99 protein-coding genes and 1 pseudogene (2 of these 100 cut by a window edge) are annotated in these 115343 nt (G+C 42.7%); 59 read left to right on the top strand and 41 right to left on the bottom strand.

The features are described from left to right. On the bottom strand, nucleotides 1-566 hold the 5' portion of the coding sequence (locus MUCPA_RS07805) for an acyltransferase (protein WP_157543840.1). Its footprint begins 478 nt before the window's first position; 566 of the gene's 1044 nt are visible here — the first part of the coding sequence; it begins with the start codon at nucleotides 564-566; its stop codon lies off the left edge, out of view. 208 nt (nucleotides 567-774) lie between these two features. On the opposite strand from MUCPA_RS07805, the gene MUCPA_RS07800 reads away from it, so the two are divergent. The 6 genes from MUCPA_RS07800 (at nucleotide 775) to MUCPA_RS07775 (ending at nucleotide 6505) form a co-directional block, all read left to right on the top strand. Next, nucleotides 775-1701 carry a PepSY-like domain-containing protein gene (locus tag MUCPA_RS07800; RefSeq protein ID WP_040625783.1) on the top strand — a complete coding sequence of 309 codons (927 nt, stop codon included), beginning with the start codon at nucleotides 775-777 and terminating at the stop codon, nucleotides 1699-1701. A 326-nt stretch (nucleotides 1702-2027) separates the two neighbouring features. Continuing rightward, nucleotides 2028-2987, top strand: a complete 960-nt coding sequence (locus tag MUCPA_RS07795; protein WP_008505600.1) for an FAD:protein FMN transferase — start codon at nucleotides 2028-2030, stop codon at nucleotides 2985-2987. 210 nt (nucleotides 2988-3197) lie between these two features. Continuing rightward, on the top strand, nucleotides 3198-3557 hold the full coding sequence (locus tag MUCPA_RS07790) for a hypothetical protein (RefSeq protein WP_008505599.1): 360 nt from the start codon (nucleotides 3198-3200) through the stop codon (nucleotides 3555-3557). A 30-nt stretch (nucleotides 3558-3587) separates the two neighbouring features. Beyond that, entirely contained in the window at nucleotides 3588-4490 is a 903-nt protein-coding gene (locus MUCPA_RS07785; RefSeq protein WP_008505598.1) for a hypothetical protein, read from the top strand. A 7-nt stretch (nucleotides 4491-4497) separates the two neighbouring features. Next, a complete protein-coding gene (locus MUCPA_RS07780; protein ID WP_008505597.1) occupies nucleotides 4498-5175 on the top strand; it encodes a response regulator transcription factor in 678 nt (225 codons plus the stop codon). 10 nt (nucleotides 5176-5185) lie between these two features. Next, on the top strand, nucleotides 5186-6505 hold the full coding sequence (locus MUCPA_RS07775; protein ID WP_040625781.1) for a sensor histidine kinase: 1320 nt from the start codon (nucleotides 5186-5188) through the stop codon (nucleotides 6503-6505). Between the two features lie 35 nt (nucleotides 6506-6540). Here the strand turns inward: MUCPA_RS07775 and MUCPA_RS07770 are convergent, their stop codons facing one another. The 4 genes from MUCPA_RS07770 to MUCPA_RS07755 form a co-directional block, all read right to left on the bottom strand. Beyond that, nucleotides 6541-7521 carry an MlaD family protein gene (locus MUCPA_RS07770; RefSeq protein WP_008505595.1) on the bottom strand — a complete coding sequence of 327 codons (981 nt, stop codon included), beginning with the start codon at nucleotides 7519-7521 and terminating at the stop codon, nucleotides 6541-6543. A 2-nt stretch (nucleotides 7522-7523) separates the two neighbouring features. Beyond that, the gene (locus MUCPA_RS07765) at nucleotides 7524-8297 is read right to left on the bottom strand and encodes an ABC transporter ATP-binding protein (RefSeq protein ID WP_008505594.1); all 774 of its coding nucleotides are present in this window, start codon (nucleotides 8295-8297) and stop codon (nucleotides 7524-7526) included. Between the two features lie 7 nt (nucleotides 8298-8304). After that, nucleotides 8305-9108: an MlaE family ABC transporter permease gene (locus MUCPA_RS07760; RefSeq protein ID WP_008505593.1), complete on the bottom strand. Its 804-nt coding sequence runs from the start codon at nucleotides 9106-9108 to the stop codon at nucleotides 8305-8307. A 107-nt stretch (nucleotides 9109-9215) separates the two neighbouring features. Next, complete coding sequence (locus tag MUCPA_RS07755; RefSeq protein ID WP_040625780.1) at nucleotides 9216-9740, bottom strand: GNAT family N-acetyltransferase; 525 nt, start codon at nucleotides 9738-9740, stop codon at nucleotides 9216-9218. Between the two features lie 156 nt (nucleotides 9741-9896). On the opposite strand from MUCPA_RS07755, the gene MUCPA_RS39185 reads away from it, so the two are divergent. The 3 genes from MUCPA_RS39185 (at nucleotide 9897) to MUCPA_RS07745 (ending at nucleotide 12200) form a co-directional block, all read left to right on the top strand. After that, nucleotides 9897-10580 (top strand): MFS transporter, encoded by a 684-nt coding sequence (locus MUCPA_RS39185; RefSeq protein ID WP_050982044.1) that lies wholly within the window; start codon nucleotides 9897-9899, stop codon nucleotides 10578-10580. Beyond that, entirely contained in the window at nucleotides 10537-11247 is a 711-nt protein-coding gene (locus MUCPA_RS39180) for an MFS transporter (protein ID WP_262492991.1), read from the top strand. Before MUCPA_RS39185 ends, MUCPA_RS39180 begins: the two co-directional genes overlap by 44 nt. A gap of 86 nt (nucleotides 11248-11333) precedes the next feature. Then, nucleotides 11334-12200: an Rpn family recombination-promoting nuclease/putative transposase gene (locus MUCPA_RS07745; protein WP_008505588.1), complete on the top strand. Its 867-nt coding sequence runs from the start codon at nucleotides 11334-11336 to the stop codon at nucleotides 12198-12200. A 109-nt stretch (nucleotides 12201-12309) separates the two neighbouring features. Here MUCPA_RS07745 and MUCPA_RS07740 read toward each other — a convergent pair whose 3' ends face one another. The 13 genes from MUCPA_RS07740 to MUCPA_RS07685 form a co-directional block, all read right to left on the bottom strand. Further along, on the bottom strand, nucleotides 12310-13482 hold the full coding sequence (locus MUCPA_RS07740; protein ID WP_008505586.1) for a glycosyltransferase family 2 protein: 1173 nt from the start codon (nucleotides 13480-13482) through the stop codon (nucleotides 12310-12312). 10 nt (nucleotides 13483-13492) lie between these two features. Then, the gene (locus tag MUCPA_RS07735) at nucleotides 13493-14404 is read right to left on the bottom strand and encodes a glycosyltransferase family 2 protein (RefSeq protein WP_008505583.1); all 912 of its coding nucleotides are present in this window, start codon (nucleotides 14402-14404) and stop codon (nucleotides 13493-13495) included. A 71-nt stretch (nucleotides 14405-14475) separates the two neighbouring features. Beyond that, nucleotides 14476-15318, bottom strand: a complete 843-nt coding sequence (locus MUCPA_RS07730; RefSeq protein WP_008505580.1) for a beta-1,6-N-acetylglucosaminyltransferase — start codon at nucleotides 15316-15318, stop codon at nucleotides 14476-14478. 68 nt (nucleotides 15319-15386) lie between these two features. Beyond that, on the bottom strand, nucleotides 15387-16271 hold the full coding sequence (locus MUCPA_RS07725) for a glycosyltransferase family 2 protein (protein ID WP_008505579.1): 885 nt from the start codon (nucleotides 16269-16271) through the stop codon (nucleotides 15387-15389). A gap of 37 nt (nucleotides 16272-16308) precedes the next feature. Beyond that, nucleotides 16309-16923 (bottom strand): acyltransferase, encoded by a 615-nt coding sequence (locus MUCPA_RS07720; protein WP_008505578.1) that lies wholly within the window; start codon nucleotides 16921-16923, stop codon nucleotides 16309-16311. 6 nt (nucleotides 16924-16929) lie between these two features. Then, nucleotides 16930-18132: a glycosyltransferase gene (locus MUCPA_RS07715; RefSeq protein WP_008505577.1), complete on the bottom strand. Its 1203-nt coding sequence runs from the start codon at nucleotides 18130-18132 to the stop codon at nucleotides 16930-16932. Continuing rightward, nucleotides 18129-19634 carry an O-antigen ligase family protein gene (locus MUCPA_RS07710; RefSeq protein ID WP_008505576.1) on the bottom strand — a complete coding sequence of 502 codons (1506 nt, stop codon included), beginning with the start codon at nucleotides 19632-19634 and terminating at the stop codon, nucleotides 18129-18131. The genes MUCPA_RS07715 and MUCPA_RS07710 overlap by 4 nt, the downstream gene beginning before the upstream one ends. Before the next feature lies 1 nt (nucleotide 19635). After that, a complete protein-coding gene (locus MUCPA_RS38180; protein ID WP_008505575.1) occupies nucleotides 19636-19773 on the bottom strand; it encodes a hypothetical protein in 138 nt (45 codons plus the stop codon). Next, complete coding sequence (locus MUCPA_RS07705; RefSeq protein ID WP_008505574.1) at nucleotides 19770-20978, bottom strand: glycosyltransferase; 1209 nt, start codon at nucleotides 20976-20978, stop codon at nucleotides 19770-19772. The genes MUCPA_RS38180 and MUCPA_RS07705 overlap by 4 nt, the downstream gene beginning before the upstream one ends. Nucleotides 20979-21009: 31 nt before the next feature. Beyond that, the gene (locus MUCPA_RS07700; RefSeq protein WP_008505573.1) at nucleotides 21010-23154 is read right to left on the bottom strand and encodes an exopolysaccharide transport family protein; all 2145 of its coding nucleotides are present in this window, start codon (nucleotides 23152-23154) and stop codon (nucleotides 21010-21012) included. Then, entirely contained in the window at nucleotides 23155-23871 is a 717-nt protein-coding gene (locus MUCPA_RS07695; protein WP_008505572.1) for a TolC family protein, read from the bottom strand. An 8-nt stretch (nucleotides 23872-23879) separates the two neighbouring features. Beyond that, nucleotides 23880-24974, bottom strand: coding sequence for a sugar transferase (locus tag MUCPA_RS07690; RefSeq protein ID WP_008505570.1), 1095 nt, complete (start codon nucleotides 24972-24974; stop codon nucleotides 23880-23882). Then, nucleotides 24949-25341, bottom strand: coding sequence for a response regulator (locus tag MUCPA_RS07685; protein ID WP_008505568.1), 393 nt, complete (start codon nucleotides 25339-25341; stop codon nucleotides 24949-24951). The genes MUCPA_RS07690 and MUCPA_RS07685 overlap by 26 nt, the downstream gene beginning before the upstream one ends. Before the next feature lie 517 nt (nucleotides 25342-25858). Between MUCPA_RS07685 and MUCPA_RS07680 the strand changes: the two genes are divergently transcribed. The 3 genes from MUCPA_RS07680 to MUCPA_RS37610 all read left to right on the top strand — a co-directional run bounded on the left by MUCPA_RS07680 (nucleotide 25859) and on the right by MUCPA_RS37610 (nucleotide 33162). Next, complete coding sequence (locus MUCPA_RS07680; RefSeq protein WP_008505567.1) at nucleotides 25859-28477, top strand: PAS domain-containing sensor histidine kinase; 2619 nt, start codon at nucleotides 25859-25861, stop codon at nucleotides 28475-28477. A gap of 350 nt (nucleotides 28478-28827) precedes the next feature. Then, nucleotides 28828-32766: a Pls/PosA family non-ribosomal peptide synthetase gene (locus MUCPA_RS07675; RefSeq protein WP_008505565.1), complete on the top strand. Its 3939-nt coding sequence runs from the start codon at nucleotides 28828-28830 to the stop codon at nucleotides 32764-32766. Nucleotides 32767-33021: 255 nt separating this feature from the next. Continuing rightward, nucleotides 33022-33162, top strand: coding sequence for a hypothetical protein (locus tag MUCPA_RS37610; RefSeq protein ID WP_008505564.1), 141 nt, complete (start codon nucleotides 33022-33024; stop codon nucleotides 33160-33162). A 103-nt stretch (nucleotides 33163-33265) separates the two neighbouring features. Here MUCPA_RS37610 and MUCPA_RS07670 read toward each other — a convergent pair whose 3' ends face one another. Next, nucleotides 33266-34876, bottom strand: coding sequence for an alpha-amylase family protein (locus tag MUCPA_RS07670; RefSeq protein WP_008505562.1), 1611 nt, complete (start codon nucleotides 34874-34876; stop codon nucleotides 33266-33268). Between the two features lie 42 nt (nucleotides 34877-34918). Then, on the bottom strand, nucleotides 34919-36001 hold the full coding sequence (locus MUCPA_RS07665) for an acyltransferase family protein (protein WP_008505560.1): 1083 nt from the start codon (nucleotides 35999-36001) through the stop codon (nucleotides 34919-34921). Nucleotides 36002-36267: 266 nt separating this feature from the next. Between MUCPA_RS07665 and MUCPA_RS07660 the strand changes: the two genes are divergently transcribed. The 3 genes from MUCPA_RS07660 (at nucleotide 36268) to MUCPA_RS07650 (ending at nucleotide 38298) form a co-directional block, all read left to right on the top strand. After that, nucleotides 36268-36801 (top strand): hypothetical protein, encoded by a 534-nt coding sequence (locus tag MUCPA_RS07660; protein ID WP_008505558.1) that lies wholly within the window; start codon nucleotides 36268-36270, stop codon nucleotides 36799-36801. A 67-nt stretch (nucleotides 36802-36868) separates the two neighbouring features. After that, nucleotides 36869-37867 carry a type I glyceraldehyde-3-phosphate dehydrogenase gene (gene gap / locus MUCPA_RS07655; protein WP_008505556.1) on the top strand — a complete coding sequence of 333 codons (999 nt, stop codon included), beginning with the start codon at nucleotides 36869-36871 and terminating at the stop codon, nucleotides 37865-37867. After that, complete coding sequence (locus MUCPA_RS07650) at nucleotides 37864-38298, top strand: GNAT family N-acetyltransferase (RefSeq protein WP_008505554.1); 435 nt, start codon at nucleotides 37864-37866, stop codon at nucleotides 38296-38298. The genes gap and MUCPA_RS07650 overlap by 4 nt, the downstream gene beginning before the upstream one ends. 52 nt (nucleotides 38299-38350) lie before the next feature. On the opposite strand, the gene MUCPA_RS07645 is transcribed toward MUCPA_RS07650, so the two are convergent. Next, the gene (locus MUCPA_RS07645) at nucleotides 38351-38950 is read right to left on the bottom strand and encodes a hypothetical protein (protein ID WP_008505552.1); all 600 of its coding nucleotides are present in this window, start codon (nucleotides 38948-38950) and stop codon (nucleotides 38351-38353) included. A 155-nt stretch (nucleotides 38951-39105) separates the two neighbouring features. Between MUCPA_RS07645 and MUCPA_RS07640 the strand changes: the two genes are divergently transcribed. After that, complete coding sequence (locus MUCPA_RS07640) at nucleotides 39106-40296, top strand: phosphoglycerate kinase (RefSeq protein ID WP_040627167.1); 1191 nt, start codon at nucleotides 39106-39108, stop codon at nucleotides 40294-40296. 90 nt (nucleotides 40297-40386) lie between these two features. Here MUCPA_RS07640 and lepB read toward each other — a convergent pair whose 3' ends face one another. Further along, nucleotides 40387-41496 carry a signal peptidase I gene (gene lepB / locus MUCPA_RS07635; RefSeq protein WP_008505550.1) on the bottom strand — a complete coding sequence of 370 codons (1110 nt, stop codon included), beginning with the start codon at nucleotides 41494-41496 and terminating at the stop codon, nucleotides 40387-40389. A 346-nt stretch (nucleotides 41497-41842) separates the two neighbouring features. Here lepB and MUCPA_RS07630 point away from each other — a divergent pair, with 346 nt between their 5' ends. From MUCPA_RS07630 to MUCPA_RS07545, 18 genes are all read left to right on the top strand, one after another. Beyond that, nucleotides 41843-42079: a hypothetical protein gene (locus MUCPA_RS07630; protein ID WP_008505549.1), complete on the top strand. Its 237-nt coding sequence runs from the start codon at nucleotides 41843-41845 to the stop codon at nucleotides 42077-42079. 121 nt (nucleotides 42080-42200) lie between these two features. After that, on the top strand, nucleotides 42201-44087 hold the full coding sequence (locus tag MUCPA_RS07625) for a CocE/NonD family hydrolase (protein ID WP_008505548.1): 1887 nt from the start codon (nucleotides 42201-42203) through the stop codon (nucleotides 44085-44087). A gap of 518 nt (nucleotides 44088-44605) precedes the next feature. Continuing rightward, a complete protein-coding gene (gene mraZ / locus MUCPA_RS07620) occupies nucleotides 44606-45070 on the top strand; it encodes a division/cell wall cluster transcriptional repressor MraZ (RefSeq protein WP_008505547.1) in 465 nt (154 codons plus the stop codon). Next, nucleotides 45063-45965: a 16S rRNA (cytosine(1402)-N(4))-methyltransferase RsmH gene (rsmH, locus tag MUCPA_RS07615; RefSeq protein WP_008505545.1), complete on the top strand. Its 903-nt coding sequence runs from the start codon at nucleotides 45063-45065 to the stop codon at nucleotides 45963-45965. The genes mraZ and rsmH overlap by 8 nt, the downstream gene beginning before the upstream one ends. Next, a complete protein-coding gene (locus MUCPA_RS07610; RefSeq protein ID WP_008505544.1) occupies nucleotides 45962-46369 on the top strand; it encodes an FtsL-like putative cell division protein in 408 nt (135 codons plus the stop codon). The genes rsmH and MUCPA_RS07610 overlap by 4 nt, the downstream gene beginning before the upstream one ends. Beyond that, nucleotides 46366-48462, top strand: a complete 2097-nt coding sequence (locus MUCPA_RS07605) for a penicillin-binding protein (RefSeq protein ID WP_008505543.1) — start codon at nucleotides 46366-46368, stop codon at nucleotides 48460-48462. The genes MUCPA_RS07610 and MUCPA_RS07605 overlap by 4 nt, the downstream gene beginning before the upstream one ends. Then, nucleotides 48459-49913 carry a UDP-N-acetylmuramoyl-L-alanyl-D-glutamate--2,6-diaminopimelate ligase gene (locus MUCPA_RS07600; protein WP_008505541.1) on the top strand — a complete coding sequence of 485 codons (1455 nt, stop codon included), beginning with the start codon at nucleotides 48459-48461 and terminating at the stop codon, nucleotides 49911-49913. Before MUCPA_RS07605 ends, MUCPA_RS07600 begins: the two co-directional genes overlap by 4 nt. Before the next feature lie 198 nt (nucleotides 49914-50111). Continuing rightward, on the top strand, nucleotides 50112-50462 hold the full coding sequence (locus MUCPA_RS07595; protein ID WP_008505539.1) for a four helix bundle protein: 351 nt from the start codon (nucleotides 50112-50114) through the stop codon (nucleotides 50460-50462). Between the two features lie 146 nt (nucleotides 50463-50608). Continuing rightward, entirely contained in the window at nucleotides 50609-51850 is a 1242-nt protein-coding gene (gene mraY, locus MUCPA_RS07590; protein ID WP_008505537.1) for a phospho-N-acetylmuramoyl-pentapeptide-transferase, read from the top strand. Nucleotides 51851-51913: 63 nt separating this feature from the next. Then, complete coding sequence (gene murD / locus MUCPA_RS07585) at nucleotides 51914-53299, top strand: UDP-N-acetylmuramoyl-L-alanine--D-glutamate ligase (protein ID WP_008505536.1); 1386 nt, start codon at nucleotides 51914-51916, stop codon at nucleotides 53297-53299. Nucleotides 53300-53531: 232 nt separating this feature from the next. After that, entirely contained in the window at nucleotides 53532-54692 is a 1161-nt protein-coding gene (locus tag MUCPA_RS07580) for an FtsW/RodA/SpoVE family cell cycle protein (protein WP_008505535.1), read from the top strand. Nucleotides 54693-54767: 75 nt separating this feature from the next. Continuing rightward, nucleotides 54768-55925: an undecaprenyldiphospho-muramoylpentapeptide beta-N-acetylglucosaminyltransferase gene (gene murG / locus MUCPA_RS07575; RefSeq protein ID WP_008505534.1), complete on the top strand. Its 1158-nt coding sequence runs from the start codon at nucleotides 54768-54770 to the stop codon at nucleotides 55923-55925. Nucleotides 55926-55970: 45 nt separating this feature from the next. Then, complete coding sequence (murC, locus tag MUCPA_RS07570; RefSeq protein WP_008505533.1) at nucleotides 55971-57329, top strand: UDP-N-acetylmuramate--L-alanine ligase; 1359 nt, start codon at nucleotides 55971-55973, stop codon at nucleotides 57327-57329. Beyond that, the gene (locus MUCPA_RS07565) at nucleotides 57319-58182 is read left to right on the top strand and encodes a cell division protein FtsQ/DivIB (RefSeq protein WP_008505532.1); all 864 of its coding nucleotides are present in this window, start codon (nucleotides 57319-57321) and stop codon (nucleotides 58180-58182) included. The genes murC and MUCPA_RS07565 overlap by 11 nt, the downstream gene beginning before the upstream one ends. A gap of 1 nt (nucleotide 58183) precedes the next feature. Continuing rightward, entirely contained in the window at nucleotides 58184-59521 is a 1338-nt protein-coding gene (gene ftsA / locus MUCPA_RS07560; RefSeq protein ID WP_008505531.1) for a cell division protein FtsA, read from the top strand. Nucleotides 59522-59648: 127 nt separating this feature from the next. Continuing rightward, a complete protein-coding gene (gene ftsZ / locus MUCPA_RS07555; RefSeq protein WP_008505530.1) occupies nucleotides 59649-61262 on the top strand; it encodes a cell division protein FtsZ in 1614 nt (537 codons plus the stop codon). A gap of 142 nt (nucleotides 61263-61404) precedes the next feature. Then, nucleotides 61405-62646 (top strand): aminotransferase class I/II-fold pyridoxal phosphate-dependent enzyme, encoded by a 1242-nt coding sequence (locus MUCPA_RS07550; protein WP_008505529.1) that lies wholly within the window; start codon nucleotides 61405-61407, stop codon nucleotides 62644-62646. A gap of 383 nt (nucleotides 62647-63029) precedes the next feature. Beyond that, nucleotides 63030-63215, top strand: a complete 186-nt coding sequence (locus MUCPA_RS07545; protein WP_008505528.1) for a histone H1 — start codon at nucleotides 63030-63032, stop codon at nucleotides 63213-63215. 51 nt (nucleotides 63216-63266) lie between these two features. Here the strand turns inward: MUCPA_RS07545 and dapA are convergent, their stop codons facing one another. Together dapA and ligA are read right to left on the bottom strand one after the other, a co-directional pair. Continuing rightward, nucleotides 63267-64142, bottom strand: coding sequence for a 4-hydroxy-tetrahydrodipicolinate synthase (dapA, locus tag MUCPA_RS07540; protein ID WP_008505527.1), 876 nt, complete (start codon nucleotides 64140-64142; stop codon nucleotides 63267-63269). A 399-nt stretch (nucleotides 64143-64541) separates the two neighbouring features. Continuing rightward, nucleotides 64542-66569, bottom strand: a complete 2028-nt coding sequence (gene ligA / locus MUCPA_RS07535) for an NAD-dependent DNA ligase LigA (protein ID WP_008505526.1) — start codon at nucleotides 66567-66569, stop codon at nucleotides 64542-64544. A 264-nt stretch (nucleotides 66570-66833) separates the two neighbouring features. Between ligA and MUCPA_RS07530 the strand changes: the two genes are divergently transcribed. From MUCPA_RS07530 to MUCPA_RS07520, 3 genes are all read left to right on the top strand, one after another. Further along, nucleotides 66834-67487, top strand: coding sequence for a hypothetical protein (locus MUCPA_RS07530; RefSeq protein WP_008505525.1), 654 nt, complete (start codon nucleotides 66834-66836; stop codon nucleotides 67485-67487). 115 nt (nucleotides 67488-67602) lie between these two features. Beyond that, a complete protein-coding gene (locus MUCPA_RS07525) occupies nucleotides 67603-68397 on the top strand; it encodes a hypothetical protein (protein ID WP_008505524.1) in 795 nt (264 codons plus the stop codon). A gap of 146 nt (nucleotides 68398-68543) precedes the next feature. Beyond that, nucleotides 68544-68756: a hypothetical protein gene (locus tag MUCPA_RS07520; RefSeq protein WP_008505523.1), complete on the top strand. Its 213-nt coding sequence runs from the start codon at nucleotides 68544-68546 to the stop codon at nucleotides 68754-68756. A gap of 126 nt (nucleotides 68757-68882) precedes the next feature. On the opposite strand, the gene sucC is transcribed toward MUCPA_RS07520, so the two are convergent. Then, complete coding sequence (sucC, locus tag MUCPA_RS07515; protein ID WP_008505522.1) at nucleotides 68883-70076, bottom strand: ADP-forming succinate--CoA ligase subunit beta; 1194 nt, start codon at nucleotides 70074-70076, stop codon at nucleotides 68883-68885. A 196-nt stretch (nucleotides 70077-70272) separates the two neighbouring features. Here sucC and MUCPA_RS07510 point away from each other — a divergent pair, with 196 nt between their 5' ends. The 6 genes and pseudogenes from MUCPA_RS07510 to MUCPA_RS39500 all read left to right on the top strand — a co-directional run bounded on the left by MUCPA_RS07510 (nucleotide 70273) and on the right by MUCPA_RS39500 (nucleotide 74941). Then, on the top strand, nucleotides 70273-70932 hold the full coding sequence (locus MUCPA_RS07510; RefSeq protein WP_008505517.1) for an ABC transporter ATP-binding protein: 660 nt from the start codon (nucleotides 70273-70275) through the stop codon (nucleotides 70930-70932). 9 nt (nucleotides 70933-70941) lie between these two features. Further along, entirely contained in the window at nucleotides 70942-71424 is a 483-nt protein-coding gene (locus tag MUCPA_RS07505) for a hypothetical protein (protein WP_008505516.1), read from the top strand. Further along, the gene (locus tag MUCPA_RS07500; protein ID WP_008505515.1) at nucleotides 71424-72032 is read left to right on the top strand and encodes an HAD family hydrolase; all 609 of its coding nucleotides are present in this window, start codon (nucleotides 71424-71426) and stop codon (nucleotides 72030-72032) included. The genes MUCPA_RS07505 and MUCPA_RS07500 overlap by 1 nt, the downstream gene beginning before the upstream one ends. A 75-nt stretch (nucleotides 72033-72107) precedes the next feature. Continuing rightward, on the top strand, nucleotides 72108-73589 hold the full coding sequence (locus tag MUCPA_RS35785; RefSeq protein WP_008505514.1) for a S41 family peptidase: 1482 nt from the start codon (nucleotides 72108-72110) through the stop codon (nucleotides 73587-73589). 154 nt (nucleotides 73590-73743) lie between these two features. Beyond that, nucleotides 73744-73866, top strand: coding sequence for a hypothetical protein (locus MUCPA_RS39175; protein WP_262492990.1), 123 nt, complete (start codon nucleotides 73744-73746; stop codon nucleotides 73864-73866). Then, nucleotides 73848-74941: pseudogene (locus tag MUCPA_RS39500) on the top strand (ISAs1 family transposase). The gene MUCPA_RS39175 and the pseudogene MUCPA_RS39500 overlap by 19 nt, the downstream one beginning before the upstream one ends. A gap of 244 nt (nucleotides 74942-75185) precedes the next feature. Here MUCPA_RS39500 and MUCPA_RS07480 read toward each other — a convergent pair. Next, complete coding sequence (locus MUCPA_RS07480) at nucleotides 75186-77129, bottom strand: SPFH domain-containing protein (RefSeq protein ID WP_008505513.1); 1944 nt, start codon at nucleotides 77127-77129, stop codon at nucleotides 75186-75188. 267 nt (nucleotides 77130-77396) lie between these two features. Continuing rightward, a complete protein-coding gene (locus MUCPA_RS07475) occupies nucleotides 77397-77924 on the bottom strand; it encodes a DUF2911 domain-containing protein (protein WP_157543839.1) in 528 nt (175 codons plus the stop codon). A gap of 424 nt (nucleotides 77925-78348) precedes the next feature. Between MUCPA_RS07475 and MUCPA_RS07470 the strand changes: the two genes are divergently transcribed. Together MUCPA_RS07470 and MUCPA_RS07465 are read left to right on the top strand one after the other, a co-directional pair. Beyond that, nucleotides 78349-79266 carry a hypothetical protein gene (locus MUCPA_RS07470; protein ID WP_157543838.1) on the top strand — a complete coding sequence of 306 codons (918 nt, stop codon included), beginning with the start codon at nucleotides 78349-78351 and terminating at the stop codon, nucleotides 79264-79266. A gap of 11 nt (nucleotides 79267-79277) precedes the next feature. Further along, nucleotides 79278-79823 carry a hypothetical protein gene (locus MUCPA_RS07465; protein WP_008505504.1) on the top strand — a complete coding sequence of 182 codons (546 nt, stop codon included), beginning with the start codon at nucleotides 79278-79280 and terminating at the stop codon, nucleotides 79821-79823. A gap of 494 nt (nucleotides 79824-80317) precedes the next feature. On the opposite strand, the gene MUCPA_RS07460 is transcribed toward MUCPA_RS07465, so the two are convergent. Together MUCPA_RS07460 and mgrA are read right to left on the bottom strand one after the other, a co-directional pair. Beyond that, nucleotides 80318-81304: a Gfo/Idh/MocA family protein gene (locus tag MUCPA_RS07460; RefSeq protein WP_008505502.1), complete on the bottom strand. Its 987-nt coding sequence runs from the start codon at nucleotides 81302-81304 to the stop codon at nucleotides 80318-80320. Continuing rightward, nucleotides 81304-82296: an L-glyceraldehyde 3-phosphate reductase gene (gene mgrA / locus MUCPA_RS07455; protein WP_008505499.1), complete on the bottom strand. Its 993-nt coding sequence runs from the start codon at nucleotides 82294-82296 to the stop codon at nucleotides 81304-81306. Before mgrA ends, MUCPA_RS07460 begins: the two co-directional genes overlap by 1 nt. Before the next feature lie 1085 nt (nucleotides 82297-83381). Here mgrA and MUCPA_RS07450 point away from each other — a divergent pair. From MUCPA_RS07450 to MUCPA_RS07430, 5 genes are all read left to right on the top strand, one after another. Then, entirely contained in the window at nucleotides 83382-84242 is an 861-nt protein-coding gene (locus tag MUCPA_RS07450) for a sigma-70 family RNA polymerase sigma factor (protein ID WP_008505496.1), read from the top strand. 226 nt (nucleotides 84243-84468) lie between these two features. Further along, nucleotides 84469-84669, top strand: coding sequence for a hypothetical protein (locus tag MUCPA_RS07445; protein WP_008505493.1), 201 nt, complete (start codon nucleotides 84469-84471; stop codon nucleotides 84667-84669). Nucleotides 84670-84846: 177 nt separating this feature from the next. Then, nucleotides 84847-85152, top strand: a complete 306-nt coding sequence (locus MUCPA_RS07440; protein WP_008505492.1) for a hypothetical protein — start codon at nucleotides 84847-84849, stop codon at nucleotides 85150-85152. Beyond that, nucleotides 85149-85808, top strand: coding sequence for an ATP-binding cassette domain-containing protein (locus tag MUCPA_RS07435; RefSeq protein WP_008505489.1), 660 nt, complete (start codon nucleotides 85149-85151; stop codon nucleotides 85806-85808). Before MUCPA_RS07440 ends, MUCPA_RS07435 begins: the two co-directional genes overlap by 4 nt. A gap of 12 nt (nucleotides 85809-85820) precedes the next feature. Then, nucleotides 85821-86609 (top strand): PhzF family phenazine biosynthesis protein, encoded by a 789-nt coding sequence (locus tag MUCPA_RS07430; RefSeq protein WP_008505488.1) that lies wholly within the window; start codon nucleotides 85821-85823, stop codon nucleotides 86607-86609. Between the two features lie 275 nt (nucleotides 86610-86884). On the opposite strand, the gene MUCPA_RS07425 is transcribed toward MUCPA_RS07430, so the two are convergent. From MUCPA_RS07425 to MUCPA_RS37605, 3 genes are all read right to left on the bottom strand, one after another. After that, on the bottom strand, nucleotides 86885-87433 hold the full coding sequence (locus tag MUCPA_RS07425) for a PH domain-containing protein (RefSeq protein ID WP_008505486.1): 549 nt from the start codon (nucleotides 87431-87433) through the stop codon (nucleotides 86885-86887). Between the two features lie 64 nt (nucleotides 87434-87497). Next, nucleotides 87498-88136: an NAD(P)-dependent oxidoreductase gene (locus tag MUCPA_RS07420; protein ID WP_008505484.1), complete on the bottom strand. Its 639-nt coding sequence runs from the start codon at nucleotides 88134-88136 to the stop codon at nucleotides 87498-87500. 217 nt (nucleotides 88137-88353) lie between these two features. Then, on the bottom strand, nucleotides 88354-88545 hold the full coding sequence (locus MUCPA_RS37605; protein ID WP_394330568.1) for a DUF2683 family protein: 192 nt from the start codon (nucleotides 88543-88545) through the stop codon (nucleotides 88354-88356). A 449-nt stretch (nucleotides 88546-88994) separates the two neighbouring features. Here MUCPA_RS37605 and smc point away from each other — a divergent pair, with 449 nt between their 5' ends. Both smc and MUCPA_RS07410 read left to right on the top strand, forming a co-directional pair. After that, nucleotides 88995-92537 (top strand): chromosome segregation protein SMC, encoded by a 3543-nt coding sequence (gene smc, locus MUCPA_RS07415; protein WP_008505480.1) that lies wholly within the window; start codon nucleotides 88995-88997, stop codon nucleotides 92535-92537. A gap of 474 nt (nucleotides 92538-93011) precedes the next feature. After that, complete coding sequence (locus MUCPA_RS07410; protein WP_008505478.1) at nucleotides 93012-94640, top strand: glycoside hydrolase family 28 protein; 1629 nt, start codon at nucleotides 93012-93014, stop codon at nucleotides 94638-94640. Between the two features lie 7 nt (nucleotides 94641-94647). On the opposite strand, the gene MUCPA_RS07405 is transcribed toward MUCPA_RS07410, so the two are convergent. From MUCPA_RS07405 to MUCPA_RS07395, 3 genes are all read right to left on the bottom strand, one after another. Continuing rightward, nucleotides 94648-94959 carry a hypothetical protein gene (locus MUCPA_RS07405; RefSeq protein WP_008505476.1) on the bottom strand — a complete coding sequence of 104 codons (312 nt, stop codon included), beginning with the start codon at nucleotides 94957-94959 and terminating at the stop codon, nucleotides 94648-94650. A gap of 6 nt (nucleotides 94960-94965) precedes the next feature. After that, nucleotides 94966-96186: a multidrug effflux MFS transporter gene (locus tag MUCPA_RS07400; protein ID WP_008505474.1), complete on the bottom strand. Its 1221-nt coding sequence runs from the start codon at nucleotides 96184-96186 to the stop codon at nucleotides 94966-94968. A gap of 328 nt (nucleotides 96187-96514) precedes the next feature. Further along, complete coding sequence (locus MUCPA_RS07395; protein WP_040625778.1) at nucleotides 96515-97099, bottom strand: tetratricopeptide repeat protein; 585 nt, start codon at nucleotides 97097-97099, stop codon at nucleotides 96515-96517. A 154-nt stretch (nucleotides 97100-97253) separates the two neighbouring features. Between MUCPA_RS07395 and MUCPA_RS07390 the strand changes: the two genes are divergently transcribed. The 4 genes from MUCPA_RS07390 (at nucleotide 97254) to MUCPA_RS07370 (ending at nucleotide 102890) form a co-directional block, all read left to right on the top strand. Beyond that, nucleotides 97254-98816: a glycoside hydrolase family 43 protein gene (locus tag MUCPA_RS07390; protein ID WP_008505472.1), complete on the top strand. Its 1563-nt coding sequence runs from the start codon at nucleotides 97254-97256 to the stop codon at nucleotides 98814-98816. A gap of 171 nt (nucleotides 98817-98987) precedes the next feature. Further along, nucleotides 98988-100517, top strand: a complete 1530-nt coding sequence (gene guaA, locus MUCPA_RS07380; protein ID WP_008505470.1) for a glutamine-hydrolyzing GMP synthase — start codon at nucleotides 98988-98990, stop codon at nucleotides 100515-100517. After that, nucleotides 100474-101724, top strand: coding sequence for an ABC transporter substrate-binding protein (locus MUCPA_RS07375; RefSeq protein ID WP_008505462.1), 1251 nt, complete (start codon nucleotides 100474-100476; stop codon nucleotides 101722-101724). The genes guaA and MUCPA_RS07375 overlap by 44 nt, the downstream gene beginning before the upstream one ends. Further along, nucleotides 101721-102890, top strand: coding sequence for an RsmB/NOP family class I SAM-dependent RNA methyltransferase (locus MUCPA_RS07370; protein WP_008505461.1), 1170 nt, complete (start codon nucleotides 101721-101723; stop codon nucleotides 102888-102890). The genes MUCPA_RS07375 and MUCPA_RS07370 overlap by 4 nt, the downstream gene beginning before the upstream one ends. A gap of 247 nt (nucleotides 102891-103137) precedes the next feature. Here the strand turns inward: MUCPA_RS07370 and MUCPA_RS07365 are convergent, their stop codons facing one another. The 6 genes from MUCPA_RS07365 to MUCPA_RS07340 all read right to left on the bottom strand — a co-directional run bounded on the left by MUCPA_RS07365 (nucleotide 103138) and on the right by MUCPA_RS07340 (nucleotide 110913). Further along, complete coding sequence (locus tag MUCPA_RS07365; protein WP_008505460.1) at nucleotides 103138-103728, bottom strand: MarC family protein; 591 nt, start codon at nucleotides 103726-103728, stop codon at nucleotides 103138-103140. Between the two features lie 87 nt (nucleotides 103729-103815). Beyond that, the gene (locus MUCPA_RS07360) at nucleotides 103816-105372 is read right to left on the bottom strand and encodes an amino acid permease (RefSeq protein WP_008505459.1); all 1557 of its coding nucleotides are present in this window, start codon (nucleotides 105370-105372) and stop codon (nucleotides 103816-103818) included. A gap of 106 nt (nucleotides 105373-105478) precedes the next feature. Next, the gene (locus tag MUCPA_RS07355; protein WP_008505458.1) at nucleotides 105479-107692 is read right to left on the bottom strand and encodes a sodium-translocating pyrophosphatase; all 2214 of its coding nucleotides are present in this window, start codon (nucleotides 107690-107692) and stop codon (nucleotides 105479-105481) included. A 541-nt stretch (nucleotides 107693-108233) separates the two neighbouring features. Beyond that, nucleotides 108234-108539, bottom strand: coding sequence for a helix-turn-helix domain-containing protein (locus tag MUCPA_RS07350; protein ID WP_008505457.1), 306 nt, complete (start codon nucleotides 108537-108539; stop codon nucleotides 108234-108236). After that, a complete protein-coding gene (locus MUCPA_RS07345; protein WP_008505454.1) occupies nucleotides 108520-108870 on the bottom strand; it encodes a type II toxin-antitoxin system RelE/ParE family toxin in 351 nt (116 codons plus the stop codon). The genes MUCPA_RS07350 and MUCPA_RS07345 overlap by 20 nt, the downstream gene beginning before the upstream one ends. Before the next feature lie 423 nt (nucleotides 108871-109293). Next, nucleotides 109294-110913, bottom strand: coding sequence for a response regulator (locus MUCPA_RS07340; RefSeq protein ID WP_008505453.1), 1620 nt, complete (start codon nucleotides 110911-110913; stop codon nucleotides 109294-109296). A 294-nt stretch (nucleotides 110914-111207) separates the two neighbouring features. Here MUCPA_RS07340 and MUCPA_RS07335 point away from each other — a divergent pair, with 294 nt between their 5' ends. From MUCPA_RS07335 to MUCPA_RS07325, 3 genes are all read left to right on the top strand, one after another. Further along, nucleotides 111208-112641, top strand: a complete 1434-nt coding sequence (locus MUCPA_RS07335; protein ID WP_008505451.1) for an APC family permease — start codon at nucleotides 111208-111210, stop codon at nucleotides 112639-112641. After that, nucleotides 112619-114028, top strand: a complete 1410-nt coding sequence (gene dacB / locus MUCPA_RS07330; RefSeq protein WP_008505450.1) for a D-alanyl-D-alanine carboxypeptidase/D-alanyl-D-alanine endopeptidase — start codon at nucleotides 112619-112621, stop codon at nucleotides 114026-114028. The genes MUCPA_RS07335 and dacB overlap by 23 nt, the downstream gene beginning before the upstream one ends. A 150-nt stretch (nucleotides 114029-114178) precedes the next feature. Next, nucleotides 114179-115343: the 5' portion of an IS4 family transposase gene (locus tag MUCPA_RS07325; RefSeq protein WP_008503844.1), read on the top strand. The gene runs 74 nt beyond the window's last position; the window shows 1165 of its 1239 coding nt (coding positions 1-1165); its start codon is at nucleotides 114179-114181; its stop codon lies off the right edge, out of view.

Below are 115343 nucleotides of genomic sequence, written 5' to 3'. Positions count from 1 at the left end.
CGTACATCAATTTGTGGTTTAAACCTGAGCATATAGGGCTGGCTTAATACCATAACCAGCAACCAAACAATTAAGAAATAACGGATCTCATGTTCTGTGGCATTGCGTACAAATTTGCTGATAACCGGCACAAACAGGTAGAGGCCTATCAGCATGTAAACATACCATAGGTGGTATGAGCTGCCAATTTTAAGCAGATGTAAAACCTGTCGGGTGGTTACCCATGTGTCGCCGTTATAAACTAAATCTTCGTTATAAAATTCGTAGCCGATGTAGATCAGGCTCCAGAATAGAAAAGGAATGACGATCCTGACCAGGCGTTTTTTTAAAAAGCTCCCTAACTCGTATTCACGGTGAAGCAAAAGCGCCCCGCTGATCATCACAAAAACCGGAACAGCAAAACGTACCAGGCTGTTGTAAAAATCGCCAACGAGCCATAATGTTAACGGGCCTTTATTATAAAGTTCAAGCACGGGCGATGTTGTATGTAACACTACAACAGCAAATAAAGCTATCAGCCTCAAATTATTGATCCAATCTAAATTTTGCGGTTTACTGAACGACATAGTATTGCGTTGGTGGCAGCCATTTAAGCTTTTAATCAAATTTTTTTAAAAGTAACATTATAAACCGAAATCCTACTACAGGGGAATTTGCCGACAGTAATTATTTTCATCTCAAATTTCATTTTGATTTCATCTTTCGAGCTTAATTTTATATTGTAATTATAAACCTTTTTAACCTGATTAACTGTCAATTAAATTCTTAAACATCATGAAAAAACTTACAAAACTCAATTGTTTATTGTTAGCTGGGCTTTTGGCTTTAACTGCATTTTCATCCTGCCAAAAATCAGGCGTGGCAAGCAGTACTGATAAAACCACAAGCACAAGTCAACTTGTTGTTGCAAATGGGGCTATCCTGGTTGCTGCATCTACCGCTTCTACCGGAACCGTGGCTACCGATGCGATTTATATTGTTCACGCCTACACTACAGGCTTAACTAAGGATTCGGTAACTTTTGCCAGTTTACCTGCGGCAATTGGTACTTACTTAACAGCCAACTATTCGGGATACACTTTTTTAAAAGCATTCAAAATCAGCACCTCTGCCGGGGTAACAGATAGTTACGCCGTGGTGATATTGTTTAACGGCAAACCTGTTGGCTTAAAATTTGATGCCAGCGGCAACTTTGTTTTGGTATATGAGCAATGCGAAGGCCGTGACCTTGGTGGGCAGGGATGGCACGAAGGAGGCCGTTTTGGTGATCGTGATGGCAAGCATCTGGACACTGTTGCAATCTCCGCTCTTCCTTCAGCTGTTAAGGCTTATTTTACCACCAATTATCCAACAGATACGCTGCTACATGCTGCTGTTAATCTGGATGGGAGCTACGTAGTTATCAGTGCCAATAAAGGGTTATTCGCAACAGCGCTCACCGCGAGTGGCACTTTAATTAAGCGCATACAAATCTATCCGCACCCTAACAACCATGTTGCCGTTGCTCAGAGTGCCTTGCTTCCGGCTATTACCACCTATTTAACCGCAACATTTCCGGGTTATGTGTTCGACAAAGCCTTCGCCGAACGTTCTGGTACTACGGTATTGGCTTATGATGTATTTATAAACGTGAACGGCACAAGGCACGCAGTAGAATTTGATGCCACAGGAAAATTTGTTAAAAATATCGTGATCAGATAATTTGATACGTTAGTTAAAAGAGGCTACATCGCAGGTCAATTTTGGCCAATGGCTACCAAATAAAATTCTGAAAAGAATTAATCACTAATCAAAAAGGGCAATTCTTAAATTGAGAATTGCCCTTTTTAATTGAGCTTTTTGCAAAACCAAGGCCATTAAAATTTAACTCTAAAGTCGGTTTTTGATCCTGACTTATGATACAGCCGCGTTTGTCATTATGATAAGCGTATCACTTCATCTCATTTTCATAATGGCTCGCTACTTTCGTAAAGTTTGCTTCAAATGCGAGCTGAAAATTATAAACCTTGATACCTTGAGAATTTAAAATGTTAAACATAAATACCCTTTCCCCTTTCTTAAGTGTTCACAGGCGCCAGGTGCGCCTGCTGGACAATTTTTTTGAGATCAGTGTAGTTGCTAAAGATGAACAATGGGCCGAAGATAAAATTGCCGGTGCAGTTACTGAGATAAATAGGGTGATGGCCTTGTTATCATCAACAGACGAAGGCAGCCAGATCAGCTTAATTAACCGGAACGCGGGTATACAGCCCGTTAAGGTTGATCAGGAATTATTTAACCTGGTGAACCGTTCTCTTAAAATATCCGAGCTTACCCAAGGCGCGTTTGATATCACCTATAATTCAATTGACCATAGCATCTGGGATAAAAATATCAACATGAAAACCCTGCCTGATACCGAAACGGCTAAGCAGGCGGTGCGTTTAATTAACTATCGTAATGTAATATTGGATATTAAAAAGCATACTGTTTTTTTAAAAGAAAAAGGCATGCGTATTGACTTGAATAGTATAGCCAAGGGATACGCTACCGACAGAGCCAAATACGTATTGCAAATACAGGGTGTTAGCAGCGGCATAGTCAATGCATTTGGCGACCTGATTACATGGGGCAGGCAGCCTGATAACAATCCCTGGACGATAGCCGCTGCCAATCCCGGTCAAAAGCTGGATGTTTTTTCTGACCTGAACATCAGCAATATGGCGATCTCGACATCTGCAGATCACAAAAACTATTCGGTTATTGACGGTAAAAAGTACGTGCACATGGTAAACCCCAAAACAGGTCTCCCGCTGCGCCGTATCAATAGCATAAGTGTTTTAAGCCCCAGTGCCGAACTTGCCGCTGCTATGGCAGCTCCGGTTATGGTGTTGGGTGTTAAGCTGAGTCTGAATCTGTTTAATCGCTTAAATCAGTTGGTGTGTGTTATTGTTAACGACCGTAAAAAGGTTTACACGTCAAAAAGTATAAATATGATGATGTGTTGAGTAATTTAGAGCCTATCGCCAATCGCATTCTATAGCACATTACCGGGTAAAAGTCTAAAGTGAAAAACCGCAAAATTTGATAATAACTTGATGCCATGGGGGCTTAATTACCGTAATATCTCATTTATAGTTAATTTAGCACTCCACTAACCTGAGGTGCTATTTTTTTATTAATTAATTTAAATAATTTTAAAGTCTTTCTCTTTTATTATGATGAAACGGTTAGTGTATGTGTTTTTTGTAATGATATCCAGCAGTGGTTTGTCGTTTGCAAAAGGCATCAACAAACTGTCATCATTCCCTGTAAAAATTACAAGCTTTAACATATCCGCAGACCTGATTGATGATGCTGTAGATACGACAAAGACCAAAAAGCCCAACCAGGAGGCAGACGACAAAAAGAAAATTAAAGAAATAGCAAAGGCCAAAAGACAGTCGAAGCCTGAAAAGCTGGGAACTGTGGCACCAACGGATACACTCGGCAATAAGATTAAAATCAAAGTCAGACGGCAGCGACGGCCGGAAGGTTTGGAGCGTCCGCCTGAGATACCAAGAAGAAACAATAATTAAGTAAGTTTGATAACTGAATAACATAACCCGATGAGATATATTATCATTTTGCTTTTTTTGATAACGTTAACTTCTGTAACCACGTTTACCGGATATGCTCGTTGCTTTAAAATGGACGTGCTTGCTTTTAAGGCAGATTCTGATACGATTGCTGTAAAAAAGCAATCAGTTTCGGCTGGGATAACATATGGTAGCGATGCCAGCTTTTTTGGCCGTACCAATAAAATTAAATATCCGTTTATAACTACCGACGTTATTTTCAATACCAAATCGGGCGTTTTTGTTTATGGTTCAGCCTGGAAGGTATTAGGCTCGATGCCTACTATTGACGAGTTTGACCTGGGGGTTGGTTACTCTTATAAACTTTCAAAAAGCATTAAAGGCACGTTTAGTTACACGCGCTTTATTTTTAATAACCAGGCGCAGATTATCAAATCGGCATCTTCAAATGATTTTAATTTAAAAACCACCTTTGATTGGAAAATCTTAAAGTCGGGCGTAACCTTTGATTATCTTTTTGGTAAAACCAACGATTTTTTTGTCACCATCAGTCACTCGCATTATTTTGAAAGCAACTTTAGTGTTTTTGATGATAAAGATTATTTGACATTTACACCTGCATTTAATGTGATTTTGGGTACTCAAAACTTTGTACAGCGTTTTTCCAGTGACCATGATTTCTTTAAAGACATAGATCCCTCACATAACAATTCCCCCACGCCGCCACCACCACCTAACGAGGACGATTACCGTAAAGCAAACCGGAACTTCAATGTTTTAAACTATAATATTAAAATACCGTTGGCTTATAACAGACCCCATTATACAATTGAGGCTTCGTACAAATACTCCATACCGGTAAACGTGCAGGGTTTATTAGCTACAAAAAATCAATCGTTTTTTAATTTAACCTTCTATTACGTTTTTTATTGATTAGTTTATGAATGTATTGATTGTTGAAGACGAAAAATCACTTGCCCGCGAGCTGGAAATATTTCTGGTTAATTGTAATTACGTATGCGAAATTTGCTACGACGGCAAGTCGGCCTCCGAGAAAATAGCAATTAATCTGTACGATTTTATATTGATAGATCTCGGCCTTCCGGATTATGATGGGCTTGACTTACTAAAGGAGGCCAAAACCTACAATGCGGAGGCTGCCTGTTTAATATTAACGGCCCGCGCTGAGGTATATGACCGGATAAAAGGCCTTGATTTGGGTGCTGATGATTATTTGCCCAAACCGTTCTCTATGCTTGAACTGCAAAGCCGAATGCAGGCTATTACCCGCCGAAAATTTGGCCTTAAACATACCACACTAACTTTGGGCGAATTTTTAATTGATATGAACGATAGAAGCATTAGCCATAATGGCAATATGGTTACCTCCATTACCAAAAAGGAGTATGACCTTATAGCCTACCTGATTCTGCACAAAAATCGTACTTTAACACGGCCGCAATTGAGCGAGCATATTTGGGGAAGTGTGGTAAATGATGATTACGATTCGAATTATATTGATGTGCACATCAAAAATATCCGAAAAAAGCTAAGCGCCTACGCACAGCCCGATTGGTTGGAAACCGTGCGTGGTTTGGGCTATAAAATTAAAGTTTAGCATTTTACTATTGAAGCTGCAAACCAAACTTACGCTGTTTAATACCATTTCTAAATTGGTAATAGTGTTGCTGTTTGTGCTTTTGCTGCCCATGCTGATTAAAAATATCAATCACAGTTACACCGACGAGCGCCTGCGTAAACAGGAAAATAAATTATTACAGATTGTTAAAGAGCAGGGAATTGGGGCGTACATTCAAAATGGCGAGAGCTACGGCATGTACCTGCCGCTAAAGGAAGAATACATTAGTTTAGACGAGGCCGACGCCAACTACTTTCTGGACACGATAAAGAATGAAAAACGCAAAGTTGAACGGGATACCATTGAATATCGCATTTTAAGTCACACTTTTAAAGTAGGGGCTCAAAATTACCTGCTTGAGATTGGTAAAAGCGTAAATACGCTTGACGAAACCAGCGGCCCGCTGCAAAGTATTGCCTTACAGGTATTGCTCGGCATGATATTGCTTACCATACTGGCCGATTTCTTTTTCTCTAACTACATATTAGGGCCGTTAGACAGGATTATCAAAACCAAACTCATCGCCCATAAATTCCCTAATTTCGGCTCATACCAGGAGGTGAAAACCAGTACATCAGATTTTCAGTACCTGGACAAAAGCATTCACCAGATGATTGAAACCATCGAAAGTACTTTTCAAAAAGAACGTGAATTTATCTCAAATGCTTCGCACGAATTGATGACGCCGATTTCAATTTTACAATCTAAAATTGAGAACATGTTTAGCCGTGAGGATATTGTTGATGAGGTAAAAGTACGGCTGCTGGAAATGCAGAAAATACTTAACCGGCTAAAAAGCATCACTAAAACACTGCTCCTCATTTCGCAAATTGAAAATGAGCAATTTATTAAGGATGATACCGTTCTTATCGGAGAGCTTTTACAAGAGATTTACGATGAGATTTCCATCCGGCTCGAAGAGAAAGACATCACACTTGATATTGAAATTCCTGGAGAAATTGCCTTGAGCAACGTCAATAAATTTCTGTTATTCAATCTGTTTTTCAACCTCATCAATAACGCTATTAAATATAATAAGCAGTCGGGTACGATAGAGATCAGGGGCTTTTTACAAGATGGCTCACTGGTTATTCAAATCATCGATACCGGCATCGGTATATCGGCAGAGCAATTGCCCTATATATTTAACAGGTTTAAAAAGTTTAAGCAATCCCTGCAGCAAGAAAGTTTTGGCCTTGGTTTACCCATCGTAAAATCCATTGCCGATTTCCACAACATCAGGATAGAGGTTAACTCCGAACTGGGTAAGGGAAGCGCTTTTAATTTGTTTTTTCCGGTACAGCTGTAGGTACAGATTGGTTTTTTTTGGTTTCCTGCCTCTTTTTATTTATTCTGCTTGGCTTGTTCTTTTGCCCTGTTCTTAAAAAAACCTTTTAATAAAAAATTGTGTTGAGCAGCTTCCAGGTCATCGTTTAATTTAATAGAACTTTCGTTCAGATAATTCAACGTGCTTTTCATCTGTTCTGCTTGTTTAGGATCGTTCAATAAAACACCCAAAACGTTATCGGTAGTATTTAATTTATTGCTTGCCCGTGTAAGGTTTTCGGTGATGGCGCTGGCGTTAGCAGTGGCTTTTTGTAATTGAGCTACAGATGCTTTTAAATGATTAAAAACCGTAGTGTCGGTTGCCAGGTTATCTACCAGCCCGCCCTTGGTATTTAATTTATCCGAAAAATGGTTTAAACCGTTAGCCATTTTAGCTGTGTTTTCGGTTGTGGTTTGTAAATTGGTTACAATCTGTCTGAATTTCATCGACAGCGCCGTATCGGTCATTAACGATCCTACCAAACCTTTACCCTGAACTATCTGGCTGCTCAGTTTTTTAAAATCGGTGGTGATAGCTAATAGGTTCTCGTTGTTTTTTTGCAACGTTTTCATGATATCGTCTGTGCTCAGCATATTTTCGGCTTGTAACATATTGCCGTCTTCTACCATAGGCGCATTCGGGCTCCCGCCATCAATTACGATAATTTTGTTGCCTATCAATCCGTCCGAGCTTATCCGCACACCGGCGTTGCGGTGGATAAAGCTTTGTACACTTTGGTCGATATCCATTTTTACATCAACCTGTGATAGTCCCGTAAAACGGATACTGCTGATAGTGCCTACCTTAACGCCCGAAAACCAAACGTTATTTCCCTTTTTTAGTCCCGCTACATCGTTAAATACAGCACTAAGGTGGATGTTTTTCACAAAGGTTTTTTGCTGGCCGCCCAGTGTAAATATCGCTAATACAAAGATGAGCAGACCCAGGAATACAAATACCCCTACTATGATGGCCCGTTTGTTTTCTTCTTTTTCCATGTTTATTTAATAAAATTATAGTCAAAAAAGGGTTTTACCCTCTCGTCGTCAGTATTAAAAACTTCATCAAAGCTGCCTTCGCGCTCAAACTTTCCGTCAAGTAGCATGGCAACCCGGTCGCCCGTCATTTTAGCACAGGTTAAATCATGTGTAATAATGATAGAAGATGTATGATATCTCTCCTGTACCTCGTTAATCAGGTTATTGATTTCGATACAGGTAAGCGGATCAAGACCTGCAGTAGGCTCATCATACAACATAATTTCTGGGTTCAGTATCAAGGTACGCGCTATGCCTATCCGCTTACGCTGCCCGCCTGAAAGTTCTGATGGCATTTGGTTGATGGCTTTTAACAACCCTACGGCATCAAGCGTAGTTTCAATGGCGGTATCAATTTCCTTGCGGGATAGTTTTTTTCTGTTTCTTACCAAAGGGAATTCCAGGTTTTTACGCACCGTCATGCTATCATATAAGGCACTGTTCTGGAATGAAAATCCTATCCTGATCCTTAATTCCTGTAGCTCTTTCTCAGTAATATGCGTCAGTTCCTGTCCAAACACTTTTACTTCGCCTTCGTCAGGTTTTAGCAAGCCCGAAATAATTTTGATTAAAACGGATTTGCCTGTGCCCGAACGGCCAAGTACTACCAAATTTTCTCCCTGATAGAGGTCAAGGTCAATCCCCCGCAGCACCTCATTGGCTTCAAATGATTTTTTTAATCCCCTGATACTGATAACCGCGTTTTTACGGTCTATAGCTGCTTTCGCTTTTTCCATAATTTTATTAACGAAACCAACCGAAAATTTGAACAATAATTACTTCTTCGATAAACACCAGGAACATGGCGGTTACTACTGCGGCATTAGCAGCTTTACCTACTCCCTCTGTTCCGCGGGATGAGTTATAGCCCTGGTAGCAGCCTACAATACCTATGGTGAAACCAAACATGATTGATTTAGCCAGGGTAGACCAAAAATCAATAAATGTTAAGGGCTCAAACACCTGCTCCATAAAGGTAGTATAGCTGGTACCTTCATTTTGACTCACATTTAAATACCCACCCAACAAGGCGATAAAAGCAGTATAACTGGCCAACAAAGGGATAGTAATGGTGGTGGCTAATACGCGCGTACAAACCAAGTATTTAAAAGGCTTGGTTCCGGATACTTCCATGGCATCAATTTGTTCGGTAACCCGCATAGATCCCAGCTCGGCACCAATGCTCGACCCTACTTTACCCGCAGCTATAAGTGCTGTTACCAACGAAGCCAGCGCCCGTAAAATAGCGATAGATACCAGCGAAGGAAGCCATGAAGTTGCGCCGAACTCGGATAGGGAAGGCCTGGACTGCTTAGTGAAAATTACACCCACAATAAACCCCGTTACCGATATGAGCAACAGTGATTTAACCCCAACATCATAGCATTGCTTTAATATCTCTTTAAACTCGTAAGGCGGAAAAAATACCTCCTTAAAAAAGCGGAGCACAAATTTATAAACATTGTACAGATCAATAAAAATGCCTGTTAACCACCTTTTAAATGAAAATCCTGTTTTTGCTATTGCGGTACTGTTTGGGGCGGACATTGATCTATCTAATATTTTTATTTAATGTTGTTAATATCTTACAAAAAAATGGGCATGTTGTTTTATTCCGCTGCACCTAAGTTAGTTATTAATTATATGATGTTGTATTATTGGCCTGTTAGTTCCTTGTGTTTTTCCATTACGATTAACTCAATAGGCTTCTTTTTTATTCCAAACGTCGGGTTTTCCGGGAATGGCCTAATTTCTCCGGTTAGTTTAAACCCTTTGCGCTCATAGTATTCAATAAGTTCTTTCCGGGCAGATATTACCGTCATCCAAAGGGTATCACATTTTACTTTGTCGGCATATTTATCGGCCTCTTTCAACAATATGTTACCAATCCCTGTGTTTTGAAGCTCTGGCTCAACGGTAAGCATACAAATATAAAGTTTGTTTTTATTCACCTTTAAGTAAATACAACCCGTTATACGTTCACCATTGCTGTGTTTTAAAACAGCAGCATCTTCGTCGTTTATATACGCTGCTAAAGTATCTTCATCTATTCGTAAACCATCTAACAGGTCTGCTTCGGTTGTCCATCCCTTTTTTGACGATTCGCCACGGTATGCTTTGTTAACCAAAATATTTATCTCGTTTACATCCAACAATGTGGCTTTTTCAATCGTCGTCATATTTATTTCGTGCGGCAACAATAAAACACCATTAACATGATGTAATTACTTCATATTCGCTGTAAATTTAAGGTGTTAATTTGTTATATTGTTCTTATTCGTGTCAAAAAGCAAGATCAATTATTTAAAATCACGTTAAAAATTGCATATTGCAGTATGTCCGTACCGAAGTTGCCTTTCAGAAAACAGCTTGCCTATGCTGCCGGTATGATGGGATGGAGTATCATGACCAATATAATTATTGTGATGCTCCCTTTTTTTTACCTGCCGCCATCAAATTCAGGTTTGGTTCCTTTAGTACCCCAATTGCTGGTATTTGGAGTATTGAACATCATGTCAGTAATAGCGGCATCGGGCAGGTTATTCGATGCTTTTTACGATCCTTTTATTGCCTCTTTGAGCGACAAAAGCGAAAATCCGCGAGGACGCCGTATTCCGTTTATGAAGCGGGCCATCTTTCCGGCTGTATTGTTTTGCTGCCTTACCTTTTACCCGGTAGTTAAGCGGGAGAGTACAGACAATGCATTTTGGCTGGTGTTTACCTTGATCGGCTTTTTTGTTTCGGCAACAACTTATATTATACCATACAATGCCTTGCTACCCGAAATGACCCAGACTGCCGCCGATAAGGTTAAACTATCTTCGTTTCAGCAAATCGGTTTTGTTTTGGGAATCATTTTCTCGGCTTTGGTTAATAATTTTGCCGATCTGATCCAACGTTATCTTCATATTGTAAATCGTACAACATCACTTCAATATACCATTTTGGGGCTTAAGCATATTTGCGGGTTTGGTGATGATGATCCCTGTTTTTACAATCGACGAGAAGAAATATTCTAATAGCAAGCCATCTCATTTACCATTGTGGCCTGCTATCAGGCGTACTTTTAGTAACCGTAATTTTAAATACTATCTCATCTCCGATTTTTCGTATTACATGGCTTTGAGTATCATATCCAGCGGCTTGTTATTTTTTATCAGCGTGCTGCTTGGCCTGCCCGAATCGTTAGGTGGTTTGTTAATGGGCATTATGGTTTTGGTATCGGTGATGTTTTACCCGTTAGTTAATTATTTATCGGCCCGTTTTGGTAAAAAGCCTTTAGTGCTGTTTTCGTTTTTATTGTTGAGTTTGATTTTTGTAGCCATCTACTTTTTGGGTACGGTGCCCCTATCTCCAGAGGTTCAAATTTATACCCTGGTAATCTGTGCTTCGTTTCCACTGGCTGCGCTCGGGATATTGCCCAACGCGATATTGGCCGAAATTGCTCAGCTTGATGCCCAAAAAACCGGCGAAAACAGGGAGGGGATGTTTTTTGCGGTTAAGTATCTTTTTGTGAAAATGGGGCAAACGTTGGGCATAGCCTTGTTTGCATTTTTAACTATTTACGGTAAAGACCCGGGAAATGATTACGGGCTCCGGCTAAACGGATTGTGCGGGTTTGTACTATGCCTGTTAGCCTTGGTTGTTTTCAGCGGGTTTAGGGAAAATAAACCACTGAAACAGTAGCATTTGTTAATTTGGACACCGGAGGAAGCCTTATAAGAGTTTGAACCCGTTGGATTGTCTGTTTAGACTTTTAATTTATAAAATATATGCAACAGAAAATTGGCCGTTTTATAGATCCTCTGAGCGATTTTGGCTTTAAGCGATTGTTTGGAAGCGAGCCCCATAAAGATATATTGATCGATTTTTTAAACCAACTGTTCCTGGGCCAGAAGGAGATTGCAGATTTAACTTACAGCCCCACCGAATATGCGGGCGATACCGATAAAATCAAGAAAGTATTTTTCGACCTGCATTGCACCGGCAAAAACGGCGAGAAATTTATCATCGAGATGCAAAAGGCCGAACAGCGGAACTTTAAAGACAGGGCCGTATTTTATACCTCGCGCCTCATCAACGAGCAGTTGCCAAAAGGCGAAAGCCACTGGAATATCCAATTGGATGAACTATACCTGATAGCCATACTGGAATTCAAATTTAATAACGGCAACCCAGATCGTTATTTGCATAACGTAGCCCTCACTAATACCGATACGCACGAAATATTTTACAATAAATTGGGTTATAAGTTTTTAGAATTACCTAATTTTGTTAAAACAGAAAAAGAACTGGAAACCGATCTTGACCGTTGGTTCTATTTACTGAAAAATATGAGCCACCTGGAGAAGATTCCCGCAGTATTAAACAAGCGGATTTTTCAGCAGGTATTCAAGATAGCCGAATTAAGTAATCTGACGAAGGAGGAGAAAGCAATGTACGATTCAAGTTTAAAAGCCAAGTGGGACTATGAAAACTCGATAGCTTTTGCAGCAGAGTTGGCAGAGGAAAGAGGTATTGAAAAAGGTATTGAAAAAGGGAAATATGATGTTGCCATTGAAATGAAAAAAGAAGGTATCCCCAATACACAGATAGCTAAATTTACCAAGCTTTCTATTGAGATAGTAGAAAAGCTATAATACCAAAAGCCATCTTCACTATAAATGGCCTTTGGTAAATGGTGTCTGTAGTAAGATAAACAGTTATCTGCCCGCAGATAACTATGTGTTTCTGAGAAATAACAAAGTTTTATTGTTTACGGGCAGCCCGTTCCCAGGCGGCGCTTTGTGTTTTTTTGAAATACCGGATGATACCTGCTAAAACAGCATAATTCATGATACAAAAGTAATAGGGGATAAACAGCACCTTTACTCTGAGTTCACGTTTCTCTAATATCCATCCTAATATCGCCATTACGTAAAATAAAATTTGCGCTACTAATAAAAGCTGGTAAAAAACAATTCCTTGTGCTGCTAAGGCGATATTTAAAATAAATGAAAGGATAAGCAGGAAAGGAGTAACCGTCCAGCGCAGTACCCGGTGGCTAATGTATTGAAATGATAGCAGCGGGAAGTTAAATGGATTTAAAAACTCTTTTAAACGCAAAATGGATTGAATACCCCCAGCCGCAATACGTACTTTTCTTTTCAGCTCTTCGGATACGTTGGCTGATGATGTTTCTGTTGCATAAGCGGCAGGCTCGTAAACAATGCGGTAGCCTTGTTTAGCTATAAGCATGGATATCATAAAATCGTCAAGTATAGTATCGTCAAATACAGGCTTGTATAACGCGGTGCGTACGCTGAATAGCTCTCCGGCTGCGCCAACTACCGAATATAATTCAGAATCCCATTTTTTTAGTGCCGACTCATATTTCCAATAAAAGCCTTCGCCGGCGGCGCTTGCATCGGCATTTTTATCAACCTGTACCCGTTTTTCGCCGGCTACGGCACCAACAGTTTGGTCGGCATAGTGCCGGCAGATATTGATGATGGCATCCTCATTTAAAAAAGTATTGGCATCTGTAAAAACGGTAATATCTGTATTTACGTTTTTCATGGCACGATGGATAGCCATTATTTTCCCGCTGCGTTCGGGGGTGTGCATTAATTCGATCTGCGGATATGCGCTGATTATATCCGGTGTACGATCATCGGAACCATCGGTAATGAACAAGAATTTCAGTTTGCCTTCGGGGTATTTTAATTGCAACGTATTGATGATCTTCTCAGGCATAAAATGCTCTTCATTATAAGCCGCAACTACCAGGGTACAGGTAGGCAACAGGGCGGTGTTAACCTGCATCTCCCGCGGTTTGCCCTTTACCATCCGCTTAATCCGGATAATAACGTACAGCAATATACCATATCCTACAAAAGTATAAACAACTATAAAAAGGCTAAGCCACAAAATTATTTCCATGTGAATGTGTTTAAATAGGATACCCTAACTTTTTGCTGTTTTTTGATTGTGTGATATTCCACCAGATGGCTTTAAAAAGCATGGAGATGAAATTGTAATTTTTTTGTTTTATGTAGTTTAATACGTTACGGGGTACTACCAGCAACATAAAATAGGCGTAAAATACAATAGCTTTGTGTAAGGGCGCATTTCTGCGAATAAACAGGATGCGGTTGCGGTTCATAAAATATTCTTTCAGCGAGCTCCCCTGACCTACAGATACCGATTCTTTATGATAAATTAGGGCATCGGTACAAACCCAGGCCTGGTACCCGGCACGCTTAATATGTTCGTTCCAGTCCATCTCCTCGTAGTATAAAAAGAAATTTTCGGTCATCGGGCCAGCTTTTTCAACGGCCTCTTTTCGCAGCATCATGGCTGCCCCGTGGCAAAATCCTGTTGGTGCGGTGATATGATCATACTGTCCATTGTCTTTTTCAAACTGGCCCAGGCATTTATTGCGACAGGTATAATAATCCATCGGTGTAAAGCCTATGTATTGTAAAGTATCCGGAAATTGGAAATACTTAATTTTAGGTGAAATTATACCTATTTCCGGGTTTTTATCCAATGCATCAACCAGGGTTTGTACCAAACCTTCGGTAAACTCGGTATCATTATTCACTAAAAAAAAGTAATCGCCGGTGGCCGCTTTAACGCCTAAATTATTACCGCCGGCAAAACCCAGATTGGCCTCCGACCGGATATAGGTAACATCGGGATAACTACTTTTCCAGCGGCTTATCTCGTTGGTTTTACTGCCATTGTCTACTACAATAATTTCCAGATTGGTATAGGTATTAGTTTTAGCAATGGAGGCCAGTAAAGCCTCGGTAACTAAGGGCTGGTTAAAGTTTACAGTAATTACCGAAATTTTTTTCATGTATTCAATTATAGGCTAAAGGAGGATTTGTTGAAGTTAAGTTTTTTGAAATTAATCACTAAAGGGTTATATTAAAGTTTGTTATCCAGGTAATCCATGATTTCTGGTTGGCTATCCATATCAAATTTCCGGGCATACAAACAATCGGAATTTAACAGTTTCGGCGCATCATCCATGGTCAGGGTTTTAGGGCTGGCCTTATTTTCCGACCAATCGGTATACCTGTAATTGCAATTAATTATTTGATCTTTAAATGGCGAGTTATATAAAATAGTTTGAATCGCAATTTCGTCTGGAGCCCATGTGAGCCTGAAAAAACGGGCTACCCCAGTGTGTTTATGCAGATAATCAATTACGTATTGGGCGCTGTCTGTACTGAGGGTTAGCCATTGCGAGCGGCCGGCATAGGTTAACGCGTTTGGCGCTTTTCTATTCGGCAAAATTTTATTCAAAAAGGTTTGTAAGAGATAATATCCTGGAAAATTAAAATCCGTAAGGTGATATTGAGTAACCCTTGTTTTGTTGCTTTGCCACCATTCCGAATCTTCGGTAAGGTATTCCATAAAAATATAGTCGGGGCGGTCGTCAAAAAACTGGTGTATTTGCGCTACGCTTTTAATGGGGTAGTCGTTTCCGCTTAACAGATTGATATATTGATAGCCTTTTTTATTAGCCAGTATCTCTTGGAAGCTATTAAGCGTTGCTTGGACTATGCTGTACGACCCCCAGTATACTTTTTGTCTTTTTTTGATGAAGTGAACCTGCGGTAACTTAACAATAGCTAAAAAAGGTTCAATCGCCGCCTTCAAGTCCAGATGAATATAGATATCCGCATCAGGATGATTCAGCCTGTTAACTAACCTGGCTAATTGAGCAGGATTATTGTGCGCCAATATCAAATGGGCAATCTTCATCTTCAGGTTTTATTACAGTGGTTTAATCAGTATCAATAAAAGGGACTGGCGCGTAAATGTGCTGGTTTTTAGCTTTTACTTTTGCCGGTGATGTATTCGGCCATGCCGCCGGTATTTCTTTTAAACCGGTTAGTAAACGCCGCCCAGACGCCGCCATCTAATAGTAAGCGCCTTGGCGAGGTGAAAACGCGGGCTCTTTCATCGCGTACAAGCTTTAATCTGCCTTTCTTTTTCAGGTTTAGAGCCATCGTGCCATCCTCAGATTCTTCAGTAAAGTATTCGCTGCCTGCTGCATTATCAAATTTACGTTCTTTTCCAACTTTAAATCCACCGGTTGTTCTGCCAATTTCGGTAACAAAGCCCATCGTAAACCCTAACGTATTCATGTACTCGCGGTTTCTTTTTCTAATCTGCACCATAATCCCGGTAAATCGCTCATACAGCCACAAGCCAAGACGGCCCTGGCCTTCGGGTGGGATAAAGGCGTAACGACCATATACGCCCGTTATGCCAGGATCTTTCATCATGGGTTTCACCATAATATCAATCCATTTAGGCGGATAAAATGTATCCGAATCGGCACATAAATGATATTTCCCTTTAGCCATTTCAAGGCCACACTGGCGCGCATGCGCTATGCCTTGCTTAATTTCAAAATAGCTGCGTACGCCAAGTTCGTCCAATACCTGTTGGGTGCGGTCGGTCGAATTATTATTAATTACAACAATCTCCACTTTCAAGTCAGTTTCGGCTGAAGCGAGCGAAGAGAGCGCGTGGAAGATGTTGTTCTCCTCGTTCCAGGCGGGGATAACCACCGATACATCGGGCTGATCATCTTTAAATCTGCTCAGTCTTTTTTTTAGGTCGGCTAATTCGGCCTCAGAAAGATCAGCAAAATTTTTACCAGTAAACAGGTGCTTATTTAGCCACTTTGGAACGCTGAATGAAAACATATTTAAAAATTAACAGGGTTATCTAATTAAACAAAAGCTAAACTCGGTCCCAGGTATTTGATGAAAAATTATATTTTTTAACAACTTTAGCGGGATTGCCCACGGCTACCGAATAGTCGGGTATGTTTTTGGTAACCACGCTGCCGCCGCCAATAACTACATGCTTACCTAACGTTACGCCTGCTGTTATCACACTGTTGCCGCCTATCCATACATTATCGCCAATAATAATTGGGGATGTGTTTACTTTTTGGATGCTTGGCGGCAGGGTAACATCTTCGTACCCATGGTTTAAACCGGATACAATGATGTTTTGGGCAAACATAACATCGTTGCCAATAGTAACAGGGCCTATAATTACATTGCTGATGCCTATAATCGTTCTATCGCCTATCAACACATCGCCAACACCATTATTGATAGTCGAAAAATCTTCAATAACTGATTTTTCGCCTAACTCAAACCGGTTATACGGAAATACATCCAGTCGGGTTCGGTGCCTGATGAGAGACTTTTTACCTCTTTTGTGTTTAAATGGATTGATAAACATTTTAACCCATAAGCGAGGTTTATGCTGACCGGGAGGGATAAGTAACCACAAAGCTATTTTTTTAAATAGCGGGTTCGATTTTATTTTTTCGGTTACAGACATAGCAGCTTATTTAAAGGTGTTAATGGCACGGTAAATTTCGGCAACGTTGTTTTCCCAGGTGTGTGATGCAGCAAATTGCTTGCGTTTATTTTGCAGGTGGGCATCATCTTCATCCAAGGCTTTTTGAATCAGGCTAACATATTCTTCTTTATCTTTCCCCAGGTAAACATGATCGATAAAAATATCCATAGCCCTGGTGGTGGTGGCTACAACAGGTTTGCCCATAGCCAGGTATTCATCAATTTTACGGGGATAGTTGCCTATCGTAATTTGATTAACTAATTGCGGGTTAATAGATACGTTGAACATGTTAATATATGCTGGCAGTAAGGATGAATCTTTTGATCCCAGAAAGTGAATATTACCAATGCCGTGCAGTTTACTCGCTTTAAATTCGTTGTCCTCGGGCCCCACCAATACAACGCTCCAATCTGGTCGTTTTATAGCGATATATTCTAAAATATCCATGTCGAGGCGGCTGCTTTGCAATGCACCTACATAGCCAATTATCGGGTTTCTAATCAGCTTAATATCATCGGGTATGGCAAAACCATCCACGTTGTTAAATAAGCTCAGATCACAACCCTGGCCAACGTAGTATGATTTAGGATTGTAGTGTGAGCAATAATCGGCCAGGTAAGTTGAGTTGGCCATGCATAAATCGCTTTTGGCTATTAATTTTGGCTCGAGTGTAGCCCCATGTTTTTTCCAGTAATCAACACCGAGCAAATAATCGCGAGAGTAATAAATGCTTACATCGGGTGCTAAAAAGTCTTTAAGGTAAAAGCTTCTAAACATATCCGAATCGTTGAATAAGATATAATTTTTAAAACCTAATTCGTGGATAGCTTTTTTTATGGAGTTAGCAAAGCGCTTGTTATTGATGCGGTTAAAAAAATTAAAAATCGCGGTGAATGGCATCCAGTTAATGGATGCTATAGTTTTATCAGGGTAGTAACTCCATAAATTGGGGGCAACCTGTTCAAGTCCGTTTTGCTTTTGCTGAATTACGGCTAAGCGTTTTTGAATTTTAGGATCTTCTTTATTGGTTAAAAGTGTTTTAAGATCTAACGGAGAATTTACATATAACACGCGATTATGTTTACTAAACTCCGCTGCAATATTTTTACAATTGCTTCCAATTTCTGTATCCCAGGCCTGCTGGCCAACCACAATAATATCTCTGCCTGAAATTAGCGTATCCTTCATTTTGGAGCAGTTAAAAGATTTTTTTCACGATCCAGCCGGGTAGTAATATTGATTAAAGCTATGGCAAAAAAGAAAATGATGTTCGATGGGAATTGCGCGATAGCTTCCTGCGGATAATTACCAATATTGTATATAAATATAACCAGCGTCATGGCCAGGCAATAGGTTTTAAGTTCAGGGTCTTTAATTAGGTAATAGCTGTTAATGCCCGTTCGTATGGCTACAAAAACTAAGGTACAAAGTATAATGATACCGATGGTGCCCAGCTCTACCGCCACACGCACATACCCACTATCGGGCGGAAAGTTGGCAAGCATTGAGCCTGGAGCAAAGCGCTGGCCCCATGCTCCTGTTGCTCCCAAACCCCCTCCTAAAGGGTGTGTACGGATAAAAGGCTTGATACGTGCCTGGTTGTTTTTGCGGGCCCTGAATGAGGGGTCATCATTAGGTCGGAATGCGGTTTGAAACCTCCGGATTGTGCCGTTGGAGGTAGGGATAAAAATGAGAATGGCAAAAAATATTCCGCCTATAATGGCAAATATCAACACCTTTTTATTGTAATTTAAAACTGCAAACAAGATTAAAGCTGCCGGCAATAAAGGGAAGGCGCCCCTGGTACCCGAGTACAGCATAGTGAACATAAAAAATGATGCCATGGCGCCTAAAATCCATTTTTTATAGGTTTTTATTGGGCCAAATATTAAAGCTATACACAAACAGCTTGCTGCCACCATGTTGTAAGCGAAAGAAACCGGATCGGCAAATATGGAAAACTTGCGCATGTGGCCATCCTGAAAAAGTAATTCCACACGGTTGGAGTCAGAATAAAGCCAATTTTTTTCAAACTCAAAAAAACCAAAAAATTCCTGGTGAAAGGTATCAAGCGCGGCAATCAAGGCTAAAAAAAGCCATATTTTAAACATCAGCCTGATAAATGCCACATCGCGGATCTGATAAACAAAAATAAAATACGTTAGTATGATGATGGCTGTGCTGCGTATGGTATATATCCAGGCTAAAACAGAAACAGAAGAAGGGTTTGCAATTTCAGAAAAATTGTAAAGTATCCAAATCAGGATGAGCATCGACAGTCGATCGTTAAATACCTTCCAATTAGGTTCTATTTTCTGCTTCAAGAAGAAGCCGATGATTAACAAGTATTCCAGTAGATCCAAAAGTGTTCCCAGCGGAAAATTGATATTCATTTTTGCCGGAATAAATAACAAGTAGGCCGAAATGAAAAGCGTTGCGATACCAAATTTGGGATATACAATTACACCGCAAACAATAACAATGCCCAACAATGCAACGATAAACAGGATACCCATGGCTACGCCGCCTTTAACGACGCTGAATGAAATGAACAGCGACGTGATCAACAAAAAGGCAATAACAGACGGTTTTGAAAATTTATTCCGCAGAATATCCTTCCAAACGCCACCCTTACGTGTTTGGGCCGTGTTGCCTTTAGGCGGTTCTATATAGCCGGCATCATGGTGCATGTTAAAATACTATTTTAAAGAACCATACAAACACGGCCACAAAAGCAAGCACAACGGCAACTTTTCGTCCTTTTTTTTGAGTGCTGGTTAAGTCTTTAAAAGGGTCTTCTTTTACTTTTATAATAGGGTCAATTCTCATTTCTGTTGGTTTAAATCGTCAATATGAGTATCAACATAATGCTTGGTTGCCACGTTGTTTTTTAACGAACCGAATATTTTAAACAACGATAACACCTGCAAAAACATAAATTTAGGAATATTAACCAGCGATTGGTAGATTTTTTTGTCGGTATGTGATTTGGCGAGAGCTAAAAGGAAGCCGCCAACAAAAATAAACAAACTTAGCACCCATATGGCGGTTATTAAAAACTGGCCGGTAACCAGGTTAATCAATGTAAACAGTACCGACAGGATTAAAAACATAAATAATGGCGGGCGCACTAATACCATCCCGAATAAAACCTGGTTTAAACTGAACCTGATTATTCCGTTACCCAATATTTTAAATCCAAATTTAAAGTACTTAAACCAGGTATTGATCCATCGGGAACGTTGACTAACCAATTGGTCTGAGCGGGAAGTTTTCTCATCATAAACAACAGCGTCCATGGTAAAAGCAATACGCTCGTTACGGTCAACAATAGCTGCCTGCAAAACTTTGTCAAAGCCCGCCCCGGTTATGTCCAAATGTTCCAGGCATTCCTTGTAAAGGGATGTGGTAAACGCCATGCCCGATCCGGCCAACGTAGCTGATGAGCCAGCACCAAAAAGCACCTTTCCATCATAAAAATGATAGTAAATATCCCGGGCTGCATCAAGGCATGCAAAGGTGGTATCTAAGTTTTTAGCTTCACGTATACCTTGCACAGCCTTAAAGCCTTTATCAAACCAAATATTCAGTTGGTTTAAATAATCGGGTTCAACCAAATTATCGCTGTCTATAATGGTTAAGCATTCGTGCGGGCGGATAAAACGATTGATGGCATAAAAATGCGAGCGCGTATTGCTGGCCAGGGTTTCTTCGGGTCGTAGTAAAATAACCCTTGGGTCGGCAAAGTCAAGCTTACTTATATCGCATTTATCGGCCACAATATAAATAGTATAGTTGCTGTAGTTCAATAACAATAATGATTTAACAACAGCAGGCAGTGTATGCGTTTGCTCGTAAGCAGTTACAATAATAGCATAATCCCGTTCTGCCGCACCTTGTACCACATTAACTTTATCCTGTTTGGTTTTTACTATACTGTAAAACAGAAACAAAATAAGCGGGAACACCAGGTTAAAGCCTATTATAACCTGAATGATGATCCATATAATAGCTATAAAAGGTTGGCGGTTCATTGGTTTAAATTAAAAAGGTTTACTACGCGTTCTACTTGTCGTCTAACGGTACTCTGTTAAATATCCAGCCTCCAAATTTTGGCCCGAGGGTTTTAAAATATTTAATCGCGGCATTTTTGGTTTCATTCATGCTTTGGTTAGCCTCAAATACAACAATGGTTTTATCAGCAAATAGCAGCCACTCTTTGGCCTTATTCATCTTGCTCATATCCTGAACTTCTACAATAATGATATCGTACAGGGCCTTTAGCTCAATAAACTTCTGTTCAATAGCTTTTTCGCCATCAATCTCCAACAGCGTAATATCGTTCCCCCGGTTTCCTATCACATGCACGTCGTTAGTAATGGCCTGGTTATTATCCGGGCTTTCTTTAAAATACTCTTCAATAAACAACTGTGGTTTTATCGTTGTGCTGATACTTGGGTTACTAAAATTGCCGTCAATTAGCAATACTTTTTTATTGATAATGGAGTAGGAGTAAGCCAGGCTTACAGCTAAAAGCGTTTTTCCTTCGCCTTCACCCAAACTTGTTATTGCTAATAATTTATGATCGTTTAGTTCCTGATCAATTTCAAACCGGATGGATCGCAACTGGTCTTTAAACTGCTGCATCTTGTTCTTGTTATCGGTATCCCATAATTTCCTCAAATCAAGAATTGATCCCGTAATTACGTTGAGGTATCCTAAAACAGGAAGGCCCGATACGCTGGCCAATGTGCGTGGGTGTTTAATTGTACTATCAAGGTAAAATAAAACAAATAGCACAAGCAGGCAAAATACCTCGCTAATTACACCGGCGGCAATGGTGAGTATCATTTTTTTGGAGCTTTGGGGCCCGCCGGGCATAGCCAGATCAACCTGCCGTAACTTTACAGAAAAGTTTGACAGCACGGATGCCTGGTTATATTTAGCCAGCAAATCAAGATATTCTTTACTATCTATGTCGATGCTACTTTCCATCGATTGGATTACGGCCTCGTGGGGCACCAATTGGTCAAGCTCACCTTTTAACCGGCCAATCTCCTTTTCAAGCGTATTCAAACTGAATTTTGCAAGGTCGTAAGTTACTTCGAGGTTTAGCTTTTGTGCTCTCAAGCTGCTTTTTGTTGAGAGTGGGCTATCGCCTGATTGATCGGCCGACTGATTGATTTCGTTTGTCAGTATGTTTTGTACCGAGTCTATCTTTAATTTGTAATAATTATTATAGTTGCTCTTGATCCAGGCATCTGTGTACGATTTTAAAATATCCTTGTCGGCCGCAATCTTAGTGTTTATTTTGCTCGAAACATTTTCAAAATACCCACCTCTTTTTCCAGATGTTTTAAATTTACTATCGATGCTTTTGATGGCCCCGTCGTTGGCGGCGATGTCTTTTTCGGCTTGTTGCTTACGCCCCTCAAAGTCAGATATCTGAGCGTACAGGCTTGATGCCTGGTCCTTGATATTTAAAATGTGATTCTTGATTTTATAGCGTTTTAACGAATCGGTTTTTTTATCAATGGAGAGTTTCTTTTTTTGAAGCAAGCTATCCAGGGCATGAATTGACTTTAATTGATTACCCTTTTCGGTATCGGTATGATAGCTTATAAATTCTTTGGCCAGTGTATTTAACACAAAGGCCGAAAGCTGTGGATTTTCTGACTCAAAATCCACATGAATAAAGTCGCTGTTCTCCCATCGGTAAATTCCCAATTTTGCTTGTATAGAGCCTGCATCATAACGCATGGAGTTTATCAGGGAATTTAATCCGTTTTGGTCCTTGTCCCACAACATCAAAGCACCATGGGTATTGTACATTTTGGTGTAAACCTCGATAGCATGCGCCCGGGCATTGGCATTTAAATCCCTAAATAATTTGCTGGGCTTGCGAAAGGGTAAATCGCTGGTCAGGTCGTGCAGAATAAGTTGGTAAGATACCTGGTTTACTATCGTGTTCAACTTGATAGTTGCAATTACGTTGGCAAATTCCATGAATATTTGCGACTCCTGCGCCGTTTGGTCTTCGGGGAGTTTTTGCGATTGGTCAACTATTCCGGTTGCTATCTGCGTTTGCGAAACATAGCTATCGGGTAAATTACGAACGAAGTAATAGGTTACCATGATGGTGATCAGTGGAATGACCATCATCACAATTCGGTAGCGTTTTAACAGTTTAAAAAAATCAGATGCTTCCATTTATTTTACTTCTTCTAATTTTTTTCCTATAATCTCTTCAAGCGCTACCTTGGCATTTAAAACGGCAACCTCGGCATCAATTTTTAGTTGATTAATATCAGAGAACGAAGTTGTAGCCTTGGTGTAATTTTCTATTGTCTCATCTCCTTTCTCAAAATCGCGTCTGCTTTGCTCAAGCAATGAGCCTATGTCCTGCGCGGTTTTGGTTCGTAACCTCAACGATGCTATTTGTTGTATATAGGTTAGGTAGAGTTTAGTAACTTCCGTTTCAATATTGCCGTTAAAAGCTTGCTGCTCAAGCAATGCAATGTTATAGTTTGCTTTGGCCACTTTAGTATTAAAGGGGTTTTTAATAAAACTTCCTACGTTTACGCTAACCGAAACCTGGTAACCTGAAAAAAGGCTCGGGTTGCTTGTGCCGGAGCCGCTGGTAGTGGTACTTGTAGAGGTTAAGCTTAATGTGTTTTTAGGACTGTAAACGTACGAAAGTGATAAACCATCAAACCATGCCGATTTTGAACCATTGTAGTTTATTTTGGCCGCATTAACCTGCTCTTGCTTTATCTTTATTTGTGGATAATATTCTTTAGCAGCTGCAATTAACTTTTGTAAAAATGGATAAGAAATGTCGTTCATGATACTCTCCTGCGCAAAACCTTGTGCAGCAGGAAGTAAGAACAGAATGACACCTATTGTAAAAATGAAATTCCTTTTCATGTAGCAAATTAAACTTTTTCTTTTTGGAACAATGCCGGAAATGTTCCTAAAAGAATCTTTAAGTCGAGCCAGAAAGAATAATTTTGAGCATAAAAGTTGTCTAATTTTTTCCTTTCCCGCTCAGACATGTCTTCTTTTCCGCGTTTACTTACCTGCCACAAGCCGGTTAGTCCGGCAGGACCCAGAAAACGCATTGACCATTCGTTGGATGTCAGCATCTCTGCTTCGTATAAAGGCAACGGGCGGTTTCCAACTAACGACATATCACCTTTTAAAATATTGAATAATTGGGGAAGCTCGTCAAGACTGGTGTTACGTATAAAATTACCAACCTTAGTAACGCGTGGGTCGTTCTTTATTTTGACAAAGGCAGCTTTGGTACTTCCTTCCTCTTCGGCGCTGTACTGGTTAAGGCTTGATAGCTGGGCCAGGGTTTGATCGGCATCGGTGCGCATGGATCTGAATTTGTAAAAATCAAATACCAGATACCCCGTTCCTACACGTTTGCTTTTGTAGATGATGGGGCCTTTTGATTCCAGTTTAACCATAATGGCAACCAATAGCATAATAGGCGATGCTAAAATAAGAGCTATGCCCGATGATACAATATCAAACAAACGTTTGCTCAACGGCATCTTATATTCAACATCAACCTGGTTTAGCAATTCGGACAGCTTGGGCCTGATCAGTTTAAATTTAATTAAAAAATTCAGACGTTCGCGCAAATAATCAACGGGCAGCGGGTAGGTATATAAATCATTTACCTTGAGTTTCATCGCCTTTGCTTTCCAGTGTTTGTTTGGAGTTTTGGCAAGTAGTACAATCAACAAGCCGTGGAGCATCGGATTTTTTTTGATCTTTTCAACCAGGGTAAAACAATATTCGTCCTCATCTATCTCCATTAATAAAATATCGGGGAGCGTTAATATGGACTGCTCTGCCAAGTAGTCTTCAAAGGCGCTGTAGGTAACCAGGTGCTTAATAAAAAAATGCTGACGTAGTTGGTCAACCAGCCTGTCCTCGGCAGTTGAGCTAACATAGGCAACTTTATTTTGCGCCTGATTAGAATTTTCCCAATTAGTTGGTGTATTCTGTGGAGTCATATATATTTAATACCTGTGTTATGGCTGTTTTTAAAGCGGCTGGGTTAAATGGCTTTTTCAGGTGCGCATTTATTGTAAAAGGCATTTCTGCAACCAATTCGTTCAGGTTATCAGCGCCCGATAGTACAATAATGGGTGTGTCTTTATAAAAACCACTTATTTTTAAATTACGAACAAAAGTAAGACCATCAATATAAGGCATCTGCAAATCTGATATAACCAGCCCTGGATCGTTTCCCTCTTCCAGCCAGCTTAAAGCTTCTAAACCGCTGTTCTTCACAACTAAGTCGTAATCTTTCGATAAAATAAAGTTTAAAAGCTTTAAAATACTCAAATCATCATCAACAATAAGTATTTGTGTTTTCATTCAATTTCGAAGTTTTTAAATAATGTGTGCCATATATTATTAAAGCAATGGATTCTTATCGATATCACCATCAAGAAGCACCCCAATAAAAATCAATTAAACATAGTTAATTAAAACTGTTTAACCAATGTTTATATGGCATACTTTGTACCAAAGTAACAAGCTTACTTAATTTAATTGAAAACGTCAAATTTTAACAATAAGGAACAAATATTTCCTCGATATTATTAGCTGTGGAAGTATTCATCGTCCCCATATGATAAAAATTGTGCATTTACTTGCTCAAAGTGTGGAGTTTATTAATGTTCCATGTTTTGGTAATTTCCTATAATTTGATCTTAAACTTGCCAAACCCAATTTTCTTCTTCGATTTAATTAAATAAAAGTCATTGTACGATAAATATTAAAATGGGTTACATCTATTTATTATAGTTCGGCCGGATTTTAGTTGATGAAAAATACTAAATTTAAAGTGCCTAATTAACTGAACTTTTACCGTTAAACGCATCCCATTTATATGGATAACGATATTAATAAATTCATTCTCGATGACGCTGAAGTGGGGTTTTGGGATCATGATATTCAGAACGATACCGGTTATTTGAGTGATGCGTACAAAATAATGTTTGGATATGAGCCGCACGAACTCGGCAATTCAGCCCTGGTATGGCAACAAATTGTACATCCGGAAGACAAGCAAGCTATCTTAGATAATTTAAATGCCCATATTGATAGCCTTGGTAAACAGGCCTATCAGGGCGAAGCGAGGTATATACATAAAAATGGTTCGACGGTGTGGGTGAAATATGCCGGGCGTGTAACAGATTGGGATGAGAAGGGTCGTCCGGTAAGGATGGTTGGGAGTAATATTGACATTACAAAACAAAAGCTTGCCGAACTTGAATTAGTGCAAACTCAAAACTTGCTTCACGAAACCAGCCGTATGGCCGGTATTGGCAGCTGGGAGTTAAATCTGATTAACAAAAAGCTTACCTGGTCAAAAGGGGTAAGAGAAATATTTGAGGTGTCTGATGATTTTGAACCCCAGTTTAACCTGCAGCCAGATGACGGATTTGCATTCTTCAATGGAGAGGCAACCAATCTCAAGTTAGTGAACGCCTTGCGCAATGCTATAACTAATGGCGTACCCTATGATGTGGAATTAAAGGTAACTACCGCTAAAGGCAAAGATGTATGGACACGAGCCATCGGTTATCCTGATTTCAGGAACGGCAGATGTGAAAGGGTATATGGTATACTTCAAAATATTGATAACCAGGTTAAAATAAAGGAGGAGCTACAAATAAGCGAAGATCGTTTCAGGGGCGCATTTGAATACTCGCCTATCGGCATGGCGCTGGTATCGTTAACCGGCAAGTGGCTAAAGGTGAATAAAAATATTAGCGAATTACTGGGTTATACCCCGGATGAATTGGTGTTGAAAACATTCCAGGAGATAACCCACCCGGATGATGTTGACCGGGATCTGGAGTTGCTTAACCTGTTATTGGCAGACGAGATTGAGAGTTACCATCTGGAGAAAAGATATTTTCATAAGTCAGGAGATACCGTTTGGGCCCTGCTTAATGTATCGCTGGTAAAGGATATGGTTGGAAAGCCACTTTATTTTGTGTCGCAAATAATAGATATTACCGAGCGCAAGTATACAGAGCTGGCTTTAAAAGACAGTGAAGCGAAATACCGTAAAATTTTTGAAAACGTGCAGGACGTTTTTTATCAAACCGATTTTAGAGGTATTATTACCGAGGTTAGCCCCTCAATTGAAAAATATTCGGGCTATAAAAGAGAGGAAGTTGTTGGCCGCTCGGTAGGCGATTTTTACCAGCATCACGACGATTATGTGGAGTTGCTTGCCGGGGTAATGATCCATGGCAGGGTTACTGATTTTAACGCCCTTTTAAAAACTTCTGATAAGCCCATGCATATCTCAATCAATGCTCAGGTTATACGAAATGCAGATGGCGCAGTTGAGGGGTTTGAGGGCAGCATGCGGAATGTTAATGAGCGTAAAAAGGCCGAAGAGGCGCTGGTAGAAAGGGACGCATTGTTTACCAAATTATCCAATGAGGTACCCGGGGGCATTTATCAGTTCAGGTTTTTTCCGGATGGACATTCTTGTTTTCCATTTTCAAGTAAAGGCATGGCCGACTTATTTGAGATTGATCTGGAAGCGGCTAAAAGCGATGGTTGGGTGGTTTTTGAGCAATTGCTTCCCGAAGATCGGAAAGAGTTAATGGAATCGATTGCGCAATCATTTCATCATCTAACTAAATGGGAGCACGAGGCCCGCATCAACACGCCCTCAAAAGGTGTCCGTTGGATTAAAGGTATGGCGCGCCCGGAGTTGTTAAGCGATAGTAGCGTAATATGGCATGGCTATATTACCGATGTTACCGAACAGAAAGTAAAAGAACAGCAATTACGGGAAACTTTTGACTTAGTATCAGAACAAAACAACAGGCTAATCAATTTCGCTTATATCATATCACATAACCTGCGTACCCACTCCGGTAATTTTGAAATGCTGGTTAATTTGATATTTGATGCCGAAAACGAGTCGGAGCAAAACGAATTGCTTCAACATCTTAAAAAGGTATCACTACAGCTTAGCGAAACCATTATGCATTTAAACGATGTAGTATCTATACAAACCAGCATTAACCATCAGCGCAGGAAAATTAATTTGTTTAATTATATAGAAAAAACGCGCGATGTGTTGGCCGTTAATCAGGGTCATAAAAATGTCGAACTTAACAACCGTGTTTCTCCGCTGTTAGAAATCGACTATAATCCGGCTTATATTGAGAGCATCTTGTTTAACTTTTTATCTAATGGTATTAAATACAAACACCCTCAACGCAAAGCGGTCATAGAAATTAAAGCCTATCGCGAAGGAACGCATGTTGTTTTAGAGATAAGCGATAATGGACTGGGTATTGATTTGGAAAAAAATGGGGATAAATTATTTGGCATGTATCGCACGTTTCATGATAATGCGGATTCAAAGGGGATAGGCTTGTTTATTACGAAAAACCAGGTTGAGGCCATGGGTGGTAAAATTGATGTTAGTAGCGAGGTTAATGTTGGTACCACATTTAAGGTATACCTCAGTTAAATTAACTCGATAGGCGGCAGGGCTTTACTCGTTGTAATGGTAAGCTCAACTCCCCGTCTGTATATTATAAGGTGTGATGTTTTGGAAAAATAACGCAAGCAACCAACAATACCCGTGGCAAAGCATTTTTTACAGGTATGATGTAAGGAATTGCATTTTAATAAAATTGCAGTGCGAACATTTGTTACAATTGTTTGTTGACATCGGCAAACAGGGACAATGCAGCGGTTAACTAATTATTAACAATGATGATACATAACATAAGTAAACTATAGCTATAATTGCATGTCAAAAAGTGTATCCGCCAGGGTACTATACAAACCATAATAACAGCGGAATTATAAAATAACATGAGCACTATTAGTATCGTCAAAGGTGCTGAGCGTCCAGATTTAATCAAAGAAGAAACACTTGCTGTTTTATTCAGAGAATCGGCGCAGAAGTTTGCGGATAAAACCGCATTGATCTTTGAAAATCAAACATTAACCTACGCAGAACTTAACCACTGGAGTGATGCTGTTGCTGTACAATTAGCAAACCAGGGCATCAAACGTGGCAATAACATAGGCATATGGTGGAAACGTGGGCTCGAGCTTCACGTAGCCATTTTAGGGATTATTAAAGCGGGGGCAGCCTACGTGCCTATAGACCGGGATATGCCTGCAGAGCGCGTAGAAACCGTTTTGTTTGAGGTAGGAGCGGATGCTTGCTTTAGTATGGAGCCCCTTAATGTGGAGTGTCCCATATTGACCATTGCCGCCAGGCCAGCCCTTAACGAAATATTTAAATTGCCCGAGGGGCCGCAGCCCGATGACTGCGCGTATGTATTATACACATCCGGAAGTACCGGTAAGCCCAAGGGTATCCCCATAGGGCACCGGCAAATATGCCAATTGGTGCGTGCCGAGCAAACTGTATTGCATATTGAGCCTACCGATAAGGTTTACCAGGGCTTTTCGGTATCTTTTGATATGTGGTGCGAGGAAACCTGGGTAAGCTACTTTGCCGGGGCTACCATTTGGGTGGCAGATAATACCACATCAAAAGCAATTGATGAGCTTGGTGATGTATTACGCGATCAGAAGATAACTATTTTACATGCCGTGCCGAGTTTGCTGGCCGTAATGGAAGATAATAACCCCGAGTTGCGTTTGATAAACGCCGGGGGTGAGGCCTGCACACCGCAGGTACTCGCCCGGTGGGCCAAACCAAACCGGAAGTTTTTTAATAGCTACGGCCCTACCGAAACCACGGTTAGCGCCACATTTGCTGCGCTAAAGTTTGGCGATTTGATTACCATCGGCGATCCTTTGCCTAACTATAACCTGGCTGTGGTTGATGAGCAGTTAAACCCTTTACCACGCGGGGAACGTGGTGAACTGGTGATAAGCGGCCCGGGTTTATCAAAGGGATATGTCAAATTGCCGCAACTTACCCAGGAGAAATTTATAGCCAAACCTGCCGCTTTAGTTGATTTGCCGGGCGACAGGATATACCGAACCGGTGACGCTGCTATTATTAACGAGGATAGCACTATTGATATACAGGGGCGTTTTGATGATCAGATTAAACTACGGGGCTTTCGCATCGAATTAGGCGAAATTGAAGTTAAGCTGAACGGCCTGGCTGGCGTTATATCCGCCGCAGTGGCGGTTAAAAAGGATAGTAATGATCAGGACCAGCTGGTAGGATATGTGGTAACGGAGGATAATACCTGTATCGAGGAAAGCCTGCTTCGTTCGGAGTTGGCTAAAGTACTGCCATCGTACATGGTGCCCGGCACTATTATGGCCCTGCCCGAGATGCCGCGTATGCCAAGTGGTAAAATTAACCGCAAAGCATTGCCGGTTCCGGATATTTTAACCGCCCAACTGGCGGATGGACTGGTGGAAACGCTTGATCTGAATGCTCCTGTGAGAGACCGCTTTCTGGCCATACTAAACAAAATTTTCCCTAATAAAACCATCGACCTGTCGATGGACTTTTTTACCGATCTGGGTGGGCACTCTTTATTAGCCGCCGCCCTGGTTTCCCGTTTAAGGCGAGACGCGGCATTGCCGCAGGCATCGTTAAAGGATATTTATCTGCACCGCCCATTAAGTAAATTGGTTGAAACCTGGGAAACGGAAGTTAAAACAGAGAAAAAGGAACGTACGTATCACCAGGCGTCGGCCTTGAAGCATTTTTTATGCGGCGTGGCCCAAACCATCTCATTAGGTATTATTTACGGCTTGTTCTCGGTAGAGATATTTGCCCCCTACCTCGGGTATTATTATGTAGAACAGGAAACAGGTAATATCGGTTATGCCGTTTTAATGGCTATTGGCCTGTTCTGCATTATTCCGCCGTTGTTTACCGCGTTAACCATTGCAAGCAAGTGGTTAATGCTGGGCAAAATGAAAGAAGGTGATTATCCCTTGTGGGGAAGTTATTACTTCCGCTGGTGGTTTGTTAAAACCATGCAACGCCTGGTGCCGGTACAGTTTTTAAATGGTACGCCGCTATATCCTAAATTTTTGCGACTGCTGGGGGTAACTGTGGCGGCTGATGCGCAATTGAGCTCCTTAACTATTGGCGCCGAAGATTTGGTGACGATAGGCAGCGATGTAAGCATCAGCTCGCAAGTAGTGCTGAATAACGCTTTTGTAGAAGATGGCATGCTAAAGCTTAGATCAATCCACATCGGCGATCATGCCTATATCGGCAGCAGTGCGGTTATATCAGGCGGTGCCGTTATGGAGGAGTGGAGCGAATTACAGGATTTGAGCCACCTGCCTGCCGGTAAAACCATTAAGCCGGGCGAAGTATGGCATGGCAGCCCGGCTCAGTTCAAGGAAAAGAAGGATATAGCCGATCTGCCTCAACCATTGCCTGTATCAGCCTCAACCCGCCGTAAGTACGCATTTATCTTTATGCTTGTGGTATTTGCTTTCCCTTTCATTATTTTATTGCCGCTTATACCAACTATTATAGCGGTTAATAAACTGGATAATGCCGCGCCCGATTATGATTTTACCTATTTGTGGTTAGTGCCCGTGTTTGCAGCGGTATACATCGTATTATTTGCCGCTGAAACCATACTCCTAACCCGGATTTTGCAACACGATATAAAGCCGGGCAAGTACCCCATCTACAGCCTGTTTTATGTACGCAAATGGATGGCAGATCAGTTGATGTCGTTATGCCTAATTGTATTGCATCCAATTTTTGCCAGTGTGTATGTATCCACCTTTTTTAGATTGCTGGGTGCTAAAATAGGGAAGAACACAGAGGTATCCACCGCCAGCAGTGTTACACACCCGCTACTGGAAATTGGCGACGAAGCCTTTATAGCCGATGCTGTTACACTGGGCGAAGCCGATGTGCGCGGGCAGCAATTGATATTGGAAAAAACGATTATCAATAGCAGTAGCTTTGTGGGCAATAGTGCGCTTATCCCGCAAGGGTACGAGTTGCCCGGCAATATGCTGGTAGGTGTTTTATCTACCCCGCCAAGTGCGCAGCAACTGGCAGACGAAACTGCCCGGGATTGGTTTGGATCGCCGGCTATAGCTATGCCACGAAGGCAGGAGAGTAATCCTTATCCAAGTGAATTGACTACCCATCCTAAAAAACGGAGGAGGCTTGCCCGCGGCACCGTGGAATTTATCCGCATTATACTGCCCGAAAGCGCCATTATTTGCTTTACGGTATTATTTATAGCCTATGCTCACGATTTGGTGGTTGACGAGCCTTTATGGAAGATAGTTGTGCTTTTCCCGGTTTATTACTTGTGTTACATGGGTATACCGGCATTTTTACTCACCTTGATTTTGAAGTGGGTTTTTATAGGTAAATATACTGCACGCCAAAAGCCTATGTGGACCTGGCTGGTTTGGCGCAGCGAAGCCATAACATCAACATACGAAGCGCTGGCGGTTCCGTTTCTGTTAGAGTTTTTAAAGGGCACTCCTTTACTTCCCTTCTTTTTGCGCTTAATGGGTGTAAAAATTGGAAAAAGAGCATGGCTTAACACAACCGATTTTACCGAGCACGATATGATAACCCTCGGTGATGATGTTGCTTTAAACGACGATTGCGGACCCCAAACCCACTTGTTTGAAGACAGGGTAATGAAGATAGGCCCGGTTAAAATAGGATCGCGCAGCAGCATAGGCGTACGCTCAATTATTTTATACGATAGCGATATTGCCAGCGATTGTAATATTGATGCCTTATCGTTAGTAATGAAAGGCGAGACACTTTCGCCTTCCACAGATTGGATTGGGAGCCCTGTAAAACCGGCTTAACCAATCTGCAAATGAGTAAGTCTGCAAATGTGCGGATGAGTAAATTTGAAGATGTTCAGAATTAATGGGGGGCTAATGTGCACCTTCGTATAAGAGGCTGAATGAATAAAATTCGATAAGGTGATATGCCAATGTGCAAAATGTACATTGGCATTTTATTTATTTACAATAATGCTTAAGTTACATTCGTTTTAAATCAGGCGGAGAAAAACTCCAAAGTATTTGTTAACTTTATCATATTCAAAATAGATACCCATGGCAAAAGCATCAAAAAAAAGCCCTTTTTTAAAAGCCGCTCAAAAAGGCGAAGTGCAGAATAACACAGGCAAGGGCGGTCCGGTTAGTTCTAAGGCTAACTTTACCATGAAATCTAATCCCGCAAGGAAGAAGGGATAAGGAGTTAGTGGTTATCGTGTTACTAAATTACGGAGGATTTACAGATTGTTATTTCTTTAGGTAATGGATGTGATGTGATTTTGATAGCCGTATTACTCTCAAACTACTGTACCTCCACAAATATCGGCGTTTCGGTAACATACATATCAAATTTGCCGTTTGTGGTTGCTTCCGGGGTTGATCCCATTGTACTCTTACCTATTTGCAGGTTATGAACCAGAGCTGTTTTAGCCTTGCCTAAATCGAGCATAAAATGGCCGGTTCTTCCTTTTTCGTCAGGTATCATCAACACAAACATTTTTTTATCGCCCAATTGGTATACATCCACTAAAGGATCCTGGCTAATGGTGGCTTTATATTCATAGTTGCCCATCAGTTTAGTAACTTGTAAAGCATAGTCGGCAGCGGGGCGGCGCTCCAGGGTTTTACCATCAGCCAATCCTGAAGTACTGTATTGAACAGCGCTGCCGTTGTCATCAAATAATTGATAATAAAAAGCCCTCTTAATGCCGTGGCGGTTGTATAACAACGCCGCGCGCAACAGCCAGTCGCCTTGTGTTTCAACAGCTGTTCTTTCGTTGCCTATAGCTATGGCCCTTTGCGGACTGCCGGGGTTAATGTCGTAACAGGTTTCGGTTATCCACACCGGTGGGTGTTGTTTCAGGCTATTAGATAGGCTAACAAAACCATCGGCTGTTTCGCCGGCTTCGCTTAATTCAGGCGCTATGCCCCGGGTGGCCTGGCCATTTGCATGTTCCTTATGGTCGTTAGGGGCAAAGTGATAGTTAATCACATCAAAACAAAGATCGATGCTGCCATCAGGTTTATAACCCCGGTTTTTTTTGCACCACTCAACCATATCTTTCACAAACTGAACGTTGGCTGATGCCAGGCCTGTCATCACCACCTGCATATTGGGGTCGGCATTTTTTACACCCACACCTTTGCCTAATTTACCTTTATCACCGTCGTAAAAAGCCGATAGGTTGGCTGCGTATTCGCTTCCGTTTTGTTGCGCCCTTTTACCCTTCCACCATTTATCGCGTTCGTTATCACACTCAATATATTTAACCAGGCCCATGCCAATTTGGGGTTGATTTACCTGGTCGCCGGTCCAGCGTGGTTTGCTGTCCACTTTAACCAAAGCGGGGTCTACCTTTTTATTGTAGCCGTACCTTGCCGCAAACTGGAAACCTGCTTTGGCCTGTAAAATGTACGATGCCGGATCCGAGTGGCTAAGGCTATATGGAGCCGGAACGTTTTCGTTATCGCGCTCGCCGGGCGGATAGGTGTTTACCAGCCATTGCGGGCAGGTTTTAAGGCATACCAGAACCTCAATCCCGTTTTTTTTACACCCTTCATAAATAGCGTCAAAGTTCCAGCCGCCGTCGTGCGTCGGGTTAAAAGTATAATTCCCCTGTGTAGCCTCTATTTTACTCCAGTCCATATAATGCCGTACACCTGTAAAGCTTTTAATCACATCCATTTTGGGGTCGTAAATATGGCTTACATCGTTGATGTTAAATGGATTATTCAAAAAGTTCCATTCGTAACAGTTAATGCCAAACATATTTTTGATGGCATTGGGTTTTACAGGGTACTTGCCCGCTTGATCAACAGTAGTATGACTGGGTGATGAGATACAACCAGTTAAGGTTTTTATAGCAGCACCAGCTAAAACTATAAATAAAAGGACTGATAAAAATTTCTTCATTTAAGTAGATATCAATAACTGCAGGCTTAATTAAATTACAAATTACGAAACGGGCAGCAATGTTTTCTCCGCGCGTTTATTTTGCACATAACGTTTGCCCCAATTCATAAAATACAGTTCGAAATAGTTATAGCTGATATAGCTTAATACCAAGGTAAGGCTCACGGTTAATAATATCAATACGGGTGCAGTGGTATGTACAAACCTTAACAGCGCCGCAAAAATTACCTGGTGCAGCAGATAGATCGAGTAGCTGCATTCGGCCAGAAAATTCAATATCGCCTTCATAAATCCGGGTAAAAATCCAAAATCGCAATTGTAAAACAGGTAGCATACTATAATGGTGAGCAAGCTTAGTACAATACGTGTGTAACCAACCACCAGGTGGATAGGTTCGCCGCTTACGGGGAAATAAGCAAATAGCAGCACAAATGCAATAATAAATAAGGGGAGGTAGCTCTTTAATTTTACAAGTTTGGGGGCAAAGGTGCCGAACAGGATGCCGATAGCGAAAAATATAAACTGATCAAACGAGTTTGCATATTTATCCCATTGATGACCAAGTGTTTCGGTTGGGTTGAGCCCTTTAAACGTATAGTAAAAAAACGGTAACGAAATAAAAAGGATAGCCACGTAAAAAAACCTGACGTTTTTAACAATGAGCCATACCAGGAGGGGGAATAAAAGATAAAAAAGTATTTCGTTACCGATAGACCATGCCCCGCCAACAATAAAAGTGCTGGGTTTAAAAGATCCATAAAATACTGTAACGTTGCTAAGTAGTTTTTTAACGGGCGGCCATCCCCGGTTTGATTCTATCAGGATTTGCAGAATAGTGGCCAGCCATAACAAAGGTATAACCCTTACAGCCCTTTTAAAATAAAATTCGCCGATACTCGATTTGGTAAACTCAAGTTTGCCAAGGTAAACAATACTCAATGTTAGCCCGCTGATAACATAAAATATGGCAACACCATATATTTTTACCTTTGCCAGGATGGATGATGAATCCGCTTCGCCAAAATTAAATAGATACATATGGTAACACACAATGCCACATGCCGCCAAGCCTCTTAAATAGTCTATAGAGTTGTTTCGTTTTATTTGATTGGTATTTACAGACATTACTCTCCCGGTGTGTTTTATGGTAGCTAAATTATTAGTCGGCTTGCAATTGAAGTGCCGTTTAGGTACCTGTTTTTTGCTAAATATTCAATTTTGCTTTAAATATACGTTTTGAGCTTTACACTTCGGTTTCAACAAAAGCCTTTGGCTAAATAAATTGGGCTACTTAAAAATGCAGCCATTTAAATATTTATGCTTCCCGGGCAATATAATTACGGTTTTTATTAATTTCTCGTCAATTTTGCCTTCAGGAAAAATAGATTATTATGCACCAGGTAACAAAAAAAGAGCGCTCGCTTTTAGCGGATAAGCTAAAGGCAACCCGTAATTTTTTAACACATTTTATTAACGTAGCCATGATCCGCCCCGAACTGAGTTCGTCGTCTATTCAAAACGGGAACGATCTTCTACACTATTTGCAACAAATTCCCGACGTTTTGCCTAAGGGATTTGGCTTTAACGTGATCATTAAAATTTACAATTACGCTAAGGATAGCGGCCTGGATAGCGAGCCCGGCGTGTATTGGATGGCCTGGCAGGCCGAACTGAATAATAACGTTTTAGCTTACTGTACCCACACTCATACCATTGATAGCGAAAGGCGAAGAGAAAAGAAAGCGGCGTATGAATACAAATTTAAAGTGTGGAATGATGGCGAATGTATAGACGAGGATGTTCCGCATAATTTTGAAAATTACGAAGTACCTTTTTTGCATAACGCTGCCAATGTGATGGATTTTAGATCGAGAGGCTCATGGCTTAGCGCTGATATCACTTTTGAGAAAGGAGGCGACGTTTGATTGCATAACGTTTACACATCTTATCATTGTTCTTTATAACTTTGCCCCCCTTGAATGATTATTGTAAATGAAGATAGCTATCAATGGTTTCGGCAGAATTGGCCGCGTATTTTTAAGATTGATATTGCAAAATACCAATGTAGACGTTGTAGCCATTAACGATTTAACAGATACCGCCACGCTTGCGCATTTGTTTAAGTATGATTCTGTTCACAGGGGGTTTAAAGGCGGCGAGGTTAGCTTTGATGCTGAAAATCTGATTATCAATGGCAAGCCTATCCGGGTTTTTGCCGAAAAGGATCCGTTGCAATTGCCTTGGAAATCGCTTAATATTGATCTTGTTATTGAGTCTACCGGCAAATTTGTATCGCGCGAAGGCGCATCACAACATCTTGCAGCCGGGGCAAAGCAGGTAATTATTTCGGCACCTTCCACAAGTAAAGATGTGCCATCGGTAGTTTTAGGAGTAAACGATGGTGATATGGATCTGCATTCTCCCATCCTCTCTAACGCTTCCTGTACAACAAACAATGTGGCTACCATGGTAAAAGTGCTCGATGATAACTGGGGTATTATCGATGGCTATATCACCACGGTACACTCCATGACCGGCGATCAGAACCTGCACGATGCTCCGCATAAGGACTTACGACGTGCCAGGGCTGCATCGGCGTCAATTATTCCAACATCAACCGGGGCTGCAAAGGCCATTACCAATATATTTCCGCATTTGCTTGGCCGTTTGGGTGGGGCCGGCATCAGGGTGCCGGTATTAAACGGATCGTTAACCGATTTTACCTGCAGTTTAAAGCAAACTCCTACCGTACGGCAAATTAACGAAGCATTTAAAAAAGCGTCGCAAAACGGGATGAAAGAGGTACTGGAATATACCGAAGACCCTATAGTTTCTGTTGATATTCTGGATAATCCGCATAGCTGTATATTTGATGCTCAATTAACATCAGTAGTGGGCGGCCTGGTAAAAGTAGTGGGTTGGTATGATAACGAGATGGGATACTCCAGCCGTTTATCCGATTTAGTTGAAAAAATACGTTTACTATCATGATCAAATTTATTAGTGCCGATGATGTGCTGGATATACGTAACCTGGTGTTACGTGAAGGCAGGTTACGGCCCGAAGAATGCCGTTTCCCTTCGGATGAAGTTGCAGGTGCGTTTCACCTCGGCTATTTTGATCAGGATGAATTGGTGTGCGTGGCCTCCTTTCATCAACAAATTTACGCGGCTTATCAAGGTAAAGCCTATCAATTGCGTGGTATGGCTACGTTAGAGAGCCATCGCGGTAAAAGTATAGGCAACCAATTGCTTAATTTCGCTATCGTTTACCTGCGTGGGCAAAAAGCCAATTACATTTGGTGTAATGCCCGATTAAAAGCCTTGAAATTTTACCAGAATACCGGGTTCGAAATTATTTCTGATCAGTTTGAGATCGCCGGTATCGGCCCTCATTATGTGCTGTATTTAAAAATTCAATAGTAATTATCAAAGCTTGGTGGGGTGTGCTTAATTACCCATATTGGGGAATAATTTACTCGGCTATATAAGTTAAATTCGTTTTATCCGAATAGGCCGCTGAGTTACCGCTACTGAAAACATAATAAGCCGAAAAGCCTATTGTGTCTTTAGCACTTAGTAAATATTGATATTCATTGGTAGCATCGGTACCCCCGGTATAGGTTTTAGTAAATACCAACGTTCTGGTAAACGATATTTTAGTCATAGATATGTTACTGATCAGGGTATCTGTTTTTGATTTGATAGCCAGATTGTTCAAATTGCTCTCCCTGTAATTAGTGGTGGTGCTTCCATCTTTGTTAACAGCATAATAATCGAATTTGCGTAACTCAGTGGCGTTAAAATCTTCATCAAATCTAACCGACCACGCCCGCTGCAAACTATCCGACCTTAATAGCAAGGTAATGGCCTCATTATAAGTGAGTGTAAGTGTATTGTTAACCAATTTTGTTTTTACAACCTGGCTTTGAATGTCAAAATTAATAACATTGCTTGATGTAGCTAAGCTGCTTATCCCTTGCCTTGAATCTGTGTTTAATACCTGAACTGTATAAAGCTTTTTACAGCTTGCTAATGTAAAGAGGATGATAGCTAAATATAGAAAAATTTTCATTAATTGTGCCTGTTTCTCGTTTGATATTGCAATATGGATGCCATTTAGGCCCTATGGTTAAAATATTCGTAATCGTAATAATAATTGGGATATACTTTCTGTATATAGTAATTATTTCGGAATTTGGCAGCATTACATTTTCACTTTTAAAAATTATGAAAACAATTGATTTAATCAAATTTTCAGGTAAACGTGCCTTAATCAGGGTTGATTTCAACGTACCGTTGGATGATAGTTTTAATATAACAGATGATAACCGCATGACAGCGGCTTTGCCTACGATTGAAAAGATATTGAAAGACGGCGGTTCGGTGATACTGATGTCGCACCTGGGGCGCCCTAAAGACGGGCCTACCAATAAATATTCATTAAAACACCTGGTACCGCATCTGTCGGATCTGCTTGGCCAGCAGGTGGAATTTGCCGACGATTGCATTGGCGCTGATGCTTTGCAAAAAGCTAAGGATTTAAAACCAGGCGAAGTTTTACTGTTAGAAAACCTTCGCTTTTATAAAGAAGAAGAAAAAGGCGACAAGGATTTTGCTGAAAAATTATCAAAGCTTGGCGATATTTATGTAAACGATGCTTTTGGTACCGCGCATCGTGCGCATGCCTCAACAGCTGTAATAGCGCAGTTTTTTCCGGATGCCAAATATTTTGGTTACCTGATGGCCGGCGAGCTGGCTAATGCCGAAAAGGTATTGAACGGAGCAGTAAAACCTTTTACAGCCATTATGGGTGGTGCTAAAGTATCCGATAAAATTGAACTGATAGAAAAATTGCTGGATAAGGTTGATAACCTGATTATCGGCGGCGGCATGGCTTATACCTTTGCCAAGGCACAAGGTGGTAATATAGGTAAATCATTGGTTGAGGCTGATAAGCTTGACCTGGCTAACAGCCTGGTGCAAAAAGCCAAAGATAAAGGCGTTAACTTGTTATTGCCAACCGACTCTGTTATTGCCGATAATTTCTCGAACGATGCTAATACCGAAGCTGCTCAAAACAATAACATCAAGGATGGCTGGATGGGCTTAGATATCGGCCCTGAGTCGATAGCCGCCTTCAGCAAGGTAGTTGAGGAATCAAAAACCATTTTATGGAACGGCCCGATGGGTGTTTTTGAAATGGAGAAATTTGAAAAAGGAACCAAAGCCATTGCCGAGGCAGTTGTAAAAGCTACCGAAAACGGTGCCTTCTCCTTAATCGGTGGTGGTGACTCTGCAGCTGCGGTTGCCAAATTTAACCTGACTGATGATGTAAGTTATGTATCAACCGGCGGTGGTGCCTTGCTGGAATATATGGAAGGTAAAGAATTGCCAGGCGTTAAAGCCATCAACGAATAAACCCCACAAATAGCAGGGTTTTACTAAATCAGGAGCCGGAAGATAAGCTTAAGCTTTATCTCCCGGCTTTTTTATAAGCACCAGCTATTGTTATTTTATCGGTTTCAAAATCCTGTTCCAACGCACCTTGTCCAGGAAGGTTCCTGCCGAATCGATACTCATCCAGGTGATCATTGCCTTGCCAACCACGTGGTCTTCCGGAACATATCCCCAAAAGCGCGAATCGAGCGAGTTATGGCGGTTATCGCCCATCATCCAGTAATAGTTCATTTTAAAGGTATAGGTATCAGCCTTCTTTCCGTTGATCATGATATCTTTCCCGTTTACGGCTACCTTGTTGTTTTCATATAGTTCAATCGCCCTGCGATATAAAATCATGGTTGAGTCGTTAAGCGCTATCGTCATGCCTCTTTTAGGCAAAGTAAGCGGGCCCAAATTATCCATATTCCATTTAAACTTTTCATTGTGCGGAAATACCGAAGCATCGTAAATACCTGCGGCTTCAACAACCGGCGTAACGCTTTTAATATTACTGTACGATTTTAAAACAGACACACTTTCGTTAGGGATAATCATTTCGTAGTTATTCATATCGCTTTGGCGCAGTACTTCAATGTGCAGTTGCTTAAATATCAACTCATTCATGGCCATGCCATCGGTAACGACCTGATACGATGTTTGGGCCTTTTCCGCATTGGGTGCAGCCTTGCCGTTAATGTACACCTGGGTGTTTACAATGGTCAATACATCGCCGGGTGTGGCCTGGCAACGCTTAATTAGGTTGGTACGCGCGTCAACAGGGCGGTTGTAGGATGGATCAGCCTCCTCTGGCTTATTAAATACCACAATGTCGCCTTTCTTAATTTCGCTTAAACCCGGTAAACGAAAATAGGGCAACTTAATACCATCCCAGTAGGTTTTGATATTATACTGCGTGATGGTTGATTCCAGGAATGGAACAGCTACAGGCGTAAAAGGCATGCGCGGCCCGTAATTAATCTTGCTGACGAACAGGTAATCGCCCGTTAGTAAACTGCTCTCCATAGAACCGGAAGGAATTGCGTATGCCGAAAATAGCAATCCCCGTATAAGTGTAGCCGCAACAGCAGCGAACATTACGGCATCCAGCCATTCGCGCGTTTTTGATTTTTTGGGTTTGCTGGTCCCTGGTTGCTTTTTAAAGTTGAACTTCCATTGCATAGCTTTAAGTTTTGATGATATTTTGATGGAGAAGAAGGTGAATTGTTACAAGCTTTTTTTGTGTTTTTATCATGAAAAAGCATAGTACCTGTGCAATTCATCTGTTGAGAGGTGGAGAGATGTGTTTCATCACCCGACAAACTGACTCCTCTCCGTATCCCCAAACCAAACTTATGTCCCGTAATCCAAAGCCAGGGCCCGTGTGATTTCCCTCTCGAGAGGGGCGGAGAGGTGTGTTCATCACGAGACAAACTCTCAAACCAAAATCGTGTACCCTCGGGAGTGAAAGTAATTACCTTTTTATTAACGCTGATATTTATTAACTTTAACAATCAAAAAGTAAGTTATGCCACAGGTAACCATCAATTATAAAAAGCCCGAAACTTTAAAGATTTTAAAGAGCCTGGCTAAATATCTTGATTTTGATATCTTGAAGGACAAAGAAAGTATATCAACTATTAATGGGGTATCTCTTATACCCGGAGATAGTTCAATTGATATATCTGATCTTAAAGAAATATTTTCGAACAACAATATCGACGCGGCTAAACTTAGAAAAGAAGCGTGGACCAGGAAAAAGTAATTTGTGATACCTGCATTCCCGATGCCTTAATTGCGGCTACTACCATATACGCCGACCTTTAGCTATACACTTACAATACCCGCGATTATAAATTCATAAACAACCTCAAACTTTATCAATATTGATCAGCAACGTTCATCCCATCAGCAGATATATCCTCATCATTCTTTGTTTAGTCAAAACGAGCTGCGTATTGGGTCAGCAAGCTCCCGATGCGCAATACATTAAGGATAACTATCAGAAGTTTGAGTACCAGGTGCCGATGCGAGACGGTAAAAAGCTGTTCACCTCGGTATATGTACCCAAAGACGAATCCCGGAAGTACCCCTTCATGATGGACCGTACCTGCTACAGCGTAGCACCTTATGGCACTGATAAATACCGGCCAAGCCTGGGGCCATCATCCCATTTTACACACGACGGCTATATTTTTGTTTACCAGGATGTGCGCGGCCGATGGATGAGCGAGGGTATTTATGAAGAGATGACTCCCGAGTTGGAAGTGCATAAAACCAATAAGGATGTAGATGAAGGTACCGATACCTACGATACCATTGATTGGCTGCTTAAAAACATACCCAATAATAATGGCAAGGTTGGCGTTTGGGGAATATCCTATCCCGGTTTTTATACCACAACCGCTTTACTGAGCAGGCACCCGGCATTGGTAGCCGCCTCGCCGCAAGCCCCCATTGCCGATTTATGGCGCGACGACGGCTGGCACAATGGTGCGTTTTTCCTGGTGGCCAATTTTGGCTTTTACCCGTTTTTTACCAACCGGCAGGATGATAAGCCTACGCAACGCCCGGGTGGGCATTTTGACCCGGGCACTGAAGATGGCTATGATTTTTTTATGAAGATGGGGCCCATCAAAAACACTAACGATAAATATTATAAAGATACCATCAGGTTATGGAACGAGATGCTGGATCATCCGGATTACGACAAGCATTGGGAAGATCGTAATGTATTGCCTCGTTTACACGATATTAAAACAGCCGTATTGGTTACCGGTGGATGGTACGATGCGGAGGATTTGTACGGGGCCATCAACACGTATAAAACCCTGGCAAAAAATAATCCTAAAACACCAGTTTACTTTGCCATGGGCCCCTGGGTACACGGTGGCTGGGCGCGTGGCGATGGCGATCATTTAGGTGACGTAGATTTTGGCCAGGCAACAGGCCCCTACTATCGCGAAAACATCGAGTTTCAATTTTTTAGCCATTATTTAAAAGGCACTGAACTTGCTTTACCGCCGGTTAACGTTTTTGAAACCGGTATTAACCAATGGAAAACCTACCAAACCTGGCCACCCGTGCAGGCACGTGAAAAGCAATTGTATTTTTTGCCGGGTGGCAAGCTTTCCTTCAGTGCGCCATCGGTTGCTAAAGATAGTTATGACGAATATATATCCGATCCGGCTAACCCGGTTCCGTTTGTGCAGGACCGGAACCAAACCATGGATATGCAACGCGAATACATGACTGCCGATCAGCGTTTCTTATCATCCCGTAAGGATGTATTAAGTTATCAAAGCGATGTGCTTGATCAGGATGTCACCATAGCGGGCAACATCTGGGCAAATTTAAAAGTATCAACCACGGGCACCGATGCCGACTTTGTAGTTAAAGTGCTCGATGTTTATCCCGATACCGCCGCCAATACCAAATGGACAGGCAAGGATATAAAGATGGGTGGATACCAGCAAATGGTACGCAGTGAGCCCATTCGCGGTAAATACCGTAATAGCTTCAGCAAACCGGAGCCCTTTGTTCCCGGCAAGGTAACACCCGTTAACTTTGAGCTACAGGATGTATTGCACACCTTTAAAAAAGGCCATCGGATCATGGTGCAGGTACAGAGTACCTGGTTTCCGTTGATTGATCGTAATCCGCAAACGTTTGTCAATATCATGAAGGCCAATGAAGCCGATTTTAAAAAGGCAACACAGCGGATTTATACATCAAAACTTCATCCAAGCTTTTTGAAGGTGCGGGTAATGTGATGCTTGGGAATCTCCAATTTTGCAGATATGGAAGCTTTTTGTGGGGATATGAGTTGATATATTAAATGGTTGTCTATTTTATTGACAGAGAGTAATATACTTCTGCCATCATTGAATGTTTTAAATCCCGCTCAACTAAATACAAAGCTTCCCCTTTGTAATTTTCGTCGTTTTTATTCACATCCAGTTTGATCTACCTGGGTGACACCTCTATTCTTTGCTTCATTTTTACGTTTTTACTAAACGGTGGTTGGTGAGTAAATTATTCTAATCATTAATTCTGGCTTTCTTGCGTCATTCTGACAGCCATAATCATCCTGATTCGGTCCAAAATTGGTACTTGTCTTCCAAATTGCTTTCTGCACATCTCCCGTTTTCTACAAAAAAACTACCCAATAATTTGGTAAAGTGGTAACACAAATGCGCAAAAGCTTTGTTGAAAACTTTTAGTGGGGGAAAGTGGTAAAAAGTGGAAATTGTAACTACTTTTACATAACAAATTTTGCATAAGTGTATCTATGTCCCATTTTTTAGGAGAATTTGATTGTAAACTGGATACCAAAGGGAGGATGATGATTCCCGTTGGCCTCAAAAAACAGCTTCCTGAAGCTGAAAGAGAGGGTCTTGTGATCAATCGGGGCTTCGAGAAACACCTGGTAATTTATACCCGGAAGGAGTGGGATAAGATAGTAGAAGACCTTGCAAAACTTAACCAGTACGAAAAAAAGACACGCGAGTTTATCAGATATTTTACCCGCGGCGCCTCAGAACTGACGCTCGACGCTGCTAACCGGGTGTTATTGCCCAAAGCTTTGACAGACTATGCCGGTATAGGTACCGATGTAGTACTATCATGCCAGTTTAATAAAATTGAGGTTTGGGCCAAGGATGCTTATGATTCGCAAATGGATAACGAACCGGAAAACTTTGCTAACCTGGCAGAAGAAGTGATGGGTAATTTAGGGAGGGCAGCAAATGAGTAATTACCATAACCCGGTGATGCTGGCGGAGTGTATTGAGGGGCTTAATATTAACCCTGAAGGTACTTATGTAGATGTAACCTTTGGTGGCGGTGGCCACTCGCGCGAGATATTGAAGCATTTGGGTCCGCAGGGTAAACTGATAGCCTTTGATCAGGATGTTGATGCCCAGGCCAATGCTATAGATGATGAGCGTTTTGTTTTTGTTGATCAGAACTTCCGTTATCTCAAAAACTTCTGCCGTTTACATGGGGCGATCCCTGTGGATGGTATACTGGCAGATCTGGGTGTTTCCTCGCATCAGTTTGATAAAGCTGAACGCGGTTTTTCAACCCGTTTTGATGCGGATTTGGATATGAGGATGGATCAATCGGCAACACAAACGGCTAAGGATATTGTAAATACCTACGCCGAGGCTGATCTGCATCGCATTTTTGGGATGTACGGCGAAATTCAGAATGCTAAAACGCTGGCCCGTACCATAGTAACTGCGCGCTTAAACTCGCCGATCAATACCATTGCCGATTTAAAAGGTGCCATTGCAACTTTAATTCCGCGGGGGAAAGAGAATAAATACCTGGCCCAGGTTTTCCAGGCCTTGCGGATTGAGGTTAACCAGGAGCTGGAAGCCTTGCAGGAGTTTTTAAAACAAACGGTTGAGGTATTGGCTCCAGGTGGCCGGTTGGTAGTCATGTCCTACCACTCGTTGGAAGACAGGCTGGTGAAGAGCTTTATTGCCAAGGGCAAATTTAGCGGCGAACTGGAAAAAGATATTTATGGTAATGATGACCGACCTTTTGAAGCCGTGAGCCGCAAGGCCATTACCGCTACAGAGGATGAGATTAAATTAAATAACAGGGCACGCAGTGCTAAATTAAGGATAGCTGTAAAAAAATGACGAACCGTTTACGTGCAGAAATTCTGGAAGAGGAAGAAGCAGAAAGGGAATTAATTGTTGAGGAGAAAGCCCCAAGGGAGTTCTCTGAAAACTTTTTTACCCAGCTTTTTACCAAGGGATTCGTATCGACCGATTCGGCAACAAAGGCCTTGCCTTTTATTATATACCTGGCTTTTTTGGGTATGCTTTACATCGCCAACAGGCATCTGTCAGAAAAAAACCTGCGCGAAATTGATAAACTAACAAAGGAAGTAAAGGAGCTTAATTGGGCTTATAAGTCAACCAAATCCGATTTAGCTTATAAAAGTACATTAACAGAGGTTGCAAAAAAAGTGGACACTTTGGGTATAAAAATAGCTGTTGAGCCACCACAAAAACTAACTATTGAAGACGATAGCAAATGAGTATCCGGACTAACATATTGCTGAGGGTTTACCTTGCATTTGGCTTGATCATGCTATTTGCACTGGCTGTAATGGTACAATTGTGCCGTGTACAGTTTGTGCAGGGTAAAAAGTGGCGCGCAATGGCCGATAGCTTATCAACCCGTTATGTGAATGTTGAAGCCGCCCGTGGCAATATATTTTCTTACGACGGTAGTTTGCTGGCTACCTCGGTGCCGGAGTATGAGCTGCACATGGATTTATTGGCAGGCGGTATTGCCGATGATCATATATTTTACGAAAAGGTTGATTCGCTGGCGCAAAAGATGTCGGCATTTTTTGGCGACAAGCCAGCCTCTGATTACTCGCGATTGTTGAGAAATGCGCGGAAAGATAGCTCGCGGTATGAGCTTATCCGCCGTAACGTAACTTACCTTGAGTTAAAGCAGGTACGCAAGTTCCCTATTTTTAATATGGGCAAATACAAGGGCGGGCTCATCATCGTACAAAAAAATAAAAGAATTTTGCCTTTCCGGTCGCTGGCAGCGCGTACTATAGGCTATAAAAATGAGAACATTACCAACCCAGTTGGTTTAGAAGGAGCTTACGCTAATTACATTAACGGGGAGAGCGGCAAGCGTTTGATGCAGCGTATAGCAGGCGGCGTGTGGATGCCTGTTAATGGCGATGAAGAAGAAATAGCGCCTAAGGAGGGTGCCGATATTATTTCGACCATTGATGTTAATTTTCAGGATGTAGCTCAAAAGGCGCTTGAAAAGCAATTGATAAAAAGCGATGCCGATCATGGCGTAGTGATACTGATGGAAGTTAAAACTGGCGAGATACGTGCGGTGGCTAATTACACCAAGGTTGCGCCCGGCGAATACAAGGAGAAGTTTAATTATGCCATAGCTGGTAACCAGGATCCGGGTTCTACTTTTAAAATTGCATCGTATATGGCTTTGCTTGAAGATCATAAGGTTGATACCAATACCCGTGTAAATACAGGTACCTATCAAATTCCCGGTCATTTGATCAAAGATTCTCACGGTAGTATTGGTGTGGTATCGGTTAAGCGGGCGTTCGAAGAATCATCAAACGCGGCGGTTGCTTATTTGGTTAATACCGCTTATCACTATAATCAATCGCAATTTACTGATCATTTGTACAAATGGCACCTGAATGAGATGTTGAAATTGCAAATACCGGGGGAAGCGCAGCCGGTAATTAAAAACCCTAAAAATGTGAGCTGGAATAAAAATATGACACTGCCGCAAATGGCTTATGGGTACGAAATGCAGCTTACGCCACTAAAAATGCTTTCGTTTTATAACGCGGTAGCCAATAACGGCAAATATATCTCGCCTGTTTTTGTGAGGGAGATTAAAAGAATGGGTAATACTGTTGAGCAGTTTGAGGCCCGGGTGATCAATCCCAAAATATGTTCGGATGAGACATTGAAGAAAATGCAGGAGATGTTGGCAGGCGTGGTATCAGAAGGAACGGGAAAATCGATCATCAATAACCCTTTATATAAAATAGCAGGTAAAACCGGTACGGCGCAGGTGGCCGATGGCAACAAAGGTTACAGGGCAAAAAAACAATACCAGGCGTCTTTTTGTGGGTATTTCCCGGCAGATCATCCTAAGTATTCTTTAATCGTGGTGATTAACGATCCTAAAAATGGCTACTACGGTGCGCAAGTTGCAGGTCCGCCTTTCCGGGAGATCGCTGATAAAGTTTACTCGAGCGACCTGGAAATGAACCAAAGCACGCCTATCCATTTTGTTGGCAATACCCAGCCGCCCAAAATTAAAACCGGCGACCGCAAGGCTATTAACCAGGTGTACACCAAATTAGGGATGAAGCCTTTATATGCCTCAGCTACCCCGGTTGAAACAGATACAAGCAACGGCATTGCAGTTGATGAAATTAAATATAAAAGAGGTTATGTGCCCGCTGTAACAGGCATGGGTTTAAGTGATGCGTTGTATGCTCTGGGTAATGCGGGTTATAAAGTAACTGTTCGGGGCAGCGGGGTAGTTGCCCGGCAGTCTGTAACAGGTGGTAGTGTTATTCCTAAAGGATCAAAAATTTTAATCGAACTGGAATGAGATATTTAAGCGAAATATTAAATGGAATACCTGCTACTGAGTTGCAGGGAGCCGATGATATGCAAATATCATCTATTGTTTTTGATTCGCGCAAGGTTGTTCCGGGCTCGTTGTTTGTAGCCGTAAGAGGTACTCTGGTTGATGGGCACAATTATATTGAACAGGCTATAAAAGACGGAGCTGTCGCTATCGTATGCGAGGATCTGCCCGCACATACCATAGGCGAAGTAGCTTTTATGATGGTTGCCGATTCGGCTGTGGCGCTTGGGCAGATTGCAGCTAATTTTTACGATCATCCATCTGATAAATTAAAGTTGGTAGGCGTTACCGGTACAAATGGTAAAACTACAGTTGCCACTTTATTATATCAATTATTTCATGATCTGGGCTATAAATGTGGCCTGTTGTCGACCGTAGAGAATCAGATCAACGGAAAGGTAATACCTGCAACGCATACCACGCCCGACCAGGTGGTGTTGAATAGCCTGCTCAATGATATGGTTAACCAGGGCTGTGATTATTGCTTTATGGAAGTAAGCTCGCACGCGGTAGCGCAGCACCGCATTGAGGGCCTACAGTTTTCGGGCGGAATTTTCACCAACTTAACGCATGATCACCTGGACTATCATAAAACTTTCGATAATTATTTAAAAGCTAAGAAAGCTTTTTTTGATGCCCTGCCCAAAAGTGCTTTTGCTTTAACCAATATTGACGACAGGAACGGCAATATTATGTTGCAAAATACCAGGGCGCAAAGAAAAACGTATGCCTTAAAAAGCCTGGCCGATTATAAAGCTAAGATACTCGAAAACCAGTTTGGCGGCTTGCTGCTCGATATTGATAACGAGGAGGTTTGGTTTAAAATGGTAGGCAGTTTTAACGCTTATAATTTGCTGGCAGTTTATGGTGCAGCAAGGTTGCTTGGGCAAGATAAAACTAAAGTGCTTACCTCCCTGAGCAAATTGAAAGGTGCCGAAGGCAGGTTCGACTACATCATATCGCCAAATAAGGTGATCGGCATTGTGGACTATGCCCACACGCCCGATGCCGTGCAGAACGTGTTGAGCACCATTCACGATATCCGCAAAGGAACCGAAAAGGTAATAACCATTATTGGATGCGGCGGCGACAGGGATAAAACCAAACGCCCTATAATGGCTAAGGTAGCCTGCCAATGGAGCGATAAAGTTATCCTTACATCTGATAACCCACGCTCGGAAGTACCGGAACAGATCATCAGGGATATGGAGGCCGGTGTGGATGCCGAAGGCAAAAAGAAAACTATCAGCATAACCGACAGGCATGAGGCCATTAAAACCGCCTGCCATTTGGCCTCCCCCGGAGATATTATTTTGCTGGCAGGCAAAGGGCACGAAAAATACCAGGAGGTAAAAGGCGTACGCAGTCATTTTGATGACAAGGAAGAGCTGATAAAGGCATTTGTTTTTTAATGTGCGGATGAGTAAATGTGCAGATGTGCAAATGGAGGGAATGATTTTAATGTGCGGATGAGGAAATATGCAGATGGGCAAATAGGGGGAATGATTTTAATGTGCGGATGAGAAAATATGCAGATGTGCAAATAGGGGGAATGATTTTAATGTGGGTTTAAAACGGAGAAAAGAAATAAAGTATTAATTGGAGCAGCAATGATGGCCACTAATAAACCAAATGTGATTGTCGAGTTAACCTTTCGGTTCGCTTTAAGCATTATTGAATTTACCGAAGAACTTGAATCGAGAAGGAAATTCAATATGGCCAATCAATTATTTAGGTGTGGTACGTCAATAGGTGCTAATGTGAGAGAGGCTCAGGGAGCAGAAAGTAAGAGTGATTTTGTACACAAATGTAAAGTAGCTTATAAAGAAGCAGAGGAATCAGAGTATTGGTTATTGTTATGTCAGTTTTCACAAAATTATCCCTTTGACGAAAAGTTACTTATAGAAGTGGAAAACATCAAAAAGGTATTAGGAAAAATCATTTCAACATCAAAAAAGTAAAGTCAATGATTAAAGAAATTTATACATATATAAATCAAATTGGCAAGCCTGCAAACCATTTGCACATTTGCACACCTGCTCATTTGCACCTTTGCACACCTGCTCATTCGCACATATACACATACGCACATTTGCACATTTAAAAGATGTTATATTATTTATTCAATTACCTCGACCACAATTTTAGCATCCCGGGGATAGGTGTGTTCCAGTACATCACCTTCCGGATGGCGATGGCTGTGATTACCTCATTGATCATTACCACCGTTTACGGCAGGAGACTGATTGACTATTTGCGCCTTAAACAAGTTGGCGAAACTGTACGGAACCTGGGTTTAGAAGGCCAGATGCAGAAGCAAGGTACGCCAACCATGGGTGGCTTAATTATTTTGCTGGGTATACTGGTGCCCACCCTGTTGTTTGCCAAATTAGAAAACGTATATGTTATCCTGATGCTGGTAAGTACAGTCTGGTTAGGCGCCATCGGTTTTCTGGATGATTATATTAAAGTATTTAAAAAGAATAAAGAAGGGCTGGCCGGTCGGTTTAAAATTATTGGCCAGGTAGGCTTGGCGCTTATTGTAGGGTGGACCATGTATTTCAATTCAAATATCGTCATCCGCCAGGAAGTTAAGTTGCCCGTTAAGTACGATGTACCGGTTGAGTTCCACATGCGCGGCAACCATGCGGTTTATACCCAGGATATCAAGTCGACCAAATCGACCATGCCTTTCTGGAAAAACAATGAATTTGATTACAGTAAAGGACTTAAAATATTTGGGCCTAATTATGAGCATTATACATTGCTGGTATTTATGCTTGTTAGCATCCTGATTATTGTGTTTATCTCCAACGGGGCTAACATAACCGATGGCATTGATGGCTTGGCTACGGGCACATCCGCAATTATAGGTGTTACACTGGCCATATTAGCTTACGTATCCGGTAATACCGTTATAGCCGATTACCTCAATATCATGTATATTCCCAACTCAGGCGAACTGGTAGTTTTTGCCGGGGCCTTTGTTGGTGCTTGCGTGGGCTTTTTATGGTACAACTCGTACCCGGCGCAAGTTTTTATGGGCGATACCGGCAGTTTGGCCATTGGGGGTATCATCGCAGTTTTTGCCATCATGATCCGCAAAGAGTTGATGCTGCCCTTACTCTGCGGAATTTTTGTGATCGAAAATTTATCGGTGATTATGCAGGTATCTTATTTTAAATATACCAAAAAAAGGCGTGGCGAAGGTAAGCGAATCTTTTTAATGGCGCCGCTGCATCACCACTTCCAGAAAAAGGGTTTCCACGAGGCGAAAATCGTAACCCGTTTCTGGATCATTGGGATAGCGTTGGCGGTGATAACGGTACTGACATTAAAATTGAGGTAAGGAGCCCCCCGACCCCCTAAAGGGGGAGGAATAAAGCACAATATAAAAAACAAAAAGAAATAAGTGGAAACACCAAACAACATAGCTAATCAAAAACTCCCCCTTCAGGGGGCTGGGGGGCTTCTTGTTGTGCTTGGTGCTGGCGAAAGCGGTACCGGTGCAGCTTACCTGGCCAAACAGCAAGGGTATGATGTATTTGTTTCTGATTTTGGTGCCATATCCGATAAATATAAAACGCAGTTAAGCAATTGGGGTATCCGCTTTGAAGAGAAGCAACATACCGAAGCCGAAATTTTGAGCGCTTCTGAGATTGTGAAAAGCCCCGGTATTCCTGATAAGGCTCCTATCATTAAAAAGATTAAGGAGAAAGGAATTGCGCTGATATCTGAAATTGAGTTTGCGGGAAGGTATACCGATGCCAAAATGATATGTATTACAGGGTCAAACGGTAAAACCACAACCACCAGCCTAACCTACCACATCTTAAAAAATGCAGGTTTAAACGTGGGATTGGCGGGTAATATAGGCAAAAGCTTTGCTTACCAGGTGGCAACCGAACAATTTGATTACTACGTGCTCGAGATCAGCAGCTTTATGCTGGATAATATGTACAAGTTTAAGGCCGATATAGCAGTACTGCTAAACATTACGCCCGACCACCTGGACAGGTACGATTACAAGATGGAGAATTACACGGCATCAAAGTTCAGGATAGCACAAAACCAGACAGCCGCTGATTATTTTATTTACTGCGCCGATGACCCGGAAACTATCAAAGGAATTGCCGAACGGGAAATTGAGGCACAACTATTAACATTTTCAATTGAGAAGAAAGTTGAACGGGGGGCATACCTTGATCAACAAGACCTAATTATAAACGCAACATTAGAACATTTTAAAATGTCATTAAACAAACTGGCCCTGCAGGGTAAACACAACATCTACAACTCAATGGCTTCCGGAATCACATCCAAAGTATTGGATATCCGCAACAAAACTATCCGCGACAGCATGGAAGATTTCCAGAACATTGAGCATAGGTTGGAGTTTGTTGGCAAAATATCGGGTATCAGCTTCATCAACGATTCAAAGGCCACTAACGTAAACTCTACCTGGTACGCGCTCGAGAGTATGAGCAATAACGTGATCTTAATTTTAGGTGGCGTTGATAAAGGTAACGACTATAATATGCTGAAGGAGTTGGTAAAGCAAAAAGTGAAATCAATTGTATGCATGGGCAAGGATAACAACCGTATCCATGATGCTTTTGAAGATGATGTAGATGTGATAGTAAACACAAGTTCTGCATCCGAAGCTGTACAGGTTGCCTATCACCTGGCTACCAAAGGCGATACCGTATTGCTTTCGCCAGCCTGCGCCAGCTTTGATCTGTTTGAAAGCTATGAAGACCGGGGCAATCAGTTTAAGCAAGCCATAAAGGAACTGTAGTAAATGTGCGGATGTGCAAATGAGTAAATGTGCAAAAGAAAATAAAATCGGTGTAGTCAAAGAAGCAATCGGGTAATTAGGAAAGTACAATCAAAATCAGTGAAATCATAAATAATCATTTTAATCAGTGGTGCAAATGTGCAAATCAAAAAATAGAATCGGTGTAATCAAAAATAATCGGTGTAATCAAAAACAATAATAATCGGTGTAATCAAAAATAGAATCAGTGGCAATGAATAGCAGGATAAGCAATATATTAAACAGAACAAAGGGAGACCGGTGGATATGGCTCATCGTCATATTACTATCCATGATTTCTTTGCTGGCTGTATATAGCTCAACCGGTACGCTTGCCTACAAGCGTGGCGTAGGTGCTGAGTCTATTTTGATGAAACACCTGGCCATGATAGTTGGCGGCATCGCGCTGATGTATATTTCGCATAAGCTGGATTACCGTTATTATGCAGGTATATCGAAGGTGTTGATGATAGCCACTATTCCGCTGTTATTATATACGCTGGTTTTTGGTAGCCATGTAAACGATGCCAGCCGCTGGATAGCTATCCCCGGTACAGGCTTAAGTTTCCAAACATCCGATTTGGCTAAGCTGGCTTTAATTACCTACCTGGCACGTACCTTATCGCGGAAGCAAGAAAACATAAAGGATGTTAAACAATCCTTTATCCCAATTATGGGTTCGGTATGTGTTGTATTTATTTTAATTGCGCTGGCCAATTTATCAACAGCCCTGATGTTGTTTGGCGTTAGTATTTTATTGCTCATTATTGGCCGTATCAGTATCAAGCAAATTGCTGTGGTTTGTTTGGCCGGGGCGGTATTGCTGGCCGGGGTTGTTTTTTTAGGCCCGCGCCGTACTACTTATATCTCGCGTATCCACACGTTTATGCATCCGGAAAAGGTGAGTTCGGATAAATCTTTCCAGTCCGACCATTCAAAAATAGCGATTGCCACAGGTGGCATATTAGGCAAAGGGCCGGGCAACAGTACAGAGCGTAATTTTTTACCCGATTCATTTTCGGATGAGATCTACGCCATCATCGTAGAAGAATATGGTTTAATAGGGGGCTTTGCCCTTGTAGGCATTTACTTGTTTTTGTTATACCGCTGCATCAAGATAGTAACTAAAGCTCCAAAGGCATTTGGCGCTTTGTTGGCCGCAGGGCTAAGCTTTAGTTTAACCATACAAGCATTTGCCAATATGGCTGTGGCTGTAGGGCTTGGGCCTGTAACCGGGGTGCCATTGCCTTTAGTAAGCATGGGTGGTACATCAATTTTATTCACCAGTGTGGCGTTCGGTATCATTTTGTCGGTAAGCCGTGATATTGAGGAGCCTAAGAAAATAATTGTAGGAGAAATAACAGAAGTGGCGTAAAGCCCCCGGCCCCTGAAAGGGGGGGAGTAGTTAAGGGTAGAATGATGATTAACAAATAAAGATAAGAAGCAAGCAATGCAAAGCAATAAAAAACCAGCCAATCGCAAGTTAGCCCCAAATGGGGTTATTGGGCCACAGCGCATTATCATCAGCGGCGGGGGCACGGGGGGGCATATTTTTCCGGCTATTGCTATTGCTAATGCTTTAAAAAAGCTCAATCCTCAACACGAGATCCTTTTTGTAGGTGCTTTGGGCCGTATGGAGATGGAAAAGGTTCCGGCTGCCGGTTATCAAATTATTGGTTTGGATATCCAGGGCATACAACGCGGCTCAATATGGAAAAACGTGATGTTTCCGGTTAAGTTGCTAAAAAGTGTGCGCAAGGCATTGACCATTATAAAGGATTTTAAACCCAATGCCGTGGTAGGCGTTGGCGGCTATGCTTCCGGGCCGTTGCTTTACGCTGCTTCGTTAAAAGGGATACCTTATTTAATACAGGAGCAAAACTCTTACGCTGGCGTCACCAACAAGTGGCTCAGCAAAAAAGCGGAAACCATCTGTGTCGCCTTTGATGGAATGGGGCAGTTTTTTCCTCAGGATAAAATCATTAAAACCGGGAACCCGGTACGTAAAGAGTCGGTTGATATTGCTAACAAGCGTATATCATCTTTAGAGCTTTTAAAGTTATCCACGGCTAAAAAAACTATCCTGATTACCGGCGGGAGCCTTGGTGCCGGAACGTTGAATAAAAGCGTAATGGCCGGTTTGGATAAATTAATAGCGGCTGATGTGCAGGTAATATGGCAAACCGGTAAATATTACTACAAGGATATTGTGGAGAAGCTGGGCGAGAATTATCACCCCAACATCCGCATTATGGAGTTTTTAAACCGGATGGATCTGGCTTATGCCGCGGCCGATGTAATTATCTCGCGCGCTGGGGCGGGTACTATTGCCGAGCTCTGCATTATAAAAAAACCGGTAATACTGGTGCCTTCGCCCAACGTGGCCGAAGATCATCAAACCAAAAACGCTTTGGCTTTAGTGCAAACCAATGCGGCAATGTTAGTAGCCGACAGGGATGCTGAAGAAAAACTGATAGATAAGGTTCTGGAATTATTGAAAGATGCAGCCAAACGAAAAACATTAGGCGATAACATTGGTAAACTGGCCCTGCCAAATGCCGATGAGGTTATTGCAAAAGAGGTTATCCAGATAACAATTGACAATTAAATCAAAGCTCCCTTTTCCCAAAGAGGGGGCTTTAAAAAGAAAAAAATGAAATTAAACAATATAGAGCAAGTTTACTTGGTTGGCATCGGGGGCATCGGTATGAGTGGCCTTGCGCGCTATTTCAAGCATTTGGGCTGTGTTGTTTGCGGATACGATAAAACATCAACCCCGTTAACCAAGCAATTAGTTAAAGAGGGCATCCAGGTTACCTATGAGGATAACATAGATACCATCCCTGTTAATTTTTATAAACCCAATAAGGGCACGCTGATTATTTATACTCCGGCTATACCGCATTACGCCGAGATTCTTAGCTTTTTCAGGGAGAAGGGTTTTGAGCCTAAAAAACGCTCGGAGGTATTGGGTATCATCAGCAAGGATTTGATTACCATTGCTGTAGCCGGTACACACGGAAAAACTACGACATCAAGCATGATAGCTCATATCCTTAAATCATCAGGGATAGACTGTTCTGCATTTTTAGGCGGCATTGCCACCAACTACAATACCAATGTGCTTTTTGGTAAAAGTAAGGTGGTGGTGATAGAGGCCGATGAGTATGACCGCTCTTTCCTTACGCTACATCCGGATGTGGCTATCATTACCTCAATGGATGCCGATCACCTGGATATTTATGGTGACCATGAGCGGCTCAAGGAGTCGTTCCAGCTTTTTGCATCGCAACTTAAAATTGGCGGCAGGTTAATCTATCATAAAGGTCTGCCCATCCACAGCGGCGACACTTACGGCATCAATACGTTTGCCGATGCCATAGGCGATAATATCCGGATAGAGAACGGCGCGTTTTGGTTCAACTTTAATAACGGGAAGGAAACCATCAATAATATTCAACTTGGCATCGCCGGTATTCACAATATCGATAATGCGGTGGCTGCCATACAAGCGGCTTTGTATTTAAAGGTTAAGCCCGATGCCATTCATAAGGCACTAACCTCTTTCAGAGGGGTAAAGCGTCGTTTTGAGTATGTTGTAAAAACGGATAAACACATTTACATTGACGATTATGCCCATCACCCCGAAGAATTGCGGGCTTGCATATCGTCAATCAAACAATTATATCCAGGTAAAAAGTTAACCACTGTTTTTCAGCCGCATTTATTTACACGCACGCGCGATTTTGTGGATGGCTTTGCCGATGTTTTAGATATGAGCGATGAGTTGCTGCTGATGGATATTTATCCGGCACGTGAGCTCCCTATCGAAGGGGTAAACGCCGATATGATTTTGAGCCGCATGGATTTAGCCAATAAGCGCCTGTGCAGCAAGCAGGAGTGTATTGATATTGTACGAATGGAAAAGCCCGAACTGCTTTTAACGGTAGGCGCGGGCGATATTGATCAATTAGTTGAACCCTTAAAACTGGCTTTGCAACATGTTCAATAAACCTATATGGAGGCATATACTAATCGGCTTTGCCTGGGTAACCAGCATAGGTGGCATTATTGTGCTCATGAGTTTTATTGAAAGTAAAAAATCGGCAGTGCTTTGCACCGATGTTAAAATTTATATCCCCGGCAATCAGTATTTTATTGATAAAGAAGAGGTCGATAATATTTTACAGGTAAAAAGCAAAGCTATAATAGGGCGCAAGCTGGATGATATCAATATCCACGCTTTAGAAAATAAATTGAAAGCAAATCCATTTATTGAGTTTGCCAAGGTTTATATGGAAATGGATGGCGTTGTGCATGTCGAGATCAGTCAGCGCCAGCCTATCTTAAGGATATTAAACAAATTCGACCAGGATTTTTATGTCGATCAGCATGGCTTAAAAATACCTTTATCAGCCAATTTTACAGCAAAAGTTTTGGTGGCTACCGGTTATATCGAAGAGCTGTTTGCCAACCGGGTTGACTCGTTACATAATACGCTCACTACCGATTTATACAGAACGGCCGATTTTATCCGAAAAGATTCTTTATGGAGCGTTCAAATCGTTCAGATCTATGTGAATAGCACTCACGAGATCGAACTGATACCCAGAGTTGGCAATCACAGGATATTGTTAGGCAATGCAGATTCGTTAGCAATAAAATTTGCAAATCTGCTGGCTTTTTACAAACAGGCCTTACCTAAAGTGGGGCAGGATACGTATAAGATAATTAATATAAAATATGCCAACCAGGTGGTGGGCATTAAAAACGAAGTTCTTAAGAAAGATAGTGTGAACAGGAAAATTACTTCAATTAAACCGGACACATCTACTAAGAAAAATATAACATTAAGAGAGGATTGATATGGACAAAAGCCTGACAAACGAGAAAAGTTCACCAATTGTTGTAGGATTAGACATTGGGACTACAAAAATATGCGCTATCGTTGGCCGCAGAAGCAAGAATGGGAAGATAGAGGTTTTGGGTATCGGAAAGGCGGAGTCGGCAGGTGTAACGCGTGGGATGGTATCTAATATTGATAAAACTGTGCAGGGGATAACGCAGGCGGTTGATGTAGCGGGCACGCAGTCAAACGTTGAAGTTAAGGTGGTAAACGTAGGTATAGCGGGTCAGCATATTAAAAGCTTGCAGCATCGTGGTTTAATTACCCGTCGCGATTTAAATACCGAAATAAGCCGGAAGGATATTGAGAAACTGATAGAGGATATGTATAACCTGGTAATGCCTCCCGGCGAGGAGATTATCCACGTTTTACCGCAGGAATTTACCGTAGATAACGAACCCGGTATCAAAGACCCTATAGGGATGGCTGGCGTAAGGCTTGAAGCCAACTTCCATATCATATCGGGCCAGGTAACCGCTATTAAAAATATTGTAAAGTGTGTTAACAAGGCGCATCTGGAAAGCCAGGAGCTGATATTGGAGCCGTTGGCATCATCAGAAGCGGTATTGAGCGAGGAGGAAAAGGAAGCGGGCGTGGTACTGGTTGATATAGGTGGCGGTACTACCGATGTGGCTATTTTTCATGAAGGGATTATCCGCCATACCGCCGTTATTCCGTTTGGCGGTAACAGCATTACCGAAGATATACGCGAGGGATGTTCTGTGATGCGCAATATTGCCGAGCAGTTGAAAACCCGTTTCGGATCGGCCCTGGCTGATGAAAACAAGGATAACGAAATCGTATGTGTACCCGGTTTACGCGGGCGCGAGCCTAAAGAGATCTCGATTAAAAATCTGGCCTACGTGATACAGGCACGTATGGAAGAGATTGTGGAGCATGTATACTACGAAATTAAAACATCCGGTTACGAAAAGAAGCTGATAGCAGGTATTGTAATAACCGGTGGTGGTGCGCAGTTAAAACATTTGCCGCAATTAGTAGAGTATGTTACCGGTTTAGACTGCCGCGTTGGTTATCCTAACGAGCACCTGGCCAAAAATGATGTACTGCCCAAAAATATTTACGAGGAATTACAGAGCCCAACTTTTGCTACAGGTATTGGTTTGCTGATCAAAGGTATCCAGAAAATGGAAGATACCGTAATGCCGGTGCAGGAGGTAAGAGTTGAAAAGCCCAAATTCTCTGAAGACAGAAAATTTGGATTGTTTGGTAAGATTTTAGAAACAGGAAAGAAATTTATCAGGGATGATATTAAAGATGAGGACTTTTTGAAATAAATTTTCAACAAAGAATAACTTTTCCACATTATTGACAAATGTTAATAAACTATGTGGAAAAACTCTTAATATTACATTAGATAAAATCTGGACTATCGTCGATCACATATAGCTGAAAAAAAGGATTATGCAGTTTGAGATGTTAAAAGAAAAGTCTTCCATCATCAAGGTTATTGGTGTTGGAGGAGGTGGTGGCAACGCTGTTAACCACATGTACAAGCAAGGGATTACAGGTGTTGATTTCATTATCTGTAATACCGATGCCCAGGCTTTAGAATTAAGCCCTATCCCGAACAAGGTGCAGTTAGGCGCCAGTTTAACCGAAGGAATGGGCGCGGGCTCTATCCCTGAAGTAGGCAAAAATTCGGCGATTGAAAATATCGATGATATTAAACTGATGCTGGGTTCAAATACCAAAATGTTGTTTATAACAGCGGGTATGGGTGGTGGTACCGGTACCGGCGCAAGCCCCATTATTGCCAAGGCCGCCCGCGAATTGGATATACTAACCGTTGGTATTATTACCACGCCTTTTTCTTTCGAGGGCAAACGTCGTAAGATGCAGGCCGAAGAGGGGTTGGAAGAGTTTAAAAAACATGTAGACTCCTTCCTGGTAATTTCTAACGATCGTTTAAGAGAAATATTTGGCAACCTTACTCTGGGCTCTGCATTTGCTCAGGCTGATAATATTTTAACAACAGCAGCCAAAGGTATTGCCGAGATCATCACTTTGCCGGGGTATATCAACGTCGACTTTAAGGATGTGCGCACCGTAATGAAAGACAGTGGCGTAGCCATTATGGGTAGCTGTTCTGCCGAAGGTGATAACCGTGCTTTAAAGGCTGTTGAAGGTGCTTTACGCTCGCCCTTGTTAAAGGATAACGAAATTGAAGGTGCACGTTACATCCTGTTGAATATTACTTCGGGTGTTACCGAGGTAACTATGGATGAGGTTAGCATCATTACAGATTTTATTCAGCAGGAAGCCGGTTTATCGGCTGATCTGATCTGGGGTAATTGCCGCGATGAATCATTGGGAGAAAACTTGTCAGTTACCATTATAGCTACCGGTTTCCAAACCAAGGATGAACGCGAAAAAGAGCAAAGCACTAAAAAGGTGATCTCGATGCTGGTTCCAGAAGCCAAGCCATTGGCAAGGCCTGTGAACGAGTTTATCAATACGCCTAAAAAAGAGAATGCTCCTACTGAAATTTATATGAAAACGCAGGCTGAGGAGAAAAAACAAACCGGTTTATTCGATTTGTTCGCCAAGCCCGAAGAGCCTGCCATCATCAGGCACTCATTCCAGCAGGAAGAGCCATCTTTTGAAGAGGAACCGGCTGATACCGATTTTACATTCAAAATATCGGAGCCCGAAGTGCAGTTTGAAACACCGGTGAGAGAGCCTGTAAGATTTGAACCACAACCGCAGCCAGAACCGGATCCAGCTCCAGCACCCGTTGTAGGATTGGATGATCATAAAACCGACGAATCGATAGAAGATCAGTTGCGTAAATCGCGCGAGCGTATTATGCGGTTAAAAGATCTGAGCATGAAACTGCGTAACGGTAATATCCAGGAACTGGAAAACGTTCCGGCTTATAAACGTAAAGAGATAGCTTTACAACAAACACCGGCATCATCAGAGAGTCAGATTTCAAGATTTAGCTTATTAACCGATGATGAGGGTAAAACTGAGATCAGGAACAACAATTCTTTTCTGCACGATAATGTAGATTAAGTGTTAGCGACACGAATTGAAACCCTTTGTATTTATACAAGGGGTTTTTTCGTTATAAACTATCATAAAAAGTTATACCTTTTGTTAATCATCCGGTTAAGCGTTATCTTTGCATTAATTGCGGATATAAAAAATTACGATTTTGGATTTATTTAAAAAGATATCAAAAAACATGGGGCCTTTGGGCCAGCACCAAAAATGGTCGCATGGGTATTTTTCGTTCCCTAAGCTGGAAGGTGAAATTGCGCCACATATGCAATTTATGGGTAAGGAGCATTTAGTGTGGAGCCTGAACAATTACCTGGGTTTGGCAAACCATCCCGAAGTACGTAAGGCAGATGCGCAGGCAGCTGCAGACTTTGGTATGGCTTACCCGATGGGTGCGCGTATGATGTCTGGAAATTCCAAATATCACGAGGCGCTGGAGCAGGACCTTGCAGCCTTTGTAAAAAAAGACGATGCCTTTTTACTTAATTATGGCTACCAGGGTATGTTATCAATTATCGATACTTTGGTTGATCGTAATGATGTTATTGTTTATGATGCCGAATCGCATGCCTGTATTGTTGATGGTGTACGCCTGCACATGGGCAAGCGCTTTGTATACAAGCATAATGATATTGAAAGCTGCGAAAAGCAATTGGAACGAGCCACCAGGCTGAGCGAACAAACCGGAGGTGGAATTCTGCTGATAACCGAAGGCGTATTCGGCATGTCGGGAGCGCAGGGTAAGCTGAAAGAGATCATCGCTTTAAAGGATAAATATGATTTTCGTTTACTGATTGATGATGCGCATGGCTTCGGCACGATGGGTAAAACCGGTGCGGGGACGCACGAAGAGCAGGACTGCGTTGAAGGGGTTGATATATACTTTGGTACCTTCGCCAAATCAATGGCGGGCATAGGCGCCTTTGTGGCCTCTACCGAAGAGATTGTAAACTACCTGCGTTATAATATGCGCTCGCAAACCTTTGCCAAGGCTTTGCCCATGCCGATGGTGATTGGCTTGCAAAAACGCTTTGAGTTATTAAAATCTCAACCGGAACTGCGCGAGAAATTATGGACGATAGCGGCAGCTTTGCAAAACGGTTTAAAAGAGCGTGGTTTTGATACAGGGGTAACTAATACTATGGTAACGCCTGTGTTTTTACAGGGCGATTTAAATGAGGCGACAGCCTTAACCATGGACCTGCGTAAAAACTATGGCATATTTTGCTCCATCGTAATGTACCCCGTTATACCTAAGGGGCTGATACAATTAAGGTTGATACCTACTGCAACACACTCTTTACAAGATGTGGAGATAACACTTTCTGCATTTACAGAGGTAGGCGAGAAGCTAAAATCAGGCTATTATAAAGAACAAAAGATGGCTTTTGCTTAGTTTTTCGTTTCTTAGAACGATATTAAGGGTCGCTAAATTTATATTTAGCGACTTTTTTATTGATAAATAGTTAAAAAAGGCGGTATTTTATCAACCGAACTACATAATGAAGTATTCGGATTATTTATAATATTTAAATACATTTTGCTGTTATGTTGAGTATTTAATTGATTTGTGTAGCCATAATTATAATTTTGTTAAAACGGTGTTAATTTAAAATTTAGTCCGATTGAAAACGGAATGAAAGGTGGCCTTGAATGTGGAAAAAAACGCCTTTGTAGCTATTATTTAGTGCTTTAAATGTTTTTTTTTGATAAAAAAACATTTTACATTAGCGTAGTTTAAAACAATTTTAACCTCATTATTAAAAGGAGTATCTGACAATGAAAAAATTCACAGAAGTAAAAGAATTAGTTGCGGCTTTGGAGGCTGATGCAGACAAATTCTACAACAAAGGTAACAGTGCAGCCGGAACACGTGTTCGTAAAGGTATGCAGGATTTAAAAAACCTTGCTCAGGCGATTCGCTTAGAGGTACAAGAGTCTAAAAACAAAGAAGCTGCTAAATAATATTTTTGAATTATTTATAAAAGGCCCGGCTTATTAGCCGGGTTTTTTATTTTACAATACTTGCAGTTGTTCGCTTATTTTTTTTGCAGTTTGCTCACCTATACCAACTAAGGGTAGTCTGAGGGTATCGCCGCAAATGCCTAATTCTTTTAAAGCATATTTTACACCGGCAGGGTTGCCTTCGGCAAACATCAGGGCAGTAAACTCAATCAGGCTATAGTGCAATGGGCGGGCCTTGGCAAAATCGCCTTGTAGGCACAGCCTGATCATGGCTGAGAACACGCGGGGTAGTGCGTTGCCGATAACCGAAATAACGCCTACAGCACCCATCGCAATCAGCGGCAAGGTAACCGGGTCGTCGCCCGAGATGAAAAGAAATTCTTCGGGCTTGTTTTTTAGGATATGATTAAAATGATCAAAGTTCCCCGTGGCTTCTTTTGTAGCTATAATGTTTTTAAAATCATGAGCAAGGCGCAGCGTCGTGTCGGCACTAATGGTGCTGCCTGTACGGCCCGGTACGTTATAAAGAAAAACAGGCAACGGCGAATTTTCTGCAATAGCCTTATAATGCTGATAAATTCCTTCCTGGGTGGGCTTATTGTAATAAGGACTCACCGAAAGTATAGCGTCGTAACCCTCGGCATCAAATTCTTCAATGCTTTTTAAAACTTCGTAAGTATTATTGCCGCCTATGCCGGCAACTAAGGGCACACGGCCATTGGTAATTTCAACGGTACGCTTCCAGATCTGCTTCTTCTCATCCTTGTTTAATGTTGAGCTTTCACCGGTTGTGCCCAATGAAACTAAATATTCTACTCCGCCTCCAATAATATGGTTAATTACTGCCTCGAGGCCACCAAAGTCTACTGCTCCGTCTGGATGAAAGGGAGTTGCCATTGCAACTCCGGTTCCGTGAAATTTGTTCATTTTAATTTATAAGGGCGCTAAGATAATAACTTGACCACTGATTTTAGGATGATTTTTTTGATTTCACTGATTTCTTAGAATTTTAATTTTATAGTCGCAAAAGGACCACTGATTTTTAGGATGATTTTTTTGATTTCACTGATTTCTTAGAATTTTAATTTTATAGTCGCAAAAGGACCACTGATTTTTAGGGTGATTTTTTTGATTTTCCTGATTTCTTAGAATTTTAATTTTATAGTCGCAAAAGGACCACTGATTTTTAGGATGATTTTTTTGATTTTCCTGATTTCTTTGTTTAAATTTTTATACCTCATCGTAAAGCCAGCATATTCAAAATCCAATCATCATCATTAATCCAGTTCAATATAATCAGTGTAATCAAAAAAATCATCCTAAAAATCAGCGGTCTAAATCAGTGGTCAGCATAGTTAACAATTCATCATCACTAATAATCGGTATGTTCAGCTTATTGGCTTTTTCCAGTTTAGCTGGCCCCATGTTATCACCTGCAACCAGGTAATTCAACTTAGCCGATATGCTGCTTAATATCTTACCGCCATTCTGTTCAATGATATCCTTCAGCTCATCACGCGAATATTTTTCAAATACACCCGAAATAATAAAGGTTTTGCCGCTTAATTTATCGCTGGCAAGCACCAGCTCTTTCTCGTTACTTACAAATTGCAGACCCTGCGCCTTTAGTTTTTCAACCTGTTGCACGTGCTCCGGGCTACTCCAGTAGTCAACAAGACTCTCGGCAATGCGGGTGCCTATTTCGTCAACGGTGGTAAGCTCTTCAATATTGGCTTTCATCAGGTTGTCGATGTTTTTAAAATAGGCAACCAGCTTGCGGGCTACCGTTTCGCCAACATAACGGATGCCCATACCAAACAGTACCTTTTCAAAAGGCATCTGCTTTGATTTTTCGATGCCCTCCATCATGTTATTGATGGATTTTTCTCCAAACCGGCCCAGTTGCTTCAACTCGTCGCTACGCAGGTGCAGGTCGTAAATATCACTAATGTGGCGTAAAAAGCCTTTTTGGTACAAGGTTTCGATAGTTTCATCGCCCAGGCCATCAATATTCATGGCTTTGCGACCTATAAAGTGCTGCATTTTGCCAACAATTTGCGGTGGGCAACCTTCGTCGTTAGGGCAGTAGTGGTTAGCCTCACCTTCCTGGCGTACCAACTCGGTCCCGCATTCGGGGCAGTGGGTAATATAGGCGATAGGCGCGGCATCCGGTTTGCGTTTAAGCGGGTTCACACTGATAATCTTCGGTATAATCTCGCCTCCCTTTTCTACAAAAACGCTGTCGCCTTCATGCAGGTCGAGCCTTAAAATTTCGTTGGCGTTGTGTAGCGATGCACGTTTAACGGTAGTGCCTGCCAGCACAACAGGTTTTAAATTGGCTACCGGCGTAACAGAACCGGTGCGGCCAACCTGGTAGCTTACACTCTCCAGCACCGTTTCGGCCTGCTGTGCTTTGTATTTATAGGCAATGGCCCAGCGCGGCGATTTGGCCGTAAAACCCAGTTCCTGTTGCTGCGCGTAACTGTTTACTTTGAGTACAATGCCGTCAATATCATAGCTCAGGTCAAACCTTTTCTCATTCCAACTGGCTATAAACTCAAACACTTCATCTATGTTTTTGCAAAGTTTGGTATGCTCACATACATGGAAGCCCCAACTTTTAACAGCCATAATGCTATCCCAGTGCGTTTTAAAAACAGGCTTGTCTGTATATAAAAAATACAGAAAGCAATCCAGCGGGCGGCGCGCTACTTCCCTCGAGTCCTGTAGTTTAATGGTGCCCGAGGCAAAGTTACGCGGATTGGCGTAGGGCATTTCGTTTTGTTCAATGCGTTCGTTGTTGAGGCGGTCGAAGGCTTTACGGTGCATAAAAACTTCGCCACGGATCTCAAAATGATCCGGGTAATTGCCCTCGTCCAGTTTTTTGGGTATGGTGTGGATGGTTTTTACATTGGCGGTAACATCATCACCCTGTATCCCATCGCCACGGGTAACAGCGCGTATTAGCTTACCCTGCTCGTAGGTAAGGCTCATAGATAAGCCATCGAACTTCAATTCGCACACATATTCAAAGTCGTCGCCAATAGCTTTGCGCACGCGCTGGTCAAAATCCTGCAGTTCTTGTTCGCTGTAGGTATTGCCTAACGACATCATGGGCCATTTGTGCCTAACGGTTTCAAACTCCTTGGTAATTTCGCCGCCTACCTGCTGCGTTGGCGAGTCGGGTTCGGCAAATTCTGGAAATTGTTTTTCGAGTGCTGCCAGTTCTTCCAGCTTTTTGTCGAAATCAAAGTCGGATATGGTGGGCATAGCCAGCACATAATAATTATAGTTGTGCTGTTTTAGTTCGGCGGATAAAGTATGTATTTTGTTTTTAGCTTCTGTTGGCGACATGAAACGAAGATAAGGAATTGGTATATTTTGCAATGTTTATTTATAAAATTCAACAATTTAATCCTTGTTTTGATGCTCATCAGGATGAATGTTCGGAACATAAAAAGATAAAATATTAATTTGGTACCGGCAATCGCAATCAATCAATAGTACAATGGCCTACCAATTAGTAACCCAATAACCAATAATTAAAAAAACAATAAACTATCCGTGAAATTCAAAGTCATAACAATACAATAACCTAAAATTAAATCTTATCTACTTATGAAAGCGCTAATTAAATGTAACCTGTTAACCATACTAATGCTGGTGTTGGGTTTTACATCTTTTGCCCAGTTGCATTACAATATCGACCTGAGAGTTTCCGATCATAAAGCAAAAATCAGTTCTGTTGAGTTTGCCTGCGGCGATGTTGGTATTTGCCTGGATCCTGATGGAGATATAAGCCTTAATCTGCCGCAAGAAGGCGGATACGAATATTTTACGCGTGCCGATGGGGAATACAAACAAGGTAAACTTAAAAGGATAGGCAATACAAATTTTGACTATTACGATGTTTTTGCTGGCGAAGATAAACGCGGAAAACTGAAATCGATAGGGGATGTGGCTATTAACTATTACGACCGGTTAGATGGCTTTGATAATATTGGCAGGGCCAAATCAATAGGGAAATTTTTTTTGCGCTATTATGACAGGTTTGACGGCCAGCAAACCCTGCTGGGGCAGCTAAAAGCGATAGGCGATGCAAACGTTAGCTACTACACCCAGTTTGATGGCTTTGATAATATCGGCAAACTTAAAAGCATTGGCAACACCATTATTACTTATTACACCCGTTTTGATTTCGGCGAAGATTTGGGTAGAATAAAAAGTGTTACCGGCATCACCCCTCATGTACGTATAAGGAGGGCGTCGTAAGGGCAGCAGATGAATACGGAAATACCTGTATTTGGTAGATGGTGAATGATGTTTTTGTATTGATATTTTATTGCGAATATTAAAATATCAATACCTTTAATAAAAAAAGTCAACCATGAAAACCAAATTACTATTATTATGCCTTATGCTGCCTGCGGCTGCGTTTTGCCAATCTATCACCTCGCCAATGGTAGCCAGCTCAGATGATCATACAACTACCATAACTAAGGTAGAGGTTACTGGCCAAAACACGGTGGTATCGTTTAAACATATATGCTATAAAAAAGGTAGCTGGGTGCAGCTAAATAAAAGTATGTATTTGCAGGATGCCAATGGCGAGGAACGGTATAACTACGTACGCTCGGAAGGTATGCCATTGCGCCCTGCAAAGTTTACCGCTACAGCAGATAACCAGGAAGTAGATTTTAAGGTTTATTTTGAGAAGCTGAAACCCGGTACTAAGGAGATCAATGTGATTGAAAGGGCTCGGTCGTTGGCCGAATTAAGCGACGGTATAACCTATTTTAACTATTATAAGGTGAACTTATACAAATCCAAACCAGAAACAGCAATTGAGGAGCGTGTTGTGGTAAGGGATGTAACGTTGATGCCGCCGCCGCGGGTGGATGATGCTGTGACAGTTGATACAGCATATTCTGTTGGTACTAATTTTTCATCGGGGATTTTTAAGGGCGATATGACTAATCTGGGCCCCATCATGAGCGGTATGTATACCAGCTTGCTTAATGCTCAATTGAAGATTTACAGCGATCCGGCTATAACAGATCAATTGGCCAGGATTACTAAAAATTATTATGATGCGTTGATTAAGGCTGGTTTTTCAATGGATGCCGCGTTAAAGATCATCACTTCGAAACAGTTGGTTTCGATGGACGGAATAGCTAAGTGATTAGTTTTATAACCAGGGGCCGAAGCCCTGTTCTATTGGTATTGAGCCTTTCTGCATTAACACAACAAATAGTATGATTGCTGCTTATACAAGGGGAGGCAAACAAATATTAGGATAATTGCTTATAGTGTATATAACCATAAACGATGAAAACACTTGCCATTGGATTGATAGCTTTAGGAGCAGTAATGCTGATCTGGACAGGATTTACCTATACCAAAAAAGAAAAGGTAATTGATGCCGGGCCTATACAGGTTTCGGCCGACCGCCAAAAGACTGTTAACTGGCCGCCCTATGCCGGAGGTATTTTGGTTGTAGCAGGAGTTGTGTTGCTACTTAATGCCAAGAAGGCAGGATAAATTGCTAATAATGAAGATAACACGGCCTCGTGGGCTCTTGAGTACAAATACCAGTAAAAAAAAAGGAGAGCCAAACGGCTCTCCTTTTTTTTACTCTTCGTCGTCGGTGCCTTCACCGGCGATAAATTATGCGGCAAATACTTCTTTAATTCTGTCGGCAGCTTCTTTCAGCAAGATGGCTGATTTTACTTGCAGGCCAGATTCGTCGATTAGCTTTTTAGCTTCCTCAGCATTGGTACCTTGTAAACGAACAATGATTGGAACAGGGATGTTGCCAATTTCGTTATAGGCGTCAATAACACCCTGTGCTACGCGATCACAACGAACAATACCACCAAAGATATTGATCAGGATAGCCTTAACGTTAGGGTCTTTCAAAATGATGTTAAAAGCTGCTTTAACTGTTTGGGCATTAGCGGTACCGCCAACGTCTAAAAAGTTAGCAGGCTCGCCACCGGCAATTTTAATAATATCCATGGTAGCCATAGCTAAACCGGCACCATTCACCATACAACCTACGTTACCATCTAATTTAACATAGTTCAGGTTTGAGCGGCTTGCTTCAACTTCCATCGGGTCTTCTTCGGCTGTATCGCGTAAAGCGGCAAAGTCCGGATGACGGTATAAAGCGTTATCGTCTAAATTTACTTTAGCATCAACCGCTAATATTTTATTATCAGATGTTTTTAAAACAGGGTTGATCTCAAACATAGCCGAATCGGTAGCGTCGTAAGCTTTATATAAAGCGGCTACAAATTTTACCATATCCTTAAAAGCATCGCCCGATAAACCTAAGTTAAAAGCAATTTTACGAGCCTGGAAAGCTTGTAAGCCAACTTTAGGGTCAATTTCTTCTTTAAATATCAAATGTGGAGTATGCTCAGCAACTTCCTCAATATCCATACCGCCTTCGGTTGAATACATGATGATGTTACGGCCAGCGGCACGGTCAAGCAATACGCTCATGTAAAACTCTTTGGTTTCGGTAGCGCCCGGATAGTAAACATCCTGTGCAACTAAAACTTTGCTAACCAATTTACCTTCAGGCCCGGTTTGCGGGGTTACCAATTGCATGCCGAGTATAGCGCCTGCTTTTTCTTTAACCTCGTCAATATTACGGGCTAACTTAACGCCACCACCTTTACCACGGCCACCGGCATGTATTTGAGCTTTAACAACTACCCAGTCAGACCCAAAGTCTTCCTTTAATTTTTTAGCAGCCTCAACAGCTTGTTCAACATTATCGGCAACAATGCCTTCCTGAATTCTTACACCAAAACTTTTTAGTATAGCTTTACCCTGGTATTCGTGAATATTCATTTTTTGAAATATTTTGCGGTAAAGCTATTAATTTCAGTTGTTACAATAAAGCCATAATGGTTTTTTTTAAATAAATAAGTGAGATTGATCAATTTACGCGAGCATGTTAATTATAACGGCATACGGCAGCAATGTTAGGCTTGTATAATCCTCAATAATCTAATCGGCGTAACCAAAAAAACAATATTTTTGTACAATGCTCAAAGCTCAATCCATAAAAAAATCGTACGGTAAATTACAAATACTAAAAGGCGTTGATATTGCCGTTGAGCATGGCGAAATTGTAACTATAGTTGGTGCTTCGGGAGCCGGAAAAAGCTCGTTGCTTAACATTATAGGGACGCTGGATAAACCCGATGACGGCTCTGTTTTAATTAAAGGGCAGGATGTTAACCGTCTGGGCCGCAGTCAGCTCAGTGCTTTCCGTAACAAGGAGATCGGTTTTATTTTCCAGTTTCATCATTTACTGGTAGAGTTTTCGGCCATCGAAAATGTTTGCATTCCGGCCTTTATTGGCGGAACGCCAAAAGCCGCGGCCGAAAAACGCGCTACTGAACTATTGGATATGTTAGGCCTGGCCGATAGGATACATCACAAACCTAACCAGCTATCGGGCGGAGAGCAGCAACGCGTGGCTGTTGCCAGGGCACTGATTAATAATCCAGCTTTAATTTTAGCCGACGAACCTTCCGGCAACCTGGATTCGGCTAACGCGCGCGAGCTGCACCGCTTGTTTATTGATTTGCGCCGGGAGTTTAAACAAACATTTATTATTGTAACACACAATGAAGAGCTGGCCGACCTGTCTGACCGTAAAATACTGATGAAAGACGGTTTAATTGTTGACCATTTATAAGTAACAAACGTGAGCATATTGATTACCGCCGCCAATTCGGCACAGGCTTACCAGTTGAAAAGTATTTTAGCACCAGAAGCCGATATTTTATTGGGCGATTACCTTGAAATTCCGGATCTGCTGGTAAAGAGCGGAAAAATGATACGGACACCTAAGCCCGAAGGAAACGCCTTTATACACGAAATGCTGGCTCTTTGCCTTGATAAAGGGATACATCAACTTTTTGCTTTAAGGCGAGCCGAGCTTTTGCCCCTGGCCGAAGCAAGGCAATTGTTTGCCGAGTTTGATATTACCTTGTATATCCCCGCAAGGGAAATTATTACCGCTGATGTAGCTCGTGGCATTGACGGAAGGATAGTGGTTATTGAAAACGGACGCCTACTTGCGGGCCATATTGAAGATTATGCTGATGATAGTGCTCTGCCTGGTTGGGGCGATATCGGGGTTTTTAAAACAAACAACCAGGAGTATACCCTATTTACTGCCGATTAATGTTGACTTACGCTGATTTAGAACCACGCAAAAAAGCATTGGTACTCGAACTGGATAACGTATTGTATCCGGAAAAGGATTACTTGTTGCAGGTATATTATCTTTTTGCCAGTTTTTTAGAATATAAAGAGTTGTTTGATGCCCGGGTTTTAACCAAACTGATGACTAAAACGCTGGAAGAAGAAGGTGCCACCCACGTATTTAACCGGGTGCAAGAGCGTTTTAATATCAATGAGCAGTACCGGTATAACTTTAACTTGCTGCACCAAACCGCGCGCCTGCCCTTAAAGCTGTTGCTATATCAACAAGCCTTAACTTTATTGCAGGAAGCTGTGGTTGACCGCAAGCAACTGTTTATTTTGACCAATGGTGACCCGCAACAGCAACTCAACAAAATAAGGCAAATGGAATGGCACGGCCTTGAGCAATACCTCACCTGCTATTTTGCCGACGAAATTAAACCAAAACCTGAGCCGGACGCGCTTCATTATATCCTGAAAAAACATAACCTGGAGCGTCGCGATATAGTGATGATGGGGAATAGCGAGGCTGATCAATTATGTGCCGAAGCAAGTGGAGTGGACTTTATAGAGATAGTGCATAAATAGTTTATACCATAGAACTAATATAGTAGCTTTGCGTTAAAATACTTATTGATCAATTGGTTATACAAGTAAGCGCTTATGAAAAAATACCTTTACCTGATTTTGGCTACACTTGCAGCGCTAACCTCGGCATGTAAAAAAAATAACCAGACGGCGAGTATCGACATGGTGAAAGATTCGGTTTACCTGTATGCAAAGGAAGACTATTTATGGTATGATGCTTTGCCTGATTATAACTCCTTTAATCCGCGATCATATATGGGATCAAACGATTTGGCTGCATTGCAGGGCGAGGTTGACGCGATATCGCAATTTAAGATCAACCCGGTTACCAATTATCCTTACGAATATAACAGCAGCAACCGTGGCCACGCTAAGTATTCATTTATAGACCAGGGCGAAACTTCGCAGGTTTTAAGCGGAAACAATGGCGACTTTGGTTTTTACCCGGTTTATACACCGATATCGAGTACGGATTTGCGTGTAAGATATGTAAACCCTGGCTCACCAGCGGCAGCTGCCGGTTTACACCGGGGCGATCTGATTTTGAGCATAGCGAATGTTCCCGGTTTGGATGTAAATAATACTACCGATCTCAATGCTATTACTGCTGCGCTTTCTGCCAAAAGCATCGGCATGACATTGAGGCGTGCCAATGGAACAACTTATGCGGTGAATATTGCGGCCGCCAATTATACGGCCAACCCGGTTATGAAAGATACGGTGTATAACACATCCAGCGGTAAAAAAGTAGGCTACCTTGTTTTCTCGGTTTTTACAGATAGCATCAATGCTAAACCTAAACTTGACGCCGCTTTTGATTATTTTATTAACCAGGGCATAACCGATCTGGTGGTTGATTTGCGTTATAACGGGGGCGGTTATGTATCTACGGCTGAGTATCTGGATAATTTAATTGTTCCGGCGGCAAAGTCGGGTGCAAAAATGTACACCGCGTTTTATAATAACAAATTACAAAACGATCAGCACCCTTTATTAAATACACAGTTTAATATTAAACCCGGCGAATTTAGTCAGGCTAACAACACGGTGCTTTTTTCGAAAAAAAAATCGCTTAACCTGAGTAGTAACCGGGTTATTTTTATTGTAACCGGGCGTACCGCTTCTGCCAGTGAGCTAACCATCAATAATTTGCGGCCCCATATGGATGTGAAGTTGATTGGTACTAAATCCTACGGAAAACCAGTTGGATTTTTTAATATCCCGATAAACCGTTATCAGTTATACATAACCGAATTTGAAACCAAAAACGCTGCAAACCAGGGTGGATATTATGCCGGTATGACACCCGCTTCCGCTGATTATCCGGGCTACCTCTCTGCCGACGATGTGACGAAAGATTTTGGCGACCCAACCGAAGGCCTGCTGTCGCACGCGCTGTCGTATATTGATGTGGGTACCTACGCCATTGCTTCGCCGAAGGTTGAAAGTATGGGGAATACTACGCTGTCCGTTCAGCAGCAAAACAACCTGGATGGTAAACTTAACGACCATGCTTTTAATGGAATGATATTTAATAGCCGGATGAAGCGGAAATAAGGTATCAAGAATACCTGCGGCAGGGTTTGATGTTACCCGGTGCCCAGTTCACACAGGAGTTTGGGGGGCGTAGCGCAGCAAAACAAACCCCTGGTAGCCACACTTCCAAACCGGCCCCTTCAAGCGGGAAGTTTGGTAAAAAAACTAATTTACAATGAGATATAAGAAAAATCAGGCGGTGGGCCGTGCGATTCCCCTCTCGAGAGCAGGGCTGTTGCATTTAAAAGAAGAAGGATTTAAATTTGCAGAAAAAAGAGTATGGACAAGGGCATCATAACCTATTTGCAGAAGTTGCCAGACGTGCGTAGAAAGGCTGGTCAGCGGCATGACCAAACGTTTATTTTGTTATTATTTGTGATGGGGACGATGAGTGGTTATTACGGCTATCGTGCTCTGGGTGATTTTATAAAGCGTAATCAAAAAGATCTTTTGACTTATTTCACTCCGAAAAAATCCCGTTTGCCTACGTTTTATACCGTGAGGCGTGTACTGCAGAATTTAGATTTTGAAAGTTTAAGCGAAGTTTTTTATCAATGGGCCAGTCAGTATACAGAAATCAATAAAAATGAATGGATGAATATAGATGGCAAAGCGATCAAAGGGACAATGAGTGATTATGCGCTTGAAAAACAGCGATTTGTAAATTTGGTGAGTATCTATAATGGGAGCCGTGGTCAAGTATTAGCCCAGGGTCTTGTAGACAATTCAAAGGAAAGTGAAATTCCGGTGGTACGCAAGCTTATTGCTGAACTGGGATTGGAAGGGGTAACGTTTACGCTTGACGCCTTACATTGCCAAAAAAAACAGTTGAGCTGATAATAGGTACGAATAATGATTATATGATAGGCGTAAAAAAGAATCAAAAGGGCCTTTATGAAAAAATAGCGGCGCTGACATCGGATACAGCAAAGGTTTGCAGCAAGTTCGTTGAATTGGAGAAAAATAAAGGACGTACAGAGCGCAGATCGGTATGTATATGCCCGGCGCCAGAAGAAATCAGTAAAGCCTGGATAGGCGCCAGTCAGGTAATCAAGGTAGAGCGTTGGGTAAAAGACAAAAATAAGATCAGTGAGGATTGCGCATTCTATATCAGCAGTGTGAGGGAAAATGCACAATTGTTATGCTATGGAATCAGAAGTCATTGGGGGATAGAGAATAAGCTACATTGGGTAAAGGATGTCACGTTTAAAGAGGATGCCTCCCGCATTAGAACTTCTCATGCACCAGAAAATATATCGGTGTTTAGAAACATCGCTATTAACGTTTTCAGAGCTCATGGCTTTCAAAATATAGCACAAGCACAAAGACTCGTTTGCAATGACATCGGCAGATTGAAACAGTTACTCACTTAGAACGCAACAGCCCTGCCTCTCGAGAGGGGTGGAGGGGTGTGTACTATACGAGCGATTATAAGACACGGATAATGCTGCATTCACATCTTCTATTTCTTAGTATATTGGCCCTGAGGGGGAGTATATTCTTCATCTGATTTTAAAAAAAACAGAATTGATAATCAATTGATAACGAAAAAGCCATTCCGGGCGGTGCGGAAACTTCCATACCTTGCCCGAAATGGCTTAATTAAACTTGCCGAATTTATTTTTTATCCTGCTGATCCTGATCTATTGCAGGAAGCCTTTTATCGACTTTAGCAAATTTTTCGGTATCCATCATCTCCATCAGTTTCAATCCTAATAAACCGCTGATGGGGCCGTCAGATCCATTGGTACCCCCAATCAACACATCAGGTATTACCTTAATGTGGCCCTTACCAATTTCTTCTGTGATTTTAAATTTTGTAAAGTTATCGCCACCCATGGCCTTTACCTGTAGCTCATAAGCTTCGGCGGTTGATTTACCGATGGCCATAATTTTCTCGGCTTCGGCCAAACCTGTTTTTGAGATTTTTTCGGCTTCGGCAGATGCATTTAACCTGGTTGATTCGGCTTGTGCGCCGGCGCGTAAACGGGTGGCATCAGCTTCGGCTTCGGCGCGCATTTTGGTAGCGGCGGCTTCGGCGTTTACCTGTAGTTTTAAGCTGGTTGCTTCACCTTCCGATTTTTTTACCGCGGCATCAGCTGTACGTTGCGCAATCTCCACACTTTGTTGTGCCTTTACAATTTCCTTTTGGATTTCGGCAATAGCGGTTTCCTTTTCCACTCCCTGGCGCTGTACCTGTGCCATCCGTTGGGTTTCGTAAGTTTTTTCCTCTTCCTGCGCAATCTTACGGTCGGTTAAGGTTTTCATCAGCGCTTCCGGTGGCACAATGTCACCTATCAGCGTATCAACGGCATTCACGTTATATTCTTCCAGCACAATGCGGATATGCTCCTTGGCCGATTCCTGCCTTTCCTTACGGGAGGTGAGGAAGGAGATCACATCACTGTCTTGCGCCGAGTTACGGAAGTAGTTACCGATAGTTGGCTCCAGCACTTGCGATACCAGGTTCAACATGCTGCCAAAGCGGGCAATTACCTTTGGCGCCTCGTTTGCCGGGATATGGATAATCTGGGCCACATCCAGGTTAAAGGGGAAGCCATCTTTTGACCGTACGGTAATGGTGCTCAGGTTACGGTCCAGATTGTGCGATTCGCTCCTGGCGTTGGCCCAGTTGAGCACCAGGTTGGTTGTGGGTACCAGTTCCATCTTCATGGTAAAGGTATTGATGGGGTACTTACCCGGGCCAAGCGGCTCCATCCACACGCCACGGAAACCTTTGCCTACAATGTTACCATGTTTAAAGCTATCGCCGGTAACATCTTTACCGTCCTCGCCAATGTAGGATATCACCACACCCACATAACCGATGGGTACATCCGTCATCGGGATCTCCTCGATCTGCACGGCCCATTTATTCACGTTGTACGAGCCCGCCAGTATAATCTGGGGTTGTAAACCACGGTTACCGCCGTTAATTAAAAAGGCATCAATATCCTGAAAGTTGTTATGCCCCTCTACATGCTTACCGGCAATTTGCCCCTGGGTGATAGGCAAACCATCCATCATGGTAATAATCCCCACCATGTTTTCGCGGATAACTGTCATGTCTGATATCGTAACCGAAAACGCCTGCGTATTGATCCGGTAAGTACCGGCGGTAATAATAGCTGTCTGGCGGCCTTTTTGCCCGCCGTTCAGCAAAAACTTCTCACTATCCTGAAAATTATCGCAATCAACCTTACGGCCCAATATATTGCCGGTTGGTATTTCGGCGCCATCTTTTGAGAGTACTAAGCCGATTTTCCCTTCGGGGATAACGGTAAATGCCTCGAGCACCACGCCGTATTGCCACGGAAACATAAACCAGTACATACCCGGCGCCAGTGCTTTGGCCTGGTAACCGGCCTCGCCTTTAGTGGCAATGATCCGCCCGTCGGGCAACTCCTTGTTCTCGCCGTAAAGCACAAATTTTTTGGTAACCAAACCAATCCTGTCTTCGGGGATCATCACCATACCAAAGATGATGCGCAGAATGGTTTTATAAAATAATAAGCATAAAATGGGTATGATAACCCACCAGTAAACAGCAACGTAGTTCATGTTTTTAATTGTTTAAGTTGGATACTAAATACCATAATAATAATGGATGTTGCAATAAAAACAGCCTCAATCCGTCTGCATCACACTTTATTAAAATAAAATCAAAAAAATATTATTCTTAAAAAAAAACTATCTGCCAACCGGCAAAAAAAAACCTATAATTGCTAACTATGCAATTATAGGTTGGTTGGTATTTTAAAAGGAAATGGTTGCCAGGCTTAGCCCGGCAACCATTTTGTATTTTTTCTGCCCAAAAAGGGCTGGTGCTTACTTAACCTTAAAGGCCACGTCTACATCGCCCCAGGCAAATGATACCAGGCCCGATGGGGTAGCCGTGAATTTTAGCCTTTCGGTAAACGCGGTCGCTTTTCCGGTTTTTACGGTAACACGCAAAGCATCGTCGGCCTGGTTATAGTTGGTGCCCCACTGGTTCCAGGTTTTGTTGAAAATGATCACCCATTCTTTTTCGCCGGGGATGCTGTATAAGCTATACTTTCCGGCAGCTAATGGCTTGCCTTCAACCTTAACATCTTTGTTGATCTCAAAAACGGTGGCTTCGTTTGCCCCGGTGCGCCAAACTTTGCCATAAGTGGCAATTTCGTTTCCGCCAATGGCGCGGCCTTTTACCGACGGCGATCCGTAATTGATTTTAATGGTGACGCCCGTTTTAGTGGTTACGATGGCGCTATCCGGTGGGCTGGGCCTTTTGCTTTTATCCTGCGGTGCTTGTGCCGATGCGCTGAAGGCTGTGAACAGGCAGCCGAGCATCATGGTGAAGAGAATTATTTTTTTCATAACGGTTATAATTTTGTATTAATTTACGGATAAAGATATTCTTTTTAATTTGATAGTAAGTTCAGCTGCGTGTCAAACAATTGGCGTTTTACGCTGAAGCTTTTATCGATAACTGCCGATGCAAAGGTGGTTAATACCCTTGTCGGATATACAATGGTTTCATTAGGGCTTGCTGAAAAACTCTGGAAAAGGTTCAATTTCAAAACCTTAACAATGTAGCAAGTGTAGTTAACTATTCAATGCTTTTTACGCTAAGCGCTGCCGCATCGCTTTCCTGCCGCATAATTTTATATAATTAATAAATGAAAATATATTTTCATTTTAACTACTTCTTTGCTCAGACATGCGTGTATTACATATCATATACTAAACAATACACATTTTTAACAACAAATCTTATCAAAGTATGAAAAACGCTAATCTAATGAAAAGGATCCTCTACGTCGGGTCCGCATGTCTTTTAATCATTTCGGCATGTTCGAAAGATAAAGTAAAAACAGACGGCCCTGCCCCTGTATCTAATTCAAAAACCTCTTCAATATTGCCTAAATCAGTTTCGTTAACGAAAGCGCAATATGAAATTCTTGTTGATGCTATGAAAAGTAAAAAGAGCATTGATACCTTACTTTTAAAGTTTGCTAAAAATAACACCCCAATTACCCAATCTAACAATAATAAACTTGTAACAAGTAGTATTGACAGTTCGAATGATATAGAAGACGTAGATAGCGAAGACGTGATTTACGTCGGCGGCGATGCAACCATTTATGATAGTAGTGACCCATATAGTTATGGGGCAACGGACTTTTCATTTTTCGATGATACAGATCCAAGTTATTTTGGGAATGCATATACGCCCATTTTTACTGGAGTAATTAAAATGGATGGTTTTTTCCCAAAGAGGGGAAATACAATCTATGTTACCCTTTATTACAGATTTGCTCCAACTGGTGGTGCCTATACAGTGCCAGGTATGGCGGCGCAATCACAAATAGTAGTCATAAATCCTGCAGGAGGAGGTTTAGTTGATCAATCCACTAAACAAGTCGCTATGAATATTTATAATTTTGACAAGAAACAAAACCCTGCGAACGGTGATAGCCAGGGTCAAATTGTAGAAACAAGAACCTTGTCAAGGACCTCTGAAGGTAAATTAAAATTTACAGCACAGGGAGTGGTTGTTGGGGGCGAAGTTGAGGCTGGTGTAACAATCGTTAGTCAAAAAATATCTTATACTTTATATCAATATGTGGCGAATTTCCAGATAAAAACCAACGCTTTGTCAACTCCCACAGTTACTTATACATTTGCCGGTAGCTCTTACGGAGTACAAAGTAATTAAAAACTTAGTTTATGTCAATTTCAGCAACAGTAAAGCTAACGGCTTTTATTTTTACATGTTTTATCATGCCTATCGCTTTAAAGCAGGCAGTAGCTAATAGAAGCTATAAAGCCAATTACATTGCTTTTGCAGATGGCGACAGTATAAAGCAAAGATTGGTGTGGCAACATGTTAGGGATTTAAAAGCAACTGCAGGGGGGCCAATGACTTTTGAGCATATTGGCGAGAAAACAATGACGGTTATTGCAGGACGAAATGGGGTTTTGCGTAGTCATTATAGCAAGAAAAACCTGACCAAGAAAGAATCGGCGAAAATATCAAGTTCTGTATTAGATGGTAAATTTAAATTAATGGGGGTATATCTGGACGATAATTCAAAAGGCTCGCCCCCGATTTACAATATTTATTATTCAGACGGCAGTAATATTTTAGTTAAAATGGACCTCTATTCCATTGGGTTTACTTGTTGTGCAGTATTTTATTCCCCAAATAAAATAAATCCATTCGAGCACTCCAATTACATCTTTCATTATGATAGTAAACAGGAACTTAACTAAAAGCATTTTAACCAACGGTCAGTCAGCATCGCCACGATTTATATTGGCATAGTCAAATAACCGATAAAGTTAACTATGTGAACACAGATAATTAATCGCAAGGTTTGTGCGAATTGTTAATTTAATATATTGAAGTAAAACATATCCCCGGTTGGAAAGTCTTTCTGCTCTCCTTCCGGGGATTTTTTATTTATGATTTTAACATCACAAAGGTAGTTGTAGCTCAAGTTTGTTTGCGCATTTGCTTTGCACAGATTTTTGCGTTGAACGCGTGATGTCAATATAACTATTTGTTTTTCATGATTTTATACTTTATCAGGAGACTTTAATTATTAAAATAAGTCTTGATGAGAAATAGGTTTTGCCTTTAAAGACTCCTCCAGCCTTTACATCGGTTGCTCAGTCAAATTAAACGCTGAACCCTTACCTTACTTAAAGGGGGGTGTTTTTTTTTGCTCCATTTACATTAGTTGGTGAAAGCCGTAGTAAATCAATCAGGGTTTTCCGGTAAACGCGTCAATCATTTTCATCACGGTTATAGCATCGTTAATGGAGCACAGGTTAGCGCCTTTATCCTGAAAATAGTTAACCACATAGCCAATCATCGGTTGCTGTATATGCTGCGGATGGTCAAAGTCAACCACCTGTATGTCGTCTTCCTGGTCGTTATGCCAAACCACTGTTTTGCCAAAAAACGGAAAGCTGATGCTGCCTTCGCTGCCCACAATAATGCACTCGTCTATCTGGTCCTCTTCATCTACATTAAAACTCCAGGAACCGGTGAGGGTAATATCGTTTTCAAAAAGGGCCAGGCCGGCCACATGGTCGTCCGCCTGGTTTAATTGGGATTGGTTGAGCGAGAAACCATGCATATACTTAGGCTCGCCAAAAAAGTACAACATCAGGTCGAGCTGGTGCGGGGCCAGGTCGTGGAAATAGCCGCCGCCCGATAATGCAGGGTTAACGCGCCAGTTTTCGTCGCTGTTGGCAATCATCTCGGGCCTGCTTTTCTTCCACATTTTAATCTGTATGGTACGGATAGCGCCTATGGCCTTTTTATCTATCAGATCCTTAACATACAAAAACATGGGCAGGGCCCGGCGGTAATGCGCAATACCCACCTTGCCGCCATATTGTTTAACGGCGGCGGCAATTTCTTCGGCTTCGGCAGCATTTAGAGTTACGGGCTTTTCTATGTACACGTTAAGGCCCCGTTTAAGGGCATCGATGGCATAATCCTTATGCGATGCGGGCGGGGTAGCAATGTATACCGAATTGATCTCGGGGTTGCTCATCAATTCATCCGCGTTGCCATACCATTGGCCAACGCCGTGGCGGCTGGCATAATCGGCCGCTTTGGCCGCGTCGCGGCGCATTACCGCTATCAATTCGCTTTCTGCTACCTTATTAAATGCGGGGCCGCTCTTCACTTCGGTTACGTTGCCGCAACCTATAATACCCCAGCGTATCTTGTTTGCCATTATGCTAATATTTGTTCTATCTGTTGTAATTCCTCGCTGCCGAATTTGATATTCTCTAGGCATTTTAACGAGTCGGTTAATTGTTCGGGTTTGCTGGCGCCAATTAAAACGGTGGTTACCCGGTCGTCCTTCAATATCCAGGCTAAGGCCATCTGTGCCAGTGTTTGTCCGCGTTGCAAGGCGATATCATTCAACCTGCTGATTTGCGATAAGCGCTCCTCGGTAATGTTGCTCTCTTTTAAAAAGCCTACGCCTTTGGCCACGCGCGAATCGGCCGGGATGCCCTTTAAATATTTATTGGTAAGCAACCCCTGCGCCAGCGGCGAAAACGGAATACAGCCCACGCCTTCTTTTTCCAAAACATCCAGCAGTCCTTCTTTTTCAACCCAGCGCTCAAACATGGAGTATTTAGGCTGATGGATGAGGCAGGGGGTGCCCAACTCTTTTAGGATACGGATAGCCTCGGCTGCTTCTTTGGGGCGATAGTTGGAGAGGCCCACGTAAAGGGCTTTTCCCTGGCGAACGATCAGATCGAGCGCTGCCATCGTTTCTTCAAGCGGGGTATCAGGGTCGGGGCGGTGGTGATAAAATATATCCACGTAATCCAGCCCCATCCGCTTTAAGCTCTGATCTAAACTCGAAACTAAGTATTTTTTGGATCCCCAATCGCCGTAAGGCCCTTCCCACATATAATAACCGGCTTTGGTAGATATGATCAGCTCATCGCGATGAGCGGCAAAATCTTCTTTCAGGATCCTGCCGAAATTGATCTCTGCCGAACCCGGGGGCGGGCCGTAATTATTGGCCAAGTCGAAGTGCGTAATACCGCTGTCAAAGGCAGTGTGCAAGGTTTTGCGGTAATTATCCATTACATCCACATCGCCGAAATTATGCCACAAGCCCAGTGAAACCGCCGGAAGCTTTAAACCGCTTTTGCCGCAGCGGCGATAAAGCATAGATGAATATCTGTTGGATGCAGGTATGTACGACATAGGTTTTGATTTGAGGTAAAAATATAAAAAAAGAAGCAGAAGGCAAGAGGAGAGAAACAGGAGGAGAGAAGCAGGATGCAAGAGGGAAGTGAGATGCAGGAGGTGAGAACCAGGATGCAAGAGGGGAGATGCAGGAAGTAAGATGCAAGAAGCGGAAAGTGAGATGAAGGAAGCAAGAAGGAAATTTAGCAAGGAAGGTGCTGGAAACATTAAGAGCGGATGTTGAATGTACCTCCGTGAGGCTATATTTTTAACCAAAACTGAATAGTGGTTCAACGCAGGTTTAGATCGGTTAATCCACAGGGGCGCTGATTTTAGCCTTTGATAACAATATTTAGGCTCTATGACGTTTTGAACCTTGCAGCCTGTTAGGTGTAGAAAGAAAGTGCGCAATGGCCAGACTGCACGCCGGGCCGGGAGCTGGCCTGTGGGTGGAAGGATCGGGCAGTCTTGACTTTTTTGGTTCTTTTTGTGTCAAGACAAAAAGAACAAAGCCCTTCGCGCGGCGATTGAGCGTGCCGATGCTCTAAATTAAGAATACTGATTATCAACGCAATAATAGACGCATTGATAATCATTGCTTTACCAAGACGTCATGATAAGCTGTAATTTACTGGTTTGTTTTTAGAAAAGGAAATTGTGTTTTATTCTATTACAAATTAAGGCTTGAAATTCCAGCGGACAAACTAAAACTATTCGTCATAGAGCCACATTTTTAAACAGGTGTATAATAATCAAACCGTACAACTGCATTTGACCACCATCAACATTCACCTTAATCATGATGGGTACGCTAAATAATAATATACTTATCCGTCTGTTTTTGTACTTGCATGGCCTGATACGTCAACTTTACGCTATATATTTGAAGTATAATTTTTACTTTTAATAAGTAATATACCATGATAAAATTAAATTGCTTTTTTTGTAATTCAATGGCTATTTAATCGTTGTACCCGGTAAAAAGGAGAAAATAATGGTGGCGATTTTTTTCGCTAACAAGCTTGCAAATGTTATTTTTTAACAACATTTTCATATAATTGCACGTTGTAGTTTAAATTAAAGAATAGACGTATATTCCATAAATGAGACAACTCAAAATAACCCAATCCATTACTAACCGGGAGTCGCAGTCGTTAGACAAGTACCTCCACGAAATAGGGAAGGTTGACTTGATAACTGCCGAAGAAGAAGTAATTCTTGCACAAAAGATTAGGGAGGGCGACCAGGCTGCGTTAGAGCGTTTAACCAAAACCAACTTACGTTTTGTTGTTTCTGTGGCCAAACAATATCAAAACCAGGGCCTCACCCTTGGCGATTTGATAAACGAGGGCAACTTAGGTTTAATTAAAGCCGCTAAACGCTTTGATGAAACCAAGGGATTTAAATTTATATCGTATGCGGTATGGTGGATCCGCCAGTCCATCCTGCAGGCCATTGCCGAGCAATCGCGTATTGTGCGTTTACCGCTAAACCAGGTAGGTTCGCTCAGTAAAATAAGCAAAGCTTTCTCCAAACTGGAGCAGGAATATGAGCGCGAACCATCGCCCGAAGAGCTGGCGGATATACTGGAAACCACCGTTGATAAAATATCCGATACGCTGAGTAACTCGGGCAGGCATGTATCGATGGATGCGCCGTTTGTACAGGGCGAAGAAAATACGTTGCTCGATGTGCTTGACAACCACGAGCCTAATACCGATTTCCATTTGATCAACGAATCGCTGGCCGAAGAGATTAAACGCTCGCTATCTACCTTAACCGAACGCGAACGCGAAATTGTAGTTTTGTTTTTTGGTTTAGGATCAAACAGCCCCTTCTCGTTAGAGGAAATAGGCGAAAAATTTAACCTCACCCGCGAGCGCGTAAGGCAGATTAAGGATAAGGCCCTGCAACGGCTAAGGCATACATCGCGAAGCAAAATATTAAAATCATATTTAGGATAACAGGCAAGGCCTTCCACAACCGGAAGGCTTTTTGTTTTAGATCATCGGAACGCTCAGTCGCCGCGTGAAGTGCTTCCTTCCCAAGTCGGTGTCCCCACCGACTTTAGTACGATGTTGTTTAACCTGTTTGGGCTCCATAGGTACCCCTCTTGCTTTTTTAATGTGTTTGCCCTGTAAACATCATAAGGCATCGAACTTCGTAGTTGAATTTTTGTATTTTTGATTAATGACAACCCTGACGATAGAATTAACCAACGGAAAAGCCCTCAAGCTTTTACAGGATCTCGAAGATCTTAATCTTATCCGTGTAATAAAAAAACCTATCCAGTTGTCATCTCTGCGCGATAAGATCAAAACCAAAATGACTTCCGAAGCCATCGATAAACAGGTTAGCGAATTAAGGGACGAATGGCAGAGAGCTATTTAACTCCCGAAAATCTGCCTCGCCTTCAGCTATAAACAGCTCCTTGCCGTAAAGGACAATAAACAAAATCAGTTAGGTTTACTTGAATAATAATTACTGAACTTTCCTTTCCAAGTCGGTGTCCCACCGACTTTAGTACACTTGAATAATAATTACTCAACTTTACAGTTATTAAAATCAATGTGGACCAACCGCCAACTTATCCTTATTTTTATTAAGCCGCTGTGGCTGTTAAATTTAGCATCCAGCGCTATCTCCATCTGGTTTATCAGTATCAACGGCTGGCCCAATGCACTCAATACATTGCTTATTAAATTTTTAGGGTACGGCGCGGCGGTGCTTTACCAGGCTTACTTTTACAAAAGTGTATACTTTTATTACCGGAACGCCGGGGTATCTGTCAAAAAAATGTACCTGTATAGTTTCAGTTTAGATTTCGTGCTGTATGGTTTTATAGTACTGGCTTATTATTTAATCAGCAAATGAATAATTCCATTTTAAAGTCAGACAGTATTGAGGTCGAGTTCAACGGGCGTAAAATATTGCAGGGAGTTTACCTGGAATGCAGGCAGGGCGAGATATTGGGTTTGCTTGGCCGCAATGGCTGCGGTAAATCAACCTTGTTAAAGGTGATTTACGGTACCGTTAATGGCACACACAAGTACGTAAGCATCGACGATCAGTTTGTACATAAGGGCTACCTTAATAACCAGATAGCTTACCTGCCCCAGCATCATTTTTTGCCCAATGGCATTAAAATGCGTACCCTGGCTAAACAAATGGTTGATCCGGAGCATTGGGATGAGTTTAGCGCTTATCCCGTTTATCGCGATCATCAGCACAAAACAACAACCGGCCTATCCGGCGGAGAATGGCGGCAGTTGGAAATGCTGATGACCTTATACAGTAAGGCCAGGTTTATTTTGCTGGATGAGCCTTTTACGCACGTATCGCCCATACAGGTAGAAGAAATTAAAACCTTAATATTGGCAAGGGCCAAAACCAGGGGCATTATTATTACCGACCACTATTACAAACACGTGCTCGAGGTAAGCAACCGGCTTTTGCTGTTAAACAATGGCTATACCAAAATGATAGCAAACCGCGACGACTTAGTAACTTACGGTTATATTAGCGAATAATATTTTATGGCGATGACGATACCAATTTATCAGGCTGATACCTTTACCGGCCAGTTGTTTGGCGGCAACCCTGCGGCCATTTGCCCGCTTAACGAATGGCTGCCTGCTGAAACGATGCAAAAGATTGCGGCCGAAAATAACCTGGCCGAGACGGCTTACTTTGTAAAAACCGAAGACGGCTTTGGCCTGCGCTGGTTTACGCCTGAGCTTGAGATTGACTTGTGCGGGCATGCCACCTTAGCCAGCGCGCATATTATTTTTACCGAGTTAGGGTACAGCGGGAGTGAGATCCGTTTTGAAACACAAAAGGCGGGGATATTAACGGTAACTAAGGATGGCGACAGGTATACTTTAGATTTCCCGTCGCGCCCGCCGCAACCTGTAGCAGCTTTGCCCATGGATTTGATTAAGGCGCTGGGCGGTAAAATACCCGTTGAGGTTTTAAAAGCAAGAGATTACCTTGTAGTTTACGAAACCGAAGAGGATGTGCGGGATATTACCCCCGATTTTAACGCCCTGGCTAAGTTGGACACCATTGGCGTGATTGTAACTGCCGAAGGTAACGAGGTTGATTTTGTATCGCGCTTTTTTGCGCCCGCCGCCGGTATCAACGAGGACCCGGTAACCGGATCGGCACATTGTAACCTGATCCCCTACTGGGCAGATATGCTCGAGAAGGACGAACTGCACGCCTACCAGATCTCGGCACGTAAAGGAGAACTCTGGTGCACCAATAAAGGCGACCGGGTACTGATGAGCGGCAAGGCGGTTACTTATTTAAAGGGGGAGATTTACGTTTGAAGGTAGAAGCGGGAGGAAAGAGGTCAGGAAGTAAGAAGCCAGAGACTGCAGGCAGGATTTGGATTTGACCTTCTGAACGACTAAATTAAACCTTGATGTCATCTCGACCGGAGGGAGAGATCTTTTGCGCGTGTTTGGTATACCAATGCATACCACTGTATACTTTTCGCTAGTAAAAGGTCTCTACCTACGGTCGGGATGACATCGTTTTATAAGGTTTGGATCTGCTATCGCGATAGCAAAATCTTCCATAGACGCATCATAACCGGTTACTATTAGCTATGTTGCAGTTTAAGTATGGTATTATAAACGTCCCGGGCATTTTCAATTAATTCGAGTTGGGGGATTGGAGGCTCCCAATTACCTCTCATCCCGACACCGCTTAAAAAACCGCCTTTATTTAACTCAATTGTACCTCTGCCCTCTGATTTTTCGCGAATATTTATTTGAGGGATTGATTTAATATAATACGATTGGGTTTTCGTAGAAAAAATACCGGACTTTATTATTACCCTGTTTTCTGTCAATCCGTAAACGGTATTTGCCCGCATCATACTATCCCAAATGAATCGTCCAAAAAGCATAAATAATCCCGCAGCGTAAAAAGGAATTTGGAAAAGCCGGAAGGGCATTGAGTTAAAATCATTTGATGAGGTTGTCATCCATATAAAACCACCCAACCAAATAGCTGAAAATGGAATGATGAAAATATCAATAGCTCGAAAAACGATCCCTTTTTTTGGTCGCCCAGCCCATACTAATTTCTCGTTCCCAATCAGTTCGGGGCCTAATTGTTTTTCGGCTTCGAAATCTAAATTCAGCATCTTGTTTTTTTGAGGTCAAGATAGCATTTTAAATTATATCCATATCAAAATATGATTTATGGCATCAATACCCCACCGTAAATTGCTTCCTGATAAATTGCGGGTTTTCGATCTCGTTTAATATCGCGACAGCAAAATCCTCCATCGAAATATGGCTTTTGCCGTGTTCGTCGGTTAATAGCTGGGTGGTGCCAATACGGAACTTGCCGGTGCGCTCGCCGGGCATAATCTCTGCCGAAGGACTAACGTAGGTCCAGTCCAGTTCATCAACTTGTTGGTAGGCCTTCAGCGCGTCGCGGTGCGCTAACGATACCGCTTTATACGCTTCGGGGAAGCTGGGCGTATCCACCAGCTGCAGGCCTGGCGAAACCTCCAAACTACCGGCCCCGCCAACTACTACCAAACGCTTAACGGCGGCTTGCTCCAAACCTTTGGTTAAGGGCAGCACCAGTTCTGCAATGCTTGATGGCGTTGCCCCGCCGCCCGGGCTATAAGCGCTCACAACGGCATCATGATCAAACACTGCGCTCTCCACACTTTGCGATTCAAATATATCGCCCTTAGCCACCTTAAGGTGCGGATGTATCAAGGTATAAGTTTCGGGTTTGCGCACTACGGCGGTAACATCGTGTCCGCGGTTAAGCGCCTCGGTAATAACACGGCTGCCTATGCGGCCAGATGCTCCAAATACTGCAATTTTCATGATAAGATAATTTGCTAATGAAAACGCATTTGTGCTATAATAGTTTTCTTTTAAACCTGGGCAACGCGAAAAAAGTTCATTTGATTTTATTGGCGCAGAAAGGGAAAGCTGCTGACAAGGGGGCACCTACGGAGCCAAACTTTCTTTCCCAAGTCGGTGTCCCCACCGACTTTAGTTCCCTATAAACAGGAAGCTCCTACCAGAGCTTTTTAACGGTTTATTTTTTACTCCAGCGGAGTAGCCTGTTTATAGGAAACCATAAATTATCCATATCCACCTTAACACCTTTACCCTCCCTCATCGCTTTTTCGCCACGCTTTATTTTTGCCACAAATTCAGGATGGTAAGGGCTTTCTTCCTCTTTCTCAAAATTAATCTTCATCACCTTCAATAGCGTTTGGATGGCAATCAGCTCTTTTCGTTATTAGGATGTACTCTCAGGGTTTCCATACTGTTGCTTATCACGTAAAATTATCTAATAAAAGTTTTATTTAATTAAACAAAAGCAATTGATTAATTTCAAAACCTGATACTAACATTTTTTCTGTTGTCATTTATAAGTAGGGAATCAGGCGGCCGGAAAAATAGCCCCCTCTAAATCTCCCCCGGTAGGGGAGACTTTTTTAAAGCCTCCCTCGCGGGGAGGATTGGGCGGGGGGGCTTACTACTGGTAAATTGGACGGAATAAAAGTACTGGTTATCAGTAAGTTAATATGGCCTATTTACGGGTTGAATTAGAGTTACTCTCTTGGGCGATAGCGAAAAGGCTTCTGTTGCATATTACCAGTTGCAGAGATTGATTTTCGTTGTTGATCAGACAGATAATTTAATGATTTTTTTTGTACTGGTTAGATAATAATGCAGCTTACACGTTTAGAAGTTAAGGGTTTTAAGAGTTTCGGGGATAAAATCACCATCAATTTTAACGAAGGGATAACCGCCATTGTTGGGCCAAACGGTTGCGGAAAATCAAACGTAGTCGACTCCATCCGCTGGGTTTTGGGCGAGCAAAGCACGCGGATGCTCCGCTCCGAAAAAATGGAGAACGTGATATTCAACGGCAGTAAAAGCCGCAAGCCAGGCAACCTGGCCGAAGTTTCGCTCACGTTTGATAATACCAAAAATATTTTACCTACCGAGTTTTCGCAGGTTACCTTAACCCGCAAGCTTTACCGTACCGGCGAAAGCGAATACCGCCTTAACGATGTGCAATGCCGCTTAAAGGATATTACTGACCTGTTTCTGGATACTGGTGTAGGCTCTGATTCGTACTCTATCATCGAGCTGAGGATGATCGAGGAGATCATCTCCAACAAAGAAAACTCCCGCCGTACGCTATTTGAAGAGGCATCGGGCATATCCAAATACAAGCTTCGCAAAAAACAAACCTTCAATAAGCTCAAAGAAACGGAGGCCGATTTGGAGCGGGTGGAGGACTTGTTATTCGAGATAGAGAAAAATTTAAAAACCTTAGAGAACCAGGCCAAAAAAACCGAGCGCTATTACCGCTTAAAAGAGCAATATAAAACGCTGAGCATTATGCTGGCCTCCTTCCGCATCGTATCTTTCAGCGAATCGTTGAAGCGGATTGAGGATCTGGAACAAAAGCAACAGATTGAAAAGGGCGACATTGTAAGGCATATTGATGTGCTGGAGGCCGACCTGCAAAAACAAAAGCTCGAAAGCCTGACCAAAGAGAAAAACCTGGCTACGCAGCAAAAGGCTACTAATGAGTACGTGGCTAAAATAAGGGCTTACGAAAGTGAGAAAAAGATTAAGAACGAACAGCTTAAGTTTCAGAAGGATAAAGAAACCCGTTTGCTTGATGAGCTTGAGCGCGATACCAACCAGCTAAACCATATTCTGTATAATATTAAGCGCCTGTCGGAAGAGAAGCTGCAGGAAGAAGAAAAGCTGCAAACCCTGATAGATAGCCTGGCCGATTTAAAGGAGGCTGTTGATGAAGCGCGGCAGGAACAGGCTTACGGCAAAAGTGAGCTGGACGAGATCAGTAATATTAACAACAGGCTGCAAAACCAGATCTACAAAACAGAAAAGGACCTGGATATTTTACAGATCCAGCAGCAAGCGCTTGAGCAGGAAAGCCAGCGCAACATGGAAGACGCCACCAATAAGGAGGCCGAGTTAAGCCATTTTAACCAGGTTATTGCCGAATTGGAAACCCGCGCCGAAACGTTAGAGCGCGAACATCAAACCGCGGTTGATTTTGAAACCAAACTGCGCGAAGAAATTAAAGATACTGAAATAGAGATTGGCAATACCAAGGATACGCTGACATTAGAAAGCCGTAAGGTAGACGCCAAACAAAACGAATATAACCTCACCAAGAGTTTGGTTGATAACCTGGAAGGTTTCCCCGAATCGATCCGCTTTTTAAAGAAGAACAGCGAATGGGCACGCAACGCGCCCTTATTTAGCGATGTGCTTTTTTGCCGAGAAGAATATCGCGTAGCGATAGAGAACTACCTGGAACCCCTGATGAACCACTATGTGGTAGAGGATTATAACGAAGCCATCAGCGCCATTAACCTGTTGAGCAACTCGGCCAGGGGCAGGGCGCAATTTTTTATACTGAGCAACTACCCAGCCGAATATGCGCCGATACCTTTTGCTCAGCCTGAAAACTGGATACCGGCATTGGATGTGGTTGAGGTTGAAAAACGTTATGCGCCGCTGTGTAATTATTTGTTAAAGAACGTGTACCTGGTTGCCGATCAGGCCGAAGGCCAGCTAAACAGCGATATATTGCCCGAAGGCATTATTGTATTGGGCAAAAGCGGCAAGTTCAGTAAATCAAAGCTCACCATGGCCGGTGGTTCGGTGGGTTTGTTTGAGGGTAAACGGATAGGCCGGGCCAAAAACCTGGAGAACCTGGCCAAAGAAATTAAAACGCACGAAGCCCAGATCACCAAATATAAAAGCCGCATTGAGGAGTTGCAAAGCAAGCTGACGGCTTTAAAGGGATCGGGCAAAACAAACGAGATTAACCAGAAACAGCAGGAGATTAACCGGCTGAATACCGAAATGGTGACCGTAAAAACACGGCGGGAACAATACCAAACCTTTATTGAAAGCAGCCGTAACCGCAAGGATGATATTGCCCGCAAAATAGCCAGTATTAACGATGAAACCCAGCGGCTATTACCCACCCTGGCCGACCTGAAGGAGCAAAAGCAAACGCAGAGCGAACTGATGCTCGAAAAGCAAAGTGCCTTTGCCGAATTATCGGAACGTTTGTCGGTACAGTCCAACCGGTATAATCAGCAAAATATAGGTTTCCATCAGCAGCAAAATAAAGTTTCGGGTTTGGTGAAAGATCTGGAATACCGCGAGATACAGCAGGAAACGCTGGACCAACGGATTAAAAAAAATAATGCCGAGCTGGATATCGTAAAGATAGCGATACAGGAAAATATGAAGCAATCCGATCATTCGGATGAGGATCTGCTTGAAATGTACAGTCAGCGTGAGGAATTGGAAAAGGCGGCCCAGCAGGCCGAGCAGGAGTATTATACTTTCCGCGGCAATATTACCCAGGCCGAAAATGAAATCAGTACGTTAAGAAGGAACAAGGATAACGCCGAGTTAATAGAGAATGAACTGAAGGATAAAAAGAACAACTTAAAGCTCGAACTGAATGCCCTGAAAGAACGCCTTTCGGTTGAGTTTAATGTGGATATCCAGGATCTGTTAGATGCCGAAGTACCCGCCGACGAAACAGAGTCTGAGCTTCGCGATAAAACCGAAAAGCTGAAAAAACAGCTGGACGATTTTGGGGCCATTAACCCGATGGCGGTAGAGGCTTACAAAGAGATGAGCGAACGTTACGAATTTATCCAGGCGCAAAAAAAAGATTTGAGCGAAGCCAAGTCGTCCCTGCTGGCTACCATACAGGAGATTGACGACACGGCTAAAGAAAAATTTATGTCGGCATTCACGATGGTGCGCGAGAACTTTATCAAGGTATTCCGCTCGTTATTTAACGAGGAAGATTCCTGCGACCTGATATTGAGCGACCCTAATAATCCCCTGGAATCTGACATTGATATCATCGCCAAGCCCAAGGGCAAACGGCCGCTCTCCATCAATCAATTATCCGGAGGCGAAAAAACGCTCACCGCTACGGCTATCCTATTTTCGTTATATCTGTTAAAACCTGCCCCCTTCTGTATTTTTGATGAGGTGGATGCCCCTCTTGATGATACCAATATTGATAAATTCAACAACATCATCCGCAAATTCTCCAAAGATTCGCAGTTCATCATCGTATCGCATAACAAACGAACCATCGCCAGTACCGATATTATTTACGGCGTAACTATGGTAGAGCAAGGGATATCAAGGGTGGTACCCGTTGACATGCGGGAGCTGGCGGACTAAGGTTTGGAGATGGTGTAAGTTTGCTTATAATTAATCAGCTTCGTACCCCATCGTCATTGCGAGGAGGAACGACGAAGCAATTTCTAAGCTATACAGAGCGAATAAGCATGACCGCTTTGCCTGCGTAGAGATTGCTTCGTACCTCGCAATGACGATGGGCAGTTTGCTCATAGTCAGCTTCTTACCTCAACTACCCGATCGTCATTGCGAGGAGGAACGACGAAGCAATCTCTAAACTATACAGAACGAATAAGCATGACCGCTCTGCCTGGGTAGAGATTGCTTCGTTCCTCGCAATGACGCTCGGAGAGAAGCTCTTAATAATCAAGTTCTCACCCGCCTATCGTTCCCGGCAACGATTGCACAAATAAATTGCGCTTAAACCCTTATTCATAGCAAAAAACTCGTTAGCATTGCTTAATAGTACAACTGTTTGTTTACCTGAACCAATTATTAAACAGCAAGATATAGCTTATGAAAAATAGTAAATTGAATTTGCTTGCGCTTTTAACGGTGCTTTACTTTTGCAGTTCCGTTGCCTTTGGGCAGGAGCGTGATATGGAGTACTACATCAAAAACGCTCCCTTTAAAATGGGCACCATAGCCGCGCCTCAATTTGCCGACCGTACTTTTAACATTAAAGATTTTGGCGCCGTAGGCGATGGACAAACCTTAAATACCGGGGCCATCGCTAAAGCTATCGCGGCCTGCTCAGCAGCGGGCGGGGGCACAGTTTTAATTCCGGCAGGCTTATGGCTCACCGGCCCGATAGAGCTGAAAAGCAATATCAATTTACATGCTGATCATGGCGCGCTTATCCTGTTCAGTGCCGATCATTCGCTGTATTCGGTGATGAACGGTAGGGGTAAGCCGCAATTGTACGGCGAAAAACTGGAAAATGTGGCCATCACCGGCGATGGTATATACGATGGCGCGGGTGATACCTGGCGCCCGTTGAAAAAAACAAAAGCCGCACCAACGCTTTGGAACGATTTGGTTAAATCGGGCGGTGTGCTTAGTAAAGATGGCGCTATGTGGTGGCCAACTCAGCAGGGCATGGAAGGGGAGGCCTACTTAAAAACCCTGAAAGGGAAAAAAGATTTAACCGAGGCCGACTATGCCCCCGCTAAAGATTTTTTACGCCCCATCATGGTGATTGTGGCCAATAGCAAAAACGTTTTGATAGACGGGCCAACCTTTAAAAATTCGCCAAATTTTGCTTTTAATCCCAAGGGTTGTACCAACCTGATTATCCGGAATGTGAAGATTGAGAACGAGTATTACGCCCAGAACGGAGATGCTATCGACCTTTCAACCTGTAAAAACGCCATCGTTTATCATTGCACGGTACATGCCGGGGACGACGGTATCTGCATGAAATCGAGTGGGAGTAAGGATAAAGGCACAGCGGCCTTAGAGAATGTGATTATTGCCGAAAACATTGTATACCACGCGCATGGCGGTTTTGTGGTGGGCAGCAATACCGATGGCGGTATGAACAACATCTGGGTAACCAACAACACTTTTGTAAATACCGATGTAGGCATCCGTATCAAAAGCAGTCGCGGGCGTGGCGGGCTGGTCCACAATGTTTTTATCGATCATATTTACATGCACGATATTTTGAACGAAGCCATTTTGTTTAGTACCTATTATGAAGATGCCGGCCCGGAGGGCGATAAAGGGCCGGTGGCGGTTGATGATAAAACCCCGCGTTTTGAGGATTTTCACATCAGCAATGTCTATTGCAATAACGCCAAAGTAGCCGTTTCAATTGTCGGCCTGCCCGAAATGCCGGTTAGCAAAATCGACCTCACGGATGTAACCATCTCGGCAACTAAAGCCTTCAGCGCCCTGGAAGCGGCAGATATTACGCTGAAAAACGTAAAGATTATCTCGCCCGATAAAACTGTTTACACCTTAAATAATTCGCGCAATATCAATATTGTTAATGCCGGGTTTGATGGAGCAGCTACCGTGTTCATAGCTGCGGACGGGCCTAAAACTTCGGGGATAACGGTCACAGCAACCAATGTGAGCAAGGTGCAAAACGCTGTTAAGTTAGGGCCAGGTGTACCTAAAAGCGCCGTAATCATCAAGTAGGCGCGGCCTACTTGATCAAATGCGAGAGGCGGATATAAATGCTTATGCCATAAGCTATCAGCATAACGGAATTTAAAACCAGCAACCAGTTGATATCGGGCTTGGTATATTTTTGTACAGTACAGGTGATCAGCAAGGTAATAAAGCCGATCAATAGCAGGATAGGGAATATCAATATCCATTTATTATTGGTCATGATATAAATTTCATGCAATTGCTGGTTCATTGTATTGCCTGTAAAAAACGGAACAAGGGCCAATAACACCAGGAAAAGCAACAACCTCACCATTACTTTGGCTGCAATACGGCTTATTTTCATATCCGGCTATTCTGTAGTTAATAAAGGTTGATTAATTATTTTATGGCTGATCATTTTGCTGCCTGCAAAAAGTAAGATACATCCGCAGATGGCGCAAACAACCATAATGCCCGTCATGGGTAGGGCGGTGCCGTTGTTCAAAAAGCTCACCATGGCCGATGCACATGCGCCAATACCCATTTGCAAGGTGCCCATTAAAGCCGATGCACTGCCGGCCTGTTTGGCAAAAGGCGCGAGTGATAAGGCCGAGGCATTGGGCGATATAAAGCCCTGGCAGCATAAAAACAAAAATATCAGCACAATCATCCCGGCCTCGCTAATCCAGCCGTTTAGTGTAGCGGTAAACAGCGTAATGCCAACTAAGCTCTGGATAAAAAGGGCAACCTTAATTACCTGTTCGCTTTTAAAGCTCCGCAGCAAAACGCTGTTTACCTGGCTGGAGCCGATAAGCCCGGCGGCAATAAAGGCAAATATCCAGCCGTACTGTTTCTGGCTCACGTGGTAATAATTAATAAAAACATCAGATGAGCCCGACAAATAAGCATACTGGCTTGCCGATGCCACGCCGCCCGTAATGGCGTAAGTATAAAAATAAGGGTGCTTAAATACACTGTGAAAATTATTAACGATGGCTTTGGGTTTGAGCGAGAGTTGCTGATCTGCCTCGCGGCCCTGGGGAAGCCAAAACACGCATCCTGCCAATATCAGCACCGCTATGGAGGTAAGGATGATAAATACCGCATGCCAGCCAAAGGCCGCGCTAACATAGCCGCCCACCGTTGGGGCTACCATGGGCGAAACCGCTATCACCAGTAGCAACAACGAAAATACCTTCGCTATATCGCCTACCGGGAAAAGGTCCCTTACCAGGGCCCGCGCGGCAACCATTCCAGCGCAGCTGCCCAGGGCCTGTAGCAGCCTCATCGCGATCAATATATTGGCCGATTTGGTAACAGCGCAACCTAACGATGCCAGCACGTATACCAGTAAGCCAATGTACAAGGGTTTTTTACGGCCAAAGCGATCAAGCAGGGGGCCGTATATCAGCTGCCCTATGGATATGCCTATAAAATAGCTGGTTAGCGATAGTTGAATATGGGCTACCGATGTATGCAGGTCGCGGGCAATGGCCGGGAACGCGGGCAGGTACATATCGATAGAGAAGGGGCTTAACGCGGATAGGGTTCCTAAAATCAGTATGAGTATAATATATCGTTTTCTATCCACAGGTATCAATCTTGCCGCAAAGATAGGAACGTTAAATTTTAGATGTGATTTTAATTCAAAATTACATCTTGCAGATGGATCAGTCAGGGCAAAGGCATTTAAAATTAACAGGAGGCACCTACGGAGCCAAAGCAAGGTTCAAGGCTTTCCTATAAACAGGCGACTCCGCTGGAGTCAAAAACAAACCGTTAAAGAGCTCCGGTAGGAGCTTCCTGTCTATAGGGGACAAAAAAAAGAAGTTTTGGCTCCGTAGGTGCCTCCTTGTCAGGTTTCCCTTTTTGCACCCATCAAGTCAAATGAACTTTTTTAATGCGTTTGCCCTGATGGATCAGTTGGTTAAAAGCGATACACAATTGGCGCTCATTTGCTTTAAACGCCCATCCAACGATTTTATGCCGGCATCGTCGCCAATGGCGTGGTACAGGCTTTTAATGGTGTTGAGCGTTTGATCGTCCGGATCGCAGGCCTGCGCCTTTTCCAGGTACGGCAGGCACTTGGTCACAGCCTTTTTATACTCGGCCATGTTTTGCAAATATGCCGTCTTGTTGGCAGCCGAGGCATTTAACTTTTTGCCGAGCTCGTTGGTGCGTTGCATATACAGGTAGCCAAGCGCCCGTTGCGCGGTGTAATAATTGGGTTCGGCAGCGGCTACGCGTTCGTAATACATAATAGCCTTGGCGGCCTGCTGCTGGGTTTCGTATAAGCGGCCGAGTTTCTGGTAAAAGTTAACTTCCGATTTTGCGGGCAGCTTTTCCTTGCTATTGATGATCTGATCGGCGAGTGTGAAAGCCGTGGCGGTCTGGCCTTGGTACACCGCATTATTAAAATCAACATAGGTATCAAAAACGGTTTGGGCTCTGGCCGCCGAAAAACTCAATAGGAACAAAACAAAAAGCGTTATTTTTAACTTCATAAATGACGATGTTGCGTGACTAATATAGAACAACAGGCGGATATATTTTATAATATCCTTAAAAATATTAAACCCGATGCGAGTTATCAATATGTCGTAAATTATCGCGTAAGCTTAAAAAATTAGATATTTTTGTTTTTTACCAAAACGGACCATGTTAAAGGCATTCTATGCGTTCCTATTATTTTTGACATTGACTATCCAGGTTTTAGCGCAAAGCGCAAAATGGGGCGATCAGCATAATGGTACCTACGCCAACCCTATCCTGCCCGGTGATTTTCACGACCCGGATATCATCCGCGTGGGCGCCGATTATTATTGTATCTCGGGCACCATAAACCTGTCGCCGGGCATGGTCATCTTAACTTCCAAAGATTTAGTGAACTGGAAAATTGCAGGCCATGCCGTTGACAATCTTACGCAGATAAGCGCTCAATATAATTACGATAAGATGCAGGGGGCCAGCCGGGGTATTTGGGCTGGAGCTATCCGCTACCACGATAATAAATTTTACGTTTATTTTACCGACCCCGACTACGGCATCTTTGTAACATCGGCTACCAAAATTTCGGGCCCCTGGAAACCTTTAATACCATTGCTCAATGCGCCCGGCTGGGATGATCCCTGCCCTTTTTGGGACGATAACGGACAGGCCTATCTGGTTGCCACCAATTTTGCCGATGGCTATAAAATTCATCTGTTTAAAATGGATGCAGGTGGAGAGCGTTTGTTACCGGGGATGGATCAGCTCATTCATCAGGGTAAAGGCAGCGAAGCCAATAAGCTCTATAAGATCAAAAATTATTACTATCACTTTTACAGCGAGGTTACCCCAGAGGGACGGATGCCATTTATGGAGCGGTCGGCCAACATCGCGGGGCCATACCTGGAACACCGGCAACTGATCCATAAGGCTGATCATGAACCTAACCAGGGTGGGCTTGTACAGACAGAAAAAGGCGACTGGTATTTTTTAACCCATCACGGCGTTTCGCAATGGGATGGCCGCGAATTAAGTTTGTTGCCAGTTACCTGGGATAAAGACTGGCCCGTTTGGGGCACATCGGGTAAAGATGGAATAGGCAGTATGGTGTGGACGGCAAAAAAGCCCGGTACAGATTTGACTGCCGAGCCCATACAAGCCAGCGACGATTTCGGCGGCAAAACTCTCGCGCCACAATGGGAGTGGTATTATCAACCCAATAACGATAAATGGTCGTTAACGGAGCGGCCCGGTTATTTGCGGCTTTATTCAAGTAAGGCACTTGAGCCCAGGGTAGTTACCAAAATACCCAACATCATCACGCAAAGAACCCTGCGTTTGCAGCATAGCATTGCCAGCGTTAAGTTTGATATGGCCCACATGACGGATGGGCAAATAGCGGCTTTTTGCTTGCTGGGTAAAAGCCCTGTTACCATAGGTGTAATACAATCGGGAAACACCAGGCGCTTATATTTTAATGCCGCAGGCAAAACCACAGACGGGCAGGAGATTGAAATTGCCAACGTATGGTTCCGTGCTACTTGGGATGCCAATGGCCTTGCCCATTTTTTATACAGCACCGATGGCGTTAACTACGATAACTTTGGCGAGCCATTTACCATAACCAATTTTGATAATAATTTAGGTGCCAGGCTGGCCATTTACACCGTTGATGAAAACGCCGGAACAGGTTTTTTAGATGTGGACTGGTTTCATTATAATGTGGAGAATTGATGGCTGGCGAAGCGTTACTAAGGCCCCGGCGTTTGCTTAAGTATGCAAAGGCCCAAAAATCTGCTAATCAAAAGCTCCCCCTTCAGGGGGTTGGGGGGCTTCATCTTATCAACATTGTCAACCTTGATAACTTTACCCTTTCAGCTTTCGGCTTAATCAGTATCTTTGCCCATGCAAGAAAAAATCATCATTCTTGACTTCGGGTCGCAATTCACACAACTCATTGCCCGGAGAGTCAGAGAGCTCAACATTTACTGCGAAATTTATCCGTTTAACCACCTTCCGGAGTTTGATCCTACAGTAAAAGGTATCATCCTTTCGGGCAGCCCGCACTCGGTGCGTCAGGATGAACCGCCACATTTTGATTATCAGCGTTTCCGCGATCAGTATCCCATTTTAGCCGTATGCTATGGGGCACAATACCTGGCCCATTTTCATGGCGGCGAGGTGCAGGCTTCCAGCACCCGCGAGTATGGCCGCGCTAACCTGCAATACATTCAGCCCGGCAACCCCCTGTTTAAGGATGTGCCTTCCAATTCACAAGTATGGATGTCGCACGCGGATACCATCGTGAGCCTGGCCGACGATTTTGAAGTGATAGCCAGTACCGATACCGTGCGTGTTGCTGCTTACCAGGTTAAAAACTCAAAAACTTACGGTATCCAGTTTCACCCCGAGGTTACCCATAGTATTGATGGCAAGCAATTGCTCCAAAACTTTTTAGTGGATATCTGCGGATGCGTACAGGAATGGACACCCGACTCGTTTGTTGAAACTACCATAGCCGCCTTAAAAGAAAAATTGGGCGATGATAAGGTTGTATTAGGCTTATCAGGCGGCGTTGATTCTTCCGTCGCTGCGGTACTGTTGCACCATGCCATCGGTAAAAACCTGCATTGTATCTTTGTGGACAACGGCTTGCTGCGCAAGGACGAATTTCAATCCGTACTGGATTCGTACCAGCACATGGGCCTTAACGTAAAAGGTGTTGACGCCAAGCAGCGTTTTTATGACGCCTTGAACGGATTATCAGATCCTGAGTTAAAACGCAAAGCCATTGGCCGTGTGTTTATTGAGGTGTTTGACGATGAAGCCCACCGCATTGAGGATGTAAAATGGTTAGGCCAGGGTACCATTTACCCGGATATCATCGAGTCGGTATCGGTAAAAGGGCCGTCGGCTACTATTAAATCGCATCATAATGTAGGCGGACTGCCCGATTTTATGAAATTAAAGGTGGTGGAACCCTTAAATACTTTGTTTAAAGACGAAGTGCGTAAAGTGGGCCGCACCTTAAAAATAGACGAAAATATACTCGGAAGGCACCCTTTCCCCGGTCCGGGATTAGCCATCAGGATTTTAGGCGAGGTTACGCCAGAAAAGGTACAGATTTTGCAGGAAGCTGATGCCATCTACATTAATAATTTAAAATCAGCCGGTTTGTATAATAAAGTATGGCAGGCCGGTACCATTTTTCTGCCGGTACAATCGGTAGGGGTAATGGGCGATGAGCGTACCTACGAAAACGTGGTATGTTTAAGGGCTGTTGAATCATTAGACGGCATGACTGCCGACTGGTGCCATTTACCTTATGATGTGCTGGCGAAAATATCAAACGAGATCATCAACAATGTTAAAGGAATTAACCGCGTAGTTTATGATATCAGTTCGAAGCCACCGGCTACAATCGAGTGGGAATAAATGGATCGTATTTGCTTTGGCAGGTTTTATTTTAGGTGCATGTTCACCTAAAATAAGGCCTACCGAAAGGCCCGTGCCAAAAACGCCGGAAGCTAAAGTCCCGCCCGCTGTTAAGGTTATACCTAAAGCGGTGCCGGTGCATACGCCGGTTGTATCGCTCATATTGCCGTTTGAACTGGATAAGATCGATTTTACCTCAACCGCAAATCGCAATAATTTAAGTAAGGCCGACCTGGCGGTAGATTATTACCAGGGTTTTAAGCTCGCGCTCGATTCGTTAGCCGCCAAGGGTGCTAACTTTAAGTTGCAGGTTTACGATTCAAATGGCGACGGCTCGCAAGGGCATAGCCTGGCCGGCAACCCTAAGGTACGTAACAGCGATATTATTGTTGGCCCGGTGTTTCCCGAAGGGATGAAGGCTTTTATGGCCTCTTTATCCGGCATTAACAAGCCTATCATATCGCCGCTTTCGCCGGCGTCTCCGCTTGAGTTTAAAAATAGTAACCTGGTTACCATAATCCCTCCACTGGAATATCATGCCTGGCGTGTGGCCCAATATATTAAACAGGAAATGGACCCTGTTAAGGTATTTGTTTTACGATCCGGCTTCAGCGACGAGAATAAATATCTTATTCCTTTCCGCAAGGCTATTGATAGTTTAAGCAAAAAACGCATCCGGGTAATTTATTTAACGGTAAGCAAAGGCAACCTGGATGCCTTGTTGCCGCAGCTCTCTACCACTTCCGAAAATATTTTTGTTGTTCCGGCTACCGATCAGGCTTTTTTAACAGTAACGCTCGCCGCGCTCGATAAACTCAATCAAACTTACCCGGTTACCTTATTTGGCCATCCTAACTGGCTGAAGGCTTCGTATTTGCAGGCCAGCTTATTGCAAAGGTTAAAAACGCACATCACCTCCTCGGATAGGGTTGATTACCGGGCTGTTGAAACCAACAAGTTTATCAAAGCCTATCGTAAGGCCTTTCATTTAGAGCCGGGCGAATACGCCATTAAGGGCTTTGACGAGGGATATTATTTAGGTAGCCTACTCAGTGCAAATAACGATCTGTTTAAACAATTGGATAAATCGGGTTACGAAGGTTTGCATAATCAGTTTACCTTTGTTAAAACCGCTAATGCCGGTTGGGTAAATACGCATGTCAGCATTTATCAATACCAAAACTTCGAGTTAAAACCAATAGAATGAAAGCCTTTAATCAGTTAAAAACTTTTCAGCGTATTTTGGGCGAATACCCGGTTGATACGCCATTGAGTAAGTTTTTGCCGGGCTTTTACCGCCAGAATAAGCAAATGGGCTCGTCGGACAGGCGCATAGCCAGCCGGTTAATTTATAATTATTTCCGCCTGGGGCAGGCTTTGATTAATACCAGCACCGAAGATCGTTTGTTTGTTGCCGAGTTTTTATGCAATACACAGGTTAACTCGTTTTTAACTCATTTTAAGCCCGATTGGGCACTGTGCGTGGGTTTTAGCCTGGACGAGAAGCTGGCCATGGTGAAGATAAGCTATCCTGATTTTAAGCTGGAAGATGTTTTCCCCTGGACGGATCAACTATCGCCATCTATTGATAAGCAGGCATTTTTAAAATCTTTTTTTTACCAGCCTGATCTCTATATCCGCATTTTAAAGGGCTTTGAAGGACAGGTGAAAGCTACCCTAACCAAAGCCGATATTGTTTTTAAGGAAGAAGGCAACCAATGTTTGGCCTTGCCTAACGGTACACGGTTAGATACCTTGTTTCCTAATCAGCATTGGTTTGAGATTCAGGATTTTTCGTCGCAACAAACTGCTCAGTTTTTTAAACCCAATAAGTGGGAACACTGGTGGGATGCCTGCGCGGCTTCGGGCGGAAAATCTCTTTTACTGCACGAACTGCAGCCCGATTTAAAGCTGGTGGTTTCGGATATCAGGGAATCTATCCTGGCCAACCTGGATGAACGTTTTCAACAAGCCGGTTTGCGCAAATACCAGAAAAAGTTAGTCGACCTCACCAAAAACGTCGATCCCGAACTGCACGACTACGAGTTTGACGGCATTATTTTAGATGCGCCATGCAGCGGATCGGGCACCTGGAGCCGTACACCCGAAATGATAGCGCAGTTTCAGGATTTTAAGATCCAGTCGTTTAAAAACCTGCAGCAAAGTATTGTGCGTAACGTGGTGAAATACCTCAAACCCGGCAAGCCCCTCATCTACATCACCTGCTCCGCTTTTAAAGCCGAGAACGAAGATATGGTTGATTTTTTAAGCTCCGAATTTGGTTTTAAAATAGAAGAGCAGCAAATATTAAAAGGCTATGGCCGCAAAGCGGATACTATGTTTGTAGCCCGGCTTTGCCCCCCAACCCCCTGAAGGGGGAGTGATTTTGTAGTTTGGAATTATCGGCTCCAATGGCGGTGGTATTATTGAAATTTCCCTTTCTCAAATTTTTTCATCTCGACAGTAGGGAGAGATCTTCTGCGTGCGCCAGATGATCTGTAACGATTTCAGCGGAGTGCCTGGCGATGAGAGTTTTGACAACTTTTAAAAAGTTGTCAAAACTGGTTGGAGAAGGATGTATGTGGCGCATACTGATCGCTCGTAAAAATCCCCGCCTAAACTAAAGGTGCGTATTACTCCTGAATAACTTAATTGCGATAGCCAATAAGATGATCCCGAAAGCTTTGCGTAAAATTTCCAGCCCGGTTTTACCTAATATCTTTTCAATACGGTAGGTGTTTTTGAGTACTAAGTAAACAAACAACGTGTTCAGCATAATGCCTACAATGATGTTCTGTGTTTGGTATTGCGATTTTAGTGAGAGCAGGGTGGTCATGGTGCCGGCTCCGGCAATCAGCGGGAAAGCAAGGGGGACGATGGATACCGATGTGGTTACGGTGGTATCTTCATCTTCTTTAAAAAACTTATGCCCCAGTATCATTTCGAGCGCGATAAAAAAGATCACCAACGATCCCGCGATGGCGAACGACGGAATATCGATACCGATAATGCCCAGTAATTCTTTGCCAACAAACAAAAAAACGATCATCAGGAACAATACCGCTATCGATGCTTTTTCGGCAGCTATATAACCTGCTTTGCGTTGCAGCTCAATAATAACAGGTACCGTGCCTACGATATCGATAATGGCGAAAAGGATTAACGTAACAGAAAGTATTTCCCGGGGTTCGAAAATGAAATATTCACTCATCAGCTTGTTGCTTGGATTGAAGTAAAGTTAAAATAAATAGGGCACAAAAAAAATCCCGGAAGTTAAGTCCGGGATTTTAAATGATGCTTATTCGATAAATTTCGGATTTGGTGGATCGCTCGGAAGCTCTGTTACTCCACGCCTCACATGCGAGTTTTTAATACTGTACCCAAAGTACACTATAAAACCTAACAATAGCCAACCTATTAAACGCAACCAGTTCTCTAAGCCTTCGCTGGCAATCATGCCTAAGCAAATGAGTGCGCCTAAAGGGCAAACAATATAATAAAAAGGCGTTTTGAATGGGCGGGTAATATTAGGGTCGGTTCTTCTTAAAATAAATATGCCTAAACACACCAACACAAAAGCGAATAGTGTACCTATGCTTACCATATCGCCAACTACGCTATCAGGTATAAACCCGGCAAATAAGGATACGAATACAAAAAACAACCATTGCGATTTATAAGGCGTACGGTATTTAGGGTGCAATTTAGAAAATACGGGGGGAATCAAACCGTCTGTACTCATGGTATAGAATACACGTGTTTGGCCTAAAAGCATTACTAAAATAACAGATGAAAAACCAGCCAAAATAGCTACGGTTACCAATTTAGCCAACCAGCCATAACCAGGCATAAAGTTTTTGATGGCATAAGTAACAGATGCTTCTTTACCTTGCACTAAAAAGTCTCTGAAAGGAGCCAGGCCGGTTAACACGTGCGAGAATAAGATGTATAAGGCGGTACAGATCACCAATGATATTAATATACCTTTAGGCATGTCTTTCTGCGGATTTTTGGCTTCTTGTGCTGCGGTTGATACGGCATCAAAACCTATAAAAGCAAAAAATACCACGCTCGCCCCTCGTAAAACCCCGAGCCAGCCATGGTTAAATGTATCGGCATAATTAACCGTTCCAGAGTTGGTTACTACGGTACCGGCGTTTTCGGGTATCATATAAGGGGTGTGGTTTGCAGGATTGATAAAGCTCCATCCGCAACCGATAATCATTAATACGATGGCAACTTTTATAATTACGATAACGTTGTTAACCGCTGCTGATTCTGCCGTTCCGCGGATAAGCAATAAGGTTAACATCAATATAATAAAAATGGCCGGTAGGTTGATGATGCCATGCGCGCCCAGTTCGCCAGCATACATCCCGGTTGTTGTTTTTGATATTTCAAAAGGGGAGTGTGTGAGCGCGAAAGGTATATGTACCCCAAAAAACGTCTCTAAAAATTCGTTAAAATATTGCGCCCATCCAATCGCTACTGTAGCTGCTCCTAAGGCATATTCCAATACTAAATCCCAGCCAATAATCCAGGCTATTAATTCGCCCATGGTAGCGTAGGAATAAGTATAAGCTGATCCGGCAATGGGGATCATACTGGCAAATTCGGCATAGCATAAACCTGCAAGCGCGCAACCTGATGCGGCTATAATAAATGATATGGTAACTGCGGGCCCCGCGTGTTCGCCAGCGGCAGCGGCTGTACGTACAAATATACCGGCCCCTATAATAGCTCCGATACCCAAAGCAATGAGCGATCCAAGCCCCAGGGTTCGTTTTAATGTTTTCTCGCCCTCTACTGCGGCAGCGAGCAATTGTTGAATAGGTTTCTTAATAAATAATTTCATCAGTCAGATTGGGGTTGTCAAATTATGCTCAAACATACTCAATTCCGGTGAAAAAAAACGAAGAGTTACTGGTGGATAATTCGTTTTTATCAACAAAACAGGTTGTTTATTGATGTTTTTCTAATTTATACAGAATATTTGCCGCTAAAGGCGCTTTGATTTCCCTTTTAATGGGATTTTGCGTAGTTGAAACAGGTATTGTATGGGTTTTATTTAAATGGGGAGCTATTACCAGCGATACAATAGACATTAATTTGATCAAAATGTTCATCGAAGGGCCCGAAGTATCTTTAAAAGGATCGCCTACGGTATCGCCTGTAACCGATGCCTTGTGCGGCTCGGATTTTTTATAATACATCTCACCGTTAATTTCAACCCCTTTTTCGAATGATTTTTTGGCATTATCCCATGCGCCGCCCGCGTTACTTTGAAAAATGCCCATCAACACGCCCGATACGGTAACACCGGCCAGCATACCGCCTAAAACTTCGGGCCCGAATATGAAGCCGATAATTATAGGAGTAATCAGGGCGATCAGTCCCGGGGCCATCATTTCGCGAAGGGAGGCCTTGGTTGAAATGGCCACGCATTTTTCGTATTCGGGTTTGGCTTTATATTCCATAATGCCGGGTATCTCATGAAATTGCCGCCTTACTTCCTCAACCATAGCCATGGCCGCCCGGCCCACCGCCGATATAGCCAGGGCCGAAAAGATAAAGGGGATCATGCCGCCTACAAACAAACCGGCTAAAACATCGGCCTTATAAATGTCGATATGATCGATACCGGCCACGCCTACAAAGGCCGCGAATAAAGCCAGGGATGTTAACGCTGCCGATGCAATGGCGAAGCCCTTGCCCGTAGCTGCGGTGGTATTGCCAACGGCATCCAGGTTATCGGTACGTTCGCGCACTTCGGGTGGTAAGCCGCTCATCTCGGCAATGCCGCCTGCGTTATCCGCTATCGGCCCAAAGGCATCTATCGCTAACTGCATGGCGGTAGTAGCCATCATCCCGGCAGCGGCAATGGCTACGCCGTATAAACCGGCAAAATGGAACGAGCCGTAAATACCGGCCGCCAATACCAAAATTGGCAATACGGTTGATTCCATCCCCACGGCCAGACCCGCTATAATATTAGTGGCATGCCCGGTTGATGATTGCCTTACAATACCCAGAACAGGCCTTTTACCCATAGCTGTATAGTACTCGGTGATGATGGACATTAAGGTGCCCACAACCAGGCCTACCACAATGGCCAGGTAAACATCGCTCTTGGTAAAATCAACACCGCGGATGTTCATGTTTTCGGGCATCAGCCAGCGCACGGCAAAAAACGCCGCGATGGCGGTTAACAGGATAGAGATCCAGTTGCCCATATTGAGGGCTTTTTGTACGCTATCGGTTTCGTTTTTTATTTTGACGAAGGAGGCGCCCACGATAGAAAATATTAAACCCAGGCCCGCTATCAGCATAGGCAGCAGGATAGGGGCTATGCCGCCAAAGTTATCGTGCGATACAATTTCGCGCCCCAGTACCATGGTAGCCAAAATGGTAGCCACGTACGAGCCGAACAGGTCGGCACCCATACCGGCTACGTCGCCCACGTTATCGCCAACATTATCGGCAATGGTAGCCGGGTTGCGTACATCATCTTCAGGGATGCCTGCCTCTACTTTGCCCACCAGATCGGCACCCACATCGGCCGCTTTGGTATAGATACCGCCGCCTACCCGGGCAAATAGCGCGATAGATTCGGCTCCTAAAGAAAATCCGGCCAGTATATCCAGCGCCTTTTGCATTTCTACGCCGTTTACGCTGCCATGTACATTAACAACATATACTTGATATAAAATAATAAATAAAGAGCCTAAGCCTAAAATAGCTATCCCCGCTACGCCTAAGCCCATTACAGTGCCGCCTGTAAATGATACCTGTAAGGCCTTAGCCAAACTTGTTTTGGCGGCCTGGGTGGTACGCACGTTGGCCTTGGTGGCTATCCGCATGCCCAGGTATCCCGCGAAGGCGGATAAAAAAGCACCTACAATAAATGATATGGCAATAGTCCAGCTTGACGTTTGCACCGTGGTGCCCGAGTAGGCCAGCAATATTACAGCAATAACAACAAAATAGCTGAGCACTTTCCACTCCGCACGCAAAAAGGCCATGGCGCCATCAGCAATATAACCCGAAAGTTCGGTCATGGCGCCATCGCCGGGGTCTTGTTTGGTGACCCACGCAGATTTGATCAGCATCACGGCTATGCCCACCACGCCGAATACCGGAATTAAATAAATTAAGTAATTGTTTAAAAAATCCATACACGTATTGTTAGTAATAATTGGTTTATAATTAGAGAGAAAGTAAATTTAAGCAGAACAGGCAAATTACCAAATTTAATTTCCGGGCAATAAAATATGACGAAGGTTATATTTTTATAGAGCAGTTTGCCCTTATTTTAAATACCGATAAAATGTGGTTTAGCTAAGCAGTTTAACGCCGGGTTGCAGAGTTGGTGGCGCGAGGAAACACACCTTGCAGCCGGAAGCTAAAATCCGCACCCTATCAAGAAGGAATTGGGATAAAACGCTCATTATCAATGTAGTATATTAATACGCAATCAAGAACATCGAAACTTGGTTCAAGTTCCCGGCGCTTAGCTTAACGGAATGGGTTGATATGTTGATATTTTAAATAGCCGGCGTGCTGGGGAATATAGATGTGGTATCAGAAACCAGATCCAGTTAATGGTGAGCTAACAGAGATGTACAGGTGGCAGCTATAACAATGGGCAAAAGTTGGTTGTAAAAAAACTTTTACCTCAGGCTAAGCAAATATGTTTGCGCAGCCCCAGGTACTAAATTATAATTTAATGGAAAGTTCTAAATGTCCGCCTAACCCGGTTTCAACGATTTTTTTTAGGGTTGAAAAACGTACCTCCTTTATATTATTTTCTATCTTAGAGATATAAGACTTGGTAGTACCAACTTTTTCTGCCAGTTCCTCCTGGGTTAATCCTTTTTCAAGCCGGGCCTCGTGTATCATAGCGCCGATCTTGAAGTTTTCGTAACCTGCATCAAGCTTGTCTCGTCTTGCTGTGCCGGGCTTCCCATAGTTTTTATCCTTAAATTCTTCCAACGTTATCACGTTACTTTTCTTCGTTTCCATATTCCTCTTTTATTTTAAGCGCTCTTTCAATTTCCTGCTTCGGTGTTTTTTGGGCTTTCTTTTGAAACCCGTTTGCTAAAACCACTAACTGGCCCTGGTCAAAAAAGCAAAATATACGAAATATATCGCTGCCCTGCTGCACCCTGATTTCATACAGGCCTTCTGTATTTTCCAGGTGTTTAAGATAGGTTTCAGGTATTTTTTGCTGGGCTTCTATTAGGTTTAAAGTCCAGATTATCTTATCCTGCACCTTTTCCCGTTGCTTTACAAAGAACTCCTGGAAGTAGTTTTTATAAAAAAGGATCGTCCGGTATTTTTGCTCCTTATTCACGAAACAAAGATACGGAATGTTGCCCTATAGTGAAATAAATTTTATAGGCGGTTGTGCGTTAGTAGCCTAAAAAAAATAGCCTATTTGTTTGTAAAGCGGAAGCAAAGCTCAGTCGCCGCGTGAAGAAGCCCCATCCGGTAGCCAGGTAGGTAGGGCTTAAAAAAAGAAAGAAAGTCTCCCCAACCGGGGGAGATTATGCACTTTGGTTTGCTTTTGGGTGTGCATGAGCGCTACTCGGTTTATAGGGGGATCAAGAATGCCCGATCCTTCCGACTACAGCCCAACACCCGGCCCTTTGTGCACATCCCCTATCTGCGCATGGTAATCTACCAGTTCCAAACTTCAACTCTATTTTTTTCCGGGGAAGCCGGGACGGTTACTTATAATGATACTTGGTGACGGTTCGCGTTAGTTGCATTAAGGCTAAGCCAATTGTTTAGTTGCTAACAGGTTAACGATCTTGCTATGTAAGGTTAACGGCTCAAAGGGTTTACTGATAAAATCGTTTGCGCCTGCATTTTGGGCCTCTTTTATTTCAGATTCAATAACCGACGCCGAAAATGCGATAATGGGCGTATCTCTTTTTGAAGCCGGCATCTCGGTACGTATTTTACGTGTGGCTTCGTAACCATCCATTACCGGCATGTGGGTATCCATCAGGATTAAGTGATAGTGGTTGCTTGCTAAATTTTCGAGCGCTGCCAAACCGTTTACTGCAGTATCAACATGGATATCCCATTCGTTTAAAATGCGGGTGGTAATAAATTGGTTGATGGGATTATCCTCAACCAACAGAATTTTAATGCCACTTAATTTGGAAAGCGTAGGTTTGGTGTTTACAACGGACGCATCTGTTTTTTCGGAATTTGTTAAAGTGTACCAGTTGGTAAAAGTAAAAGTAGTTCCCTGGCCCGGAGTGCTTAATACGGTTAATTCGCCTCCTTTTAACTCACTTATTCTTTTTACAATGGAAAGGCCGAGCCCTGTGCCGCCAAATTTTTCCCATGTTTTAACTTCGGCCTGTTCAAAACGGTTAAATAGTTTGCTGATACCCGATTGCGAAATGCCGATGCCCGTATCTGTTATTATAAACTGCAGCAATACCCTGTTGGGCTCTTTTTGGATAGCTTTGAGCGTAACCTCAACACCCCCTTCAGTTGTAAATTTGATGGCGTTGTTAATGATATTGAGCAAAATCTGATTGAGCCGTAAAGAGTCGGCTAATATAGCGGACGGTAAATCCGTATCAAAATGGCAGCTAAGTGCTAAACCCTTTTCTTTTGCTATGGGACTGCTTAAGTTGCAAATGGTTTGCACTAAATTGATAATGTTTGTTTCCGCCCGGTTGATGGTGATTTTGCCTGCATCAATTTTAGCACTTTCCAGGATATCATTAACCAGGGTCAGCAGCGATTGGGATGAGTATTCCATGAGCTTAATCAGCTCCTGTTGATCTGCATTAAGGGGCGACTGTTTAAGCAGATGGTTTAAGCCGATAATAGAGGTTAAAGGCGTCCTGATTTCATGACTCATGTTAGCCAGAAAAATTTCTTTTGCCTCCCGGATTTTTTGGGTTTGCTCCACGGCTTCGGATAACTCCTGCCTGGATTTTTCCAATTCGATATTCTGTCTTTTAATTTGTCGTTGATAGTTAACCAGGTTAATGAGCGAATTAACCTTGGCGATGGTGATATGCAAGTCGAGCGGCTTAAATAAATAATCAACAGCGCCCATGTTCAGCCCCTCAACCACGTCGCTTGAGTGCATAGAAAGGCCTGTTATCATAATCACCATGGTATGCTTTGTAAGCGGATTTTTTTTGACGAGTTCCAACAGCTCATAGCCGCTTATCTCCGGCATTTTTACATCAAAAAGGGCAATTGAAATATCATGTTCGTTGCATATTTGCACAGCCCGATGTGGAGATGTAGTAGTAAAAATGTAAAGGCCGTCCCTTTCTAACAAAGATTTTAAAGAGAGTAGGATATCTGCATTGTCATCGGCTATTAAGATATTGATATCTTCGTTGTGGTTAGGGGTCATATGGAGCGCTTAAATTAATTAAGAGTTTAACAAGGTGGGGTATTGAATGTTCTCGGCTCACTAAAATAAGTAAGGGCGGCTATCGCCGGTTGGTTATTGCCCTTTGCTCTTTGCAGCCGCGAGGCTCTCAAGTAACTCAAAAAAAACGAAATTTAACTTCGTGGCCCATATTCAAAGCGATTTACCGGGCGCCGCCGCTGCTTGCTGCGCAATCCTGTTTAAAACATAATTTGCTGCGTCCATTCGCTATAAATCAACTTTTTTAAATAGATTAGTACCTTAAACCCGCTATATATGATAGAAAACCAGGCCCAACCACAAGAATTAAAACGCGAACTCGGCTTGCTGGACGGTACTATGCTTGTGGTAGGATCGATGATAGGCTCCGGTATTTTTATTGTGAGCGCCGATATTACCCGTAATGTGGGTTCGGCGGGCTGGCTGATTGTGGTTTGGCTGATCACCGGGTTTATGACGCTGACTGCCGCCGTAAGCTATGGTGAGTTAAGCGCCATGTTCCCTAAAGCTGGTGGGCAGTATGTATATTTAAAAGAGGCCTATAATAAGCTGATTGCATTTTTGTACGGCTGGAGTTTTTTTGCTGTGATACAAACGGGGACTATTGCGGCGGTAGGCGTGGCATTCTCCAAATTTGCGGCGTATATTTTTCCGCAATTAAGCGAGGATCTGGTGTTGTTTTCGATAGGCTCATTCAAAATCTCGCACGCGCAGGGTGTTTCAATTATTGTTATTGTGCTGCTCACTTTCATTAATACGCGCGGCGTTAAAAGCGGCAAGCTTATTCAAACCACCTTTACCTTAACAAAACTGCTCAGTTTGTTCGGGCTCATTATTTTTGGTTTTGTAGCCCTTAAGGGCGATGTATGGCATGCCAACTGGAGCAATGCCTGGCATATCCACCAGTTAAATAAGGATGGCAGCGTAATGGATCATACGGTAGCCGCCGCTTTGGGTGCCATAGCCGCCTCGATGGTAGGCTCTATATTTAGCAGTGATGCCTGGAACAACGTTACCTTTATAGCTGGCGAAATGCGTAACCCCAAGCGCAACATTGGCCTCAGCTTGTTTTTGGGTACCTTAACCGTAACGCTTATTTATGTATTGGCCGATGTGGTATATACCGGCGTATTGCCGCTGCACGAGATTGCCACCGCCGAAAAAGACCGGGTTGCCGTAGCCGCTTCGCAGGTAATTTTCGGCAGCGCGGGCACTGTTATTATTGCCGTGATGATCATGATCTCTACCTTCGGTTGCAATAACGGCTTAATTATGGCCGGTGCCAGGGTGTATTATACCATGGCCAAGGATGGTTTGTTTTTTAAACGTACAGGTACTTTGAATAAATTTGCCGTGCCCGAATTTGGTTTGTGGATACAATGTGCGGTGGCATCTATACTTTGCCTGAGTGGTAGATATGGCGATCTGTTGGATATGATATCGTTTGTAGTAGTTATATTTTACGTACTCACTATTGCGGGCATTTATATTTTGAGAATTAAGCGCCCTGATGCTGAGCGCCCCTATAAAGCATTTGGCTACCCTGTATTGCCTGCCATTTATATTTTAATGGGCTTAGCTTTTTGTACCTTGCTGATTATTTATAAACCGCAGTTTACCTGGCCTGGGCTTATCATTGTTTTAATTGGGATCCCCATTTATTACATATCGAAACATTATATTAAGGATGAAGAGATTATTAATATTTAGTTTTTGCCTTGCGGGCGGGTTTTCATTCGCCCAGGTACTGCCCCAAAAGCTTCAGGCGGCATTTAACCGCTTACAGCAGGATAGCCAGAGCCGCTATGCATCGGTATCGTTAACCGTACTGGATGCCAAAACCGGCGAACAGATCTTCGCTGTAAATCCCAATATGGGTTTAGCCCCCGCCTCAACTTTAAAAACGGTTACTTCAATTACCGCCTTTAATTTATTGGGGAAGGATTTTCAATACACTACCACCCTGCAATACAGCGGGCAGATTGACCCTTACGGCACCCTGAACGGCGACCTGCTGATTAAAGGCAGCGGCGATCCAACCCTGGGGAGCATGCGTTACGCGGCGGCTAAAGAGGGCAATATCCTGAGCTTGTGGGTAACGGCCATCCGCAAAGCGGGAATTAAAAAAATAAACGGGCGCGTTATTGGCGACGATTCGGCTTTTGGCAGCCAGTCCATACCGGATGGCTGGATCTGGCAGGATGTAGGCAATTATTACGGCGCGGGTACGTCGGGGCTTTGCTGGCGCGAAAACCAGTTTGATGTTAAACTAAAAACGGGCAAAGTTGGCACCGCCGTAGGCGTTGTAAAAGAACAGCCTGCCGTACCTTATCTTGATTTTAAAAGCGAGCTAATGAACGGTGAAGCCGGAACGGGCGATAAATCTTATGCCTATTTACCGGTGTTGAACAACGTGGTATACCTGCGTGGTACTTACGCTATCGATCAGAGTAAGAAAAGCATCTCGGTAGCCTATCCTGATCCGGCTTATGATGTAGCCTTCCGTTTGCTGGATACATTAAAAAGCTTAGGTGTTGATGTTGTAATGGGGGCAGAATCGGCCCGGTCGGTCGCGGCAAAAAAACAGGCCTTGCCTGCCGGCGGCGTGGTGCTGGTTAATTACACCTCGCCGCGTTTAAGCCAGATTATTTATTGGCTCAATCAGCGCAGTATCAACCTGTATGCCGAGCAATTGTTAAAAACATTGGCCTACCAGTCGGGCAAGCCGGTATCAACGGCAAACGGCGTAGCGGTAGTGCAGGCGTTTTGGAAACAGCGTGGCATCGACGTTAACTCCTTAAATATAGCAGATGGCAGCGGCCTTTCGCCCGGCGACAGGATAACCACACAAACCCTGGCCCGTATTTTACAATCTGCCAAAAAAGAAGCCTGGTTCCCTGATTTTTACGAAAGCCTGCCCGTTTACAACAACATGAAAATGAAGAGCGGCAGCATTAACAATGTATTAACCTACTCAGGTTACCAAACTACCAAAGGCGGTCGCGAGGTCTGTTTTTCCATCATGGTGAATAATTATAACGGCACCACATCGGGCATTAAGCAAAAAATGTTTCAGGTTTTGGATGAGTTGAAGTGAGAGAAGAGGTTTGGGAGGGGTTAAAAAAAGCGGCGGCCTTGTGCTATTCTCTCCCTTGGGAAGCATAGCCGTCAACTTTAGAAAAAAAAGGGATAAAATTTTTTTAGAGCAAGAATCGGAACTGCAAAATTGCAGTCATTATTCGAGCGAATGAGTTCGGAACTATTTGAACCAACGGTGTTAGATGGCCTGGCCCGTAAAACAGAGGCTATACAACGCAAACGAAAAGTGGGAGGCAAGGAACTATTGGATATGGCGTTATTTGATGGAGATCAATCGTTTAACGGCATGAGTATGCAGTTAATGCGGAGGGATGGGCTTGATATTTCGAAGCAGGCATTGCATCAAAGACATCACAGCAATATGACAAAGTTTGTACAAGCCGTTTTTGAGCAATTAATAGCAGTTGAGTTACCGCAAGAGCAAACACAGGGCTTGGAGATCCGTATCAAAGATTCTACCCGTTTCGCGTTGCCGGAAGTTATTGCAGAGACATTCCCCGGAACAAAAGGAAGTGGGATGAAAGCGGGAGCATCTGTACAATTTGAATTTGAAATCAAAAGTGGTAAAAGCGATATCAAAGTAACTCCGGCCAACGCAAATGACCAGGGTGAGAGTCATCTGGACAAGGCATCAATTCAGCCGGGGGTATTATATATGAGAGATCTGGGTTACACTCACTTGAGTTATATGAACAATATTAACAAAGTCAAAGCTTTCTTTATTAATAAATTATGTCCGAAAACAACGATTTATCTATTAAAGGACGACCAATACCAAAAGTTAGAGTTGTCGAAACTACAAGGCATAACCGGCGTATTTGATCAACAGGTATATATCGGAGCTGATAAGATGCCGGTAAGGATAATAATAGAACCGGTAAGTGAAGAGCTCAAGGCAAGGCGGATAGCCAATACTGAAAAGTACAATAAAAAGAAAGGCAGTACCACCAGTAAGGGATTCAAAGAGCGGGCAGGGTTTAACTTTATTGTTACCAACCTGGTGAGCGAAAAATATAGCGCTGAATTGATCCAAAAGTTATATCACCTGCGATGGCAGATAGAATTGGTTTTTAAAGCATGGAAGTCGTTTTTAAAGATACACACGTTCCCCAAAGGAAGTTCGGATCGTATAACCAGTATATTATACAGTAAGTTGATCTGGGCAGTTTTGAGTTGGAAAATATGCATGGCTATCGGTAAGATAGGTCAAATTAGTGTTTTAAAGGTGCATCGACTAATCGCTTCTACGAAAGAAGAATTGCGAGCGCAGCTTTTAGGGATATGCTCAAAGTGGTTAGCTCTGTTGGAGAAAT

The sequence above is a fragment of the Mucilaginibacter paludis DSM 18603 genome, from assembly GCF_000166195.2.
GTDB classification, from domain to species: Bacteria; Bacteroidota; Bacteroidia; order Sphingobacteriales; family Sphingobacteriaceae; genus Mucilaginibacter; species Mucilaginibacter paludis.
This window is presented reverse-complemented; position numbering and strand designations above follow the sequence as displayed.

Bases quoted from the DNA above. Each gene is read 5' to 3' on its own strand.
- MUCPA_RS07705 (WP_008505574.1), bottom strand. From the start codon at position 20,978: ATGAACCGCCAACCTTTTATAGCTATTATATGGATCATCATTCAGGTT.
- MUCPA_RS07395 (WP_040625778.1), bottom strand. From the start codon at position 97,099: ATGAAGTTAAAAATAACGCTTTTTGTTTTGTTCCTATTGAGTTTTTCG.
- MUCPA_RS35785 (WP_008505514.1), top strand. From the start codon at position 72,108: ATGAAAAAATACCTTTACCTGATTTTGGCTACACTTGCAGCGCTAACC.
- MUCPA_RS07630 (WP_008505549.1), top strand. From the start codon at position 41,843: ATGCCACAGGTAACCATCAATTATAAAAAGCCCGAAACTTTAAAGATT.
- MUCPA_RS07370 (WP_008505461.1), top strand. From the start codon at position 101,721: ATGAAAGCCTTTAATCAGTTAAAAACTTTTCAGCGTATTTTGGGCGAA.
- MUCPA_RS39185 (WP_050982044.1), top strand. From the start codon at position 9,897: ATGTCCGTACCGAAGTTGCCTTTCAGAAAACAGCTTGCCTATGCTGCC.
- MUCPA_RS07420 (WP_008505484.1), bottom strand. From the start codon at position 88,136: ATGAAAATTGCAGTATTTGGAGCATCTGGCCGCATAGGCAGCCGTGTT.
- MUCPA_RS07605 (WP_008505543.1), top strand. From the start codon at position 46,366: ATGAGTATCCGGACTAACATATTGCTGAGGGTTTACCTTGCATTTGGC.
- MUCPA_RS07695 (WP_008505572.1), bottom strand. From the start codon at position 23,871: ATGAAAAGGAATTTCATTTTTACAATAGGTGTCATTCTGTTCTTACTT.
- MUCPA_RS07450 (WP_008505496.1), top strand. From the start codon at position 83,382: ATGAGACAACTCAAAATAACCCAATCCATTACTAACCGGGAGTCGCAG.
- MUCPA_RS07710 (WP_008505576.1), bottom strand. From the start codon at position 19,634: ATGCACCATGATGCCGGCTATATAGAACCGCCTAAAGGCAACACGGCC.
- MUCPA_RS07680 (WP_008505567.1), top strand. From the start codon at position 25,859: ATGGATAACGATATTAATAAATTCATTCTCGATGACGCTGAAGTGGGG.
- MUCPA_RS07640 (WP_040627167.1), top strand. From the start codon at position 39,106: ATGAAAACAATTGATTTAATCAAATTTTCAGGTAAACGTGCCTTAATC.
- MUCPA_RS07730 (WP_008505580.1), bottom strand. From the start codon at position 15,318: ATGAAGATTGCCCATTTGATATTGGCGCACAATAATCCTGCTCAATTA.
- MUCPA_RS07460 (WP_008505502.1), bottom strand. From the start codon at position 81,304: ATGGCAAACAAGATACGCTGGGGTATTATAGGTTGCGGCAACGTAACC.
- dacB (WP_008505450.1), top strand. From the start codon at position 112,619: ATGAAGAGATTATTAATATTTAGTTTTTGCCTTGCGGGCGGGTTTTCA.
- MUCPA_RS07665 (WP_008505560.1), bottom strand. From the start codon at position 36,001: ATGTCTGTAAATACCAATCAAATAAAACGAAACAACTCTATAGACTAT.
- MUCPA_RS07335 (WP_008505451.1), top strand. From the start codon at position 111,208: ATGATAGAAAACCAGGCCCAACCACAAGAATTAAAACGCGAACTCGGC.
- MUCPA_RS07410 (WP_008505478.1), top strand. From the start codon at position 93,012: ATGAAAAATAGTAAATTGAATTTGCTTGCGCTTTTAACGGTGCTTTAC.
- ftsZ (WP_008505530.1), top strand. From the start codon at position 59,649: ATGCAGTTTGAGATGTTAAAAGAAAAGTCTTCCATCATCAAGGTTATT.
- MUCPA_RS07355 (WP_008505458.1), bottom strand. From the start codon at position 107,692: ATGGATTTTTTAAACAATTACTTAATTTATTTAATTCCGGTATTCGGC.
- MUCPA_RS07735 (WP_008505583.1), bottom strand. From the start codon at position 14,404: ATGAAAAAAATTTCGGTAATTACTGTAAACTTTAACCAGCCCTTAGTT.
- MUCPA_RS07610 (WP_008505544.1), top strand. From the start codon at position 45,962: ATGACGAACCGTTTACGTGCAGAAATTCTGGAAGAGGAAGAAGCAGAA.
- MUCPA_RS07600 (WP_008505541.1), top strand. From the start codon at position 48,459: ATGAGATATTTAAGCGAAATATTAAATGGAATACCTGCTACTGAGTTG.
- MUCPA_RS07510 (WP_008505517.1), top strand. From the start codon at position 70,273: ATGCTCAAAGCTCAATCCATAAAAAAATCGTACGGTAAATTACAAATA.
- MUCPA_RS07725 (WP_008505579.1), bottom strand. From the start codon at position 16,271: ATGTTTTCATTCAGCGTTCCAAAGTGGCTAAATAAGCACCTGTTTACT.
- MUCPA_RS07700 (WP_008505573.1), bottom strand. From the start codon at position 23,154: ATGGAAGCATCTGATTTTTTTAAACTGTTAAAACGCTACCGAATTGTG.
- ftsA (WP_008505531.1), top strand. From the start codon at position 58,184: ATGGACAAAAGCCTGACAAACGAGAAAAGTTCACCAATTGTTGTAGGA.
- MUCPA_RS07360 (WP_008505459.1), bottom strand. From the start codon at position 105,372: ATGAAATTATTTATTAAGAAACCTATTCAACAATTGCTCGCTGCCGCA.
- mraY (WP_008505537.1), top strand. From the start codon at position 50,609: ATGTTATATTATTTATTCAATTACCTCGACCACAATTTTAGCATCCCG.
- MUCPA_RS07365 (WP_008505460.1), bottom strand. From the start codon at position 103,728: ATGAGTGAATATTTCATTTTCGAACCCCGGGAAATACTTTCTGTTACG.
- MUCPA_RS07650 (WP_008505554.1), top strand. From the start codon at position 37,864: ATGATCAAATTTATTAGTGCCGATGATGTGCTGGATATACGTAACCTG.
- MUCPA_RS07375 (WP_008505462.1), top strand. From the start codon at position 100,474: ATGATATCAGTTCGAAGCCACCGGCTACAATCGAGTGGGAATAAATGG.
- MUCPA_RS07565 (WP_008505532.1), top strand. From the start codon at position 57,319: ATGTTCAATAAACCTATATGGAGGCATATACTAATCGGCTTTGCCTGG.
- MUCPA_RS07675 (WP_008505565.1), top strand. From the start codon at position 28,828: ATGAGCACTATTAGTATCGTCAAAGGTGCTGAGCGTCCAGATTTAATC.
- MUCPA_RS07525 (WP_008505524.1), top strand. From the start codon at position 67,603: ATGAAAACCAAATTACTATTATTATGCCTTATGCTGCCTGCGGCTGCG.
- MUCPA_RS07745 (WP_008505588.1), top strand. From the start codon at position 11,334: ATGCAACAGAAAATTGGCCGTTTTATAGATCCTCTGAGCGATTTTGGC.
- MUCPA_RS07790 (WP_008505599.1), top strand. From the start codon at position 3,198: ATGATGAAACGGTTAGTGTATGTGTTTTTTGTAATGATATCCAGCAGT.
- smc (WP_008505480.1), top strand. From the start codon at position 88,995: ATGCAGCTTACACGTTTAGAAGTTAAGGGTTTTAAGAGTTTCGGGGAT.
- MUCPA_RS07760 (WP_008505593.1), bottom strand. From the start codon at position 9,108: ATGTCCGCCCCAAACAGTACCGCAATAGCAAAAACAGGATTTTCATTT.
- MUCPA_RS07530 (WP_008505525.1), top strand. From the start codon at position 66,834: ATGAAAGCGCTAATTAAATGTAACCTGTTAACCATACTAATGCTGGTG.
- MUCPA_RS07580 (WP_008505535.1), top strand. From the start codon at position 53,532: ATGAATAGCAGGATAAGCAATATATTAAACAGAACAAAGGGAGACCGG.
- MUCPA_RS07545 (WP_008505528.1), top strand. From the start codon at position 63,030: ATGAAAAAATTCACAGAAGTAAAAGAATTAGTTGCGGCTTTGGAGGCT.
- MUCPA_RS07440 (WP_008505492.1), top strand. From the start codon at position 84,847: ATGTGGACCAACCGCCAACTTATCCTTATTTTTATTAAGCCGCTGTGG.
- MUCPA_RS07660 (WP_008505558.1), top strand. From the start codon at position 36,268: ATGCACCAGGTAACAAAAAAAGAGCGCTCGCTTTTAGCGGATAAGCTA.
- MUCPA_RS07780 (WP_008505597.1), top strand. From the start codon at position 4,498: ATGAATGTATTGATTGTTGAAGACGAAAAATCACTTGCCCGCGAGCTG.
- MUCPA_RS07715 (WP_008505577.1), bottom strand. From the start codon at position 18,132: ATGAAGGATACGCTAATTTCAGGCAGAGATATTATTGTGGTTGGCCAG.
- MUCPA_RS07500 (WP_008505515.1), top strand. From the start codon at position 71,424: ATGTTGACTTACGCTGATTTAGAACCACGCAAAAAAGCATTGGTACTC.
- MUCPA_RS07340 (WP_008505453.1), bottom strand. From the start codon at position 110,913: ATGACCCCTAACCACAACGAAGATATCAATATCTTAATAGCCGATGAC.
- guaA (WP_008505470.1), top strand. From the start codon at position 98,988: ATGCAAGAAAAAATCATCATTCTTGACTTCGGGTCGCAATTCACACAA.
- MUCPA_RS07740 (WP_008505586.1), bottom strand. From the start codon at position 13,482: ATGGAAATAATTTTGTGGCTTAGCCTTTTTATAGTTGTTTATACTTTT.
- MUCPA_RS07765 (WP_008505594.1), bottom strand. From the start codon at position 8,297: ATGGAAAAAGCGAAAGCAGCTATAGACCGTAAAAACGCGGTTATCAGT.
- MUCPA_RS07390 (WP_008505472.1), top strand. From the start codon at position 97,254: ATGTTAAAGGCATTCTATGCGTTCCTATTATTTTTGACATTGACTATC.
- MUCPA_RS07405 (WP_008505476.1), bottom strand. From the start codon at position 94,959: ATGAAAATAAGCCGTATTGCAGCCAAAGTAATGGTGAGGTTGTTGCTT.
- sucC (WP_008505522.1), bottom strand. From the start codon at position 70,076: ATGAATATTCACGAATACCAGGGTAAAGCTATACTAAAAAGTTTTGGT.
- mraZ (WP_008505547.1), top strand. From the start codon at position 44,606: ATGTCCCATTTTTTAGGAGAATTTGATTGTAAACTGGATACCAAAGGG.
- MUCPA_RS07690 (WP_008505570.1), bottom strand. From the start codon at position 24,974: ATGACTCCACAGAATACACCAACTAATTGGGAAAATTCTAATCAGGCG.
- MUCPA_RS07435 (WP_008505489.1), top strand. From the start codon at position 85,149: ATGAATAATTCCATTTTAAAGTCAGACAGTATTGAGGTCGAGTTCAAC.
- MUCPA_RS07755 (WP_040625780.1), bottom strand. From the start codon at position 9,740: ATGACGACGATTGAAAAAGCCACATTGTTGGATGTAAACGAGATAAAT.
- rsmH (WP_008505545.1), top strand. From the start codon at position 45,063: ATGAGTAATTACCATAACCCGGTGATGCTGGCGGAGTGTATTGAGGGG.
- MUCPA_RS07470 (WP_157543838.1), top strand. From the start codon at position 78,349: ATGAAAAGGATCCTCTACGTCGGGTCCGCATGTCTTTTAATCATTTCG.
- MUCPA_RS07670 (WP_008505562.1), bottom strand. From the start codon at position 34,876: ATGAAGAAATTTTTATCAGTCCTTTTATTTATAGTTTTAGCTGGTGCT.
- MUCPA_RS07785 (WP_008505598.1), top strand. From the start codon at position 3,588: ATGAGATATATTATCATTTTGCTTTTTTTGATAACGTTAACTTCTGTA.
- MUCPA_RS07770 (WP_008505595.1), bottom strand. From the start codon at position 7,521: ATGGAAAAAGAAGAAAACAAACGGGCCATCATAGTAGGGGTATTTGTA.
- MUCPA_RS07645 (WP_008505552.1), bottom strand. From the start codon at position 38,950: ATGAAAATTTTTCTATATTTAGCTATCATCCTCTTTACATTAGCAAGC.
- lepB (WP_008505550.1), bottom strand. From the start codon at position 41,496: ATGCAATGGAAGTTCAACTTTAAAAAGCAACCAGGGACCAGCAAACCC.
- gap (WP_008505556.1), top strand. From the start codon at position 36,869: ATGAAGATAGCTATCAATGGTTTCGGCAGAATTGGCCGCGTATTTTTA.
- MUCPA_RS07465 (WP_008505504.1), top strand. From the start codon at position 79,278: ATGTCAATTTCAGCAACAGTAAAGCTAACGGCTTTTATTTTTACATGT.
- MUCPA_RS07800 (WP_040625783.1), top strand. From the start codon at position 775: ATGAAAAAACTTACAAAACTCAATTGTTTATTGTTAGCTGGGCTTTTG.
- mgrA (WP_008505499.1), bottom strand. From the start codon at position 82,296: ATGTCGTACATACCTGCATCCAACAGATATTCATCTATGCTTTATCGC.
- MUCPA_RS07480 (WP_008505513.1), bottom strand. From the start codon at position 77,129: ATGAACTACGTTGCTGTTTACTGGTGGGTTATCATACCCATTTTATGC.
- murC (WP_008505533.1), top strand. From the start codon at position 55,971: ATGAAATTAAACAATATAGAGCAAGTTTACTTGGTTGGCATCGGGGGC.
- MUCPA_RS37610 (WP_008505564.1), top strand. From the start codon at position 33,022: ATGGCAAAAGCATCAAAAAAAAGCCCTTTTTTAAAAGCCGCTCAAAAA.
- MUCPA_RS07720 (WP_008505578.1), bottom strand. From the start codon at position 16,923: ATGTCTGTAACCGAAAAAATAAAATCGAACCCGCTATTTAAAAAAATA.
- MUCPA_RS07350 (WP_008505457.1), bottom strand. From the start codon at position 108,539: ATGGAAACGAAGAAAAGTAACGTGATAACGTTGGAAGAATTTAAGGAT.
- MUCPA_RS07685 (WP_008505568.1), bottom strand. From the start codon at position 25,341: ATGAAAACACAAATACTTATTGTTGATGATGATTTGAGTATTTTAAAG.
- MUCPA_RS39175 (WP_262492990.1), top strand. From the start codon at position 73,744: ATGAGATATAAGAAAAATCAGGCGGTGGGCCGTGCGATTCCCCTCTCG.
- MUCPA_RS39180 (WP_262492991.1), top strand. From the start codon at position 10,537: ATGATGATCCCTGTTTTTACAATCGACGAGAAGAAATATTCTAATAGC.
- MUCPA_RS07520 (WP_008505523.1), top strand. From the start codon at position 68,544: ATGAAAACACTTGCCATTGGATTGATAGCTTTAGGAGCAGTAATGCTG.
- MUCPA_RS38180 (WP_008505575.1), bottom strand. From the start codon at position 19,773: ATGAGAATTGACCCTATTATAAAAGTAAAAGAAGACCCTTTTAAAGAC.
- MUCPA_RS07795 (WP_008505600.1), top strand. From the start codon at position 2,028: ATGTTAAACATAAATACCCTTTCCCCTTTCTTAAGTGTTCACAGGCGC.
- murG (WP_008505534.1), top strand. From the start codon at position 54,768: ATGCAAAGCAATAAAAAACCAGCCAATCGCAAGTTAGCCCCAAATGGG.
- MUCPA_RS07445 (WP_008505493.1), top strand. From the start codon at position 84,469: ATGACAACCCTGACGATAGAATTAACCAACGGAAAAGCCCTCAAGCTT.
- ligA (WP_008505526.1), bottom strand. From the start codon at position 66,569: ATGTCGCCAACAGAAGCTAAAAACAAAATACATACTTTATCCGCCGAA.
- MUCPA_RS07425 (WP_008505486.1), bottom strand. From the start codon at position 87,433: ATGCTGAATTTAGATTTCGAAGCCGAAAAACAATTAGGCCCCGAACTG.
- dapA (WP_008505527.1), bottom strand. From the start codon at position 64,142: ATGAACAAATTTCACGGAACCGGAGTTGCAATGGCAACTCCCTTTCAT.
- MUCPA_RS07475 (WP_157543839.1), bottom strand. From the start codon at position 77,924: ATGAAAAAAATAATTCTCTTCACCATGATGCTCGGCTGCCTGTTCACA.
- MUCPA_RS07595 (WP_008505539.1), top strand. From the start codon at position 50,112: ATGATGGCCACTAATAAACCAAATGTGATTGTCGAGTTAACCTTTCGG.
- MUCPA_RS07430 (WP_008505488.1), top strand. From the start codon at position 85,821: ATGACGATACCAATTTATCAGGCTGATACCTTTACCGGCCAGTTGTTT.